The organism is Cryptosporangium aurantiacum (assembly GCF_900143005.1).
GTDB lineage: Bacteria > Actinomycetota > Actinomycetes > Mycobacteriales > Cryptosporangiaceae > Cryptosporangium > Cryptosporangium aurantiacum.
Map to the genome: position 1 here is coordinate 1 of NZ_FRCS01000001.1, position 115,343 is coordinate 115,343.

Annotated in this window: 90 protein-coding genes and 1 tRNA gene; 48 read left to right on the forward strand and 43 right to left on the reverse strand. The window is 71.2% G+C overall.

All coding sequences use genetic code 11. The features are described from left to right. Positions 1 to 249: 249 nt before the first annotated feature. The 4 genes from BUB75_RS00005 to BUB75_RS48030 form a co-directional block, all read right to left on the reverse strand. On the reverse strand, positions 250 to 3,381 hold the full coding sequence (locus BUB75_RS00005; RefSeq protein ID WP_073250004.1) for a helicase HerA domain-containing protein: 3,132 nt from the start codon (positions 3,379 to 3,381) through the stop codon (positions 250 to 252). Next, on the reverse strand, positions 3,378 to 4,079 hold the full coding sequence (locus BUB75_RS00010; protein ID WP_073250007.1) for a hypothetical protein: 702 nt from the start codon (positions 4,077 to 4,079) through the stop codon (positions 3,378 to 3,380). The genes BUB75_RS00005 and BUB75_RS00010 overlap by 4 nt, the downstream gene beginning before the upstream one ends. Positions 4,080 to 4,097: 18 nt before the next feature. Further along, positions 4,098 to 5,144: an endonuclease domain-containing protein gene (locus BUB75_RS00015; RefSeq protein ID WP_073250009.1), complete on the reverse strand. Its 1,047-nt coding sequence runs from the start codon at positions 5,142 to 5,144 to the stop codon at positions 4,098 to 4,100. 201 nt (positions 5,145 to 5,345) lie between these two features. Further along, positions 5,346 to 5,480 (reverse strand): hypothetical protein, encoded by a 135-nt coding sequence (locus tag BUB75_RS48030; RefSeq protein WP_281248259.1) that lies wholly within the window; start codon positions 5,478 to 5,480, stop codon positions 5,346 to 5,348. A gap of 475 nt (positions 5,481 to 5,955) precedes the next feature. Here BUB75_RS48030 and BUB75_RS00020 point away from each other — a divergent pair, with 475 nt between their 5' ends. The 8 genes from BUB75_RS00020 to BUB75_RS44740 all read left to right on the forward strand — a co-directional run bounded on the left by BUB75_RS00020 (position 5,956) and on the right by BUB75_RS44740 (position 14,324). Next, the gene (locus BUB75_RS00020; protein WP_073252491.1) at positions 5,956 to 6,948 is read left to right on the forward strand and encodes a substrate-binding domain-containing protein; all 993 of its coding nucleotides are present in this window, start codon (positions 5,956 to 5,958) and stop codon (positions 6,946 to 6,948) included. 23 nt (positions 6,949 to 6,971) lie between these two features. Continuing rightward, positions 6,972 to 8,648: a ribulokinase gene (gene araB, locus BUB75_RS00025; protein ID WP_073250012.1), complete on the forward strand. Its 1,677-nt coding sequence runs from the start codon at positions 6,972 to 6,974 to the stop codon at positions 8,646 to 8,648. Continuing rightward, on the forward strand, positions 8,645 to 9,295 hold the full coding sequence (locus BUB75_RS00030) for an L-ribulose-5-phosphate 4-epimerase (protein ID WP_073250015.1): 651 nt from the start codon (positions 8,645 to 8,647) through the stop codon (positions 9,293 to 9,295). Before araB ends, BUB75_RS00030 begins: the two co-directional genes overlap by 4 nt. A gap of 39 nt (positions 9,296 to 9,334) precedes the next feature. Further along, positions 9,335 to 10,459, forward strand: coding sequence for a multiple monosaccharide ABC transporter substrate-binding protein (chvE, locus tag BUB75_RS00035; RefSeq protein WP_073250019.1), 1,125 nt, complete (start codon positions 9,335 to 9,337; stop codon positions 10,457 to 10,459). A gap of 54 nt (positions 10,460 to 10,513) precedes the next feature. Further along, positions 10,514 to 12,052, forward strand: a complete 1,539-nt coding sequence (gene mmsA / locus BUB75_RS00040) for a multiple monosaccharide ABC transporter ATP-binding protein (RefSeq protein ID WP_073250023.1) — start codon at positions 10,514 to 10,516, stop codon at positions 12,050 to 12,052. Further along, positions 12,049 to 13,290 (forward strand): multiple monosaccharide ABC transporter permease, encoded by a 1,242-nt coding sequence (mmsB, locus tag BUB75_RS00045; protein ID WP_084740081.1) that lies wholly within the window; start codon positions 12,049 to 12,051, stop codon positions 13,288 to 13,290. The genes mmsA and mmsB overlap by 4 nt, the downstream gene beginning before the upstream one ends. A 43-nt stretch (positions 13,291 to 13,333) precedes the next feature. Further along, the gene (locus BUB75_RS00050; protein WP_143174959.1) at positions 13,334 to 13,588 is read left to right on the forward strand and encodes a hypothetical protein; all 255 of its coding nucleotides are present in this window, start codon (positions 13,334 to 13,336) and stop codon (positions 13,586 to 13,588) included. Positions 13,589 to 13,787: 199 nt separating this feature from the next. Further along, positions 13,788 to 14,324 carry an excalibur calcium-binding domain-containing protein gene (locus tag BUB75_RS44740; protein WP_143174960.1) on the forward strand — a complete coding sequence of 179 codons (537 nt, stop codon included), beginning with the start codon at positions 13,788 to 13,790 and terminating at the stop codon, positions 14,322 to 14,324. A gap of 2 nt (positions 14,325 to 14,326) precedes the next feature. On the opposite strand, the gene BUB75_RS00060 is transcribed toward BUB75_RS44740, so the two are convergent. Together BUB75_RS00060 and BUB75_RS00065 are read right to left on the reverse strand one after the other, a co-directional pair. Further along, entirely contained in the window at positions 14,327 to 14,716 is a 390-nt protein-coding gene (locus BUB75_RS00060; protein WP_073250033.1) for a pyridoxamine 5'-phosphate oxidase family protein, read from the reverse strand. Positions 14,717 to 14,736: 20 nt separating this feature from the next. Beyond that, the gene (locus BUB75_RS00065; protein WP_218617189.1) at positions 14,737 to 15,276 is read right to left on the reverse strand and encodes a TetR/AcrR family transcriptional regulator; all 540 of its coding nucleotides are present in this window, start codon (positions 15,274 to 15,276) and stop codon (positions 14,737 to 14,739) included. 76 nt (positions 15,277 to 15,352) lie between these two features. On the opposite strand from BUB75_RS00065, the gene BUB75_RS00070 reads away from it, so the two are divergent. Further along, entirely contained in the window at positions 15,353 to 16,507 is a 1,155-nt protein-coding gene (locus tag BUB75_RS00070; RefSeq protein WP_073250039.1) for a DUF2867 domain-containing protein, read from the forward strand. Positions 16,508 to 16,536: 29 nt separating this feature from the next. Here BUB75_RS00070 and meaB read toward each other — a convergent pair whose 3' ends face one another. The 3 genes from meaB to BUB75_RS00085 all read right to left on the reverse strand — a co-directional run bounded on the left by meaB (position 16,537) and on the right by BUB75_RS00085 (position 21,951). Continuing rightward, a complete protein-coding gene (gene meaB / locus BUB75_RS00075; protein ID WP_073250042.1) occupies positions 16,537 to 17,559 on the reverse strand; it encodes a methylmalonyl Co-A mutase-associated GTPase MeaB in 1,023 nt (340 codons plus the stop codon). Positions 17,560 to 17,812: 253 nt separating this feature from the next. Continuing rightward, on the reverse strand, positions 17,813 to 20,005 hold the full coding sequence (gene scpA, locus BUB75_RS00080) for a methylmalonyl-CoA mutase (protein ID WP_073250046.1): 2,193 nt from the start codon (positions 20,003 to 20,005) through the stop codon (positions 17,813 to 17,815). Next, positions 20,002 to 21,951, reverse strand: a complete 1,950-nt coding sequence (locus BUB75_RS00085) for a methylmalonyl-CoA mutase family protein (protein ID WP_073250049.1) — start codon at positions 21,949 to 21,951, stop codon at positions 20,002 to 20,004. The genes scpA and BUB75_RS00085 overlap by 4 nt, the downstream gene beginning before the upstream one ends. A 223-nt stretch (positions 21,952 to 22,174) precedes the next feature. Between BUB75_RS00085 and BUB75_RS00090 the strand changes: the two genes are divergently transcribed. From BUB75_RS00090 to BUB75_RS00100, 3 genes are all read left to right on the forward strand, one after another. Next, positions 22,175 to 23,770, forward strand: coding sequence for a DUF4331 domain-containing protein (locus tag BUB75_RS00090; RefSeq protein ID WP_073250052.1), 1,596 nt, complete (start codon positions 22,175 to 22,177; stop codon positions 23,768 to 23,770). 64 nt (positions 23,771 to 23,834) lie between these two features. Further along, positions 23,835 to 25,148 carry a tetratricopeptide repeat protein gene (locus BUB75_RS00095; protein WP_073250055.1) on the forward strand — a complete coding sequence of 438 codons (1,314 nt, stop codon included), beginning with the start codon at positions 23,835 to 23,837 and terminating at the stop codon, positions 25,146 to 25,148. After that, complete coding sequence (locus tag BUB75_RS00100; protein WP_073250058.1) at positions 25,145 to 27,310, forward strand: urease accessory protein UreH domain-containing protein; 2,166 nt, start codon at positions 25,145 to 25,147, stop codon at positions 27,308 to 27,310. The genes BUB75_RS00095 and BUB75_RS00100 overlap by 4 nt, the downstream gene beginning before the upstream one ends. Before the next feature lie 37 nt (positions 27,311 to 27,347). On the opposite strand, the gene BUB75_RS00105 is transcribed toward BUB75_RS00100, so the two are convergent. Beyond that, positions 27,348 to 28,076, reverse strand: a complete 729-nt coding sequence (locus tag BUB75_RS00105; protein ID WP_084740083.1) for a histidine phosphatase family protein — start codon at positions 28,074 to 28,076, stop codon at positions 27,348 to 27,350. Between the two features lie 223 nt (positions 28,077 to 28,299). Here BUB75_RS00105 and BUB75_RS00110 point away from each other — a divergent pair, with 223 nt between their 5' ends. From BUB75_RS00110 to BUB75_RS00120, 3 genes are all read left to right on the forward strand, one after another. Next, entirely contained in the window at positions 28,300 to 28,524 is a 225-nt protein-coding gene (locus BUB75_RS00110) for a CbtB domain-containing protein (protein WP_073250064.1), read from the forward strand. A 19-nt stretch (positions 28,525 to 28,543) separates the two neighbouring features. Next, the gene (locus tag BUB75_RS00115; protein WP_073250067.1) at positions 28,544 to 29,299 is read left to right on the forward strand and encodes a CbtA family protein; all 756 of its coding nucleotides are present in this window, start codon (positions 28,544 to 28,546) and stop codon (positions 29,297 to 29,299) included. 98 nt (positions 29,300 to 29,397) lie between these two features. Then, positions 29,398 to 31,173, forward strand: coding sequence for a YibE/F family protein (locus tag BUB75_RS00120; protein ID WP_218617191.1), 1,776 nt, complete (start codon positions 29,398 to 29,400; stop codon positions 31,171 to 31,173). A 106-nt stretch (positions 31,174 to 31,279) separates the two neighbouring features. Here the strand turns inward: BUB75_RS00120 and BUB75_RS00125 are convergent, their stop codons facing one another. From BUB75_RS00125 to BUB75_RS00135, 3 genes are read right to left on the reverse strand one after another with little or no spacing between them, the layout of a single operon-like run. Next, a complete protein-coding gene (locus BUB75_RS00125) occupies positions 31,280 to 31,918 on the reverse strand; it encodes a GOLPH3/VPS74 family protein (RefSeq protein WP_073250070.1) in 639 nt (212 codons plus the stop codon). Between the two features lie 10 nt (positions 31,919 to 31,928). After that, a complete protein-coding gene (locus BUB75_RS00130) occupies positions 31,929 to 32,153 on the reverse strand; it encodes a type II toxin-antitoxin system antitoxin (protein WP_073250073.1) in 225 nt (74 codons plus the stop codon). A 15-nt stretch (positions 32,154 to 32,168) separates the two neighbouring features. Then, on the reverse strand, positions 32,169 to 33,086 hold the full coding sequence (locus BUB75_RS00135; RefSeq protein ID WP_073250076.1) for an SPFH domain-containing protein: 918 nt from the start codon (positions 33,084 to 33,086) through the stop codon (positions 32,169 to 32,171). Between the two features lie 188 nt (positions 33,087 to 33,274). On the opposite strand from BUB75_RS00135, the gene BUB75_RS00140 reads away from it, so the two are divergent. Genes BUB75_RS00140 through BUB75_RS00150 form a run of 3 tightly spaced genes read left to right on the forward strand, consistent with a single transcriptional unit; the run spans position 33,275 to position 37,254 of the window. After that, positions 33,275 to 34,072 (forward strand): alpha/beta fold hydrolase, encoded by a 798-nt coding sequence (locus BUB75_RS00140; RefSeq protein ID WP_073250079.1) that lies wholly within the window; start codon positions 33,275 to 33,277, stop codon positions 34,070 to 34,072. Positions 34,073 to 34,111: 39 nt separating this feature from the next. Next, positions 34,112 to 36,832, forward strand: coding sequence for a SpoIIE family protein phosphatase (locus BUB75_RS00145; protein ID WP_084740084.1), 2,721 nt, complete (start codon positions 34,112 to 34,114; stop codon positions 36,830 to 36,832). Continuing rightward, positions 36,832 to 37,254 (forward strand): STAS domain-containing protein, encoded by a 423-nt coding sequence (locus BUB75_RS00150; RefSeq protein WP_084740268.1) that lies wholly within the window; start codon positions 36,832 to 36,834, stop codon positions 37,252 to 37,254. Before BUB75_RS00145 ends, BUB75_RS00150 begins: the two co-directional genes overlap by 1 nt. A gap of 16 nt (positions 37,255 to 37,270) precedes the next feature. Here the strand turns inward: BUB75_RS00150 and BUB75_RS00155 are convergent, their stop codons facing one another. Then, positions 37,271 to 38,320, reverse strand: coding sequence for an LCP family protein (locus BUB75_RS00155; protein ID WP_073250082.1), 1,050 nt, complete (start codon positions 38,318 to 38,320; stop codon positions 37,271 to 37,273). 572 nt (positions 38,321 to 38,892) lie between these two features. Between BUB75_RS00155 and BUB75_RS00160 the strand changes: the two genes are divergently transcribed. Further along, positions 38,893 to 40,827 carry an acyltransferase family protein gene (locus BUB75_RS00160; protein ID WP_073250085.1) on the forward strand — a complete coding sequence of 645 codons (1,935 nt, stop codon included), beginning with the start codon at positions 38,893 to 38,895 and terminating at the stop codon, positions 40,825 to 40,827. A gap of 258 nt (positions 40,828 to 41,085) precedes the next feature. Beyond that, the gene (locus BUB75_RS00165) at positions 41,086 to 41,673 is read left to right on the forward strand and encodes a TMEM165/GDT1 family protein (protein ID WP_073250089.1); all 588 of its coding nucleotides are present in this window, start codon (positions 41,086 to 41,088) and stop codon (positions 41,671 to 41,673) included. On the opposite strand, the gene def is transcribed toward BUB75_RS00165, so the two are convergent. From def to BUB75_RS00180, 3 genes are all read right to left on the reverse strand, one after another. Next, a complete protein-coding gene (def, locus tag BUB75_RS00170; RefSeq protein WP_073250092.1) occupies positions 41,674 to 42,234 on the reverse strand; it encodes a peptide deformylase in 561 nt (186 codons plus the stop codon). Positions 42,235 to 42,281: 47 nt separating this feature from the next. After that, a complete protein-coding gene (locus tag BUB75_RS00175) occupies positions 42,282 to 42,896 on the reverse strand; it encodes a QsdR family transcriptional regulator (protein ID WP_218617192.1) in 615 nt (204 codons plus the stop codon). 96 nt (positions 42,897 to 42,992) lie between these two features. Beyond that, a complete protein-coding gene (locus tag BUB75_RS00180; RefSeq protein ID WP_073250095.1) occupies positions 42,993 to 44,180 on the reverse strand; it encodes a lytic polysaccharide monooxygenase in 1,188 nt (395 codons plus the stop codon). A 216-nt stretch (positions 44,181 to 44,396) separates the two neighbouring features. Between BUB75_RS00180 and BUB75_RS00185 the strand changes: the two genes are divergently transcribed. Next, the gene (locus BUB75_RS00185; protein ID WP_143174961.1) at positions 44,397 to 45,911 is read left to right on the forward strand and encodes a CYTH and CHAD domain-containing protein; all 1,515 of its coding nucleotides are present in this window, start codon (positions 44,397 to 44,399) and stop codon (positions 45,909 to 45,911) included. A 102-nt stretch (positions 45,912 to 46,013) separates the two neighbouring features. Next, the gene (locus BUB75_RS00190) at positions 46,014 to 47,663 is read left to right on the forward strand and encodes a carboxylesterase/lipase family protein (RefSeq protein WP_073250101.1); all 1,650 of its coding nucleotides are present in this window, start codon (positions 46,014 to 46,016) and stop codon (positions 47,661 to 47,663) included. On the opposite strand, the gene BUB75_RS00195 is transcribed toward BUB75_RS00190, so the two are convergent. After that, positions 47,660 to 48,628 (reverse strand): pirin family protein, encoded by a 969-nt coding sequence (locus BUB75_RS00195; protein ID WP_073250104.1) that lies wholly within the window; start codon positions 48,626 to 48,628, stop codon positions 47,660 to 47,662. The two genes, BUB75_RS00190 and BUB75_RS00195, sit on opposite strands and share 4 nt — an antisense overlap. Before the next feature lie 115 nt (positions 48,629 to 48,743). Between BUB75_RS00195 and BUB75_RS00200 the strand changes: the two genes are divergently transcribed. Next, complete coding sequence (locus BUB75_RS00200; RefSeq protein ID WP_073250107.1) at positions 48,744 to 49,688, forward strand: alpha/beta hydrolase; 945 nt, start codon at positions 48,744 to 48,746, stop codon at positions 49,686 to 49,688. 11 nt (positions 49,689 to 49,699) lie between these two features. Here BUB75_RS00200 and BUB75_RS46920 read toward each other — a convergent pair whose 3' ends face one another. From BUB75_RS46920 to BUB75_RS00215, 3 genes are read right to left on the reverse strand one after another with little or no spacing between them, the layout of a single operon-like run. Continuing rightward, positions 49,700 to 51,283 carry a helix-turn-helix domain-containing protein gene (locus BUB75_RS46920; RefSeq protein ID WP_073250110.1) on the reverse strand — a complete coding sequence of 528 codons (1,584 nt, stop codon included), beginning with the start codon at positions 51,281 to 51,283 and terminating at the stop codon, positions 49,700 to 49,702. Between the two features lie 9 nt (positions 51,284 to 51,292). Then, a complete protein-coding gene (locus BUB75_RS00210; protein WP_073250113.1) occupies positions 51,293 to 52,255 on the reverse strand; it encodes an SIS domain-containing protein in 963 nt (320 codons plus the stop codon). Then, the gene (locus tag BUB75_RS00215) at positions 52,252 to 53,547 is read right to left on the reverse strand and encodes a hypothetical protein (RefSeq protein ID WP_073250116.1); all 1,296 of its coding nucleotides are present in this window, start codon (positions 53,545 to 53,547) and stop codon (positions 52,252 to 52,254) included. Before BUB75_RS00215 ends, BUB75_RS00210 begins: the two co-directional genes overlap by 4 nt. Positions 53,548 to 53,699: 152 nt before the next feature. Here BUB75_RS00215 and BUB75_RS00220 point away from each other — a divergent pair, with 152 nt between their 5' ends. The 4 genes from BUB75_RS00220 to BUB75_RS00235 are packed head-to-tail and all read left to right on the forward strand — an operon-like array spanning position 53,700 to position 57,563. Continuing rightward, on the forward strand, positions 53,700 to 54,809 hold the full coding sequence (locus tag BUB75_RS00220) for a polyamine ABC transporter substrate-binding protein (RefSeq protein WP_084740086.1): 1,110 nt from the start codon (positions 53,700 to 53,702) through the stop codon (positions 54,807 to 54,809). Beyond that, entirely contained in the window at positions 54,806 to 55,801 is a 996-nt protein-coding gene (locus tag BUB75_RS00225; RefSeq protein ID WP_218617194.1) for an ABC transporter permease, read from the forward strand. Before BUB75_RS00220 ends, BUB75_RS00225 begins: the two co-directional genes overlap by 4 nt. Next, on the forward strand, positions 55,798 to 56,559 hold the full coding sequence (locus BUB75_RS00230) for an ABC transporter permease (protein WP_073250119.1): 762 nt from the start codon (positions 55,798 to 55,800) through the stop codon (positions 56,557 to 56,559). The genes BUB75_RS00225 and BUB75_RS00230 overlap by 4 nt, the downstream gene beginning before the upstream one ends. Then, positions 56,559 to 57,563, forward strand: coding sequence for an ABC transporter ATP-binding protein (locus BUB75_RS00235; protein WP_073250122.1), 1,005 nt, complete (start codon positions 56,559 to 56,561; stop codon positions 57,561 to 57,563). Before BUB75_RS00230 ends, BUB75_RS00235 begins: the two co-directional genes overlap by 1 nt. 89 nt (positions 57,564 to 57,652) lie before the next feature. Here BUB75_RS00235 and BUB75_RS00240 read toward each other — a convergent pair whose 3' ends face one another. Beyond that, positions 57,653 to 58,300, reverse strand: coding sequence for a TetR/AcrR family transcriptional regulator (locus tag BUB75_RS00240; RefSeq protein ID WP_073250125.1), 648 nt, complete (start codon positions 58,298 to 58,300; stop codon positions 57,653 to 57,655). A gap of 119 nt (positions 58,301 to 58,419) precedes the next feature. On the opposite strand from BUB75_RS00240, the gene BUB75_RS00245 reads away from it, so the two are divergent. From BUB75_RS00245 to BUB75_RS00255, 3 genes are all read left to right on the forward strand, one after another. Continuing rightward, complete coding sequence (locus BUB75_RS00245; RefSeq protein WP_073250128.1) at positions 58,420 to 59,715, forward strand: glycosyltransferase; 1,296 nt, start codon at positions 58,420 to 58,422, stop codon at positions 59,713 to 59,715. Beyond that, positions 59,712 to 61,139 (forward strand): NAD(P)/FAD-dependent oxidoreductase, encoded by a 1,428-nt coding sequence (locus BUB75_RS00250; protein ID WP_218617196.1) that lies wholly within the window; start codon positions 59,712 to 59,714, stop codon positions 61,137 to 61,139. Before BUB75_RS00245 ends, BUB75_RS00250 begins: the two co-directional genes overlap by 4 nt. A 311-nt stretch (positions 61,140 to 61,450) precedes the next feature. Next, positions 61,451 to 62,857, forward strand: coding sequence for an aminobutyraldehyde dehydrogenase (locus BUB75_RS00255; RefSeq protein ID WP_073250132.1), 1,407 nt, complete (start codon positions 61,451 to 61,453; stop codon positions 62,855 to 62,857). 57 nt (positions 62,858 to 62,914) lie between these two features. Here BUB75_RS00255 and BUB75_RS00260 read toward each other — a convergent pair whose 3' ends face one another. Next, a complete protein-coding gene (locus BUB75_RS00260) occupies positions 62,915 to 63,790 on the reverse strand; it encodes an endonuclease domain-containing protein (protein WP_073250135.1) in 876 nt (291 codons plus the stop codon). A gap of 652 nt (positions 63,791 to 64,442) precedes the next feature. Then, a complete protein-coding gene (locus BUB75_RS00265; RefSeq protein ID WP_218617197.1) occupies positions 64,443 to 64,874 on the reverse strand; it encodes a MarR family winged helix-turn-helix transcriptional regulator in 432 nt (143 codons plus the stop codon). A 133-nt stretch (positions 64,875 to 65,007) separates the two neighbouring features. Between BUB75_RS00265 and BUB75_RS00270 the strand changes: the two genes are divergently transcribed. Beyond that, a complete protein-coding gene (locus tag BUB75_RS00270) occupies positions 65,008 to 65,757 on the forward strand; it encodes an ABC transporter ATP-binding protein (protein WP_073250141.1) in 750 nt (249 codons plus the stop codon). Beyond that, entirely contained in the window at positions 65,750 to 66,505 is a 756-nt protein-coding gene (locus BUB75_RS00275; RefSeq protein ID WP_073250144.1) for an ABC transporter permease, read from the forward strand. The genes BUB75_RS00270 and BUB75_RS00275 overlap by 8 nt, the downstream gene beginning before the upstream one ends. Positions 66,506 to 66,543: 38 nt before the next feature. Here the strand turns inward: BUB75_RS00275 and BUB75_RS00280 are convergent, their stop codons facing one another. Further along, positions 66,544 to 67,473: a VOC family protein gene (locus BUB75_RS00280; RefSeq protein ID WP_073250147.1), complete on the reverse strand. Its 930-nt coding sequence runs from the start codon at positions 67,471 to 67,473 to the stop codon at positions 66,544 to 66,546. After that, on the reverse strand, positions 67,466 to 68,437 hold the full coding sequence (locus tag BUB75_RS00285; RefSeq protein ID WP_073250150.1) for a fumarylacetoacetate hydrolase family protein: 972 nt from the start codon (positions 68,435 to 68,437) through the stop codon (positions 67,466 to 67,468). Before BUB75_RS00285 ends, BUB75_RS00280 begins: the two co-directional genes overlap by 8 nt. A 93-nt stretch (positions 68,438 to 68,530) precedes the next feature. On the opposite strand from BUB75_RS00285, the gene BUB75_RS00290 reads away from it, so the two are divergent. From BUB75_RS00290 to BUB75_RS00300, 3 genes are all read left to right on the forward strand, one after another. Further along, positions 68,531 to 69,451, forward strand: a complete 921-nt coding sequence (locus tag BUB75_RS00290; RefSeq protein ID WP_073250153.1) for a LysR family transcriptional regulator — start codon at positions 68,531 to 68,533, stop codon at positions 69,449 to 69,451. Positions 69,452 to 69,621: 170 nt separating this feature from the next. Further along, the gene (locus tag BUB75_RS00295; RefSeq protein ID WP_073250156.1) at positions 69,622 to 70,830 is read left to right on the forward strand and encodes an MFS transporter; all 1,209 of its coding nucleotides are present in this window, start codon (positions 69,622 to 69,624) and stop codon (positions 70,828 to 70,830) included. Positions 70,831 to 70,937: 107 nt separating this feature from the next. Continuing rightward, a complete protein-coding gene (locus BUB75_RS00300) occupies positions 70,938 to 71,885 on the forward strand; it encodes a cation diffusion facilitator family transporter (protein ID WP_073250158.1) in 948 nt (315 codons plus the stop codon). Here the strand turns inward: BUB75_RS00300 and BUB75_RS00305 are convergent. Continuing rightward, positions 71,882 to 72,679 carry an SAM-dependent methyltransferase gene (locus BUB75_RS00305; RefSeq protein WP_073250161.1) on the reverse strand — a complete coding sequence of 266 codons (798 nt, stop codon included), beginning with the start codon at positions 72,677 to 72,679 and terminating at the stop codon, positions 71,882 to 71,884. The genes BUB75_RS00300 and BUB75_RS00305 overlap by 4 nt on opposite strands. Positions 72,680 to 72,932: 253 nt before the next feature. Between BUB75_RS00305 and BUB75_RS00310 the strand changes: the two genes are divergently transcribed. Then, on the forward strand, positions 72,933 to 75,758 hold the full coding sequence (locus tag BUB75_RS00310; RefSeq protein ID WP_218617198.1) for a methyl-accepting chemotaxis protein: 2,826 nt from the start codon (positions 72,933 to 72,935) through the stop codon (positions 75,756 to 75,758). Then, positions 75,755 to 77,281 (forward strand): chemotaxis protein CheW, encoded by a 1,527-nt coding sequence (locus BUB75_RS00315; protein ID WP_084740089.1) that lies wholly within the window; start codon positions 75,755 to 75,757, stop codon positions 77,279 to 77,281. The genes BUB75_RS00310 and BUB75_RS00315 overlap by 4 nt, the downstream gene beginning before the upstream one ends. 3 nt (positions 77,282 to 77,284) lie before the next feature. Here the strand turns inward: BUB75_RS00315 and BUB75_RS00320 are convergent, their stop codons facing one another. The 3 genes from BUB75_RS00320 to speB form a co-directional block, all read right to left on the reverse strand. Then, complete coding sequence (locus BUB75_RS00320) at positions 77,285 to 78,550, reverse strand: EAL and HDOD domain-containing protein (RefSeq protein WP_073250164.1); 1,266 nt, start codon at positions 78,548 to 78,550, stop codon at positions 77,285 to 77,287. 78 nt (positions 78,551 to 78,628) lie between these two features. Next, positions 78,629 to 80,179 carry a purine-cytosine permease family protein gene (locus tag BUB75_RS00325; RefSeq protein WP_073250169.1) on the reverse strand — a complete coding sequence of 517 codons (1,551 nt, stop codon included), beginning with the start codon at positions 80,177 to 80,179 and terminating at the stop codon, positions 78,629 to 78,631. 42 nt (positions 80,180 to 80,221) lie between these two features. Beyond that, the gene (speB, locus tag BUB75_RS00330; RefSeq protein WP_073250173.1) at positions 80,222 to 81,178 is read right to left on the reverse strand and encodes an agmatinase; all 957 of its coding nucleotides are present in this window, start codon (positions 81,176 to 81,178) and stop codon (positions 80,222 to 80,224) included. Positions 81,179 to 81,243: 65 nt separating this feature from the next. On the opposite strand from speB, the gene BUB75_RS00335 reads away from it, so the two are divergent. From BUB75_RS00335 to BUB75_RS00345, 3 genes are all read left to right on the forward strand, one after another. Continuing rightward, the gene (locus BUB75_RS00335; RefSeq protein ID WP_218617199.1) at positions 81,244 to 82,842 is read left to right on the forward strand and encodes a PucR family transcriptional regulator; all 1,599 of its coding nucleotides are present in this window, start codon (positions 81,244 to 81,246) and stop codon (positions 82,840 to 82,842) included. Positions 82,843 to 82,844: 2 nt separating this feature from the next. Continuing rightward, positions 82,845 to 83,207 (forward strand): hypothetical protein, encoded by a 363-nt coding sequence (locus BUB75_RS00340; protein WP_073250179.1) that lies wholly within the window; start codon positions 82,845 to 82,847, stop codon positions 83,205 to 83,207. Between the two features lie 89 nt (positions 83,208 to 83,296). Then, positions 83,297 to 84,121 (forward strand): alpha/beta fold hydrolase, encoded by an 825-nt coding sequence (locus tag BUB75_RS00345; RefSeq protein ID WP_073250182.1) that lies wholly within the window; start codon positions 83,297 to 83,299, stop codon positions 84,119 to 84,121. Between the two features lie 43 nt (positions 84,122 to 84,164). Here BUB75_RS00345 and BUB75_RS00350 read toward each other — a convergent pair whose 3' ends face one another. Together BUB75_RS00350 and BUB75_RS00355 are read right to left on the reverse strand one after the other, a co-directional pair. Further along, positions 84,165 to 85,787, reverse strand: coding sequence for a methyl-accepting chemotaxis protein (locus BUB75_RS00350; RefSeq protein ID WP_073252514.1), 1,623 nt, complete (start codon positions 85,785 to 85,787; stop codon positions 84,165 to 84,167). A 68-nt stretch (positions 85,788 to 85,855) separates the two neighbouring features. Beyond that, positions 85,856 to 86,503: a TetR/AcrR family transcriptional regulator gene (locus BUB75_RS00355; RefSeq protein ID WP_073250186.1), complete on the reverse strand. Its 648-nt coding sequence runs from the start codon at positions 86,501 to 86,503 to the stop codon at positions 85,856 to 85,858. 72 nt (positions 86,504 to 86,575) lie between these two features. Between BUB75_RS00355 and BUB75_RS00360 the strand changes: the two genes are divergently transcribed. Next, the gene (locus tag BUB75_RS00360) at positions 86,576 to 87,166 is read left to right on the forward strand and encodes an NADPH-dependent FMN reductase (protein WP_073250189.1); all 591 of its coding nucleotides are present in this window, start codon (positions 86,576 to 86,578) and stop codon (positions 87,164 to 87,166) included. After that, positions 87,163 to 88,605, forward strand: a complete 1,443-nt coding sequence (locus tag BUB75_RS00365; RefSeq protein WP_084740090.1) for a DHA2 family efflux MFS transporter permease subunit — start codon at positions 87,163 to 87,165, stop codon at positions 88,603 to 88,605. The genes BUB75_RS00360 and BUB75_RS00365 overlap by 4 nt, the downstream gene beginning before the upstream one ends. Positions 88,606 to 88,608: 3 nt before the next feature. Here the strand turns inward: BUB75_RS00365 and BUB75_RS00370 are convergent, their stop codons facing one another. The 3 genes from BUB75_RS00370 to BUB75_RS00380 form a co-directional block, all read right to left on the reverse strand. Next, entirely contained in the window at positions 88,609 to 92,688 is a 4,080-nt protein-coding gene (locus BUB75_RS00370) for a bifunctional nitrate reductase/sulfite reductase flavoprotein subunit alpha (protein WP_143175046.1), read from the reverse strand. 102 nt (positions 92,689 to 92,790) lie between these two features. Then, on the reverse strand, positions 92,791 to 95,487 hold the full coding sequence (locus BUB75_RS00375; RefSeq protein ID WP_073250192.1) for a molybdopterin-dependent oxidoreductase: 2,697 nt from the start codon (positions 95,485 to 95,487) through the stop codon (positions 92,791 to 92,793). Then, positions 95,484 to 96,296: an FAD binding domain-containing protein gene (locus BUB75_RS00380; protein ID WP_073250196.1), complete on the reverse strand. Its 813-nt coding sequence runs from the start codon at positions 96,294 to 96,296 to the stop codon at positions 95,484 to 95,486. Before BUB75_RS00380 ends, BUB75_RS00375 begins: the two co-directional genes overlap by 4 nt. 313 nt (positions 96,297 to 96,609) lie before the next feature. On the opposite strand from BUB75_RS00380, the gene BUB75_RS00385 reads away from it, so the two are divergent. Then, positions 96,610 to 97,197 (forward strand): biotin transporter BioY, encoded by a 588-nt coding sequence (locus BUB75_RS00385; RefSeq protein ID WP_073250199.1) that lies wholly within the window; start codon positions 96,610 to 96,612, stop codon positions 97,195 to 97,197. Positions 97,198 to 97,294: 97 nt separating this feature from the next. Continuing rightward, on the forward strand, positions 97,295 to 98,446 hold the full coding sequence (locus BUB75_RS00390; protein ID WP_084740091.1) for a damage-control phosphatase ARMT1 family protein: 1,152 nt from the start codon (positions 97,295 to 97,297) through the stop codon (positions 98,444 to 98,446). Positions 98,447 to 98,453: 7 nt separating this feature from the next. On the opposite strand, the gene BUB75_RS00395 is transcribed toward BUB75_RS00390, so the two are convergent. The 8 genes from BUB75_RS00395 to BUB75_RS48730 form a co-directional block, all read right to left on the reverse strand. After that, positions 98,454 to 98,816 (reverse strand): VOC family protein, encoded by a 363-nt coding sequence (locus BUB75_RS00395; protein WP_073250202.1) that lies wholly within the window; start codon positions 98,814 to 98,816, stop codon positions 98,454 to 98,456. 66 nt (positions 98,817 to 98,882) lie between these two features. Further along, positions 98,883 to 100,127 (reverse strand): N-acetylmuramoyl-L-alanine amidase, encoded by a 1,245-nt coding sequence (locus BUB75_RS00400; RefSeq protein ID WP_073250204.1) that lies wholly within the window; start codon positions 100,125 to 100,127, stop codon positions 98,883 to 98,885. Positions 100,128 to 100,330: 203 nt separating this feature from the next. After that, positions 100,331 to 100,660, reverse strand: a complete 330-nt coding sequence (locus BUB75_RS00405) for an STAS domain-containing protein (RefSeq protein WP_073250207.1) — start codon at positions 100,658 to 100,660, stop codon at positions 100,331 to 100,333. Then, on the reverse strand, positions 100,657 to 104,970 hold the full coding sequence (locus tag BUB75_RS00410) for a SpoIIE family protein phosphatase (protein ID WP_178379728.1): 4,314 nt from the start codon (positions 104,968 to 104,970) through the stop codon (positions 100,657 to 100,659). The genes BUB75_RS00405 and BUB75_RS00410 overlap by 4 nt, the downstream gene beginning before the upstream one ends. Positions 104,971 to 105,257: 287 nt before the next feature. After that, positions 105,258 to 105,329, reverse strand: a tRNA-Arg gene (locus BUB75_RS00415). 142 nt (positions 105,330 to 105,471) lie between these two features. Next, positions 105,472 to 106,110 carry a thioredoxin-like domain-containing protein gene (locus BUB75_RS47485; protein WP_073250210.1) on the reverse strand — a complete coding sequence of 213 codons (639 nt, stop codon included), beginning with the start codon at positions 106,108 to 106,110 and terminating at the stop codon, positions 105,472 to 105,474. A gap of 1,286 nt (positions 106,111 to 107,396) precedes the next feature. Next, positions 107,397 to 108,515, reverse strand: coding sequence for a DUF305 domain-containing protein (locus BUB75_RS46930; protein ID WP_218617201.1), 1,119 nt, complete (start codon positions 108,513 to 108,515; stop codon positions 107,397 to 107,399). A gap of 24 nt (positions 108,516 to 108,539) precedes the next feature. Then, entirely contained in the window at positions 108,540 to 109,184 is a 645-nt protein-coding gene (locus tag BUB75_RS48730; RefSeq protein WP_073252527.1) for a thioredoxin-like domain-containing protein, read from the reverse strand. 689 nt (positions 109,185 to 109,873) lie between these two features. Here BUB75_RS48730 and argS point away from each other — a divergent pair. From argS to thrC, 4 genes are read left to right on the forward strand one after another with little or no spacing between them, the layout of a single operon-like run. Continuing rightward, the gene (gene argS, locus BUB75_RS00435) at positions 109,874 to 111,529 is read left to right on the forward strand and encodes an arginine--tRNA ligase (protein ID WP_073250215.1); all 1,656 of its coding nucleotides are present in this window, start codon (positions 109,874 to 109,876) and stop codon (positions 111,527 to 111,529) included. After that, positions 111,526 to 112,914: a diaminopimelate decarboxylase gene (gene lysA / locus BUB75_RS00440; protein WP_073250218.1), complete on the forward strand. Its 1,389-nt coding sequence runs from the start codon at positions 111,526 to 111,528 to the stop codon at positions 112,912 to 112,914. The genes argS and lysA overlap by 4 nt, the downstream gene beginning before the upstream one ends. A gap of 23 nt (positions 112,915 to 112,937) precedes the next feature. Continuing rightward, positions 112,938 to 114,227, forward strand: a complete 1,290-nt coding sequence (locus BUB75_RS00445) for a homoserine dehydrogenase (RefSeq protein ID WP_178379777.1) — start codon at positions 112,938 to 112,940, stop codon at positions 114,225 to 114,227. After that, a complete protein-coding gene (thrC, locus tag BUB75_RS00450; RefSeq protein WP_073250225.1) occupies positions 114,224 to 115,327 on the forward strand; it encodes a threonine synthase in 1,104 nt (367 codons plus the stop codon). Before BUB75_RS00445 ends, thrC begins: the two co-directional genes overlap by 4 nt. Positions 115,328 to 115,343: the final 16 nt, after the last annotated feature.

The window sequence follows — 115,343 nt, forward strand, 5'->3', positions numbered from 1 at the left end:
GTGATGGTGACGCTGCCGTCAGCGTTCTCCGAGTAGTTGACGTCGTCCCACTGGCCGTCGCCGTCAACGTCGACGTTGGTCTCGTAGTCGCTCATGGCTATCGCTCCTGCGGTAGGTCGGGGGTAGTTCCGCGGGGCCGTATCCGGCGGCCCTCGCTGTTGAGAAGAACGGTACGGGTGGCGTGCGTGTCCGTTCTCCCGAAAACGTGCCAACCCCCGTCTCCGGTTCGACGCCGGCCCGTATCCGTTCTCACGCGCGTGCTCGCTCCACGACTTCCTCCGTGGTCAGCGGGCTCTTCGGGTGGTAGCTCAGGCACAGCGGCGTCTGCGTCTTGACGAAGCTTTTCTCTTCGGCGGCGACGTAGAACTGACCCGTCCCCATCTTGCCGATGTCCGGGACGCTGCCCTGCTTGGCCTTGGCCATCTCCTGCGCGGCGGCGATCTGGGCGGGTGCGTTGAGCAGACCGAAGAACTGCGTCGCGGCGTTGCCCGGGATCTGGTTGTGCAAGCCCTTCGGTGCCTGGGTGGCGAACACGAGCCCCAGACCGTACTTCCGAGCCTGCGACGCCAGGGCCAGCGTGCTCTTGGTGCAGGCGGTCATCGCCCCGGACGGCGCCAGCGTCTGCGCCTCGTCCATGACGAACAGCCCGCCCAGCGGCCGGTCGCCTGCCGGGTGCTTCTTGACCCAGGCGAACAGCGCCATCTGCAGCTGGTTGACGAAGCTCTGCCGCTGCTCGTCGGACGGCAGCCCCACCATGCTGACCACCGAGACGCGGGCCCGCTTGCCCGGCGGCGGGGTGAGCAGCATGCCCGGGTCGGCGGAAGCGCCGGCCCCACCGAACAGCGGGTCGTTGACCATCGCGGCGAGCAGCGTCTCCGCCATCGCGGGGCCCAGTTTCTCGGCGTTCGCCAGCTGGCTGATCTCACCCGCGTGCTCGGACAGCACCAGCACGAATTCCTTGAGCGTCGAGTACCCGCTGTGCTTCGCGAAGTACTGGAGCACCTCCTTCAGCACGGCTTTACCCTGCTGTGCCTTGGCGGTGGTGCCGTCGACCAGCGCGCGGGGGGCGAGGGTGGCGACCGCTGCGTCCACCGCCGCGTTGAACTCGTCCTTGTTCTCCTTGACCGCCGCGAAGTCCGGCAGCGGCTGGAAACTCAGCGGACGTCCGGTTTCCCAGCCGGGGGTCCAGATCACCACGTCGGTCTCGGCGAGATACTGCGCTGACTTCTCGGCATCCCCGGCGCCCCAGGCCGAGGGCGCCTGCGGCCAGGCGTCGCCCAGCCGCGCGATGTCGTTGTTGGGGTCGAGGACGATCGCCGAGACGCCCTGGAGCGCGCACTCCTCGACCAGCCGACGGATGAGCACGGTCTTGCCGGAGCCCGATCCGGCGAAGATCGCGGTGTGCTTGCGCAGCGACTCCAGCTCGACCGCGACCGGGTTCCCGTTCTCCACCGCCCGGCCGAGCACCAGGTGCGGCGCCGAGGGGAGTGGTTCCGGCACGACGACGTCGTCCGGCGACACGACGTCCTCCTTCGGCGCCGGAGATTCGACGTTCGGCGAGGTCGACAGCTCGGCGAGAGCGTCCTGCAGGAACGACACCTGCGTGGTCGGACGCCGAGCCACCAGCCACGCCTGAAGCTGATTCGGGTTCTCGTCGATCAGCACGGATAACGCCGAGAGCACCCGCAAGTCGTCCTCGGCCACCGGGAGTGTGCGCCCACCAGCGGCCTCGTACGCCTGCAGTGCGGCCTTGACCTTCGGCCCGTTCTTCCCCGCCCACTCGGTGTTGCGCAACAAGAACAACTTGCGATTGGGGACGCCGTGCGCGACACCGGACATCGTGCACGCGGTCTTGATCCGGGTGATCACGGCGATCGGGCTGGACGACGAGATCGCGCGGAACGCCCAGTGCGCCTCGTCCTCGGTCGCCTCGTCCAGAGTCACGCGGAGCCGGGCGTGCAACGGCGGCTTCACCGTCGGCATCTGATCGAGCGAGTACTTCTTCGCGGCCTCGCCCTGCTCCAGGATCCAGGCCTCGAGGCCCGCCGCGAGCAGCCGGGGCATCGCCGTGTCCTCGGTGGCCGCTACCAGCGCCGCAGCGACGTCGGCCTGCTGCTTGAGCTTGGTGAAGCGCTCGTCGATGGCCGCGAGCCGTTCCTCGGGGGGAGGCGGCGGCGGGAGAACGGTGCCGTCATCGGAGAACCGCTCCAGCTCACTGATCACGCCGGACTCGACGCAGGCCTCGATGTGCTTGTCGAGGCGCCGGAGAATCTGCCGTGGAGTGAACTCCTGCGCCTCCTCGAACGCCGTCGCCAGGACCGGCCAGGTCGGATACGGCGGGGTGAACTTCTCCTTCTTGAACGCTACGGCGAGCCGCTTCTGCACCAGCGCGATACCCAGCTCGCGGGACGGGATCGTCCGGAGGTAGCCGGTGTCGCGGAAACGGTCGACTAGGGTGTCGACGGCCCGGTCCTGCAGGACGGTCCACGACCCGGGCAGCGCGGAGAGGACGGTCAGCGTCCGCCGGGTGACCTCACGCAGTGACAGCAAGCCGTCGGCGACCTGCTCGAGCACGAGATCGCCGTTGGTCTGACCGGTTCCGGTGTCCTTGCCCGTGGTGTCCTTGGTCGCCGTGGCGACCAGCGCGTCGATCTGATCGATCGCGATGACCGAGGGGCCGGTGAGCGAGAGCAACCACGACAGCTCGCGGACGAGTGCCTTCGGCTCCTTGCTTGCACGCTTCATGCCCCACAGCGCACGTTCGCCCTCTTCGTCCTCGTCCTGAGAGAGGAGGTAGTTGTGGGCGATGTCCTGCGCCGCCAGGTCACCGGACCGGTAGAGCGCCAGCGCCCGCAGCGTGTCCTTACAAGTCAGTCCCGCCTGCTGTTCGACGTTACGGAACAGCGCGACGAACTCGTCCAGCATCGGCTTGGTCAGCGGGGCCTTCCCGCAGACGGCGTTGGTGGCGGCCTCGTCGAGACCGGCACGAGCGGCCAACCGGGCGAGCAGCGTCGTGAGCTGCGGCTGCCGGTGCTTCACCTTGCGGGTCAGCCCGTCGAGGATCGAGAGCACCGTGCTCTGCCAGAACGCAGCCGGGTTGAGCAGCTCGACGAGGAAGAAGTACCCGTCGGCGGCTTGCACCTGCTCGCGGAGCCATCCGAGCAGGTGGGTCTTGCCGGTGCCGCGCTGGCCCTGGATCAGGACGCCGACCGGGCTGGCGCCCGAACTCTTCCGCGCGTCCTTCAGACCCGCCAGCACGGCGTTTGTCACCTTTTCGTGGAAGCCGTCGACGTGCACCGGGGCCGGGTCCCACACATCGTCCGGAGCGGCCGTGAAGTTGAGGCGGACCGCGCTCAGCGCGCGGAGGTCGTGCTCGCTCATTCGGCCTCGATCGCGATCAGGTGCTTGGACTGGTTGCCGATCCGGATCGCCGCCGCGCGGTCAGCGTCGGTCAGCGTCTTTTGGTTGGACTCCGGGATCAGCGTCACGCCCGGCACCCGGATCAGGCGGTGGAGCTCGGCGTCCAAGTCGTCGCGGGCCACGTCGCCGAGCGCCGCACGCAGGTCGACGAGCTTCACCCAGGCGTTCGCCCGCGGCGCGAGGGTCCGGTACGCCGCACGCACCCGCGTCCCGAGATCGAGATCCGACGGCTCGTCGGCGGGATCCTCGTCGACCGACTCCTCGTCGCTGGGTGGCGCGGGCGCCTCCGCGACGAAGATGTCGTAGAGACCGAGGTTGTTCCGGTCGAGGTAGCGGTCGAGCTGAGCAGTGAGCGCCAACGCCACCGCCCGACCCCACAGCCCGGTGGGGAGGTCGCCGGTCAACTCCTGCCGCGCCTGGCCCCAGCCGGACTCGGTGAGCGCGTGGAACTGCTGGTTGCCGTGGCCCTTGATCTTGCGCGTCTCGATCAGCTTGCGTGAGTTCAGCGAGTTCTTGACCTTGCCCACGATCGTGACGCTGTTGCCGAACCGCTCGGCGAGTTCGTTGTTGCCGACCATCGTGCTGTCGGCCTCGGTGGCCTCCGCCAGCAGTAGGAGAAGCGCGGCGCGCTCCGCAGCGGTGAGAGTGTCGTCCGACATGGCGTGTCCTTTCGGGCGTCAGGGGACGCGACGTGCGGTGAGGAACTGCTCGATCTGATGGACGACGCTGTTCACATCGCCGAGAACCTGGTCGTTGGTGAAGCGGAGTACGGCGTAGCCGGCGGTCTGGAGCAACACGTCCCGCCTGCGGTCGGCGGCGTAGTGGACCCGCTGCCAATGTTCTGGGCCGTCGATCTCGACGACCGTTCGTTCGGCCTCCCACAGGACGTCGACGCGCACCACGCTGACGAGGAGTCCCAAGTCGACCGTCTGGTTCCAGGCCCGGCCGTAGGCCCACTCGCGGCTCGCGAGGACCTTCTCGAGCAGTTGCTCGGCAGCGCTCTGCGGGCTGGGGCGGCCGGCCATCGGCGGCACGGTGAGGCCGGTGGGGAGGTCGGGCTTCTCGTCCGCGGGCGTTTCGGGCGCGGTGGCGACGAGCGTCTCGACGTCGTCCGGGAGCGTGACCCTCCGGACGGAGATCCAGTCGACGTGCGCGAGGTTCGAGCCGACCAGCCAGACGCCGCCGAACCCGCCTCGGTGGGCGATCCACTCGGCGGACGCCACGAGAATGTGCTCGTCGCGTACCGGGAGTGGCGCTCGTACCTCGACCAGGAGCACGACGTCAGCGCGGTCGTAGGCCGCTTCGAGAACCCGGGTCAGGCCCGTGGCGCGCACCTCGGGCGGAAACGAGGTCTTCGAGTGACCGCCGGTCAGCGCGCGGGCGGCGAGGTCACCGAGGAACGGACCGAAGTGCGACGTGCGGCCGGCCAGGCGGGACGCCAGGACCCGGACCGCCGCGAGGTTGGCGCCGTTCGGGCCGATGAGGCCGGCGGCGTCCGGGAGCCACGCCGGGAACAACGCGACCGCGGAGTCCTCCAGCAGGTCGAGCACCTCGCCGACGATCGCGGCCTGCGAGGCGGTGCTGCTCGGCCGGTACGTGACGACGACCGGAGCGTCGGCAGGCAGCGGGTCGAGCGAAACGGCGAGTGCGTCCGCGTCCACACCAGCCAGTTGGACGACGCGACCGCGGGGTAACGACGTCCACCACGAACCGTCCGACCCCACCGCGCTCCCCGTTGCCCCGAAATCAGCCCACCCCGATCGTGCCGACGAGCCGCGGCCGCCGGAACGCTATGTTCACGATGTCAAACGCCTGGACGACGACTGTGGCCAGGTGGGTGACTTCGCCCGGCGGATCGGGTGAATCGCCAGTGGACAGAAAACCGCCCCGCCCGGAGGGGATGGGCGGGGCGGGGTTCGAGGCGGTCAGGCCTTCGCTTTGGCCTTGCGCTTGGTCTTCTTGGCGTCGCTCTTCACGGCCTTACCGGTGCCTTTGACCTCACTCTTGGCGGTCTTCGCGGTCTTCTTCACGTCCCGCTTCAGGGCCTTGCCGGTAGCCATGGTGATCACCCTTCGTTGAAAACCTGGACGCTCCACGGCTACCCCCGGTGTCCCCCCGTGGAAACCTCCGGCCCACCGAATTAAGGGATCGAGGGCCGACGCCGCGCGGCATCGGACGTCGTGAACCTCCCGATCACGGCGACCAATTCACGGAAGGTCCGTCGAGTGCGCGGACCGCTCCGGGCGCGCGCGGCGTCGGAGGTGATCGTTTCGCGTGGCGGTGCCCCACGGAACTGCTCTGCGCCGAGTGGTGGGTTCTCCGCGCCGAGTGGTTCGCCCTGATCGGTTCAGAAGCGGGCTGTGTAACTGAACGGCAACACTCGCTTGACCTGGCTGGTGTTAACGCTAACAATCACCGCCAACGCAGTGACCCAGGGCACAGGACACGAACGGAGGCGGAGCTGTGGTCGAGTCGACCGTGAGACCCGTGGATGAACTGCAGCCCGAATCCTCCGCCGCGGACCGTCGGGTGGTGATGGCCGACGTCGCCCGGCTGGCCGGCGTGTCCCACATGACGGTGTCCCGGGTCCTCAACGACAGCACGGCGGTGAGCCCGACGACGCGGGCCCGGGTGCGTGCGGCGATGACGACGCTCGGTTACCGGCCGAACACGGCGGCCCGGGCGCTGGCGACCGGCCGCACCGGGCAGCTCGGCGTGGTGAGCGTTAACACGACGCTGTTCGGGCCGGCGTCGATGCTGGTCGCGATCGAGCGAGCCGCCCGCGACGCGGGCTACGCGGTGAGCATCGCGAGCCTCCGGGAGCCTGACCGGCGCTCGCTGGCCGAGGCGTTCGACCACCTCACCTCCCAGTCGGTGGAGGGCATCATCGCGATCACTCCGCGGGCGGCGATCGCGGACGCGCTGAAGCACGCGCCCGGCGGGGTTCCGCTGGTCGCCGTCGAGGGCGGCGAGGGTCCGATGCCGACGGTCGCGGTCGATCAGTACCTCGGCGCGGTGCGGGCCACCCGGCACTTGATCTCGCTCGGTCACCGGCGGATCGCCCATATCGCCGGCCCCGACGACTGGCACGAGGCCGGTGAGCGCGAGCGCGGCTGGCGCGACACGCTGGTCGCCGCGGGCTTGGAGCCGTCGGCGCCGCTGCGCGGTGATTGGAGCCCGCGGGCCGGGTACGAGGCCGGGCTCCGGCTCGCGGAGCGACGTGAACACACGGCGGTGTTCGTCGCGAACGACCAGATGGCGATCGGCGTCCTCCGGGCGTTCGCCGAGGCCGGGATCGAGGTGCCCGGCGACGTCAGCGTCGTCGGCTTCGACGACATCCCGGAAGCCGCGTACTTCGCCCCGCCGCTGACCACGCTCCGGCAGGACTTCGGCGAGGTCGGTCGACGCAGCCTCGCGCTGCTGGTCGAACAGGTCGAGGGTGCGCCCCGCTCGGACAAGCGCCTGGTGATCCCGCCGGACCTGGTGCTGCGGGACAGCACGGCAGCCCCGGCGTCCGACCGGCACTGACAGCGCACAACAGGGAGGTGGCCATGACTGAGGCCCGTAATGTGAACGTTAACAAGTATGTGATCGGGGTGGATTTCGGGACGTTGTCCGGGCGTGCGCTGGTGGTGCGGGTCTCGGACGGCGTCGAGGTCGGTACCGCGGTGCATCCGTACTGGCACGGGGTGATCGACGCGTCGTTGCCGGTGACCGGTGCGGCGTTACCTCCGGACTGGGCATTACAGGACCCGGGTGACTGGGTGGACGTGCTGCGGACGGCGGTTCCCGCCGCGGTGGCGAACGCCGGGATCGACCCTGCGGACGTCGTCGGTATCGCGACCGACTTCACCGCCTGCACGGTCTTGCCGACGACGTCCGACGGGACGCCGCTGTGCCGGGTGTCGGGGTTCGAGGGCAAGCCGCACGCGTACCCGAAGCTGTGGAAACACCACGCCGCACAGGGCCAGGCCGACCGGATCAACGCGTTGGCCCACGAGCGCGGTGAGCCGTGGATCAACCGGTACGGCGGCAAGATCTCCTCAGAGTGGGAGTTCGCCAAGGGCCTGCAGGTGCTGGAGGAAGCACCCGAGGTCTACGCCGCGACCGAGCGGTGGATCGAGGCCGCGGACTGGATCATCTGGCAGCTCTGCGGCACCGAGACCCGCAACCGCTGCACGGCCGGGTACAAGGGCATCTTCCAGGACGGTGTCTGGCCGTCGAAGGAATACCTGGCAGCGCTCAACCCGGGCTTCGCGGACTTCGTCGTCGACAAGCTCGAGCACCCGCTCGCGTCGCTCGGCGACCGGGCCGGGAGCCTCACCGCGCAGGCGGCGGAGTGGACCGGCCTGCCCGAAGGCATCGCGGTCGCGGTCGGCAACGTCGACGCGCACGTCACCGCGCCCGCCGCGCAGGCGATCGCGCCCGGCCAGATGGTCGCGATCATGGGCACCTCCACCTGCCACGTCATGAACGGCACGACGCTCGCCGAGGTCCCGGGCATGTGCGGCGTCGTGGACGGCGGGATCGTCGCCGGCTACTACGGCTACGAGGCCGGCCAGTCCGGCGTCGGGGACATCTTCGGCTGGTACGTCGACACCCAGTTACCGCCCGCCTACCACGCCGCGGCGGCGAAGAAGGGCCTCGACCCGCACGAGTACCTCTCGAAGCTGGCCGCCGAGCAGCCGGTCGGCGCGCACGGGCTACTCGCGCTGGACTGGCACAACGGCAACCGCTCGATCCTGGTCGACCACGAGCTGTCCGGCGTGCTGATCGGCGCCACGCTGGCCACCAAACCCGAGGACATCTACCGGGCGCTGGTCGAGGCCACTGCGTTCGGCACAAAGGTGATCATCGATGCGTTCGAGGACTCCGGCGTGCCCGTCGACGAGTTCGTCGTCGCCGGTGGCCTGCTGAAGAACACGTTCGTGATGCAGGTCTACGCCGACGTCACTAACCGGCCGCTCTCGGTCATCGGCTCCGAGCAGGGCCCGGCGCTCGGCTCGGCGATCCACGCCGCGGTCGCGGCCGGCGCCTACCCGGACGTGCCTGCCGCCGCCGCAGCGATGGGCCGGGTCCGGCGCGCGGTCTACCAGCCGGACCCGAACCGGGCCAAGGCGTACGAAGCGCTCTACGCCGAGTACCGAACCCTGCACGACTACTTCGGCGGGGGGACGAACGACGTCCTCCACCGTCTCCGCCGCATCCGGAACGAGGCCCGCGCATGATCCAGCAGCTCCGTGAACAGCTGGTGGACCTGCACCACGAGCTGATCCGCTGGAACCTCGTCGTCTGGACCGCGGGCAACGTCTCCGCCCGCGTCCCGGGTGAGGACCTGTTCGTCATCAAACCCAGCGGCGTCTCGTACGACGCGCTGACGCCGGAGTCGATGGTCGTCTGCGACCTCGACGGTCGCCTCGTCGAGGGGGATCTGTCCCCGTCGAGTGACACCGCCGCGCACGCCTACGTCTACAAGCATCGTCCGGACGTCGGGGGAGTGGTTCATACCCACTCGCCGTACGCCACCGCCTGGGCAGCACGAGGCGAACCCATCCCCTGCGTGTTGACCGCGATGGCCGACGAATTCGGCGGCGAGATCCCGGTCGGGCCGTTCGCGATCATCGGTGACGACTCGATCGGGCGGGGCATCGTCGAGACCCTCGCGAACCACCGCTCGCCGGCCGTTCTGATGCGCAGCCACGGCCCCTTCACGATCGGCAAGGACGCAAAAGCCGCGGTGAAAGCGGCGGTGATGTGCGAGGACGTCGCCCGCACCGTCCACATCGCCCAGCAGTTCGGGCCGGTGGAGCCGGTGGACAAGGCAGCCGTCGACCGGCTCTACGACCGCTACCAGAACGTGTACGGCCAGCCCTGAGCAACCTCCAAACCCCAAACCCCCAACGGAGGACCGCACATGCGAGCGAAGAAAGTCCTCGGCGGCCTCGTCGCCCTAGGCCTTGCGATGTCCCTCACCGCCTGTAGCGGCGGCCGCGGTTCGGACTCGTCCGACTCCGGCGACAACGACGGCGCGCTGATCGGCGTCGCGATGCCGACGAAGGTGTCCGAGCGATGGATCGCCGACGGCGACGCGGTCAAGGCCGACCTGGAGAAGGCCGGCTACGAGGTCGACCTGGAGTACGCCAACAACGACATCCCGACCCAGGTCAAGCAGATCAGCAACATGATCACCCGCGGCGCGAAGGTGCTGATCATCGCGTCGATCGACGGTGGTTCGCTGAGCGACCAGCTGGACGCCGCCGCCAAGGCCGGCATCAAGGTGATCTCCTACGACCGGCTGCTCACCGGCAGCAAGAACGTCGACTACTACGTCTCGTTCGACAACTTCAAGGTCGGCGTCCAGCAGGGCACCAGCCTGCTGCAGGGCCTCGGCGTCGTCGACGCGAGCGGCAAGCCGACCGGCAAGAAGGGCCCGTTCAACGTCGAGCTGTTCGCAGGCAGCAGCGACGACAACAACGCGCACCTCTTCTACGACGGCGCGATGTCCGTGCTCAAGCCGTACATCGACGACAAGACGCTCGTCGTGCGCAGCGGCCAGACCGCGTTCAACCAGATCGCGATCCTGCGCTGGGACCCGGCGACCGCCAAGGCCCGCATGCAGAACCTGATCGCGAAGTCGTACTCCGGTGGCGCGGTCGTCGACGGCGTCCTCTCGCCGTACGACGGGCTCTCGCTCGGCATCCTCTCCGCGGTGACCGGCGCCGGTTACGGCACCGGCGGCAAGAAGCTCCCGGTCGTCACCGGCCAGGACGCCGAGGTGCCCAGCCTGAAGTCGATTCTCGCCGGTCAGCAGTACTCGACGATCTTCAAGGACACCCGGAAGCTCGGTCACCAGGCCGCGACGATGACCGACGACCTGCTGAACGGCAAGGAGCCCGAGGTCAACGACACGAAGACCTACGACAACAAGGTCAAGGTCGTCCCGAGCTACCTCTTCCCGCCGGTCGTCATCACCAAGGAGAACGTGCAGTCCGAGGTGATCGCGTCCGGCTACCACACCCAGGCAGAACTGGACAAGTAGCCCTGTTCGGTGGGCCGCCCCGCCCGGACGGCCCACCGGTAAGAGGAGAACCTCATGCAGGACGCGATTCTCGTGATGCGCGACATCACGAAGACGTTCCCGGGTGTCAACGCACTGCAGGACGTCTCGATCGAGGTGGAACGCGGCACGGTCCACGCGATCTGCGGCGAGAACGGTGCCGGGAAATCCACGCTGATGAAGGTGCTCTCCGGCGTCTACCCGCACGGCACGTTCGACGGTGAGATCGAGTTCGACGGTGAACCGGTGGAGTTCAAGTCGATCAACGACTCCGAGGCCGCCGGGATCGTGATCATCCACCAGGAGTTGGCGCTCAGCCCGTACCTGTCGATCGCCGAGAACATCTACCTCGGCAACGAGCAGGCCCGGCGGGGATGGATCGACTGGAACAAGACGAACCTGGAGGCCGCGAAGCTGCTGCGGCGGGTCGGGCTGCGCGACAACCCGATCACGAAGATCGTCGACCTCGGCGTCGGCAAGCAGCAGCTCGTCGAGATCGCGAAGGCGCTCTCGAAGCGGGTCCGGCTGTTGATCCTCGACGAGCCCACCGCGGCGTTGAACGACGACGACTCCGCGCACCTGCTCGAGCTGATCACCCAGCTGCGCGAGCAGGGCATCACGTCGATCCTGATCAGCCACAAGCTCAACGAGATCGAGGCGATCGCCGACCGGGTGACGATCCTCCGCGACGGCAAGCTGATCGAGACGTTGGAAATGCACTCCGGAAGCGTGACCGAGGAGCGCATCATCCGCGGCATGGTCGGCCGGGACCTGGAGAGCCGGTTTCCCGACCACGAGCCGAACGTCGGCGAGGAGCTGCTGCGGATCGAGGACTGGACCGTCCACCACCCGATCGACCGCACGCGCAAGGTCGTCGACGGGGCGAACCTGTCGGTGCGCGCCGGTGAGATCGTCGGCATCGCGGGGCTGATGGGCGCCGGGCGGACCGAGCTCGCGATGAGCGTGTTCGGGCACAGCTACGGCACCGGGATCAGCGGTCGCGTCTACAAGCGCGGCGTCGAGGTGCGGACGAACACCGTGCCGCGCGCGATCAAGGCGGGCATCGCGTACGTGACCGAGGACCGGAAACGGTACGGCCTCAACCTGATCGACGACATCAAGCGGAACATCTCCGGCTCGGCGCTGGGGAAGCTGGCGCACTTCGGGTTCGTGAGCGATCCGGAGGAGACCACGGTCGCGAACCGGTTCCTCAAGAGCATGAACATCAAGGCGCCCGCGGTCACCGTCAACACCGGCAAGCTCTCCGGCGGCAACCAGCAGAAGGTCGTGCTGTCGAAGTGGATGTTCGCCGACCCCGACGTCCTGATCCTGGACGAACCCACGCGGGGCGTCGACGTCGGTGCGAAGTACGAGATCTACACGGTCATCAACCGGCTGGCCGACGAGGGCAAGGGCATCGTCGTCATCTCGTCCGAGCTGCCGGAACTCCTCGGCATCTGTGACCGCATCTACACGCTCTCCGAGGGGCGCATCACCGCCGACGTGCCGCGGAGCGAAGCCACCGCCGAGCACCTCATGCAGTACATGACTCAGTATCGGGAGGTGGACGCGTGAGCGCCCCCACGGGACTCGACAAACCGCCGGCGGGGGCACCGGACGCCCCCCCGGCGAAGCGGCCGCTGGCCGGTGCCCTCAGCTATCTGACCGGGCAGCTCAGTCAGGTCGGGCTGTTCATCGCGCTGATCGTCATCGTGGTGTTCTTCCAGATCACGACCGACGGCATCACGCTCAAGCCGATCAACATCTCGAACCTGATCATCCAGAACAGCTACATCCTGATCCTCGCGGTCGGGATGGTGATGGTGATCATCGCCGGCCACATCGACCTGTCGGTCGGGTCAGTGGTCGCGTTCATCGGTGCGATGGCCGGCGTGATGATCACGCAGTGGGACCTGCCGTGGCCGCTCGCGGTGTTCCTCTGTCTCGTCCTCGGTGCGCTGGTCGGAGCCTGGCAGGGCTACTGGATCGCGTACTTCGGTATCCCCGCGTTCATCGTGACGCTCGGCGGCATGCTGGCGTTCCGCGGTGCGGCGCAGATCGCGCTGCAGAACGAGCAGATCGCGCCGTTCCCGGAGGGGTTCCGCGCGCTCGGGTCGGGCTTCCTGCCGACGTTCGGGACGACCGGGTACGAACCGCTGACGATGATCCTCGGCTCGCTCGCGGCGCTGGCCCTGGTGGTCTCGGCGTTCCGTCAGCGGCTCGAACGGCGTAAGTACGACCTGGAGGACGAACCGCTTTGGTGGTTCGTCGCGAAGCAGGCGTTCGCGGTCGCGCTGATCCTGCTCGTCACCGTGCAACTCGCCAGCTACGACGGCACGCCGATCGTGCTGGTGATCCTCGGGGTGCTGGTCGTGGGCTATACGGCGGTGATGAGCCGGTCGGTGTTCGGTCGGCACATCTACGCGATCGGCGGCAACCTCGCCGCGGCGGAGCTGTCCGGCGTCAAGGCCAAGCGGGTGACGTTCTGGCTGTTCGTCAACATGGGCGTGATCTCGGCGCTGGCCGGTCTCGTCTTCACGGCGGGTCTGAACCTGGCCGGTCCGAGTGCCGGTACGAACTTCGAGCTGGACGCGATCTCCGCGGTGTTCATCGGCGGTGCGGCGGTGACCGGCGGCATCGGGACGATTCCCGGAGCGATCATCGGCGGTCTGATCATCGGCATCCTGAACAACGGCATGTCGATCCTGGGCGTCGGCACCGAGTGGCAGCAGCTGATCAAGGGCCTGGTGCTGCTGGCCGCGGTGGCATTCGACTTCTACAACAAGCGTCGGCGGGCATCACCGCTGGGCTGATCCAGTACCTTGAACGGTATATACCGTTTTGGGAACTTCGGGGGTGGCTGTGAACGGGCCCGAGCACTACCTGCACGCACAGAAGTACGCGACCGAGTCGGCCACCGACAAGGAACCGGAGTGGATGACGGCTCATGCGGCACTGGCGCAGGTGCACGCGACGCTTGCGCTAACCGCCGCGATCGCGGAGTTCGGCGACACCAAGAGCGGGGTGGGGCGGGTGGCCAGCGACTGGACCGGCTGGCGCAACGCGGGCGCGGTGCTCTCGCCGACCGCAAACCCGAGCCCGCTGGAGTAGCCCGGTCGGCCGCGCGTTACGGACGCGCGGCCACATCCGGACGCCGTCGGGCCCACCACCGCAGCCGAACGGCTGAGCGGGTTTGCGCGGGCTGGCCCGGACTCGCCCGAACCTGGCCGTTCGGCTAGGGCCGTCGGTCGAGGTGCCTCCGGACATACGGCCGTCTTGCTGCGAGGACTTCGATTCGTAACATCACGCGGTGTCTTATCCACAGCAAGGTCAAAACAAGCGCTCAGGTTTACAGCCGCTGCACTGGGCGCTGATCGGCGTCGGAGGCGTGATCGTCCTCCTGTGCGGGCTCTGCGGCATCGTCGGAGTCTTCTCGTCCCCCGACGAGTCGTCGCCGAGCCCGACGACCGTCGCGGCCACCGAATCGTCGGCGGTCCCGGCGGCATCGCCGTCGACGTCCTCGGCCGAGCCGTCGCCGACCGACCTCGCTACGACCGGCGCGCCGGTGGTCGGCGACGGTGTGATCGGGTCCCAGCCGAGTGCGGATGCCGACGTCGACGTCGATCAGCAGACCGTGCCGGACGTCGTTCCGACCACGCGTGCCGCGGCGCCGCGCCCGACCACCCAGGCTCCGGCGCCGGCGCCAGCGAAGACCACCGCCGGTAGCTCGGTGTACTACAAGAACTGTGACGCTGTGCGTGCGGCCGGTGCGGATCCGATCCGCGCCGGCGACCCCGGTTACGCGAAGCACCTCGACCGGGACGGGGACGGCGTCGGCTGCGAGTGAGGTCAGATCCGGCCGAGGATTCGGTCGACGGTGATCTCGAGGACGACGCGGAGGGGGTTCTCGCGCGGGGGGCGGTACCGAGCGGCGTAGCGCCGCTCGGCGTCCAGCACACGGGCGGGGTCGGAGACGACCTCGACCGTCCCCTCCAGCGTCAGCCACCGTCCGCCGTCGACCTGGCAGATCGCCGCCCGCTTGGTCTCTCGGGCGTTCACGGCCTTGCGGGACGGACCGGAGCAGATCACGCGTGCCAGGCCGGCGTCGGCGTCCCAGGTGAACCCGACCGGGGTGACGTGCGGCGAACCGTCCGTCCGCAGCGTCGTGAGCGTGGCCAGGTGCCGCTCGGTGAGGAATTCGAGCGCGGCGGGGGGCAGGTCAGCGGGGTCGAGAGGCACCGGCCGAGCCTAGCCGCAGCTCAGCGCAGCAGCGCGTCGACCACCAGGTCGAAGTACTCCTGATCGGCGGTGGGCCCGGCGAGTTCATCCGGCGCCGTGTGGGCGAGCTGCACGTGCCCGAGGTAGGCGGTGTAGGCCAGCACCGCATGCTGCCTGGCCGCGCGGTCATCGAACCCGATCGCGGCGAACACGTCGGTCACGTACTCCAGCCGGCGGGCGGTCACGCGGCGGAGCACCGGCGCGACCCGGGGGTCGTCGGAGTTGCCGAGCAGCGTGACCTCTACGCCGTACCGGGTCGCGCCGGTGACCACGTGGTGGAAGAGCCGCCGGAGCCGCAGCCGTGGGTCGGGCTCGGCGTCCATCGTGGTGATGATGTCCTCGGTGACCTGCTCCCACCGGGCGAGCGCGGCCTCCACCAGCGCGTCCCGGTTGGCGAAGTGCCAGTAGAAGCTGCCCTTCGTCGTGCCCAGGCGAGCCGCGATCGGTTCGACCGCTATACCGGCCAGCCCGCGCTCGCCCAGGACGATGAGCGCCTCGGTGGCCCAATCGTCCGCGGTCAAAGTCCGACGATCGTCTTTACCCACGGCCATACGCTACCGTATGGTCAGTCCATACGGCACCGTATGGAGGCTCCCCGTGCGCAACGTCCACGCCCGCGAACTGCCCGTTCCACCCAGCGCTGTCGCCCTGCTGATCGACGGTCTGTCCGGCCCCGACGACCAGCTCTGGCCCGCGGGCTGGCCGCCGCTCCGCTTCGACGGTCCGCTCGGCGCCGGGGCATCCGGTGGGCACGGTCCGATTCGGTACTCGGTCACCGAGTACGAGCCCGGCCGCCGGGTTCGCTGCGCGTTCTCCCCGACGCTCGGAGTCCGGGGGTATCACGAGTTCCGCGCCGACCCGGTGGCCGACGACCGGGTCCGCCTCGTCCACGAGATCGACGCCACCCTCGGCGGCCGGATGCGGGTGCTGTGGCCGCTGGCCATCCGCTGGCTGCACGACGCGCTGATCGAGGACGCGCTCGACAACGCCGAGCGCGTGACGACCGGCGCGGTCGTCAACCCGAACCGCTGGTCGCCCTGGGTCCGCCTCCTCCGCCGCGCCGGCCGCGGCCCGCGACAGCTCGCCGGGCGCGGCCCGCGACGGCTCGCCGGCCGTGGCCCGGGACGGCTCGCCGGGCGCGGCCCGGGGCTGCTCGTCGGCCGTGGCCCGGGGCTGCTCGTCGGCCGTGGTCTGGAGCTGCTCGCCGGCGGCGGTGCGGGACGGCTCGCCGGCGGCGGCCCGGGGTCGGCTGTTGGTCGCGGCCCGGGGCCGGCCGCTGGTGGGGTTGGGCCGAGGCCAGTTGCGGTGCCGGAGCGGGCCTCGACCGACTTCGGGCACGCCGACCTCGCCGACGCCTACGCGGTGCCGTTGACGCCGGGCATGCCGCACGACGCGGCGGCGTGGCTCGGTGCGACGTTCGGCAACCCGCCCGGCTGGGTCCGGGCCGCGCTGGCGATCCGGCAGGCCGCGGTGCCGCTACTGGGCATCGAGCGGGCGCCCCGCGACACGTTCCGGCCGAGCACGCTCACCGAACGGTCCGCCACGATCGACGCGGACGCCGGCCACCTGGTGTTCCGGGCCGAGCTGACGGTCGACGAGCAGAACGTCACGCTGGCCACGCTGGCACGTGCCCACAACCGGCGCGGCCGGGTCTACCTCGCGGTGGTCGAGCGGGTGCATCCGCTGGTGGTTCGCTCGATGCTGCGCCGTGCGGCGGCCACCGCCGCGCACGGACGTCTCTCGCCCACCTGAGACCGCCCGGATCAAGCCGCGCCCACGGGTCAGGACTGGCGGAAGGCGTCGAGGATCTCGTCGGCGGCGAGCGCGGGGGTCAGCGTGCCCTCGGCGACCTGCTGCTCCACCTTCGGGGCGATCTCGGCGACCCGCGGATGGTCGCGCAACGACGCCAGCAGCCGGTCCTGCACCATCGTCCACACCCAGCGGACCTGCTGTTCCCGACGGCGGGCCTCCAGCGCGCCCGACGCGGTCCGGGTGTCCTGGTGCCGGACGATCTGCTCCCAGATCTCCTCCAGCCCGGTGCCCTCGGACGCGCTGCACGTCAGCACCGGAACGTCCCACCCGCCCCGATCCCCGTGCAGCAGCCGCAGGGCACCGGCGAGCTCCCGGGCCGCGCGGCGGGCGTCGTTCACGTGCGGCCCATCGGCCTTGTTCACCGTGATGACGTCGGCGAGCTCCAGGACGCCCTTCTTGATGCCCTGGAGTTGGTCGCCGGTGCGGGCCAGCGTGAGCAGCAGGAACGAGTCGACCATCTCGGCGACCGTAGTTTCGGACTGCCCGACGCCGACGGTCTCGACCAGGACGACGTCGTACCCGGCAGCCTCGACGATGACCATCGCCTCCCGGGTGGCCTTCGCGACGCCGCCGAGCGTCCCGGCACTCGGCGACGGCCGGATGAACGCGTGCGGATCCACCGAGAGCCGGGCCATCCTGGTCTTGTCGCCGAGGATGCTGCCGCCGGTCCGGGTCGACGACGGGTCGACGGCCAGGACCGCCACCCGGTGACCCCGGCCGGTGAGGAAGACCCCGAGCGCGTCGATGAACGTCGACTTGCCGACGCCGGGCACCCCGGTGATCCCGACTCGCCGAACCGACGGTTGCAGCGGCCCCCGCCCGGCCACCGGCGCCTGCACGGCCGCGGTCAGCCGGGTCAGGAGCTCCTGGGCAGCGACCCGGTGGTCGGCGCGCCGCGACTCGACCAGCGTGATCGCCCGCGCGATCCACGCGCGCTCCCCGGCGAGAACTCCCCGCGCGTACTCCTCCACCTCCGGCGCCGGCCGCGTCATTTGCCCGCTCCCACGCGAGGCCCCGGCCTTTGCCCACCGCGATCTGACGCGAAATCGGCCTCTACGGGACCGTTAGAGGTCGCTTTCGCGCCAACCGCCCCGGCGCCCCGCGCTGCGACGCCCCGCGCCCCGGCGCCCCGCGCTGCGGCGGCGCCCTGCGCCACGGCGCCCCGCGCCCCGGCGCCCTGCGCTGCGGCGGCGCGCGGTGTGGCGTCCGCATGGGGGAGGGTGGCTGAAGGCAGGACAGCAACCGTCACGGGTGCGCGGTCTCCGACGGGTCCGGGTGACCGAGGCGGTCGCGCAGTTCGGCCAGCAGGCCGAGCGCGGCGTCCGCGATCACGGTGCCCGGCAGGAACACGGCCGAGGCGCCGAGTTCCGCGAGCGGCTCGACGTCCGCGGGCGGGATCACGCCGCCGACCACGATCATGATGTCGTCCCGCCCGAGCGCGGCCAGCTCGTCGCGCAGCGCCGGGACCAGCGTCATGTGCCCGGCCGCGAGCGTGCTCACCCCGACGATGTGGACGTCGGCCTCCACGGCCTGGCGTGCCACCTCGGCCGGGGTCTGGAACAGCGGACCCACGTCGACGTCGAAGCCGAGGTCGGCGAACGCGGAGGAAATCACTTTCTGACCGCGGTCGTGCCCGTCCTGCCCCATCTTCGCGACGAGGATGCGCGGCTGGCGGCCCTCGGCGCGCTCGAAGTCGGCGGTGGCCGAACGAGCCGCGGCCACGTTCCCCGCCGCCCCTGCCTCGTCCCGGTACACGCCGGAGATCGTACGGATCTGCCCCGCGTGCCGCCCGTACACCTTCTCCAGTGCGTCGGAGATCTCGCCGACCGTGGCCTTGTGGCGGGCGGCGTCCACGGCGAGGGCGAGCAGGTTCTCGTCCAGACCGGGGCCGCGATGCCCGTTGATCGCGGCGTCCGCCGCCTTGGTGAGCGCGGCCAGCGCGTCCTCGACCGCCCGCGGGTCACGCTCCGCCCGAAGCTTCTCGAGCTTGAGAATCTGTTCCCGCCGCACCTCGGCGTTGTCGACCCGGAGCACCTCGATCGGCTCGTCGGCGTCCGGCCGGTAGCGGTTGACGCCGATCACCGGCTGGCGGCCGGAGTCGATGCGGGCCTGGGTGCGGGCCGCCGCCTCCTCGATCCGCAGCTTCGGGATGCCCTCGTTGATCGCGCGCGCCATGCCACCCGCGGCCTCGACCTCCTGGATGTGCCCCCATGCCCGCTGGGCCAGGTCAAACGTCAACCGCTCGACGTAGGAAGACCCACCCCACGGGTCGATCACCCGCGTGGTGCCGGACTCGTGCTGCAGCACCAGCTGGGTGTTGCGGGCGATCCGCGCGGAGAAGTCGGTCGGCAGCGCGAGCGCCTCGTCCAGCGCGTTCGTGTGCAGCGACTGCGTGTGGCCCTGCGTCGACGCCATCGCCTCGATGCACGTCCGCACGACGTTGTTGAAGACGTCCTGCGCGGTGAGCGACCAGCCGGACGTCTGCGAATGGGTCCGGAGCGAGAGCGACTTCGGGTTCGTCGCGCCGGCGTCGCGGGTGAGGCGCGCCCAGAGCAGGCGGGCGGCGCGCATCTTCGCGATCTCCATGAAGAAGTTCATGCCGATCGCCCAGAAGAAGCTCAGGCGCGGAGCGAACTTGTCCACCTCCAGGCCCGCGTCCCGACCGGCCCGCAGGTACTCGACGCCGTCCGCGAGCGTGTAGGCCAGCTCCAGGTCGGCGGTCGCTCCGGCCTCCTGGATGTGGTAGCCGGAGATCGAGATCGAGTTGAAGCGCGGCATCCGCTGGGACGTGTACGCGAAGATGTCCGAGATGATCCGCATCGACGGCTGCGGCGGATAGATGTACGTGTTGCGGACCATGAACTCTTTGAGGATGTCGTTCTGGATGGTCCCGGCCAGCTGCTCCGGGGCGACACCCTGCTCCTCCGCGGCGACGATGTAGAGCGCGAGCACCGGGAGCACGGCGCCGTTCATCGTCATCGACACGCTCATCTTGTCCAGCGGAATGCCGTCGAAGAGCTGGCGCATGTCGTAGATCGAGTCGATCGCGACCCCCGCCATGCCGACGTCACCGGCCACCCGCGGGTGGTCGGAGTCGTAGCCGCGGTGGGTGGCCAGGTCGAACGCGACCGAGAGCCCCTTCTGCCCGGCGGCGAGGTTGCGCCGGTAGAACGCGTTGGACGCCGCGGCGGTGGAGAAGCCGGCGTACTGCCGGATCGTCCACGGCTGGGTGGCGTACATCGTCGGGTAGGGGCCACGCAGGTAGGGCGCGATGCCCGGGTACGTGTCGAGGAAGTCGAGCCCGTCGAGGTCCTCAGCCGTGTAGAGCGGCTTGACCGGGATGCCTTCCGGGGTGTCCCAGACCGAGGCCGCGGTCTTTTCGCCCGGTGCGCTTCGCGGCGCGCCGAGCTCGACGTTCGAGAAGTCCGGAATCGTCATCGGGCCACCCCCAGGTCGTCGAGCGTCGTCGTCAGCACCGCGACCGCGTCACAACCACTAAAAACGTAACTGTCGACGTTGGGCAGCGTGCCGTTCCTGCCGGCGAGCCATACCCGCGCGGCCCCCGCTTCCTGCAGTGCGGCAGCGGCCGCCTCACCGTCGGCGGCGTAGATCTTGTCGGTCGAGCAGAGCACCGCGATGCGCGCACCGCTCTCCCGGAACGCGGCGGCGAGCTCGTCGGGCCCGAGGTTCGGCCCAGCGGGCACGGTTTCGATGCCGCCGGCTTGGAACAGGTTCGCGGCGAACGTCGCCCGGGTGGTGTAAGCGGCGAGCGGTCCGAGCGTGGCGAGGAAGACTTGCGGACGCGTCGGCGCGCGATCGGCGGCGTCCCGCAAGTTTTCGAAATCCTGGCCGTACCGCACCCGGGGGAGGCCCCCGCCGGGCACCGCGGGCGCCGGCTTCCGGGACGGCAGCTTCTCGGTGAGGTTCGGGAACTCGCTGACGCCGGTCAGCGGATCACGCCGATGCGCGATGTTCTCCCGGCGGCGCTCCCACACCTCGGCGAGGGCGTTCTCGACGTGCCCGGATTCGAGCGCTGCCGCGATGCCCCCGGCCTTCTCGACGTCGGTGAAGACGTCCCAGGCTGCCCGCGCCAGCTCGTCGGTGAGGCTCTCGACGTACCAGGACCCGCCGGCCGGATCGAGCACCCGGCCGAGTGACGACTCCTCCAGGAGCAGCGACTGGGTGTTGCGGGCGATGCGCCTCGAGAACGCGTCGGGGAGGCCGAGCACCGCGTCGAACGGCACCACGGTCACCGCGTTCGCTCCGCCGATGCCCGCACCGAAGCAGGCCAGCGTGGTGCGGAGCAGGTTCACCCACGGGTCGCGTCCGGCCATCATCGCCGCGGACGTGACCGCGTGCTGGTGCTGCGGGCTGTCCGGGGCGCCGCTCAGCTCGGCCACGCGAGCCCAGAGGCGGCGGGCCGCCCGTAGCTTGGCGATCGTCAGGAACTGGTCGGCGGTGGCGGCGTAGCGGAACTCGAGCTGTGCGAACGCGGCTTCGGCGGACAGCCCGGCGTCGGTGAGCGCCCGCAGGTAGGCGACGCCGGTCGCGATCGAGAACCCGAGTTCCTGGGCGTCCGAGCCGCCGGCGTCGTGGTAGACGGTCGCGTCGACGAGGCCGGCGCGGACGCCGGTTCCGGTGGTGCGCTGGGCGAGGTCGGTGAGGACGTCCAGCTCGACCGGTGCGCCGGTGCGGGCGCGGAGTCCGATCGGGTCGGCGCCCAGGTTGCCGCGAGCGCCGGCTGCGGGTGCGGCGCCGTCCGCGGCGCCCGGAGCCGCCGAGTCAGCCAGGCCGTCCGCGGCCTCCCGGGCAGCGGCGCCCGCGCCGGCTCCGTCCTCCGCCGAGGTCGATTCGGCCAGGCGCAGGAACGCCTCGGCGGCCTCCCGCGTCTCGGCCCCAGCGTCCAGCGAGATCGGAGCCAGACCGAGGTACACGTCGGCGAGCACCTCGGGCAGCGCGTCGACCGGGATCCCGGCCTCCCCCAGGACCAACCACAGCGACGTGACGCCGTTCTCCAAATCGGCGGCGATCGCGGCCTTGGTGGCGGCGACATCCGGGTCGGCGTGGCGCTGCCGGACGTCCCAACCGCCGGGGCGTTCGCCACCCTCGGCCGTCGTGTCCCGCAGACGGTTGCCGCGGGTGAACGGCGGGAAGCCGGGGACGCCCTGCTCGCCGGGCGCATCGGCCGCGGTGTAGAGCGCCGATACCCGGATCCCGTCGTACGTCGTGGTCGCAAGGAGCTCTTCGACCGCCTCGGGCGGCGTCTCGTCGTTCGCGACGCGGGACTTGCGCAGGACCCCCAGCGCGAGTTCCCGCCAGCGCTCCCGATCGGCCGGCTCGAAGCCGGCGGCCAGCGCGAGTGAATTCTCGGACGGCACCGTCATGCCCGGATGGTAGAGCGACTAGGAGTCAGCGCTGACTGAAGTGTGGTCTGACTAACCGGCGCGATTTCCCTGGATCGGTTAACCCGGATTCGAGGCGGTTCTGTCAACTAGCTGACAGGACCCCATCCGGGGGACGCCGGGCCCCGAACACGGGGTACGACGTCACGAGGCGTCGCGGCCACGCCGCTCGGCGAGGTCCTCATCGGCACCCGAAGGACGCCTGATGCTCCTCCACCTACCCGGACGCTCTGCGTCCGGATCCCGCGCCCGGCGGCGGGCGGTGCGTGCTGCGGCGGCGGTCGCCGCGGCAGCAGCGCTCACCGCGCTCGGGCTACCGGCGCTCGCGCCAGGCGGCGCGACCGCGTCGAGTCACCGCGAAGCCCCGACGATCTCGGGCTTCCCGCAGTACGACGACACCGACGTCTACGCGTTCGTCAGCCCCGATAAGCCCGACAGCGTCACGCTGATCGCCAACTGGATCCCGTTCGAGGAGCCCGCGGGCGGACCGAACTTCTACCCGTTCGCCACCGACGCCCGCTACGAGCTCAACGTCGACAACAACGGCGACGCGAAGCGCGACATCACCTACCGCTGGCAGTTCACCAGCACGTACGCCAGCAAGGACACGTTCCTGCACAACACCGGTCCGGTCACCAGTCTCGACGACAAGGACCTCAACTTCTGGCAGACCTACCGCCTCGAGGAGATCAAGTGGGGACCGGACGGCTCGCAGATCGGGACGAAGGAACTCGCGAAGGCGCTGCCGGTAGCCCCGTCGAACGTCGGCAAGGCGTCGATGCCGGACTACAAGAAGCTCCGCGATCGTGTGATCAGGTCCAAGGACGGCGTCACGATGTTCGCCGGCCAGTCCGACGATCCGTTCTTCCTGGACTTGCGCATCTTCGATGTGCTGTACGGCGGTGACCTGAGCGAGGTCGGCAACGACACGCTCGCGCCGTACAACGTCAACTCGGTCGCGATCCAGCTGCCGAAGTCGCGGGTCACCAAGGGCGGCGACCCGGTGATCGGCATCTGGTCGAGCACCTCCCGGAAGAACGCGTCCGGCCAGTACGTGCAGGTCTCCCGGCTCGGTATGCCGCTGGTGAACGAGGTTGTCGTCCCGATCCGGGACAAGGACAAGTTCAACGCCTCCAAGCCCGCTGACGACGCGCAGTTCCTGAAGTACGTCACCGACCCCGAGGTGCCGAAGCTGATCGAGAAGGTCTACAAGATCAAGGCACCGAAGACCCCGCGTAACGACCTCGTCCAGGCGTTCCTCACCGGCGTTCCCGGGCTGAACCAGCCGCAGAACGTCACGCCGAGCGAGCAGTTGCGGCTCAACACGTCGATTCCGCCCTCCGCGGACCCGAAGCGCCTCGGCGTCCTCGAGGGTGACAAGGCCGGCTTCCCGAACGGCCGACGGCTCGCCGACGACGTCGTCGACATCACGCTGCAGGTCGCCGAGGGCGAGCTGGTGAACGCGCCGAACGACCTGGGCGACGCGGTGGACACGAACAACGTCGAGTTCGGCCGCACCTTCCCCTACCTCGCGCTGCCGACGTCGGGTTCGGACGTCCGGTCCGGCGGGCCGGCCTCCTCCGGTTCGTCCGCGCCTGCCACGCCGCAGAGCGGGCAGGACGACACCGAGGCCAGCCCGTCGATGCTCACCGGCGGTGCGGCTGACCCGAGCACCTCGCCCGCGGCGAATGCCTCGGAGGCCGAGATGACCGACCTCGTCCCGCTGGGTTCCGCCATCGGTGGAGCCGGTCTCCTCGCGTTCGGTGCCGCCTGGTTGTGGCGCCGTCGCCGCACTTCCTGACCCACGCGTGGCCCGGCCTTTGCGGCCGGGCCACGCGCCCCTCCGGCGACAAGGAACAGTCCCGATGCCCCGGATCCGACGCCTCGCTCTCGCGGCCCTGCCGGTCGCGGTCGGTCTCACGCTCGCGTCCGCCGTCCTACTGCCTAATTCCAACGATGGGGACGCTAGGGAGCGCGCCACCGCGCGCACGGCCACCGTCGTCGCTCCGAAGGACTGTGCGTCGGACGGGTGCATCGCCGCCCTCCAAGCCTGGCTGCGGACCCATCCGAAGGACGGCCAGGCATGGTCGACGCTGGCCGTCGCCTACGTCGACCGGGCCCGGGTGACCGGCCGAACCGAGTGGTACCCCCGGGCGCAGAGCGCGCTGGACAAGGCGCTCGCGCTCGCCCCGAACGACGACGCGGCGCTCTCCGCCGCCGGAATCCTCGCCGCGGCGCGACACGAGTTCGCCGCGGCGCTGCGCTGGGGTGACCGCGCCGCCGCAGCCAACCCGTACAGCGCCCGCGCGCAGATCGTCCGCGCCGACGCGCTGGTCGAGCTCGGGCGCTACCCGCAGGCCAGGGACGCCGCCACCGCGGCCGACAACCTGGAGCCGGGCGTGCCGACGTTCACCCGGCTCTCATACTTGGACGAGCTGGCCGGGCGTACCGACCGTGCGGCGGCCCTGCTCCGGCGCGGGGTCGAGCCGGGCAACACACCGGCGGACATCGCGTTCGGCCGCTTCCATCTGGGAGAGCTGGCGCGGAACACCGGGAACCACGCCGCGGCGGCCGTCGAGTACGAGGCCGCACTCGCCGCCGACCCGGAACACCTGGCCGCGCGGGCCGGACTCGCGCGGGTCGAGGTGGCGCGGGGAAACCTGCCCGGTGCGATCGGGATCTACCGGGCGATCGTCCGGCAGATGCCGCTGCCGCAGTACGCCGCGGAGCTGGGAGAGTTGCTGGAGGCCACCGGCGACCGGGCCGGAGCCGCGCAGCAGTACGCGGTCGTCCGGGCGTCGATCGCGCTGTCACGCTCGGCGGGCGTCGTGGACGGGCCGGAGATCACGGTGTTCGAGGCCGACCACGGCAGCCCGGCCGAGGCCGTGCGGCTGGGGCAGGCTGAGTGGAAGACGCGGCAGAGTATTCACGTCGCGGACGCGCTGGGCTGGGCGCTGTTCCGGGCCGGCCGGGCCGCGGACGCGTTGCCGTACGTCCGGGCAGCGACCCGCCTGGGGACGAAGGACGCTCGGCTGCTCTACCACCGGGGCATGGTCGAGCGGGCCGCCGGACTGCCCGCCGACGCGCGCCGCTCGCTCGGCCGGGCGCTCGCGCTCGATCCGCACTTCTCCGCGCTGGAGGGGCCGCGCGCCCGCGCTGCACTGGCAGGTCTCCGATGAGGCGCGCATCCGCACTCCACGCCGCGAAGGCCGTCCGCGGCGCGGAGCCGGTCACGCGGGTCGGTCGCGGGGCTTGGCTGCGGGGGCGTCGGGCCGTGATCGCGGTGGTACTGCTGCTCGGGACGCTCGCGGGCACGCTGCTGCTGGGTACGCCCGCGCAGGCGCATCCGCTCGGCGAGCTGACCGCGAGCCGGTACAACGGGCTGGTCGTCGGCGTCGACCGGGTGTCGATCGACCACGTCGAAGACCTGGCCGAGATCCCGACCGCACAGGCCGCGCCCGAGATCGACGCCGACGGCAACGGAATGTTCGCCGCAACCGAGCTGGACCGCTACGCCCGGCGCGCGTGCACGGCGGCAGCGGCCGACGCCCGGCTGACCGTGGACGGGACCGCGCGCCCGGTACGGCTGGCCGGTGCTCCGAGCGCCCGGACCGGCAAGGGCCGAGCGGGCCTGCCGGTCCTGCGGCTGGAGTGCCCGCTGTCCGCACCGGTGCCTGCGCTGCAAGCCGCGACCGAGTACTCGTTCACGGACGCCGGGGGAGCGGGCAAGCCGGGCTGGCGCGAGCTCACCGTCGCCGGCGACCGGACCACGGTAAGCGGCGACGACGTCCGGGCCGACAGCGCGAGCCGACGGTTGACCCGGTACCCAGAGGACGCGCTCTCCTCACCGCCGGACCAGCGCTCGGCCACGTTCTCGGCACGTCCCGGCGGGTCGGCCGCCGCCCCTTCGGTGACCACCGCAGGGGGAAACTGGACTCCCGCGTCCGACCGGATCACCGAAGCCTTCACCACGCTGATCGACGGACGCACGACGCCGTGGTTCGCGGCCCTCGCCGTACTGGCCGCCGCGGTGCTCGGCGCCGCGCACGCGCTCGCGCCCGGTCACGGCAAGACCGTGATGGCGTTCTACCTGCTGGCCCGGGAACCGGTCGATACCGCTACCCACCCCGGCGGACGAGCCGCGTCGGGCGCGCGGGCTGTCACGGGCGGGCGCGCCGATACCGGGGCGCGGGCGATCTCGGGCGGATCGGCCGGTTCCGGTGCGCGGACCGTCAGGGGAGGGCGGGCCGCTTCGGGGTCGGGAGCTGCCTCCGGCGGGCGGGCCGGTTACGGGGCGCGGGCTGTCTTCGGCGGGCGGGCCACGCTCGCGGCGCGGGCCGCCCGGCGTGCGGGTAGCCGGCCGGTGCGGGCGGCGTTCGCGGTCGGAGCAGCGGTCACCGTCGCGCACACGGCGGGCGTGCTGACGCTCGGGCTACTGGTGACCGCCGGGGTAGCGGTCGCTCCTGCGACGGTGCTGCCGTGGTTGTCGGTGCTGTCCGGGGCGTTGATCCTGCTGGTAGGGATCGCGCTGCTGCGGGCTGCCAGGAGCGGCCACACCCACTTCCACGGCCCCGGCGGCCATTCACATAGCCACGGCCACGCCCACGATCATGGCGACGGCCACTCGCACGGCGAGGGCAACTCGCACGAGCGCGACCACTCGCGCAGCGACCATGCGCACGACCACCACCACGGGCATCCGCACGACCACGACCACGCGCGTGGCGAGGACAACTCACGTGGGGAGGGCCACGACCACACCCACGACCACGGCGACTCGTATGGTGAGGGCAACTCGCACGAGCGCGACCACTCACCTCGCGACCACGCGCACGGGCACGGCCACTCGCACGGCGGCGACCACGCGCACGGTGGGGGTCACTCGCACGGTGGGGGCTACTCGCACGGTGGGGGCTACTCGCACGGCGGCGGCCACGGGCACGGGCACGACCGTGGGCGCGTGTTGGATCGTGGGCGGCGAGGGGTTCAGGGGCGGCTCGCGTTGATCGCTACCGGGCTCGCCGGCGGGCTGTTGCCCAGCCCGTCCGCGCTGATCGTGTTCCTCGGTGCGGTGGCGACACACCGGGCCTGGTTCGGCGTCGTCCTCGTGGTGGCGTTCGGCGTCGGCATGGCAGCGACGCTGGCCGCCGCCGGGCTCCTCGTCCGGTACGCCGGGCAACGGGTGATCCGTGTCGTCACCGAACGTGCCGGTCAGGTTCGCTCGGCGACGCTCGCCCGCCTGGTCACCACCGCACTCCGGAAGATGCCGATCCTCACCGGCCTCGGCGTCTGCGGCGTCGGCGGCACGATCGTCCTCCGCGCCGCGCTCGGCGTCGTCTAGGGCGGGGTTACGAGCGTGCCGCGCGGGCGGATTGCATTTAGAAGACCTCTGGCCCTTCTAAATGCAATCTGCTCGATGGCGCATCGTGGCCGCGTGGGAGCCGTTCGGCGGTGCGGCGGACGGTCCACGCGCCCGGGCGTCCGCTCAGATCGGTGCGGGTCAGTGGCGCCACGTCCAGGCGCCAGAACGCCGCAGGCGGAGCGCCCAGCGCGACCACCAGCATCGCTTTGACGACCGACGGATGGGTGACGGCCACCGTCCGCGCCGGGCCGGACGCGACCCCGGACGCCGGCCCGGACGCGACCCCGGACGCGACCCCGGACGCCGGGCCGGACGCGACCCCGGACCCCACCCCGGCGAGCCACGCCGTCGCGCGGTGGAGCAGGTCGCGCACTGACTCCCCGCCGTGCGGCGCGGCGTCCGGGTCGGTGAGCCAGGCTTCCAACCCGGCCGGGTCGGCGGCGGCGACGTCGTCCAGCGTGCGCCCGCGCCAGGAGCCGTAGTCACACTCGTCCAGGCCGTCGTCGACCGTGACTTCCGTCGCTCCGAGCGCGGCTACGGCCTGCCGGCAGCGCAGCGCCGGACCGCATCGCCACTGCGCCGAGCGGTACCCGGCCAGGCCGGCGGCGGCGGCCGTGGCGGCGGCCACACCCTCCGGTAGTAGCTGCTCGTCCGGCGGAAACGCGGCGAGTTTGGTCGCGGGACTGGGGGGTGTGGTCAGTACCGTGATCCGGACGCCGGGTGAAGATTCTGCTACGCGCTGCATGATCTCGCCTGCTCCTTGCTCCCCGGCCTGCGTTGACACGCCTCCGGACGCTGCCATAGCGTTCGAACGCACTCGTGATGTGCGCGGAAGCCGGTGAGAGCCCGGCGCGGTCGCGCCACTGTAACCGGACTCATCGCCGCCGAACGGCGGTGCGTCCAGGAGCCAGACCCGGCCATCACGGAGCCCCGAGAGGGACGCGTTATCCCGAGGAGGAGTCCCAACCATGGCCAACCTGATCGAGACCGCTGGCAGCTCACGCCCGGTGGCTCTGCCCACCCCCATCCCGCTCCGCCAGATCGCGCCGTGGGCGCTGTTCGGCGGCCTGCTGCTGCTTCTCGCGCTCTACTTCGTCGGCGCCGAGGAGGGGGCGACCTCGGTCGTCGGTGGCACCTGGGTGCACGAGTTCGTGCACGACGGGCGTCACCTTCTCGGTTTCCCCTGCCACTGAGCCCGGGTTTCCCACCGTGATGGGACGTTTACTGACGAGGGGAATGGTGTCCGGCCTGATCGCGGCCGTGTTCGCCTTCCTGGTCGCCTACCTGGTGGGCGAGGGGCCGGTCGGTTCCGCGATCGACCTCGAATCCGCGGCGTCCGCTGCAGCCGGTATCCCGGCCGAGCCGGACCAGGTCAGCCGCACCGTCCAGAGCACGCTCGGGCTCGCGGTCGCGGTGGCGATCTACGGCGCCGCGATCGGCGGGCTGTTCGCGATCGCCTACGCGTTCGCGCTGGGGCGGCTCGGCCGGCTCAGCGAGCGTGCGACGGCGCTGGTCGTGGCCGCAGGCGGGTTCCTGACCGTGTTCCTGCTGCCGTTCCTGAAGTACCCGGCGAACCCTCCCGCGGTGGGTAGCGCCGAGACGATCGGTCGCCGGACCGGCCTGTACCTGCTGATGATGCTCATCTCGGTGCTGGCCGGAATCGGAGCGGCGATCTTGGCGCGGCAGCTCGAGCCGCGGCTGGGGAGCTGGAACGGCACGATCGCGGCGATCGTCATCGCGGGGCTGGTCGTGCTCGGCGCGGCCTGGGTGATGCCGAACATCAACGAGGTCGGACGCGAATTCCCGGCGGCGACGCTGTGGAGCTTCCGGATGGCGTCGATCGAGATCCAGTTCGTGCTGTGGTCGGTCCTCGGGATCGCGTTCAGCGCGCTGACCGCCCGGGCGGCCGCGCCGCGTCGCGTCCGGGCTGCTCGTCGCCCCGCTGAGCCTGAACCGGCGGCGGGCTGACCGGCCCCGGCGGCAGGCCGGAGCAGTCCGCGGGATGGCCCGACCGCGACGCTCGACCCGACCGGAACACCCCGCCCCACGATGATCAGGCTCCACCCGTGTACTCCGCGCGCGGGTGGGAGCCCGACCACGGCGAACAGCACCCGCCGTACAGCGAGCAGTACCCGCCGTACCCGGAAGGCACATACGACCGGCTGAACTTCCAGAACCCGGGACAGCCGGTCACCGATCCGCCGCCGTACCAGCAGGCCCCTTCGTGGGACCCGGATCCGCGTGACCGCGGCCCCTGGGGCGCCGCGCCGCCGGAGCCGCCGTCCCGGCGCCCCGCGACCGAGTGGCCGGCCCCGGAGCGCCCAGGCCCCGAGCGCCCAGGTCACGAGCGGCAAGGCCGGGAGCACTACGGCTCCGAGCCCTACGGGCCCGAGCGCCACGGTTCCGAGCCCTACGGTTCCGAGCCCTACGGCTCCGAGCCCTACGGGCCCGAGCGCCACGGTTCCGAGCACTACGGCCCCGACCACCGCGGTCCCGAGGGCCATCGTGGGCCCGGGGGGCACGGCGGCCCCGACCACCGCGGTCCCGAGGGCCATCGTGGGCCCGGGGGGCACGGCGGCCCTGAGCACCACGGCTCCCAGCGGCACGGACCCGAACTCGCCGCCGACGAGCTCGTGCACAGCCACACCCACAGCGCCACGACTCCGGTCTCGGCCCGCACCCGCAAGGCCGTCATCGCGATCCTCGTCCCGGCAATCGTCGCGACGCTGATCGGCCTGATCCTGCTCTGGCCCGGCAAGGTCGACTACAGCAGCAGCACCGGCCAGAGCGGCCAGCAGCAGCGCGCAGCCGGCACGGTCACCGAGGTCGTCCAGCAGACCTGCCCGGAGACACCCGAGGCGGAGTCGGCGGGGCTGACCGGGCCGTGCGGCACCGCCACGGTCAAGGTCACCGACGGCCTCGGCAAGGGCCAGACCGTCTCGATGGAGCTCCCGCAGGGCCCCGGTGCCCCGCGCGTCGACGTCGGCGACGACGTCGTCCTGCTCGTCCTGTCCGACGGCAGCGGCGAGGGTGAGACGACGGCCCGGTACACGATCGTCGACAAGCAGCGCGCCGGCTCGCTCTGGCTGCTCGCCGCGCTGGCCGCCGTCGTCGTGATCGGTTTCGGTCGCCTGCGCGGGCTGGCGGCGATCGGCGGCCTGGTCGTGAGCTTCGCCGTCCTGCTGCTGTTCATCATCCCCGGGATCCTGGACGGCTCGCCGCCGCTGCTGGTCGCGGTCGTCGGCTCGGCCGCGATCATGTTCGCGGTGCTCTATCTGACCCATGGCGTCTCGGTACGGACGTCGGTGGCGATCCTCGGCACGCTGGCCAGCCTCGTGCTCACCGGGCTGCTCGGCGCCGCGTTCACCGCGCTGACCGAGCTGACCGGCCTCGGCGACGAGCAGAGCGTCTACCTGGCCACGGTCGAGGGCGGCGTCGACATGCGTGGCCTCCTGCTGGCCGGCATCATCATCGGCTCCCTCGGCGTGCTGGACGACGTCACGATCACGCAGTCGGAGGTGGTCGCCGAGCTGGCGCGCACCCCGCGGAGCCGGTTCGACCTGTACCGGGCGGCGATCCGGGTGGGGCGGGCGCACGTCGGGTCGGCGGTGAACACGATCGTGCTTGCCTACGCCGGAGCGTCGCTGCCGCTGCTGCTGCTCATCTCGGTCAGCGGACAGAGCCTGAGCTCGCTGGTCACCGGCCAGTCGATCGCCAGCGAGCTCGTCCGTGCGCTGGTCGGGACGATCGGCCTGGTCGCGTCCGTCCCGATCACCACCGCACTCGCCGCCCTCGTCGCCGAGCCGCCCGCCGAGGACGAGGAACCCGCCCGCGCCGCCTGATCCGCTCTGGCCCGCCGCGGCCGGCCCGCCCCGCCTGACCCGCCCCGGCCCGCCGCGGCCGGCCCGCCTACGGCCGGCCCGCCTACGGCCGGCCCGCGGCGGCCGCTCAGCCTGCGGCGGCCGCGGACTGCTGGGCCTGAATAGCCTTCTTGAGCCCCTTCACCACCGGCCCGACCCGCTCGCCCAGCGTCTCGATCCGACGCTTGAACTGGCGCCGGTCCGCGCGGCTCACCACGATCCTCAGCTCACCGTACGCAGCGAGCGCGACCACGGCCGCGTCCCGCACGTCCACCCGGTCGACCTGCTCACCGCCGCGCAGCGCGCGCCGGGCGCTCTCCGCGAACCGGTGCCGCGCCCGGGTGTCGCGGAGCGTGATCTTCCAGTACGGGAACACGCCGAGGAGGCGGTGGCGGTCGGCCCGGATGACGTGCTCGGCGGCCAGCTGCTCGCGGACCAGCTTGAGGCAGGCGCCGGTGCGGCGTCCGGCCCAGTCCTGCCACTTCCGCGGCTTCTTGCTCTCCGCGATCTCGGCGAGGACCACGCCGAGCACCGGATCGTCGATCACCGGCTTCCCGACGACGACCACCCGGCCGTCCTGGTCAGCGATGTGCCCGCTGATCGCCAGCTCGGCCAGCACCGCCGCCCGCAGCAGCGTTCCGAGGTGACTCCAGTTGGTGAGCCGCTGCTTCTTCGGGTCGTACGCGAGCAGGAATAACCTCGCCGGAAGCAGGGTCTCGCGCTCCATCGTGCACTCCTCACGGGGTCTCTGACTCGTCTGGTTCATCGTCTTTGCGGGGGCGGCCCGGCTTGCGCATCTGACCCGCGTCGCGGGGCAAGCGCCCGGCGTCACCGAGCGAGCGGCGCAGGAGGAACTCGATCTGCGCGTTCGTGCTGCGCAGCTCGTCGGACGCCCATCGCGTCAGCGCGTCGTGCACAGCCGGGTCGAGTCGCAGCAGGATCTTCTTGCGCTCGCTTGCCACCGGCTCACCCTTCGGTCAGTAGAGCGATCCGGTGTTGACGATCGGCTGCGTGCCGCGATCACCGCAGAGGACGACCAGCAGGTTGCTGACCATCATGGCCTTCCGCTCCTCGTCCAGCTCGACGACGTCGTGCTCGGCGAGCCGGTCGAGCGCCAGCTCCACCATGCCGACCGCGCCCTCGACGATCCGGGTACGAGCGGCGACCACCGCGTTGGCCTGCTGACGCTGCAGCATGACTTGGGCGATCTCCGGCGCGTAGGACAGCCGGGTGATCCGGGATTCGATCACCTCGACGCCTGCCGCGGTGACCCTGGCCGCGATCTCGGCGGAGAGCCTGCCGGTGATCTCGTCCGCGTTGTCGCGCAGCGAGAGCTGGTGCTCCGGGGCGTCGTAGGGGTAGCTGTTCGCGATGTGCCGCACTGCGGTCTCGCTCTGTATCGCGACGAACTCGACGAAGTCGTCGACCTCGAACGCGGCCTTCGCAGTGTCGGTGACCTGCCAGACGACCACCGCGGCGATCTGGATCGGGTTGCCGTCGGCGTCGTTCACCTTCGCCAGCTCGGTCTCGTGATTGCGTACCCGGGTCGAGACCTTCTGCCGTGTGGTGACCGGGTTGACCCAGCGCAGGCCGTCCGTCCGGATCGTGCCGGTGTAGCGGCCGAGCAGCTGGATCACCCGCGCTTCGCCGGGTGCGACCGGGGTGAGCCCGCACAGGCCGATGAGCGTGGCGATCGCGAGCAGGATGCCCAGGACGATCAGCGCGATCGGGCCGGCGCCCGGCGCGAGCACCCCGCCGAGGACGACCAGCGCCGGCGCGCCGAGCAGAAGCAGCAGCAGCAGAACGATCGCGATCGGAATACCCGGCATTCCGTCAGCGCGGCGCTCTCGGACCTGCGGGGCGGGCATCTCGATCACTGGCGTGTCGGTGGTCATGACGTTCTCCTCGCGTCGATAGCCCTAAACTATCAAAGTGATATCACTTTTTCAACTGCCTGTTTCCGGGCGGTCGGACGGTTCGCGGCGCGGAATACGGCCGGGTAGGGTCACCTCCGGATGACGCTGGGTAGCCCCGACCCCACTGCCCGACCCCGCTACCGCTCCGAGCTGGATTGCGAGTCGTGATGAGCATCCTGACCAGGAACAACGTGTCGCTGTCCGGGCGCGAGAACGGCCCGGCCATGGTCTTCGCGCACGGCTTCGGTTGTGACCAGACGATGTGGCGGTACCTCACGCCGGCATTCGCCGACCGGTACCGGATCGTGCTGTTCGACTACGTGGGGCACGGCAAGTCCGAGCTGGCCGCCTACGACTCGGGGCGGTACGACTCGCTGGACGGGTACGCCAGGGACGTGCTCGAGGTCCTGGAGGAACTCGACATCTCGTCGGCGGTGTTCGTCGGCCACTCGGTGAGTTCGATGATCGGCGCGCTGGCCGCGATCCAGCAGCCGGAGCGGTTCGAGAGCCTGGTGATGGTCGGGCCATCCCCGCGATACCTCAACGACGAGTCGGCCGGATACGTCGGCGGATTCGAGCCTGACGACCTACGCGGTTTACTCGACTCGATGGAGAGCAACTATCTGGGCTGGTCCAGCTCGATGGCGCCGATGATCATGGGCAACGGTGATCGGCCGGAGCTCGGTGAGGAGCTGACCAACAGCTTCTGCCGCACCGATCCGGCGATCGCGCTGCAATTCGCCCAGGTCACGTTCCTCGGCGACAACCGGTCCGACCTGCCGAAAGTGCCGGTCCGGTCGCTGGTGTTGCAATGCACGGCCGACGTCATCGCGCCCGAGGTCGTCGGTGAGTACGTGCACGAGAAGTTGCCCGAGAGCGACTACGTCCTACTGTCGGCGACCGGCCACTGCCCGCACCTGAGCGCGCCGGCCGAGACGATCGCCGCGATGCAACGATTCTGCTGAGCGATGGTGTGACACATCCGAAGGGGTAGCGGAGTGGAAATGCCGGAGCGGCCCAACCCCGCTGCCGAGCGCGTGCCCGCCCATCCCGGGTCGGGCAGGCGGCGTACGGCAACGCGCGCCCGACGACGCGCGACCCCGCCCGAGGCCGGCGGCGACATCGACCCGGAGGGCCGCGACATCGTCTCGGGAGAGCCGCTCGACGGTGACCCGCTCGACCAAGCGCCGTGCGGCTTCGTCATCACCGATCCGGGTGGCCTGATCAGGCAGGTCAACCGCCACTTCCTCGCGTCCACCGGATACCGCGCCGACGACCTCGTCGGCCGGGTGCGGTTCCAGGACCTGCTCGCTCCTGGTCACCAGATCTTCTACGAGACCCACTACTCACCGCTGCTGCTCATGCAGGGCTCGGTGCGGGAGATCGCGGTCGACATCCGGGATGCCCGCGGCGAGAAGCTGCCGATGCTGGTCAACGCCGTGCTCGACCGGGACGGCGCGGGCGAGCCCCGGCTGATCCGGTCGACGGTATTCGGCGCGTCCGACCGGCGCCGGTACGAGCGCGAGCTGCTGACCCAGCGGCAGCGCGCCGAACGCTCCGAAGCACGCGTCCGGACGTTGCAGCGTGTCGCCGCGGAACTGGCCGCCGCCGGTGTCCTCGCCGAGGTCGGTGGGGTCCTGGTCCGCGCCGCGATGGACGCCGTCGAGGGCGACCGCGGCGGGCTCTGGCTGCTCGACCGGCGCGAGGTCGCGAAGGCCACCGAGGCCGACCTCGCGCTCGGCAACGACGGCCCGAGTGCCATTGCCGGCCTCTCGCACTACGGGCTGGTGCAGATCGCGGCCGTGAACATCCCCGAGATCGAGGACCTGGCGCACATTCCGCTGCCCGACCCGTCCGCGTTTACGGCCCGGCGCCGCGGCCCGGTGCTGTTCGACTCGGCCGACCCGGCCTCGGACAAGCACCCGATGATCGCCGCGGCGATGGAGCGCACGAACACGGGCACGCTCGTCGTGATCCCGCTCGACGTAGGCGACCACCGGCTCGGCGTGCTGGCCGCGGGGTGCACCGAGAGCCGCCGCCTGAGCGACGAGGACCGCGAGTTGCTGCACGCGCTGGGTAGGCAGGGCGGACAGGCGCTGGAGCGAGCAGGTCTGCACGCCGAGGCGACGAAGGCCGCCGAGCGCTCGGACTTCCTCGCAACCACCGGCCGCACGCTGGAGGAGGAGGTCGGGCTCGTCGAACGGGCTCAGCGCCTCGTCGAGCTCGTCACCCGAGAGCTGGCCGACATGGCGAGCGTCGAATTCCTGGAGGCCGACGGCACGCGGCGGCTGGCCGACGCGCGCGCCGAACACTGCGACGCCGCGGTGCCCGGCAGCCCGATCGGCATCGAACCGGGCCGGGCGGGCGACCTGATCACCCAGGTGATCAGCGGGAGCAGACCGAAGCTGGTGTCCGAGCGGCTGCCGATGGGGCCTGCCGGGCCGCGTCCGGCCAACTGGTGGCTCGCGCTGCCGCTGCGTGCCTCCGGGCGCACGCTCGGCGCGCTGGTGCTGGGCCGCTACGGCCGCTCGTTCAGCGTCGACGAAGTGACGTTCTGCAGTGAGGTCGCGGCGACAGCCGCGCTCGCGCTCGACAACGCCCGCCGTTACGAGCAGGAGCGGGAGGTCGCGTTCACGCTGCAGCGCAGCCTGCTGGCCGGTGGCCTGCCCCGCAGGCAGGGGCTCCGGATCGCCACGCACTACCGGCCGGCGATGGAGAACCTCGAGGTCGGCGGCGACTGGTACGACGCGTTCGAACTCGAAGGCGAGAAGATCGGCATTGTGGTCGGCGACGTCGTCGGCCGTGGCCTGACCGCGGCCAGCGCGATGGGGCAGATTCGCAGCGCGATCCGGGCGCTCGCCGGTGCCGGGCTCGGGCCGGCCGCGCTGCTCGGCCAGCTCGACCGGTTCGTCGGCCAGTTCGACGCCGGCCGGATGGCCACGCTGGTCTACCTGGAGCTGACCCCGCGGACCGGGCACGTCCGATACGCCTGCGCGGGGCACTTCCCGCCGCTGCTGGTGCACGGCAACGAGGAGGCGCAGTACCTCTGGGAGGGCCGGTCGACGCCGCTGGATGCCTACGCCGGCCAGCCCGGCCGCTCGGAGGCCGAGGTCATGCTGCAGCCCGGCGCGCGGCTGGTGCTCTACACCGACGGGCTGGTCGAGCGTCGGGGCCGGCTGATCTGGCGCGGCCTGGAGCTGCTCCGCGAGGAGATGGAGAAACACCGCACCTCCTCGGCGGCCGCGATCGTCAACGAGATCGCCGACGCCATGCTGCGTGACGAGAGCAGCCGCGACGACGTCTGCCTCCTCGCGGTGTCGCTCGCCGACTCCACACCGTTCGAGGAGACGATCCCGGCCGACCTGGGCGAGCTGACCGGCGTCCGGAACCGGCTGCGGGCGTGGCTGGCCGATCACGACGTCGACAAGCACGACGGCTTCGCGATCGTGTTGGCGTGCTCGGAAGCGATCGGCAACGCCATCGAGCACGGGTACCGTGGCCCGGTGGCGGCGGCTACCGGCGCGGTGACGATCTCGGCGTCGATCGTCGACGAGCGCGTTGATGTCACGATCCGGGACGGCGGCCTGTGGCAACCTCGGGAGACGCCGCCGGACCGCGGCCGTGGGCTCATGCTGATGAATCGTCTGATGGACGAGGTCACGGTCGACCGCGGCGACGGGACGACCGTGACGATGTCACGCCGGGTGAGGTGGATGAGGCCGTGATGAAGGACGAGGTGCGGGTCGACGGTGAGAGACCGGAGTTCGTCCCCCACGGTGACGGCCCGCCGCCGGCTGCGGCCACCGTCTCGGTCCAAAACCAGGGGGACGCTGACCGCGAGGCGTTCGCGCTGGTGACCTTCGTCGGCGAGATCGACCTGGGTACCGCGCCCGCGCTCGGCGACACCGTGCTCCGGGGGACCACCGAAGCGACCGCGGTCGTGCTCGACCTCTCGGCGGTCACGTTCCTGGACAGCGCGGGCGTGCGGTTGCTGGACAACCTGGTCCACGCGTACGAGGGACGGGGCTGCGTGGTCCGGCTGGTCGCCCCGGAGCACGGCGTCGCCAGGTTCACGCTGACGCTGTGCGCGTTCCGGTCGGACCTGGTAGAGACGACCGTCTCGGCAGCGCGCGATTCGTTGAACTGAGCGGGCCCGAACCGGCTCAGTCGGCGAGCGACGGGCTGGGCACCAGGGACGGATCACCCTCGACCAGGCTGGTCGCGGCGGCTTTCCTGGCGGCCTGCCACTCCGGCAGCCGGTCCTCGTTGATCGCGGCGAACATCTCCGCGGTGGCCTGCTCGTCGACCTGGACGGCGGTGCCGAACGGCGTCCACAGGGACTCGCTGGTGTACGGCAGCGTCTCGAACGTCAGGTCGCCCGGGCGCAATCCGCGTAGCGCGATCGCGAGCGCCTCGACGTCCATGTTGTCGTCCACGGTGATCGCGCCGGTCGCGGCGCGTAGGAACGCGTCGAACCGCAGCGGGTTGGTGAGCGTGCCGCCGCTGACCGCCCGGTCGAGCAGCGCCTTGAGCACGACCTGCTGGTTGTGGATCCGGCCGAAGTCGCTGCCGGGCACGCTGTAGCGCTGGCGCATGAAGTCCAGCGCCGAGTCGCCGCCCATGTGGTGGCACCCGGCGGCCCAGACCCGGTCGGTGTGGATCGAGCGAACCGTGTACGAGGTGCAGACCCGGACCCCGCCGACCGCGTTCACCATCGTCCGGACACCGTTGAAGTCGACGACCACGGCCCCGTCGAGCGGCAGCCCGGTCAGGTTGTAGACGGTCTTCGCCGCCAACGGCGCACCACCGTACGAGAACGCGGCGTTGATCTTGTTCTTGCCGCCCTGCCAGGTGCCGCCCTCGGGGATCTCGACGTAGCTGTCCCGCGGGATCGACACCACGTACGCGCTCTGGAGGTCCGCGGTGATGTGCACCAGCATCATCGTGTCCGAGCGCTCGCCGACGGTGTTGGCCTGCACGGACGGATCGGCGAGCCGGGAGTCGGAGCCGAGCACCAGGAAGTTCAGCGGACCGACGACGTCGTCGCCGCGGTCGTAGGTCGAGCCGGTGTCATCGGTGCGGGTGGTGGTAGGGACGTCGCCCAGCAGGTCGGCGCGCTTGATGTTCTTCTCGTACCGCGCGCTGATCGCCCAGGCGGCACCAATCGTGCCGACCGACACCAGGAGGAGCGAAACGCCCACGATGAGCGCCACCGTTGTCCACGGTGTGCCGCCCCTCCGACCTACGCGCACTCGTTCCGCCCTCTGCTGTCACCCGGTAGCCACTGCCGGTCGCGCTCTTGCCCGGTACATCGGCACCGATCGGATCGAGTCAAGGAGGTGAATCTGTCCGCGCACGCTACGGCAGGCTATTCAGCAATCTACGAGTACCCCGCAACGAACGCCATAATCACCGTTCGCGGGGGCCCTGCCAGCGGCGGCGCAAGGAAAGCGTTCGGCGAGCGCCGAAATACCTGAGAAAAAGCCAAGAGAAACTGTGGACGTAATTCGCTGCCGAAAAGCGGGTGCAAAGCGCGGCTAAACACCGTTTATCAGTCCCCAAAAGCCGTTGCGACGGCGTGTCGCGCCGAACGCGCTCGGCGAGTCGGGGGAGGGGGATACCGGCAAAACAGATGAGTCGTGCGGGTCTCGCGAATCGGACCATGTCGCTAGGCTCCGTTTTGATGCATACGCGGCAAAACGTCACTCCAGGCAGCACCGGTCACAGCGCGAATCCCCTATCTCCGTCGCACTCGCAATTCCCGAACGACGGTTACGCCGCGGATGTGAAATCGCTCACGGGCGCCTTCTCGTATCAACCGGGGCTGGACGGAATCCGCGCGCTGGCCGTCGGCGCGGTGATCGTCTACCACCTCGGAGCGGGGTGGCTGCCCGGCGGATTCCTCGGCGTCGACCTGTTCTTCGTCCTCTCCGGCTTCCTGATCACGACGCTGCTCGTCACCCGCGCGAGCCCGGACGGGCGGGTCGACCTGGTCGACTTCGCCGTCCGCCGGGTGCGCCGTCTGCTCCCCGCCGCGCTGGTCATGGTCGCGGTCGTCGCCGCCGTCGCCGCGTTCACGCTGCCCAGCTACCGGCTCGGTGCGCTCCGGCTCGACGGGGTCTGGACCGTGCTGCAGGCCGCGAACTGGCGATTCGTCGTGTCCGGGCAGTCGTACGTCGACCAATTCGCACCACCGTCTCCGCTGCGGCACGCCTGGTCGCTCGCGGTCGAGGAGCAGTTCTACCTGGCCTGGCCGCTCGTCCTCGCGCTGGCGCTGCGTCTGCGCGTGCGCCGGACCTGGCTGCTCGCGCTCACCGGTGGCCTGGCGCTGATGTCGGCCGGGTGGATGCGCCACCTGTATGCGGCGCCGGATCCGTCGCGGTCGTATTACGGCACCGACACCCGGGCCCACGCGCTGCTGGTCGGCGCGGTGCTCGCGCTGTTGCTGCTCGGTCCGGGGCGGGAGCTGTGGGTGCGGTGGCTCGGTCGGCTCGCGGTGCCCGCCGTGGCCGGGTTGCTGGCCGCAGTCGTGCTGGTCAGCGACGACTGGCACGGGTACTACCGGGGCGTCGGGTTCGCGGTCGCGCTGGTGGCAGCCGCGGTGATCGGCGCGGTGGCGGTCGCGCCGGACGGTCCGGTCGGGCGGGTGCTCGCGGCCGGGCCGCTGCCGTCGGTCGGGCGGCTCTCGTACGCGCTCTACCTCTGGCACTGGCCGGTGCACTGCTGGCTCGACGAGGCGACGCCGCTGCTGGACCGGCCCGTAGCCGCCGTCGTCGCGAAGATCGTGCTGACCGTCGTGCTCGCGCTCGCCTCGTACTACCTGGTCGAGCATCCGCTGCGGGCGCGGCGTCGCGATGCCGGGAGTCGCGGTGCCCGGGCGGGCGCGCGCGGGCTGCTGTTCGCGCCGGCCGCCGTGATCGCGACGCTCGGCGTCGTCGGGGTGGCCACCGTGCACGCGACACCCTCGCTGGTCGACGACCCGGCCACGCCCGGGACGCGACCGCGGGTGCTGGCCGCCGCGCCGTCACCCCAGGCCGTCCGGCTGGCCACCGCGGGCGACTCGGTCGCCAAGAGCCTGGCGCCGGGGCTGCGCCGGTTCGCGAACACCCGTGGCTGGGGGTACGTCGACAGCGCGGTCAGCTCGTGCTCGGTGGCTGCGCTGCTGATGGTGGAGTCGGACGGCTCGCCCTACCCGGCCGGCCGCCGCTGCCCGGACGTCGTCCCGGCGATGCAGCGCGCGCTGGTCGGCCGGTACGACCCGACGCTGATCCTGGTGCACTCCCGGTGGGAGACCCATCGCGTCCGCCGCGCCGATGGGACGGTCGTCGAACCGGGCACCGCAGCGCACCTCGTCCACGTCCGGCGGCAGCTGCGGATCGCGCTGCAGCGGCTCACGGCCGGCCGGGCACACGTCGTCCTGATCGAGCCGATCCCGCTGGCCGACTCGCTCTGCCGCCGGCTCGGCCACACCGCGGCGACCTGCCGGGCACAGACCAGCGATCCGCGAGCCGAGCGGTACAACGTGCTCCGCCGCGCGACTGCTGCGGAGTTCCCCGGCCGGGCCACGGTGATCGCGGTGACCGACCTGCTGTGCCCGGGTGGCGAGTGCACGGACGAGGTCGGAGAGCGTCGTCCGCGGCCGGACGGGCTGCACTTCTCGCCGGAGGGCGCGGCCTGGGCCGCACCGCAGATCCTGCGCCGAGCCGGGGTGCTCGGCTGACTCCACCTTCGGATCGGGATGTGACCGGCTTCTCGGCCTCGTTGACTGGGGGTATCGCGGAACGCTCTGCTACGGTTTGAGGCGCGAGGGGGAGTAGCTCCCAATGTCGCGGTCGACATACTGATGCCAGCGGGTTCCGACCCGCAGGCCTCCGGCCGCGCGGCCCTTACGGGCGAGCGAGACCTTCGACTCAGGCGTATCGACGCCGGGTCGAGGTCGTGCGCGCACCTGATCCGGCTGAAGACCGGAAGGTGTTTCGTGACTGGTTTCTTCGCGGCTCTGGCCGTTAGCTTCGGCGTGATCTTCGTTGCCGAACTCGGCGACAAGTCGCAGCTGATGGCGCTGACGTTCGCGACCCGGTTCCGGGCGCTGCCGGTGCTCATCGGCATCACGATCGCCACCGCGGTGGTGCACGCGGTCTCGGTCGCGGTCGGGTACGGCCTCGGTGCGGCGCTGCCGACCGGGTGGATCGCGCTGGTCGCGGCGGTGGCTTTCCTCGCGTTCGGGCTCTGGACGCTCCGCGGCGACACGCTGACCGAGGAGGAGCGAAACAAGGCGGAGAAGACGACGAAGTCCGCCGTCGTCGCTGCCTCGGTGGCGTTCTTCCTGGCCGAGCTCGGCGACAAGACGATGCTCGCCACGATCACGCTCGCCACCCAGTACGGCTGGTTCGGCACCTGGCTCGGCTCGACGATCGGCATGGTCGCCGCCGACGCGCTCGCGATCGTGGTCGGCCGCCAGCTGGGGCGGCACCTGCCGGAGAAGGCGATCAAGTACGGCGCCGCCGCGCTGTTCTTCCTGTTCGGTATCTGGCTGCTGATCGACGCGATCCTCCAGCTGACGTAGTCAGCTCGTGCGCGACGGTTCGAGGGACGGTGTGCCGTTCCAGGACGCCGCCCGGATGTCCTTGAGCGCCTGCTTGCGGACCTTGCCGCCGAGCCGCTCGACGTACAGCACCCCGTCCAGGTGGTCCACCTCGTGCTGGAAGCACCGCGCCAGGTAACCCTCGCCGACGACGTCCACCGGCTTGCCGTCCACGTCCACGCCGGTGACGCGGACACGCGACGCGCGTGGCGTCGGATACCGCAGACCGGGGATCGACAGGCAGCCCTCCGCCTCCACCTCCAGCACCGTGGAGAGCCGTTCCAGCACCGGGTTCACCACGTGGCCCCGCTGCCCCGGACCGCAGTCGTAGGTGAACAACCGCAGCCCGACGCCCACCTGCGGCCCGGCCAGCCCGGCACCGGGCGCGGCCTTCATCGACGCGGTCATCTGCTCCACCAGCTCGGCCAGCGCCGCATCGAACACGGTGACCGGCGCGGCCGGGCGGTGCAGCACGGGCTGCCCGGTCACGACGATCGGCAGCAGCCCGCCCGGTCCGGGGGCAGGCAGGACCACGCTCTCCATCAGGGTTCCTCCGGTGAAACGATCGGCGGGAGCACCAGCTTTGCAAACTAGCTCGCGGCTGAGCCGGTTCCGTCGGTGTGTGCGCCCACCAGCACGCGGACGATCTGCAGCGCGGTCTCGACCTCCGGCGCTCCACGGCCGAGCAGGTGCGCGTACATGTGGAAGTCGCAGACCCGCACGATCGCGACCGCGAGCGGCGGGACCGGCAGCAGCAGCGGCAGCCGCCCGGCGGCCCGCTCGCGTTCCAACAGCTCCTCGACCAGCGCTGCGGCCCGGTCTTCGATGGCGCCGGGCGTGGTCGCCAGCCGGATGAACACCATCGGTTCCCGCTGGGTCAGCGCTTTGAGCCCCGGCGCCGCCAGCACCGACCGCATGAACTTCGCCAGGACGTCGACGACATACTCCGGCCCGCCCCCGGCGGCGCCGTTCTGCGCCGACCGTTCCGCAGCCCGGAACGTCCGCTCGGTCGCCTCGGCCAGCACGACCGCGAGCAGCTCCTCGCGGTTACCCACCCAGCGGTAGAGCGTCGCCCTGCCGATGCCGAGCTGGTGCGCCAGCGCCGACATGTCGACTGGCTCTCCGTCGAGGTAGGCGCGGGTGGCCAGCGCGATGACGTCGGCAGGGCCCTTGGCATGGAGCACCGGCGCGGATCGCTCGGCCACTCGTTCTCCCCGGTCGTTCGGCACGGCGCTGCCCGGCCATCTTAGTGGGCCAGATCACTCCCGAGGATCAGGTGTCCGGACGGGGATGGAGCCGGTCTACGTGGCGAGTTCCCAGAGCGCGGGCGCGGAGTCGGGCTCCCAGCCGTAGACCGAGCGGTGCGGCTGCAGGCACCGGTACGCGATGTCGTCGTATCGGACCAGGTCGCCGACGTCGTAGTCGACCTCGGCCTCCCACGGTGGTGCGGAGGCGGGATCATCGGAGCCGGAGTCGGCCGCGCTGGGTGACGCGGTGGGGCTGGGCGACGCGGTGCTCGGTCGTACCGCCGGCGCCGCGGGCCTGCTGTCGGCGTCCCCGCTCTCGGTGGCACCGTTCGGGCTGCTCCCCGCGGTGCCGCCGAAGAGGACGTCCGAGCACGCGTACAGCGCGGCGTCGGAGTCCGCCTGCTCCCAGATCGTGTAGATGAGGTGCCGCCCCGACCGCTCCGGCATCTTCACCGAGACCCGGTAGACGTTGTCGGCGCCGGGCTTGCCGGAAACCTCGTGGAGCGGCTTCGGCTCCAGGGCGGCCCAGGTGAGCGGTTCGGTCGGCTTGTATCCGATCCGAGTCAGGTAGAAGCGCAGCGTGCCGTCGTGCTGGTCGTCCAGCTGGTATTCCAGCGTCGTCGTACCACCGCTCGGCATGTCGGTCGTCGGCCAGTCGTCCCGGGCGAGGTCGAGACCGCGGTATCGCTCCCGGCCCGCGCTGCACAGCCGGGTGTCCGGGATGACCTCGCGGTGATTGCTGCCGACGTCCGGGATGCTGATGTCGGCCCCGTCCCCGAACACCGTGTCGTCGGAGTCGGTGCGGACCTCTGCCGCGGCGGCCCGGCACGCTCGGGACGTCTCCCGGATCGGGGTGCCCGGACGGCAGACGTCCCCGCGGCTCGACGGCGACACCGTGGTGCCGGAGGCCTGTGCGCTCGGCGTCCAGATGATCAGTAGCGGAACCGCGACGGCGGCGGCGGCCGCGATACCGGCTGCAGCGAGTAACTGCGGTCGGCCGAGCCGGAACCGGCTCGGTGGCGGTGGTGCGACCGGTGGCGGTGGTGGCTCGGCGTGGTGCCTGCCGGGCGAGACCACCGCCGGGGCCGTCTGCTGCTGGGGTATCGACGCCGCAGTGCCCGCGGCGCGCACGATCAACTTGGTCAGGTCATTGGTCAGCTCAGTCGGCGACTTCGCCGCCCTGCGGTGTGACCCGCGGGCGGACGGCTGGACCGAACTCGCCGACCGCGCTCGCCCGTCCACTGGACTCCTGTCCTACCCCCACGTCCGTCGCGGCTAAATGCTAGTCCACCGCGACGTTCGCCCGTTGCTTGACCGAACTCCTGCTCACCGGTGTTATCGCTTCTCTTCCCTGGCTACGTGTGCGATGCGCCGCCAGTTCACCGAGGTGCTCTTGCGTTTGCCGCGCCCCTGCGGCGGGATACGTCTTGGTGGTAGCGGCACGAGGGAGTGAGCACGTTGACGCAGACGGCGATCCGAGAGATCGAGCGCAAGTACGAGTTGCCCGACGGGGTGGCGATTCCGAGCCTGGACGGTCTGCCCGGCGTCGAGGCGGATTCGGCGGCGGACGTCTTCCAGCTGGAGGCGGTCTACTACGACACCCCCGATCTACGGCTGGCCACCCACCGGGTGACGCTGCGTCGCCGTACGGGTGGTGACGACGCCGGGTGGCACCTCAAGCTGCCTGCCGGGACCGACGGCCGGGACGAGATCCACTGGCCACTGGGTCGCGCGAGCCGTACCGTGCCCGCCGAGCTCGCCGGGCTGGTCGCCGCGTACACCCGCGGCCGGGCGCTGGAGCCGGTGGCCCGGATCCGGACCAAGCGGACCCGGCGCCGGCTCCGGGACACCGCGGGCTCGGTGCTCGCCGAGGTCGTCGCCGACGAGGTCGCCGGTCAGACACTCGGTCGCGAATCGACGGTCTCGTCCTGGTCCGAGCTCGAGGTCGAACTGGCCGGCGGCCATCGAGACCTGCTGGACACCGTCGAGGCACGGTTCCGATCGGCCGGTGTCCGCCGGTCGGAGAGCGCGTCGAAGCTGGCCAGGGTCCTCGGAACCCAGCCGGCCGGACGGTGGGGCACGAAGCGGCGTCGGCGGGCGACGGTCGGTGAGCTGGTCGTCGACCACCTGCGCCAGCAGGTCGAGACCATGCTGGAGTACGACCCGCGGGTCCGCCGCGACGAGCCGGACTCCGTGCACAAGATGCGGGTGGCCACCCGCAGGCTCCGCTCGGCGCTGCAGACGTTCGGCACGGTCGTCGACCGTCCGGCCACCCGCGCGGTCACCGACGAGCTCAAGTGGCTGGCCGGTGTGCTCGGGGAGGCGCGTGACCTCGAGGTGCTGCGCGCGAGCCTGGACAAGAAGATCGCGTCGACGCCGGACGAACTCGTGGTCGGCCCGGTGCAGGCCCGCGTCACCGGCCATCTCGCGCACCAGCAGGCCGAGGCGCGCGACCACGTTCTGGAGGCGTTGAACGGCAAGCGGTACTTCGCGCTGCTGGACGCCCTCGACGCGCTGGTCGACGAGCCGCCGCTGACCCGGAAGGCGCGCCGCCCGGCCGGACGGGCCCTGCCGAAGACGCTGCGCCGGAACCACCGCAGGGTCACCCGCCGGTTGAACGCCGCAGCCACGTTGCCGACCGGCGCCGACCGGGACGTCGAACTGCACGAGGCCCGGAAAGCCGCCAAGCGGGCCCGCTACGCCGGTGAGCTGTCCCGTCCGGCGCTGGGCAAGACCGCGAAGCGGTACGCCTCGGCGATGGAGGACGTCCAGGAGGAGCTCGGCGCCCACCAGGACAGCGTGGTGGCCCGCCAGGTGCTGCGGGAGATCGGGATGCAGGCCCACCTCGCGGGGGAGAACGGCTTCACGTTCGGCCTGCTGCACCGCGGCGAGCAGGCGGCTGCCGATGCGGTCGAGGAGCGGATCCCGGCGGTGCGCAAGGCGGTACGCGCAGCGGGGCGCAGTCTGGGCTGATCGTCGTTCGGGGTGTAAAACTCGGACGTTCGTGGACCCACGGCTGGTACTTCGCGGTACCGTCCGGTGTTCCATTTGCGTACGTTCAGAGAGGCCCCACCGATGCGGTCGTTCCTCCGGCGGGTCCCCGCCGCCCTCTTCGCCGTCGTCCTCGCCGCCGGGCTGGCCGCGTGCACGGACGACGGCGGATCGGGTGACGGCGGCTCGAAGAGCGCGGCCGATCTGGACGCGGCGGTCGTCGCCACCGACGGTGGTTCGCTGCGCGGGTCGAGCGCGGCCGGGTACCGCTCGTTCCTCGGCGTCCCGTTCGCGGCACCGCCGGTCGGTGACCTCCGGTGGCGTCCGCCGCAGCCCGCCCCGAACTGGTCAGGCGAACGCGACGCGACGAAGCCCGGCGCGGCGTGCACGCAGCCGGGCAGCGTCGTCAGCGGTGGTGACTCCGGGGACGGCAGCACCACTGAGGACTGCCTGTACCTGAACGTCTACACGCCGACGACGGGCACCGCCCGCCGGACGCTCCCGGAGGCCGGCCGCGACGGCAAGCTGCCGGTGATGGTGTGGATCCACGGCGGGAGCTTCCTCACCGGCGCGGGCTCGGACTACGGGCCGGGGCGGCTGGTCACCCAGGGCGGCGTCATCGTCGTGACGATCAACTACCGGCTCGGCGCGCTGGGCTTCCTCGGGTTGCCCGAGCTCTCCCGCGAGCAGGAGCTGGGATCCGGTACCTACGGGCTGCTCGACCAGCAGGCGGCGCTGCGGTGGGTGCAGTCGAACATCACCGCGTTCGGCGGTGACCCGAAGAACGTCACGCTGTTCGGCGAGTCGGCAGGCGCCAGCAGCGTCTGCGCGCAGATGGTCGCGCCGCAGGCCGAAGGGCTGTTCGCGAAGGCGATCTCGGAGAGCGGATGTGCGCTGCGCGGGCCGACGCAGGCCACGGCCGAGCAGACCGGCACCGCGCTGGCCGCGAAGCTGGGCTGCCGCGGCGCCACGGTGCTGACCTGCCTGCGCGGGAAGCCCGCGGCGGCGATCCGGTCGGCGTCGACGTCGTCCAGCACCAGCCTGACCTACGCGCCCGCCAGCGGCGGACCGGTGCTGCCCACCGACATCGAGACCGCGTTCACCCAGGGCAAGTTCCAGGACGTACCGCTGCTGCAGGGCACCAACCACGACGAGGGCCGGCTGTTCATCCTCTCGCTCGGCCTGTCCGGCCTAGGGCCGGACCTGTACCCGACCGCGGTGCGACGGGCGACCGGTTCCTTGGCGGACGAGATCATCGCCCGGTATCCGCTGTCGAAGTACGGCACGCCCGGGGACGCTCTGGGCGCGATCGTCACCGACGCCACGTTCTCCTGCCCGGCCCTGCGGACGAACCAGTCGGCGTCGAAGCGCACCGAGGTCTACGCGTACGAGTTCAACGACCCGAACGCGCCGCTGCCGAAGATCGGCAACTACCCGCTCAAGGCCACGCACGCGGCGGAGCTGCCGTACCTGTTCGAGATGGAGCGGCTCGGCGGCCTGCCGGAAACCGCGCAGCAGCTCAGCCGCGAGATGGTCGCGTATTGGACGAGCTTCGCGATCGACGGTGACCCGAACGCCGACGGTGCGCCGAAGTGGGGCACGTTCTCCCCGAGCGGATCGGCGATGCAGGCGCTGGTGCCGCAGGGCTCCACGGCCCTGCCGACGACGTCCTTCGCCACCGAGCACAACTGCGACTTCTGGGCGAAGCACCCGACGGTGTCGCTGCGGTCCTAGCGGGTGCGACCCCGGGGTTTGAGCGGGGTCGTGGGGAGTTCCGGGGCGTGCAGGGGCGGGCCGTCGAAGCCGGTGACCGTGCCGAAGCCCGTGTGCGCCTCCCAGTCGGAGCGGGCCGCGACGATGTCGTCGTGGCTCCGCCCGACGAAGTTCCACCACATCACGATCTGCTCCTCGAACGGCTCGCCACCGAGCAGCAGCGTCCGGCCCGCGCCGCTCAGCGTGAGCTCGGTGCGACCGGTGCCCAGGTAGACCAGCGCGCCCGCCGGCACCGGTTCGCCGTCGACGAGAGGCCCGTCCTCGAACGCCAGCACCGCGTACTCGAAGTCCGGGCGGAGCGTCAGCGTGCCACCGTCGCCGCCGCTGGTGACCTCAGCGCCCACCAGCGGCGTGTAGGTCTGCGCCGGCGATGTCGCGCCTTCTAGCGTCCCCATCAAGACGGTGGCGGTCAGGCCGCCGCGCGCCACCACCGGCAGGTCGGCGTGGTGCGCGAACGCGGGCGCGACCGCGCGTTCGCCGGCGGGGAGCGCCACCCAGAGCTGAGCGCCGTGCAGGATCGGCGTGCGATCGGCGGGTGACTCCTCCGAGTGCGAGATTCCGACGCCCGCGGTCATCAGGTTGAGCTGCCCGGGGCGGATCAGCTGCTCCGACCCGAGGCTGTCGCGGTGCAGCACCTCGCCGCGCAGCAGCCAGCTGACCGTCTGCAGCCCGATGTGGGGGTGCGGTGGTACGCGCATGCCACCGCGCCCCTGGGCACCGATGTCCTCCGGGCCGTAGTGGTCGACGAAGCACCAGGCGCCGACCATCCGCCGGTCACGGTGGGGCAGTGTCCGCGTCACGGTCATCCCCCGCGGCCCGCCGAGGACGACGTCGCGGCCGATCAGGAGTTCGCGGACGGGGGCTGTCGCGACGTCTGCCCGCCCGCCGCAGGTCGCCTCGGCCGGCGCGGGATCGAGGTTGCTCACGCCGTGAGCGTACGTCGGGTTTCCGGTGCTCTTTGGCCGACGGCTGGCGGATGACCTGCGGTCCGCCGCGGTGTGACGATCGACGGGCTTGCCACCCTCACCGAGGAGGACCTTCGTGACCTACGCCTTCGACCCCGAGCTGGCCGCCGTCATCCCGCTGCTTCCGGTCGTCGACCTGACCGACCTGGCCGCGACCCGGACGTCACAGGCCGAGTTGCTCACCCAGCTGCCGGTACCGGAGCGCGAGACGGCGGTGGACGTCCGCGACGTGTACGTGCCGGGGCCCGAGGGTGCGCCGGACGTGATGCTGCGGATCTTCGCGCCTCGTGACCACTCGGGCCCGCTGCCGGCCATCTTCGACATGCACGGCGGTGGCTTCGTCCTCGGCTCGGTGGACCTCGACGATCAGCGGAACAAGGAGTTGTGCGAGGGCATCGGCGCGGTGGTGGTCAGCGTCGAGTACCGGCTGGCGCCGGAACATCCGTTCCCGGCCGGGTTGGAGGACTGCTACGCCGGGCTGGTCTGGCTCGCCGAGCATGCGGACGAACTGGGCGTCGACGTCTCGCGGATCGCGCTGTTCGGCATCAGTGCCGGTGGCGGGCTCGCAGCCGCGCTCGCGTTGCTCGCCAGGGACCGTGGTGGGCCGGCGATCGCATTTCAGTATCTCGGCGTTCCCGAGGTGGACGATCGGCTGCAGACGCCGAGCATGCGGGCGTTCACCGACACGCCGCTCTGGAACTATCCGCGGGCGGTCTTCAGCTGGGACGCGTACCTGGGGGAGGGCCGCCGGGGAACGGATGACGTGAGCCCGTACGCGGCACCGGCGCGGGCCACTGATCTGAGCGGGCTGCCGCCCGCGTACGTGTCGGCGATGGAGTTCGACCCACTGCGGGACGAGAGCATCGCGTACGCGCTGGCGTTGCTGGCTGCGGGGGTGAGCGTCGAGCTGCACCTGTTCCCGGGGACGTTCCATGGGTCGGGGCTGGTGTGGACCGCGGAGGTCTCCAAGCGGGAAGCTGCGGAGGGGCTGGCCGTGCTCCGCAAGGCGCTGCGGGTGTAGCTAGGCGGCGCCTATTCGGCGGTGGCCAGTTTTCGGGCCCAGAGCGCGAGCTGGGCCCGGAAACGGTCGCCGGGTTCGTCGAGGTGCCAGCCGAGTGCGTCCTCCACGTGGGCCAGCCGTGCCGCGACCGAGCTGTGGTGAAGATAGAGCGCGGCCGCGGCTTGGCGGAGTGATCCGGTGCGGCAGAACGCTTCCAGCGCGGCGACGTCGAGCGCGCCGCTGTCCGTGCGGGCCAGCGCGTCCAGGGCGCGGACGTCCGGCTGGTCGCGCAGCCGGGCGGTCGGGATTTCGGCGAGGAGCGCGAGCGGGCCCAGTGCGTCGTGGTCGACGACGGCGTCGCCGGGGTCGCCCGTCGGGCCACCCGCCGTGGTGGCGAACCGGAGCGCGAGGCGGGCCTGGGCCCAGGACGTCTCCGCGTCCAGGCCGTCCACGTTGCCGCCGACGCCGACCCGAATCCCGCTCGCCACCGAGCCCCGCCGAATCCCCGCGCTGGCTGAGCCGGTCGCACCCCGCGGACCGGCCGCGTTGGCCGTACCCCGCGGGCCGGCGGGGTTGCGCGGGCCGGCTGGGCCGGTCGCGTCGTGCGGGCCCGCTGGGCTGGTCACGCCGCGCGCGGCGGCTGGGCTGGTCGCGGCGTGCGGGCCGGCTGGGCCGGTCGCGCGCGGGCCGGGCGCGTTGGCAGGGACGGTCGCGCTGCTCGCGCCGCTGGCCGTGGGCGAGAAGCGGCGGCTGTCGGCGGCGCGGTGTTCGGTGGCGCGGTGTTCGGCGGCTCGGTCGCGGAGGGCCGCGCGCAGATCGTCGGCCGGTGAGCCGGTGCCGTCCCGGCGCTGCAGGAGCACGGCCGCGACCCCGCCGATCACCGCGACCCGCACCGATCGCACCGGCCTGCCCCTGGCGACCAGCGCGACGGCCTCCGCGCCGGGGTTGCGTCCCCGGTCGTCGGCCACCGCGAGGACCCGCACCGGCACGTGCGGCTCCAGCCCGAGCAGACGCAGCGCTCGGGTGCGGTCGGCCGCCGTCTCCCGGCCGGAGAGCACGAGTTCGACGAGCGCCGGATCGGCGAGGTCGGGCGTGCTGGCGCGATGCGGCCGAACCATCAGGATCCGGGCCGCGATCGACGCCCGCTCCAGGACCAGCTCGTCCAGCGGCGCCGGGCCGCCGGGCCGCTCCAGCCAGAGCCGCCCCGGCCCAAGGTCAACCTCCGCCGACGCCACGTCCCGGCCCGTCACCGGCCCCCCATCCGTCACCGGCCGCCCATCCGTCGCGGGATACCGAGCCGGGGCGGGGTGCGCGTCCGTCGTGGGATGCGGGTCGGGTGCCGGGGGCTCGCCCGGCGCTCGGCGACCGTCGGAGGCCTGGGCGGCGCCGGGGGCGGGGGTGCTGCCCGGGAGGCGTTCGCCCTCGGCGTCGAAGCGCAGCACGCGGCCGTCGGGGAGCTCCAGCCCGCAGGCGCACTCGGCCAGGCCGGCCGTCGCTCGCACGAGCGCAGCGACGGTGGCGCGATGTTCCACCAGCGCGTCGAAGTACGCGATCACCCGGACCGCTGCCTCGGCGTCGGCGTCGAGCGCGGACAGCCGCAGCAACAGCCCCTTCATATGCGGAGGCTACTGCGCGAGCCACCAGGTCGCCGCGAGGACTTCGGCGACGAGCACCTCGGTCAGCACCCGGACGTCCGGGTCGTCGTCGCCGCGGTACCGGACCGACCCGGCCGCGCCCGCCACGTCGGCGCCGACGGACAACACGGTCGAGCCGCGCTCCCGCACCCACTCCATCGCCTGTGCGTCGTACCGCGACCCGGGGAACAGCAGCGCCCGGTAGTCGCGCGTCTTCGTGAGGTAAACGTCGACGTGAGCCCAGTCGCCGGTCTCGCACGCGTCGGCGGCGCGGCGCGGACCCTCCCGCACCATCAGCGCGGCCTGCTCCGCCGACGAGATCCGCTCGGCCGGTGCGATCGTCCAGACACCGTGCGGCCCGTCCAGCAGCGTCAGCGCCTGGTCCAGCCAACTGCTGCGGCGTTCGAGCAGGTCGGCGGTGGCGTCGGCGGCCCGCAGGCAGAGCCCGGGCAGGTCAGCCGGCTCGCCGGTCAGGTGCGCCTCCAACGCGCGGAGCTGGACGAGCGTGTGCTGGAACGTCCGACACGCGACACCGCTCTCCTCGACGCCTGCCAGCATCGGGACGATCCGATCCGCCAGGCTTGCCAGCGGCGAGTCGACGGTGTTGACGAGCGCGACGAGCGGCGCGTTCCCCGCATACCGCCCGGCGGCGTCGAGTGTCTCCCGGCTCCCCCCGGTCGCGGAGATCGGCACGACGAGCGTCTCCGGCCCGGCCGGGAACGACGCGTCGGCGGAGGCGTACTCGGCGACCGCGTCGACGCCGCGGGCCCGCAGCCGCAGCGCCGCGACCCGTGCGGCGTACCGGGAGCTACCCATGCCGAGGAACAGCACCCGCCGGACGCCGTCCGGCAGCCCGGCCCACGGGTTACCGTCGGAGAGCGCGTCGGCGAGGCTCGCGAGCGCTTCCGGCTTCCGTTCCAGGTCGGCGAGGAACCGTTCGGCTTGGGTGGTCACGAATCTCCTTCGGGAAGGGTCCGGTCTTCGGCGGGGAACATGCGGCGGAGCGTGCCCATCGGGGCGTAGCGCCAGCGGGGGAGAAGCCGCGCCGCGTAGACGAGTTCACGGCACTCCTGCTCGACCTCGAACGCGGCGAGCAGCCGCTCGTCGAGCAGCCCGCCGCCGCCGGCGGCGGTGGCGGCGGTGGCGCGGTATGCGGCGAGGAACCGGCGGCGCGCGTCGTGGATCCAGGCGTCGATCTCGGCCGTGCGGGTGCCGGAAGTCCGGCGATCCGCGATCCGCCCGACGTGGTCGAGGCTGGTGAGCATCTGGGCGACGTCGCGCGCGGCGGGCTCGGGCGGCACCGAGCCGTCCGGGCTGGGCGGCACCGTGGGGTTGCCGTCGAAGTCGACGATCGCGTAGCCCTCGCGCCAGCGGAGGACCTGGCCGACGTGCAGGTCACCGTGGATCGGCAGCAGGGGTGTCGGGCCGGCAATCGTCCGCAAAGTGGCCACCGCACTCCGCAGCCGGTGCGCGTTCGCCAGGAGCCACGCGCGGTCCTCCGCCACCCCGACGGCCGGATCCGCGTACTCCCCGTCGTTGGGCGCCCCCGCCGGAAGCTCCCCGCCGGCCCCGGCCTCGCCGGTCCCGGTCGGGGGCGAGGCCCTTTGGGCTCGGGCGGTCAGCGCCACCGCCTCCTCCACTGCGGCTTCGGCGCGGTCGGCCCACTGGATGAGTGCGGTGGTGCCCGCTGAGCGGCGCGGGGCCGGGAACACCTCGGACGGCGTCGCGAAAGCCGTGTGCAGCTCCGCGGTCAACGCCCCGAGATCGGCGGCGAAGTCAGCTCCGGCGCCGGCCAGCACAGCGTCCACACACCAGTCCCAGCCGTCCACGGCGTCCGGCAAATACTCGACGACGAGGGCCAGCAGAACCTCGACATCCGACAAAAGTACAGAAACCGTCGCGAACGGCCGCGCGGTCGCGGTGAAGCCGACCGCCGCCAGGTGCGCGAGCACCGGCGGAGCCGGGTGCGCACGCCGCTCCGGCCGCGGCAGCCATTTGACCACCAGACGCTCGCCGACCACGACCGACTCGTTCGTCTGGTCGACGGTGATCGCCCGCTCGCCCCGTGCCGACGGAACCGGCGAGAACGTCCGCACCACGAACGGCGCCGGCACCGGATCGCCCGCGGCCAGCGCGGCCACCAACGCTTCCGACGCCCCGGCGTCGTGGGTCGCCGACAGCACCCCGTCTGCGCTGCTGGTCAGCCGGATGCTCGGCCCGTGGTCGGCCAGTAGCCAGCGTGCCACGCCGCTCCGATCTGAATCCGAATTGAAAAATTTACATAACTAAGCAGCTCAACGAGCCTCCAGAAGTCTTGTCCACGCTGACGGTCGATGCAACACTTCCCAACCATCCCGCTCAGTGGCGCGCTGAGCTCCAGACGCAAGGGAGTGAGCCGGTGTCTCGACTCGGACGGTTTCGCCGCCAGTCGGCGGTGGCGCTGAGCACGGCCGCGTTACTCGCCATCGCGGCCTGCGGGGGCGGCGACGACACGAGCGCCGCCGCTCCGGCGAGCCTCGACCCCTCGGCCGACCTGTCGACCCAGAAGCTGACCGTCTCCAACTGGGACGGGTACATGCCGGAGGACTTACCGGCGAAGTTCAAGTCCGCGGTCGGCCCGACGGTGACGGTCACCAAGCACGCCACGAACGAAGAGGTCATGGCGAAGCTGACCGCGGGCGGCGACAGCGGCATCGACGTCGCGTTCGTCTCCGGTCAGTTCGCGCAGGCACTCAACGAGCAGGGCCTGCTGGAGCCGATCCACGCCGACCTCGTCCCGAACCTGAAGAACCTCTACCCGCAGGCCACCCAGCTCGCTTACGACAAGGGCAACACGTTCTCGGTGCCCTACACCTGGGGAACAACCGGTCTCTGCTATCGCACCGACCTCACCGGCTACACCCCGGACAGCTGGAACGACCTGCTGGACCCGAAGCCCGCGCTCCGCAAGAAGGTCACGATGATGGCCACCGAGCGCTGGCTGATGCTCCCGGCTCAGAAGGCGCTGGGCTACTCGGCGAACACCACCGACGAGTCCGAGATGGACAAGGTCAAGGAGTCGCTGGTCAAGGCCAAGTCGAGCCTGCTGGCCTACGACGACACGACGTTCGGCGACCGGCTGAAGTCCGGTGAGGCCGCGCTGGTCGAGTCGTGGGATGGGTGGTGCCCCACCGACCAGTCGAACATCAAGTTCGTCGTGCCCAAGGAGGGCAGCGACGTCTGGGTCGACACGATGGTCGTCCTCAAGTCGTCGAAGAACAAAGAAGCGGCACACGCGTTCATCAACTACATCCTCGAGGCGGGTAACCACGCCTGGGCCGCGCAGAACATCCTCTACAAGGTGCCGAACGAGGCCGCGATGAAGACGCTCGACGCGAAGCTGCTCGCGAGCTACCCGCACCTGGCGATGACCCCGGCCGACCTGCTGAAGCAGGAGGGTTACGTCGACCTGGGCGAGGCCGCGACCACGTACACCCGGATCGCGACCGAGGTGACGGCGGCCAAGTGACCGAACCGACCACTCCCGCGGCGCCGGCCTCTTCCGAGGTCGGCGCGCCGGCCCCCGACGGAAGCGCGCCGGGACGCGCGCCGGCCGCTGACGGGGACGCCGTGCCGGGACGCGCGTCGGTCGCGGGGCGCGCGGCGAAGGCCCGCACGACGCGCGGCCTCTGGGCCGCCCGAGCGGCCCTGCTCGGCCCAGGTGTCGTCTACCTCGCGGTGTTCCTGCTCGTGCCGCTCGCGCTGGTGCTGAGCTACGCGTTCTTCCGGCGCGGCCGGTTCGGCGGCGTCGTCCACGAGGTGACCTTCGAGAACTTCAGCCGGCTCGCCGACGAGATCTACGTGCAGGTGCTCACCGACTCGCTGGTGATCGCCACCGTCACCACGGCGCTCGCGCTCGCGCTCGGCTATCCGGCCGCGTACGCGATCGCGAAACTGCCGCGCCGGTGGCGGACCGTCGCACTGGTGCTGGTCGTGCTCCCGTTCTGGACGAACTTCCTGGTCCGGACGTACGCGTGGATCGTGCTGCTCTCCACCCAGGGCGTCGTGAACAAGGCGCTCACCGGCATCGGCATCATCGACAAGCCGCTGGAGATGCTCTACAGCACGCCGGCCGTGGTCGCCGGGCTGCTCTACGCCTACCTGCCGCTGATGATCCTGCCGCTGTACTCCGCGATCGAGCGGCTCGACGACAGCCTCGCCGAAGCCTCCGTCGACCTGGGCGCGAGCAAGGCGTCCACGTTCTGGCACGTGACGCTGCCGCTCACGTTGCCCGGCGCGCTGACCGGCTGCATCTTCGTGTTCGTCCCGAGCCTCGGCAACTTCATCGTGCCGGAGCTGCTCGGTGGCGGACGCACGGTGATGGTCGGCAACCTCATCCGCGACCAGTTCCTCAAGGCCCGCGACTGGCCGTTCGGCGCCGCGCTCGCGCTGACGCTGCTCGCGTTCCTGGTGGTCCTACTGCTGGCCCAGTCCTGGGCGAGCCGACGGAGGGCGACATGAGCAAGTCCATCCTCGGCGTGGTGTTCGCGTTCCTGTACGCGCCGATCGTCGTCCTGGTCGTGATGTCGTTCAACGCCTCCGACAGCCCGTACGCGCTCGACGGCGTGAGCACCCGCTGGTACGCCGAGCTCGTCGGCGACGAGCAGATCCGAAAAGGGCTGATCAACACGCTGATCGTCGCCACCGGGTCGACCGCGCTGGCCGCGGTGTTCGGGACGCTGCTCGCGGTCGGGCTCGCTCGCTACACTCGATCCCGGGCACTGGACGCACTCGCGCTGGCCCCGGCCGTGCTGCCGGACATCGTGCTGGCGATCGGGCTGCTCGCGTTCTGGTCGCTGCTGCAGGCGACGCTCGGCCTGCACTCGGTGCTGCTCGCGCACCTGCTGTTCGGCACCGCGTTCGTCACCGCGGTGGTGCGCGCACGGCTGCACCAGGTGGACGGTTCGCTGGAGGAGGCGTCCCGCGACCTGGGCGCCGGGCCGGTGACCACGTTCCTGCGGATCACGCTGCCGTCGCTGGGGCCCGGCATCGCGGCCGGGTCGCTGCTGGCGTTCACGCTCTCGATCGACGAGTTCGTGATCGCGTTCTTCACCGCAGGCCCGGACCAGCCGACGCTGCCGATCGTCATCTACTCGATGATGCGGTTCGGCGTGACCCCGGAGATCAACGCGCTGGCCACGGTGCTGCTCGCGGTGAGCTTCACGGTGGTGCTGGCCGCACAGCGGATGAGCCGCCTGACCGATTCCCTAGGACGATGATGCTCTCGATCACCGGTGTTTCCCGCCGTTTCGCCGACGTCCAGGCTCTGGACGACGTCTCGCTGGACATCGCGTCCGGGGAGTTCTTCGCGTTGCTCGGCCCGAGCGGCTGCGGCAAGACCACGCTGCTGCGGATCATCGCGGGCTTCGAGTCGCCCGACTCCGGCAGCGTGACATTGGACGGTGACGACCTGCTCGGCGTCCCGCCCAACAAGCGGCCGGTCAACCTGATGTTCCAGTCGTACGCGCTGTTCCCGCACCTCTCGGTGGAGAAGAACATCGGGTACGGGCTGGCTCGGGAAGGCCGGCCTCGCGCGGAGATCCGGGCCCGGGTCGCGGAGGTGCTCGACACGGTCGGTCTGGCCGGGGTCTCGGGTCGACGTCCGCATCAGCTCTCCGGCGGGCAGCGGCAGCGGGTCGCGCTGGCCCGCGCGATCGTCAAGCGGCCGCGGTTGCTGCTGCTCGACGAGCCGCTGTCCGCGCTCGACCGCAAGGTGCGGGCCGAGATGCAGCTGGAACTCAAGCGGCTCCAGCACGAGGTCGGGATCACGTTCGTCGTGGTCACCCACGACCAGGAAGAAGCGATGTCGCTGGCGGACCGGATCGCGGTGCTGGAAGCGGGCACCGTACGCCAGGTCGCCCCGCCGGTCGAGCTGTACGCACGGCCCGCCGACCGGTTCGTCGCCGGCTTCGTCGGCTCGAACAACATCGTGTCCGCTGACCTCGCGGTCAGCCTCGGGCTACTGCCCGCGGGTGCTACTGGCGCGCTCACGGTGCGCCCCGAAAACGTCCAGGTGGACGAGGGGGCAGCGGGCGGTCGGGGGGCGCTGACCGGAACCGTGCTGGACACTGTGTTCCACGGGGGCTCGTCACGGATCGCGGTGAAGGTGGACGGTCTGGACGAGCCGGTACTGGCGACGCGTCCCGGCGCGCCGACCGTGGCCCCCGGCGCCGAGGTGCGGCTCTCGTGGCGCCCGGAGGACGCAGTACTGGTTCCCGCGTGAGCCGGGGGCGGCGCGCGTTGCCGCGAACCTGGGCTCTAAGCGCGCCTTACAGCCCGGTTACGCGTCATGCGGCGGTGAGACGTCGCGTGTCAGGCGCGGGGGCGGCGGGCGGTGGTGCGCTTCGGCTTCGGCGGCTCGGTGAGCGGGTTTCCGGTGGCCATGCGCGCGTAGTCGACGATCAGCTCGACCGCTTCGGCGTACCCGATCGTGGGGTGCCTGGCGACGATCCGGTAGCCGTACGCGTCTTCCAGCGCCACCAGGTTCCGCGCGATCACGGTCGCGCCGCTGGCAGGCGTGAACACACCCCGGGCCACGCCGGACTCGAGGATGCCCTGGTACATCGAGACCTGCCGGTCGAACAGCGTCGTCAGCAGCGCCGCGTACACCCGGCTGCGGCCGGCGGCGCCGCCCAACTCGCAGAGCAGCCGGACGTCCGCGTCGTCGGAGCCGGTCGGCAGACCGGACCGGATCGTGACCAGCAGCCGCTCGACCGGGTCGTCCAGCGCCTCGATCGCCTTCACCCGCAGTTCGTAGAACCGCTCCATGCCCGCGTGGTGGGCGTCGATCAGCAGTTCCTGGATGTCCGGGTAGTGGTACAGCACCGCACCGGACGTCAGGCCGGCCTCCTCGGCGATCTGGTTGAGGAGGACACCCTCGGCGCCGTGCCGCACCATCGCGCGGCGGGCCGCCTCGATCAGGTCGATGCGACGTTCCGAGCGAGGCTTGCGTCCAGGCATCAATTACCTCGCGTTGGTCGGCGGTTGAAATCCTCAACAGGATACTTCCCGCTGGTTGACGTCGCTGGTTGCGTTGCATTTGAATTCAAGTTCAGTAGCTGGCACCCAGGGAGGGTCCGATGACCGAGCGACCGCTGACCGTGCTGTTCATGCCGGAGAGTGCGTACGGTCCGACGAACAACTGCATCGGCATCGGGCACGTGCTGGCGCAGCGTGGTCATCGGGTGGTCTTCGCCGCCGAGGCGTCCTGGAAGGGCAAGCTCACCGCGCTCGGTTTCGAGGAGGACCTCGTCGACCTGGCGCCGCCGCCCCCGGCCGACGCTCCGGAGCAGGACGCCGGCCAGTTCTGGAAGGACTACATCGCCGCGTCGGCACCGGAGTTCCGGAAGAGCACGTTCGACCAGCTCGAGACCGTTACGGCGCCGATCTGGAAAGAACTGGTCGACGGCGCGAAGTACTGCGAGCCCCAGCTCCGCGCGATCATCGAGCGCACCCGGCCGGACGTCATCGTCGAGGACAACGTGCTGGCGTTCCCCGCACTCACCACCGCAGGGGTGCCGTTCGTCCGGATCGTGTCCTGCAACCCGCTCGAGGTGAAGGGCGCCGACGTCGCTCCGGTGTTCTCCGGGTACGCGGCCGACGACCGCTCGCAGTGGGACGCGTTCCGCACCGAGTACGACCGCACGCACCGCCCGCTGTGGGAGGAGTTCAACGCCTGGGTCGTCGAGCAGGGCGCCGAGCCGCTGCCCGACCTCGAGTTCATCGGCGAGGGCGCGCTCAACCTGTACGTCTACCCGGAGGTCGCCGACTACACCGACGCGCGGCCGCTCGGCCCGACCTGGCACCGGCTGGACTCCTCGGTGCGGGAGACCGACTCCGCGTTCGAGCTTCCGGCGGAGATCGCTTCGGGTGAGGGCAAGCTGATCTACTTCAGCCTCGGTTCGCTCGGTTCGGCGGACGCCGACCTGATGCGCCGGATCATCGCCGCGCTCGCTCGCACCCCGCACCGCTACATCGTGTCGAAGGGCCCCCTGCACGAGGAAATCGAGCTGGCGTCGAACATGTGGGGCGCGGAGTTCCTGCCGCAGACGTCGATCCTGCCGCTGGTCGACCTGGTGATCACCCACGGTGGCAACAACACGACGACCGAGGCGCTGCACTTCGGCAAGCCGATGATCGTCCTGCCGCTGTTCTGGGACCAGTACGACAACGCCCAGCGGGTGCACGAACTCGGGCTCGGCGGCCGGCTGAGCACGTACACGTTCACCGACGAGGAGCTGTACGGCGCGCTCGACCGCTTACTGACCGACGCCGCGCTGGCCGACCGGCTGGCGGCGGCGAGCGCCGAGATCAAGGCCAGGGACGGGCTGCGCCGCGCCGCCGACCTGATCGAGTCGGTCGTCGAGGGCAAGTGAGTACGGACTTTTTTGCGGGCATCACGCCCGGATCCGATGTCGACGCGGCGCTCGCCGACGCCGAGCCCAAGGTCTTCTGGACCGACCGGCCCGACGCCCCGGCGCCGCGCGACCCGGTCACCGGCACCAGCGCGGACCTCGTCGTCGTCGGTGGTGGGTTCACCGGCCTCTGGACCGCGATCCTCGCCAAACAGCAGGACCCGTCGACCGACGTCGTCCTCCTCGAGTCGCAGCACGTCGGTTACGGCGCGAGCGGCCGGAACGGCGGGTTCGTCTCGGACTCGCTGACCCACGGCCTCGCGCACGGGTCGTCCCGCTGGCCGTCCGAGGTCGAGACTCTGGTCGAGCTGGGGCGGCGCAACGTCGCCGAGATCGCGTCGACGTTGGCCGCCAACACCATCGACGCCGACCTGCGGCTGGTGGGAAAAACGACGGTGGCGGTCTCGCCGTACCAGCTGGAGTACCTCCGCGGCCTGGCCGAGCTGCACCGAGCCCAGGGCGACGAGGCGGTGCTGCTCGACGCCGCGGAGATGCGCGCGGACGTGGACTCGCCGACGTACCTGGGTGGGGTGCGGTTGCCGAGCGCGGGCGGGCTGGTCGACCCCGGGCGGTTGACGTTCGGGCTGGCGCGGCTCGCTGATTCGCTCGGCGTACGGCGGTACGACCGGTCACCGGTTTCGGGGCTCACCCCGGGCGGTGGTGAGGTGGAAGTACGGACGCCGACCGGGACGGTGCGCGCTGGTCGGGTCGCGCTGGCGACGAACGCCTACCCGGCACCGCTGAAGCGGGTGCGGCCGTTCGTGCTTCCGGTCTACGACCACGTGCTGGTCACCGAGCCGTTGTCGTCCGAGCAGTGGGACGCCCTGGGCTGGGCGGAGCGGCAGGGGCTCACCGACGCCGGCAACCGGTTCCACTACTACCGGCCCACCGCCGACGGCCGGATCCTCTGGGGCGGCTACGACGCGCTGTACCACTTCGGCGGGCGGGTGCGCGCGTCGTACGAGCAGCGAAAAGCCACCCACCGGCGCCTCGCCGCGCACTTTTTCGCGACGTTCCCGCAGCTGGAGGGCGTTCGGTTCACGCACCGCTGGGGCGGGGTGATCGACTCGACGAGCCGGTTCACGCCGGTGTTCGGCACGGCGTCGCGCGGGCGGATCGCGTACGCCGTGGGTTACACCGGGCTCGGCGTCGCGTCGGCGCGGTTCGGGGGCCAGGTGATGCTCGACCTGCTCGCCGGACGCGACACCGAGGCCACCCGGCTGGGCATGGTGCGGCGCCGCCCGGTGCCGTTCCCGCCGGAACCGCTGCGGTGGCCGGTCGTGCAGCTCACGCGCGGTGAGCTGATCCGGTCCGACGCCCGGGGCGGTCGCCGCGGTCCGTGGCTCCGCCTGCTCGACCGCTTCGGCGTCGGCTTCGACAGCTGACGCACCCGGCCTGCACGACCCGCTCGACCCGGCCTGCTCGACCCGGCCTGCCCGACCGCTCGACCCGGCCTGCTCGACCCGGCCTGCCCGACCGCTCGACCCGGCCTGCTCGACCCGGCCTGCCCGACCCGGCCTGCCCGACCCGGCCTGCCCGACGCTCGACCCGGCCTGCCCGACGCGGCCGGCCCGGCCTGCCCGACGCGGCCGACCCGGCCCGGCCGACCCGGCCGGCCCGGCGGACTCGGCCTGGTCGCCCGCGGCGGGCCTGGCCGCGAGCCGGCGCCGCTGTTACGACCTACTCAGGAGACCGCATGACGATCATCGTGAACCCCGCCACCGGAGAGCCGGCCGCGGAGCTGGACGACACCCCGGTCGAGGACGTCGCCGCAGCGGTGACCGCGGCCCGGACGGCGTTCGGCGCCTGGCGGGACACCACGCCGGCCGAGCGTGCCGGGCTGCTCCTCAAGCTCGCCGACCTGGTCGAGGCGAACGCCGACACGCTGACGAAGTTCGAGGTGGAGGACTCCGGGAAGCCGGTGCCGGTGTTCCGCGACGGCGAGCTGCCGTTCGCGGTCGACAACCTGCGCTTCTTCGCCGGCGCGGCCCGGTCGCTGGCCGGTACCGGGGCCGGCGTCCTCTCCGCGGGATACACGTCCATGCTGGTGCGGCGCCCGGTCGGCGTCGTCGGCGCGATCGCCCCGTGGAACTTCCCGCTGATCATGGCGGTCTGGAAGATCGGACCGGCACTGGCGGCGGGCAACGCGGTCGTGATCAAGCCCGCGCCCCAGACGCCGCGGTCGACGCTGCTGCTCGGCGAGCTGGTCGCGGCAGCGGGGGCACCGGAAGGGCTGGTGCGTGTGGTGCTCGGCGGCGGCGACGTCGGATCCGCGCTGGTCACCGACCCCGGCGTCGACATGGTGAGCCTCACCGGCTCCAGCGAGACCGGACGCGCGGTGATGAGCGGGGCGGTGTCCGGCCTGAAGCGGCTGCACCTGGAGCTCGGCGGCAAGGCGCCGGCGCTGGTCTTCGGCGACGCCGACCTGGAGGAGATGGCCACCGCGGTGGCGCTGGGCGCGACGTACAACACCGGGCAGGACTGCACCGCGGCCACCCGCGTGTACCTGGAGCGTTCGGTCTGGGACGCCGGCGTCGAAGCGTTGCGGGCGGCGCTGGCGCGCGTCCGGGTGGGTGACCCGGCGGGCGCCGAGACCGACATCGGCCCGATGGTGTCCGCGGCCCAGCGGGATCGGGTGCACGGGTTCGTCACGCGGGCGGTCGCCGCGGGTGCCCGGATCGCGACCGGAGGTGTGCTGCCGGAGGGCCGGGGGTTCTACTACCCGCCGACGCTGCTCGTCGACGCCGGGCAGGACAGCGAGATCGTCCAGCGCGAGGTGTTCGGACCGGTGCTCGTCGCGGTGCCCTTCGACTCCGAGGGCGAGGGCATCGCGCTCGCCAACGACACCCCGTACGGGCTGGCCTCGTCGGTGTGGTCCCGGGACGTGGCGCGTGCGCTGCGGGTCGCCCACCGGCTCGACTTCGGGACGACGTGGGTCAACGATCACCTGCCGCTGGCGTCCGAGGCTCCGCACGGCGGCATCAAGGCGAGCGGTTTCGGCACCGACATGAGCGAAGGCGCAGTCCAGGAATACACGGTCACCCGCCACGTCATGCTCAAGCACGCCGCCCCCACCCCCCGCGATTCCTTCCGCCCCGCGTAACCAAGAAAGTTGGCCACTCCTCGACGTATCACCGCGAGGTGATACGTCGAAAAGCGGTCAGATTTTTAGTGCCCGCCGGAGCTGAGCGCAGAAGGCCCGGAAGCGGACCTCGTTCTTCAAATCCGCGGCGGTGAGATGGAGCACCGTCCACCCGCAGGACACGAGCGCGTTCAACCGCGCCCGGTCGAGAACCATCTGATCCGCGTCGCCCACGTGCCACAAGCCGTCGTACTCGACCACGACCTTCGCTTCCGGCCACGCGAGGTCGACCCGGGCGACGAATGACCCGCCGGCGACCACCGTGTACTGGGGTATCGGTGGCGGGAACCCGGCGAGGACGATCTTCAGCCGCGTGCGGGTCTCCTGGGGAGATTCCGCGCGCCCGTCCGCGAGCGTGATGGCCTTCGCGGCGCGGCTGTGCGGGCGAGCGGCCACCCAGGCGTCCATGGATTCTCGCCGGGGCCGTCGATCGCGGAACAGCATGTCGAGCGCGACCACCGCCTCGATCAGGTCGGGTTCGGATGCGATCTCCCACGCCGTGCGCTGCGGCACGGTGACCGGGTACGGCTCCGTCAGGAGGTGGCCGGCGGGCAACCACCTCGTCCGGTGGACCTTGACGCCGCGAGGCCGGAAGCGGCAACCCGCCGGTGCCAGCACGTGTACGGGGTCGCCGAGGGTCCCCAGGAGCTGCCCGTCCAGGCAGGCCGCCGACCGGCCGGTGATCACAGCGCCGGCGGGGACGATCAGCGCTGCGGCCTGGCACCGGAGCGCGTAGGAGTCGGGAATCCCGCTGTCCACGTCGACGTCCGGGCATACCCGACGCCACGACTTCCCGCGCAGCTGGCGCGCGGTCACCTGGCCGCGTTCCACGGCGAGGGAGCCCCGGAACGGTTTCCGGAGCAACTCGGCGGGGCGATGGGGAGAAGGCGGCATACGTTCACGATGGCGCCACGCGCCGGTAGTTCCCGGCGCTGTCCACAGGCGGCAGTGGCGTGGGGCGAGGTCACCACCGCTCAGTTCCAGATCATCCGGTCGGATGATCCGGGCTCAGCGGGACGTGATTTGGCGCTTCCGTGAACGGTGCGCGTTGGAGGTCGGCCGTGGAGGGTCGGCAGAGGCGAGGACCGCGGGAAGTTCCCGGAGAATGCGCACGCGCTGCTCTGGGTCGGAGTCTTGTAGCGCCATCCGGGCCAGCCGCTCTCGCTCTCGACATCTGACCCAAGTGATGCCGAATCTCGCCAACGCGATGACGACCATCGCTCCGCCGGAGAGCGATGCCGTGTGTAACGCGATGTCTGTGACATCCATCGGCCCGGAGCCTTTCGTCGCTCACGGACCAGACGGGCACTGCGACTCAGCCCGACCAGTCCAATGGACAACTGATCAAGCTGAGCCCGCCAACATCGGTGCTCAGACCTTGCGCTCGGCAGTGGCGGCTGACCACCCGTCGCTCTCCCCAGAGTCACCTCAGCTCTTGTTGGCGAGCTGAAGCCCCATACGACGTCCTGCCAAGCGCCGCGAGCGAACAAACACAGGGTAAACCTTTTCGTGGCGCATGGGGGGCGGCGACGAGCCGTAAGTCCCTTCAGGGGAGCCAGGACTCGTCGTCGGTGACGTGGGCCAGGACGCCCTGGAGCAGGCGACGGAGTGTCTCTGCCGCGGCGGGTGACACCCCCTCGAAGAACTCCTCCTCCGCATCCTGCAAAACCCGGCGCAGGCGAGGAAGACGCCGCACCGCCTGGGGCGTCAGCGCCAGCCGACGCGTCCGGCCGGTTGCCCCGGGTGCCCGCACCAGGTAGCCGGCGCGCTCGAGGCCGCCGATCATCTCGTGCAGCGTCTGGCGCGAGACGTCCAACTGCCGCGCCAGCTCCGACGTCGTCAGCTCGGGCTCGAGATCGAGCTGGGCCAGCAGCCCGTACTGCCGCGTGGTGAGCCCGTACGGCCGCAGGGCGGCGTCGGAATAGCGGGTGGCGAGCGCACCGGCGTGCGCGAGCAAATACGCGAGTGGATGTCTCACAGTCAGGGATCCTGACAGTTATGTGATATGTAGGCCTACGCTTCTCGAGCTTCCGGCGCCGGAAAGCCGACCAAATCCGCACCAAGCCGTCTCGAACGGCGGCTCCCGCATGCCCAAAACACGGAGGTTCCGCATGATCCACGCGCGTGGCCTGACACGACATTTCCGGCTACGGCGAGGGCAGATCGTCGAGGCCGTCCGCGGCATCGACCTCGACGTAGCGCCAGGAGAACTCGTCGCGTTCCTCGGCCCGAACGGCGCCGGCAAGTCGACGACGCTCCGCATGCTCACCACGCTGCTCCCGCCGACCGCGGGAACGGCCACCGTCGCCGGATACGACGTCCGGACCGACCCGGCCGAAGCGCGCCGCCGGATCGGCTACATCGGACAGGGACACGGTGCCGGCGACTACTTCCGGGTACGGGACGAACTCGTCACCCAGGGGCGGCTCTACGGGCTGACCAGGACAGAAGCCGGCGAGAGGGCGGACCAGCTCCTCGCGGTCCTCGACCTCGAATCGCTCGCGAAGAGGACGGTGTCCACGCTCTCCGGTGGGCAGCGGCGGCGCCTGGACATCGCGATCGGGCTCATTCATCGTCCACCGTTGTTGTTCTTGGACGAGCCGTCGACCGGCCTGGACCCGCAGAACCGGGCGAACCTCGCCGAGGTCATCCGGCGTCTGCACGCCGAGTTCGCGACCACGATCTTCCTGACCACCCACTACCTGGAAGAAGCGGACGCGCTCGCGGACCGGGTCATCGTCATCGACGGCGGCCGAGTCATCGCGGACGACAGCCCGATGACGCTCAAGGCGGAACACGACCGAACCACCCTCGACGGCGTCTTTCTGGCGCTCACCGGAAGGAGCCTTCGGGATGAGTGAGATCTCCGCCGCGACGACGATTTTCACCAGGGAAATCGTGCCGGTTCTGCGTAACCCGTTCGGCCTGCTGTTCACGATCGCGCAGCCGCTGGTGTTCCTGCTGCTGTTCGGCCCGCTGCTCACCGACGTTCCGGGGACCGGGGACGAGTCGCCGTGGCAGTGGTTCGTGCCGGGGATCCTCGTGATGACCGGTTTGTTCGCCACCGCCGGCGCCGGATACGCGGTGCAGACCGAGCTGTCCGGCGGGTCGATGGAACGGATCCTCGTGACGCCGGTCAGCCGGGCGTCGATCCTCACCGGCAAGACGATGAAGGAGGTGTTCTCGCTGCTGGTCCAGGCGGTGATGATCGTCCTGGTGGCAATACCGTTCGGGTTCCGGTTGTACCCGTTGGAGGTGCTGGCGGGTCTGGCGCTGCTCAGCCTGACCGGGATCGGACTCGGTTCGCTGGCGATCGCACTGGCGGTCGTGATGCGCAAGCAGCAGGAAGCGTTCTGGGCCGCACACCAGTTCTTCCTGTTCCCGCTGGTGTTGCTGTCCGGGGTGTTGCTGCCGGTGGACCAGGCGCCGGGATGGCTGGAGACCGCGAGCCGGCTCAACCCCCTGACCTACCTGGTCGAGGCGGAGCGGGCGTTGTTCGCCGGTGAGTTCCTGCACTCGTCCGTACTCTGGGGCACCATCGGCGCGGGGGTCACGGCAGTGATCGGCCTCGTCGTCGGCACCCGCACGATGCGCACCGCAACCCTGTAGAGCGTGGGGGCCGGTGACCAACGCCGGCCCCCACCACCTCACATCGGGGGAGCGACGAAGAGGCCGCGGTCCACGTCGTTGAACGACTCCTTGGCCACCAGCTCGTTCATCGGGTTGGCCGTGCCCCACTGGTCGGTGACCTCGGGCTCCGAGAAGTCGTAGATGTGCGGGTGCCAGGTGTCCTCGTCGAGCAGCTCGAGCTCGGTCGTGTACTCGATCGTGTTGCCGTGCGGGTCGAAGAAGTACGAGAACGTGTTGTCCCCGGCCATGTGGCGCCCCGGGCCCCAGATCTTGCGGACGCCCGCGCGCATGAGCCGCCCGGTGCCGAACATGTACTCGTCGATGCCGCGCATCTCGAACGACGCGTGGTGCAGCGACGCGTGCGGGCCCTGCGCGATCGCCAGGCTGTGGTGCTGCGGGTTGCAGCGCATGAAGTACATGACGTCGCCGATGTGCGGGTGCGACAGCGTGTCCGACAGCGCGAACGACAGGTGCTCGGTGTACCAGTCCCGGGTCGCCGACGCGTTCGGCGAGTTCAGCACGACGTGCGAGAGCCGCACCGGGATCGCCTCGCGCTCCTCGATCTTGCGGTGCGCGCGAGCCGAGACGTCCGCGGAGATCTCGATCGTCCGGCCGTCGATGTCGAAGAACCGGAAGCCGTAGCCGCCGCCGGGGGTGTCGATCTTGCCCGGCTCGGAGATCAGCCGGGACCCCAGTGAGGCGGCCAGCGTGTCCACATCGGCCGGTGTGGCGACCCCGAACGAGACCAGGTCCAGCCGCTTCTCCTCGGCCTTCCGGATCCGCACGATGTACTGCTCCGGCGACCCTTCGGCGGCGAGGAACACCACGCCGCTGTCGTCGGCGACCCGGGTGAGCCCCCACAGGTCCTCGTAGAACGTGACCTGCTTGTCGAAGTCCGGCACCGCCAGGTCGACGTGGCGCAGGTGGGTGATCAGCCGATCAGGCATCGGTGCCTCCAAGGGATACGCACCGGGTGCGCTGCGCGCCAAGCCCGGTGATGGTTCCGTCCATGACGTCGCCGGCACGCAGAAGTCGTCCCCAGTGGGCGCCGTTGCCGGCCGGACTCCCGGTGAGCACCAGGTCGCCCGGGTTGAGCGTGGTGATCTGCGACGCGGCCGCGACGAGCGCGGCTACGCCGAAAATCATGTCCTTCGTCGACTCGTCCTGCATCGGCTCCCCGTTCAAACGAAGCGTGATGCGGACGTCGTCCGGGGCGCCGAACAGCGGCGCGGGCACCAGCCACGGGCCGGTCGGCAGGAAACCGGGCGCGTTCTTCGCCCGGAACCAGTCGGTGCCGATCTCCGGCATGTCGCGCCGGAACACCAGGTCACGAGTCGTGAGGTCGTTGACGATCGTGTAGCCGGCGACGTGGTCGAGCGCGTCGGCGCGGTCGACCCGGAACGCCGGTTTGCCGATCACCGCGGCCAGTTCGAGCTCCCAATCGTGCTGGTCGCTGTACGGCGGGAGCACGACGTCGTCGTACGGGCCGGTCACCGCGGAGGGGAGCCCCAGGAACAGGTAGGGCGTCCCGCTCTCGGCCCGGCGGTCCATCATGGCCCCGATCTCGGCCCGGTGTTCGTCGATCGGCCGGGGGTCGTCGGCGGCGCGGTGGGCGATCGCCAGGTCGATGACGTGCGTCCGGTAGTTCGCGCCGCACTGGAAGATCTGCCCCGGCTCGACCGGGGCGTGAACGGTCAGGCCTTCCAGCGGCTGCCAGGCCTGCGTCGGGTCCTCGGCCAGCGTGGTGAGCAGCGGATACGCGGTCTCCCACTGTTGGAGGACGGCTCGCACTGACGGAGCGACGAAGGACAGGTCCAAGACGCGGTCGTCCACGACCAGGGCCGGGAACGGGCGGCCGGCCGCGCTCACCGTGCCCAGCGCGAGAACCCCTGGTTGCAGGAGCGTGTCCATGGCGTTTCCCCTCGACGGATTGACCCTCACTATGCGAGCCTCGTCACGCATGAAGGAAATCGATAATCAGCATGGGGGTCATAGGTGGCATCGATGCAGGGTCGGGTCAATCTGTCAGGACTGGACCTGAATCTGCTCGTCGCCCTCAACGCGCTGATCGAAGAGCAGAACGTGACGCGAGCGGGGGAGCGCGTCGGCCTCACCCAGCCCGCGATGAGCGCCGCGCTGGCCCGGCTCCGGCGCCATTTCGGCGACGAGCTGATGGTGCGCCACGGAAACCGCTACGAGCTGACACCGCTCGGCGCCGCGCTGCGGCACCGCGCCGAGCTCGCGGTCGCCGCCGTCGAGCGGGTGTTCGGCGCGCAGCCCGACTTCGACCCGCTCACCGCGGAGCGCGAGTTCACGGTGCTGCTCAGCGACTACGCGCTGATGGTCCTCGGGCCGATCCTCGCCAACCTGCTGGAAACGCGCGCGCCGCGCGTCCGGCTGCGCCTGGAGCCGCACGGCCCGACCGCGATCGACGACGCCGAGACGACGCTGCGCGGCGTCGACCTCCTGCTGCTGCCGCACGGTTTTGTCAGCGGTTACCCGTCCCAGGACCTCTACCGCGACGGGTGGGTGTGCGTCGTGGCCGCCGACAACGACGCGATCGGCGAGGCGCTGACCGCCGAGCAGCTCCGGACGCTGCCCTGGATCACCCAGTACCACCGCCCGACCGCGGCCACCACCGCCGACCGGCAGCTCGCGCTGCTCGGCTTCGAGCACCGCGTCGACCTGGTGATCGAGAGTTTCCTGCCGCTGCCGTTCCTGCTGGCGGGCACCCGCCGGATCGCGCTGATCCAGCGGCGGCTCGCCGAGCGGCTCGCCCCGGCGGCTGGCGTCCGGGTGCTGCCCTGCCCGATCGAGGTCACCGACCTCGTCGAGGCCGCGTGGTGGCACCCGTTGCACGCGACGGACCCCGCCCATCAGTGGTTGCGCTCCCTCTTCGCGGACGCCGCGGCGACGCTGAAGTGAGTCCATCCAGCCGGTTGATCCGAGCTATGTGAAGTTCTGATTTCCGGCGGAGCAGTGGCGGCTGCTTCCATGGCGTCCAGCCGTGACGCGGGTCACCGAACCGGTCGGCTGTCTTCCTCTTCCTCGTGGCAACCCGGTCGGGTCGCCGCTGTCGCAAAGGTGCGCTGCCCATGACAACGATCTCTGCGCCGGTCGCCGCCGGGCCGCGGCAGGCCGGCCGCTTACAGGGCGTCCTGCTGCTGCTCGGCAGCTGTCTGCCGATCCTGGGCGCGGTCCTCATCGCGCCGGTGCTGCCGGACATCGAGGATCACTTCGCCGGTGTGGCCGGCGCAGAGGCGCTGGTGCCGATCGCGCTGACGATCCCGGCGCTGGCCGTGGGTCTGCTGGCGCCGTTCGCCGGACGGATCGTGGACGCCGTCGACCGCAAGCGCCTGCTGCTCGTCGCGCTGGTGGTGTACGCGATCGTGGGTACCGCGCCGCTCTGGCTCGACTCGCTGCCCGCGATCGTCGCCAGCCGCGCGCTGGTCGGCGTCACCGAGGCGGCGATCATGACCTGCTGCACCACGCTGCTCGGCGACTACTTCTCCGGTAAGGCGCGCGAGCGGTGGCTCGCGCTGCAGACCGTCTGCACCGCGATCGCCGCGACGCTGTTCTTCGTGCTCGGCGGCGCGCTGGGGTCGGCCGGGTGGCGGACACCGTTCTGGGCCTACGCGGTGAGCCTGGTGCTGCTGCCGCTGATGGCGGCGTTCATCTGGCAGCCCGCGCGGCCGGCCGACGCCGAGCGGCGCACCAAGCTCGCGCCGGTGCCGTGGAAGCTGCTGTCCGCCCCGCTGGTCGTGACGCTGTTCGGTGCCGTCGTGTTCTACGTGATCCCGGTCGAGTTCAGCTACGTCCTGGACGAGCTGGGTGTCACCGAGACTCAGACGATCGGCCTCGCCACCGCGATCACCAGCCTCGCGACCGTGGCCGGCGCGCTGACGTTCAGCCGGGTGGCCCGCCGTGGACCGGTCGTGCTGCTGCCGGTGGCGTTCGGCCTGGCGGCGGTCGGGCTCGGGATCGTGGCGGTGTCCGGCTCGATGCCGGTCGCGGTGGTCGGCGCCTCGATCTCCAGCTACGGCACCGGGCTGCTGCTACCGACGCTGGTCACCTGGGCGATGAGCGTCCTGACGTTCGAGCAGCGCGGACGCGGCACCGGGACCTGGACCGCGAGCTTCTTCATCGGGCAGTTCGTGTGTCCGCTGATCGTGCTCGCGCTGCAGGGAGGTGTCGGCGGGCTGCTGGGTGCGATCGGCGTCCTGGCTGCGGCGTCCGCGGTGGCGGCGGTGGCTTCCGTCGCGGCCGGTCGTGGTGGTCGTCTCCCGGCAGGCACTGAACACTGACGCTGTTCGCTCTCGTCGCCGCCCGGGTACGCCCGGGCGGCGACTTTGAATTGCGTTGTCATCGTCACCTTTGCGCCATATAGCGAATCCCGCATATGTTGGATGACATGCACGATCATCGGGGGCACGACCACGGCCACGGCCATTCCCATGCGATCGGCCCCAACGCCGACCGCCGCTGGCTGATCGCCGCGCTCGCGCTGATCCTGGCGTTCATGGCCGGTGAGGTCGTCGTCGGCCTGGTCGCCGACTCGCTGGCGCTGCTCTCCGACGCCGCCCACATGCTCACCGACGCGGCCGCGATCGTTCTCGCACTGATCGCGATGCGGCTCGCCGCCCGCCCGGCGAAGGGCAACTTCACCTACGGCCTGCGCCGGGTGGAGATCCTGTCCGCGCAGCTCAACGGCGTGACGCTGGTGGTGCTAGCGGTAGTCTTCGCGATCGAAGCCGTGCACCGGTTCCGGCACCCGCCGGACGTCGAGGGCGGCCTGGTGCTGGTGACCGCGGTGATCGGCATCGGCGTCAACGCGCTCGCCACCTGGTTGCTATCTCGCGCCGACCGGCGTTCGCTCAACGTCGAAGGGGCGTTCCAGCACCTGCTGAACGACCTGTTCGCGTTCATCGCGACCGCGGTCGCGGGTGCGATCGTGCTGCTGACCGGCTGGGCCCGCGCCGATGCCGTGGCGACGATGCTGGTCGCGCTGTCGATGGCCTACGCCGGCTGGGGCCTGGTGCGGGACTCGTGGTGGGTGTTCCTCGAGGCCGCACCTCGTGGGCTCGACGTCGCGGCCATCGATGGTGACCTACACGCGGTGGAGGGCGTCGTCGACGTCCACGACCTGCACGTCTGGGAAGTGACGTCCGGGTTCCCGAACCTGTCCGCCCACCTGTTGCTCGCGCCGGACCAGAATTGTCACGCCCGGCGCGAGGAGATCGCGGCGCTGCTGGCCGACCGGTACGGCATCCAGCACACCACGCTGCAGGTGGACCACTACCGCGAGCCGCTGATCGACCCGGAGGAACTGCGGTCGGGCGGCCGCGTCACACCGCACTAGGGCTTGCGGGCGACCCCGCCGTACTCGATCCACTCCAGGCTGGTCTGCTTCGGCCCGGCGAACGCCGGATCGGGGCGCCATGTCGAGATCTCAACCAGCCCGGGCTCGATCACGTCGAGGTCGCCGAAGAGCGTCGCGATCTCGGCCGGCTTCCGCACCCGGCCCCAGTTGCCGCCGGTGCTCGTCAGCATGAACTCGGTGAGGTGCTCGCGCACCGCGTCGTCGTCGCTGGCCAGGTGCGAGATGACCAGGTAGCTGCCGGAGGGCAGCCGGTCGAAGACGCGCGCCACCAGCGCGGCGGGGTCGTCGCCGTCGGGGATGCAGTGCAGCACCGAGACGAACAGCGCGGCCACCGGCTGGTCGAAGTCGATCAGCTTCGTGAGCTCGGGCTGCGCGAGGATGGCCGCGGTGTCCCGCATGTCGGCCTGGATCACGGCCGTGTTGCCGTTCTCGGCCAGCAGCGCGCGGCCGTGCGCGAGCACGATCGGATCGTTGTCGATGTACACGACCCGTGCGCCGGGGTCGACGCCCTGCGCGATCTGGTGCACGTTGTCCTGCGTCGGGAGCCCGGATCCGTGGTCGATGAACTGCCGGATGCCGTGCTCGGCGGCGAGCGTCCGGACCGCGCGCTGTAAGAAGCGGCGGTTGTTGATCGCCAGGGCCTTGGTGCCGGGCGCGGCGGCGTCGAGTTGCCGCACCGCCTCCCGGTCGACGCCGAAGTTGTCCTTGCCGCCGAGGTAGTAGTCGTACATCCGAGCCACGCTCGGAACGCTGGTGTCGACCGGGTCGGCCATGCTGGTCTCTCCTGGTGGGAAGGGCACCGCGGGGCGGTGCGTCACCCGGTGCAGCGCCCTGACCGGTGGACGACCGCAGTGTATCCACACTGGACGAATTCCGATGGTTGCATCACGACACCTGTGTGAACGTCTGTTCGATGTTCGGGTGTGAAACACGTGTTCTGCTCAGACCGGCCCCGGAGCGGTCGATGTCGAAGTGGTTCCTCACCCCGGCCACGGCCGTTCGAGCGTGGATTTTGAAGGAGCAACGGTGACGCAGCCCGCGAGTCTCATCGACGCGAACGCGAGCTCCGCGATCAAGGCGGCGACCCTGGCGCTTCTGGTCCAGGAGCGGCTCGTCCTGACCGTGCACGCGAAGACCGGCGCCGTGCTGTCGGTCAACCAGCGGGTCGTCGAGATGGCCGATCGCCCGATCGAGGCACTGATCGGACAGCGCCTCGACGCGATCTGGTCGATCAGCAGCGTGGCCGTGGAGAAACTGCTCAGTACCGGCCGCCGTGGCGAGTTCGTCGAAGAGGTCATGCAGATCTCCGACGGCCAGGGCAAACCGCGGTGGCTGCGGCTGAACTGCGGCCCGGTCGCGACGCCGGCGAACGACCCGGAACAGGTGCTGGTCACCGCGTACGACATCACGAAGGACCGCGAGCAGATCGGGGAACTGCGCGGTCGCTACGCCGCGATCGACCGCGCGCAGGCCGTCATCGAGTTCGACCTCGACGGGGTGATCCTCACCGCCAACGAGAACTTCCTCGAGCTCACCGGCTACGCGCTGGCCGACATCGTCGGTCAGCACCACCGGATGTTCGTGCCGCCGGGCCACGCTGAGTCGGAGGAGTACGAGCGGTTCTGGGAACGGCTCCGCGCCGGTGAGGTGGAGAACGGCGAGTACAAGCGGATCGGCCGGAACGGACGCGAGGTCTGGATCCGGGCGACGTACAACCCGATCTTCGACCTGGAGGGTCGTGCCTGCAAGATCGTCAAGTACGCGATGGACGTCACCGACACCAAGCTCGTGAACGCCGAGTACGAGGGCAAGGTGAACGCGATCAGCCGCGCGCAGGCGGTGATCGAATTCGACCTCGACGGCAACGTCCTGTCCGCGAACCAGAACTTCCTCGACGTGACCGGCTACGAACTAGAGGAGATCGTCGGCCAGCACCACCGGATGTTCGTCGACGACGAGCACGCCCGGGGAAGCGCCTACCGGATGTTCTGGCAGAAGCTGGCCCACGGCGAGTTCGAGGCGGGCGAGTACAAGCGCTACGGCAAGGACGGCAAGGAGATCTGGCTGCAGGCCACCTACAACCCGATCTTCGACCTCGAAGGTCGTCCGGTGAAGGTGATCAAGTACGCGGTCGACGTCACCGCGCAGAAGCTGCGCAATGCGGAGTTCGAGGGCAAAGTCAGGGCCATCGACCGCGCGCAGGCGGTGATCGAGTTCGACCTCGACGGCGTCGTGCTCGACGCGAACAAGCTGTTCCTGGAGACCACCGGCTACAACCTGGACGAGGTGGTCGGCCAGCACCACCGGATGTTCGTCGAACCGCGCTACGCGACGACCGACGCCTACCGGTCGTTCTGGAAGCGGCTCGCGCAGGGCGAGTACGAGGCGGGCGAGTACAAGCGCGTCGGCAAGGGCGGCACGGAAATTTGGCTGCAGGCCTCCTACAACCCGATCTTCGACCAGGACAACCGGCCGCGGAAGATCGTCAAGTACGCGACCGACGTCACCGCGCAGAAGCTCCGCAACGCGGAGTTCGAGGGCAAGGTGAACGCGATCGACCGGGCCCAGGCGGTGATCGAGTTCGACCTGGAAGGCCGCGTCCTCACCGCGAACGACAACTTCCTCCGGCTCACCGGCTACCGCCGCGAGGACGTCATCGGCAGGCACCACCGGATGTTCGTCGAGCCGCAGGAAGCCAGCTCCGACACCTACACGAGCTTCTGGGAGCGGCTCGGCCGCGGCGAGTACGAGGGCGGCGAGTTCAAGCGGATCGGCCGGGACGGCACCGAGGTCTGGATCCAGGCCACGTACAACCCGATCTTCGACCTGGACGGCAAGCCGGTGAAGATCGTCAAGTTCGCGATCGACGTGACCGCCCAGAAGCTGCGCAATGCGGAGTTCGAGGGCAAGGTCAAGGCGATCGACCGGGCGCAGGCGGTGATCGAGTTCGACCTCGAGGGCACCGTGCTCGAGGCGAACGAGAACTTCCTGCGGACGATCGGCTACTCGGCGCGGGAGATCAAAGGCCAGCACCACAGCATGTTCTGCACCCCGGAATACATCACGTCCGAGGCCTACCGCGATTTCTGGCTGCGGCTGCGCAAGGGCGAGTTCATGTCCGGCCGCTTCCACCGGGTGGGCAAGTACAACCGGGACGTCTGGATCCAGGCCACGTACAACCCGATCTTCAACCTGGCGGGCGAGCCGGTGAAGGTCGTGAAGTACGCGACCGACATCACCGAGCAGGTGCAGCTGGAGCAGTTGCTGACCAACAAGACACGCGAGCTGGCCGAGACCGTCACCGCGCTGGCCGCCTCGATCGACGAGATCGTGGTCAGCGCCGGAACGGCCAGCGGCATGGCCGGTACGACCCAGGAGAACGCCGAGACCGGCTTCGAGGAGCTGCGCAAGTCGATCGAGGCGATCGACCTGATCGAGAAGTCGTCGGAGGAGATCGCGTCGATCGTCAACGTGATCGGGGAGATCGCGAGCCAGACCAACCTGCTCGCGTTCAACGCCTCGATCGAGGCGGCGCGCGCCGGCGAGCACGGTGTCGGGTTCTCGGTCGTCGCGGGCGAGGTGCGGAAGCTCGCCGAGCGGTCGTCGGACGCCGCCCGGGAGATCAGCAAGCTCATCGCGGAGTCGGCGAGCCGGGTGAGCCAGGGCTCGACGGTGTCGCGAAAAGCGCAGGAGGCGTTCACCGAGATCCTCAAGAGCGTCCGGCAGACCAGCGACTCGATCCAGCGGATCGCGTCGACGACGCAGGAACAGCAGGCCGCCTCGCACCGGGTCAGCGAGATCATCACCTCGCTCACGGCGGCCGGTGAGCGGAAGCCGGACGGTTCCCGGTGACGGTGCTGCTCGAGCGCCCGGACGCGGTGGCACAGCGAACCAGCGGTCCGGGCGGCACCGACACGACGGTCTACGGCATGTTCACGGTGGGCCCGACCCAGGTGGCCCTCCCGCTCTCCGAGCTCCGTGAGGTCATCCCGTGCCCGCCGACGTTCGCCCAGCTGCCGGCCCGCGCGGTCGGGCTGGTCGGGGCCGTGAACCTGCGTCACCTCGTCATCCCGGTGCTCGACCTCCGTGAGCTGTTCGGGCTCGAGGAGGACGGCGGCAACGACGTCATCGTCATCGTCGCGCGCGAGGGGTACATGTTCGGCCTGCTCGCGGACGAGATCCGCGGCGTCTCCCGGATCCCGGCCGACAACCTGATGGAGATGGCGGTCGGCGGTGAGGCGACACCGCTGTTCCGCGAGACGTTCGAGCAGCCCGAGGACGGGACCGTCGTCTCGGTGCTGGACTCGGCCGCGATCCTCGCGCTGCCGGGCTTCCCGGCGGTCCGTGATGCCGGGACGCCGAGCGCGGCGCTGGCCACCCTGGCTGCCGATCCGGACGCGACCGTGCGCATCGGCGACACCCGGCGCCGCGTCGTCATGCTGCTGCGCTGCGGGAACATCGGGCTGTCGATCGAGGTCAACCACGTGCACTCGGTCATCCCGAAGCTCGTCGTCCGGCCGTCGCCGCTGGTGGGGGACCGGTGCCTGGGGGTCGTGCCGCTCGGCGGGGTGTCGGTGCCGGTCGTCGATTCGCTGCAGGTGCTGGGCCTGGGGGAGCTGCCGAAACACGACACCGACCGTGGCCTCGTGCTGAGCATGCCGCGCGGGCTCGTCGTCCTCGCGGTCTCGGACGTCACGAACATCGAGTCGGTGCCGGAGACCGACGTCCTCCCGCTGCCGGCGGCCGGCATGGCCGTCAATCCGTTCCTGCAGGGAGCGTTGCTGGTCCCGGGCAAGGGACAAAACCTCGTGCTGGACGGTGAGGCGTTGCGCGCCGACGTTCAGCTGGACAACCTCGCGAACATGGGCATGCCGCTGGCGGGGGCTGCCGACGACGAGCCGCCTGCCCGGAGCGGCCGGCGGACCGACGACGCGCCGGAGGGGCGGCGGGTCGTGCCGGTCGTCAAGAAGATGCTCACGTACAACGCGGGGGTCGACGTCGCGAGCCCGCTCGTCCAGATCTCCGAGATCCTGCCGTACCCGGACGACTACATCCCGCTCGACGGAGTGGGGCGAACCATCCAGGGGGTCTTCACCCACCGGCAGTCGACCGTGCCGCTGATCTGCCTGACCACGCTGCTCGGGCGGGACGACGAGGTCGATCGCGCCACCGCACGGGTGCTGCTGGTCGACGCGGCGGGCGGGTACGTCGGGTTCATCGTCCCGGCGCTCAACGCGATCGAGGAATCGGTCTGGGAAGAGGTGGAGGACACCGAGCGCGGGGTCGGAACCGACGCGCTCAGCCGTCGCCTCGTGAAGGTGGGTACGCGGATGCTCCCGGAGATCGACCTCCAGCGCCTCGCGGCCGCCGCCTGACCGTCAGGGCGTGGGCATCTGGCGGCGGCGGGGTCCGTCGAGGGGGACGGCGTCGAGCATCTTCGTCGACCAGCTGATCGCCGACAGGTAGGCCTCGGTCGGTTCGACCGGCCCGGTCAGCGCCGCCAGCTCACCCACCGCGCCCTCCTCGTAGTGCCGGACGGCGGTGAGGATCTCGCCCAGGTCGCCGGCCCCCTCGGCCAGCGCCGACCGCACCTCCTCGGCGAGCGGCAGTTCCTCGGCCAGCGCCGCGACCGGACGTCCGACCAGGTCGGCGATGCCGGAGAGCAGGCCGATCGTGAACGCCGTGCTCCCGGGCAGGTGCTGGTACTCCGCGGTGGTCTGGCAGAGCCTGGCCCGCGTCATCGTCGTCGCCAGCTGGTCCTCGGTGGCGTCCGAGAGGTCGGTCAGCAGCATCAGCGTCACCCACTGCCGCACCTTGTCCAGCCCGAGGAACACCGCGGCCTCGTGCACCGACGAGACCCGCACGGTCAGCCCGGACGCCGCCGCGTTCGTCGCCCGCAGCAGCCGGTAGGCGAGCGTCGGGTCGAGCGCGACCCGGTCGACGACGTCGTCGTAGTTCACTTCTTCGGCGCTCAACGCCGCGAGCAACTGGAGCCGGCTGACCCGGGCGGGAGAGAGCCCGGTGGTCGACAGCGTGTGCGGCCGCCCGAGGATGTTGCCCCGGAACAGGTCGAACCCGAGCAGGAACGCGACCTGGAGCTGCTCCTCGGTCTCCAGCCGTTCGGCGATCAGCCGGAGGTGCGGATAGTCCCGGCACCGCTGGATCGTCTCGTCGACCTTGGCGGGGTCGGCGTCCCGCATATCGATCATCACGTAGCTGGCGATGTCGAGCAGCCGTTCGTGGCCGCTGCCCCAGACGAACGCGCTCAACGCGATCGTGAACCCTCGCTCGACCAGCGCGGTGGCGCCCCGCACCACCTCGTCATCGACCTCGACCGCGGGCACGATCTCCAGTGCCGCGTGGCCGGAGTCGAACGGGATCGGCAGCTCACCGACCAGGAATTCCCTGGTCACGTTGATGAAGCACGCCTTGGAGCCGACCAGCTGTTCCAGACCGAAGTCGGTGAACGCGCCGATGATCACCCGGCTGGTGGCGTACGGACCGCGACTGGTGGCCCGCGGTGCGTCCGCGGCATCGCGGAACGACAACTCGTAGGCCACCACGTCGCCGGTCTGGTCGTAGATCCCCTGTCGCCCGACGTGGACGAGCGGTGCCGACAGGTCGGTCGGCGGACGGACGAGCATGAAGGAAAGACTAGGACAAAAACTACAAAAACCCTATTACGGACGCTATGCGCGCGCCCCTTTGTGAATTCCGGCCGTTCACACCGGAGCGGGCACCGCCGGGGCGGCGTCGGTGATCGGCGGAACCTCGGTCTCGCGGGTCGGCACCAGCCACGGACCGGCCGAGCCGTGCACCGCCCGCGGCTCCGGGAACACGAACAGCAGCAGGGTGTAGAGCACCGCGGCCAGCCCCAGCGAGAGCGGCAGGCTGATGTCGACGCCGTTCGCGAGGTCGCCGAGCGGGCCGACGAACTGCCCCGGGATGTTCGTGAACAGCACCGCGACCGCTGCGGACACCAGCCACGCGGTCAGCCCGCGCCAGTTCCAGCCATGGCTGAACCAGTACCGCCCGCCGCGCTGCCGCCGGTTGAACACTTGCAGGGCGTCCGGGTCGTACCAGCCGCGCCGGGTCACGTAGCCGACGATCATCACGACCATCCACGGCGCGGTGCACGTGACGATCAGGACCGCGAACGTGCTGATGCTCTGAACCAGGTCGAACGCGAACCGGCCGAGGAAGATGAACGTGATCGAGAGCGTGCCGATCAGCAGCGTGGCCTGCACCCGGGAGAACCGCGGGAACACGCTGGAGAAGTCGAGCCCGGTGCCGTACAGCGCGGTCGTCCCGGTGGACAGGCCGCCGATCAGCGCGATCAGGCACAGCGGCAGGAAGTACCAGGTCGGTGCGATCGCCAGCAGCCCGCCGACGTAGTTCGGCGCAGCCGGGTCGACGTACTCCGCCGCCTTCGTCGCGATGATCGACGCGGTCGTGAGCCCGAACAGGAACGGGATGATCGTGGCGACCTGGGCCAGGAACGCCGCGCCGATCACCCGGCGCTTCGGCGTCTCGGCCGGGATGTACCGCGACCAGTCGCCGAGGAACGCGCCGAACGAGATCGGGTTCGAGAGCACGATCAGCGCCGCGCCGATGAAGCTCGGCACGAACAGTTCCGCGTTCGCGCCGTCGACGAAGATGCCCGGGTACGACGCGTCGAAATCGCCGGCGAACGCGATCGCTCCGAGGACGAACAGCGCGGTGGCGCCGGTGATCGCGACCTTGTTGACCAGCAGCATGAACCGGAAGCCGTAGACGCAGACCACCAGCACCAGGCCCGCGAACAGCGCGTACGCGACCGCGAACGCCGGGGTGCTCTCGGGTAGCCCCACCAGCCGGTTCGCGCCCCCGACCAGCGCGTCACCGGAGCTCCAGACCGAGATCGAGAAGAACGCGACCGCGGTGAGCAGCGAGAGGAACGAGCCGACGACGCGTCCGTGCACGCCCAGGTGGGCCGAGGACGAGACCGCGTTGTTCGTGCCGTTCGTCGGGCCGAACACGGCCATCGGCGCGAGGATGACCGCGCCCACGAGGAGCCCGAGCAGCGTCGCGGCCAGGCCCTGCCAGAACGACAGGCCGAACAGGATCGGGAACGCGCCCAGGACGCAGGTCGCGAACGTGTTCGCGCCTCCGAACGTCAGGCGGAAGAGGTCGAACGGGCTCGCGGTCCGGTCGACGTCCTGGATGCGGTCGACGCCGTACTGCTCGACCTCGGTGACTCTAGGAGGTTCGGAACGGGTGGTCTCAGCGGACATGGCGATCCTCCGGGAGGGGGTTGAGGGCGCCGGACTGGGTTTTCAGGCGAGCCGGTTGCGCGCCAGCACGGAAAGCAGTTCAAAGGCGATGTGGGACGCGGCGACACCGGTGATCTCCGCGTGGTCGTACGGCGGCGACACCTCGACCAGGTCCGCGCCGATCACGTCGAGCCCGACCAGGCCCCGCAGCGTGTTCAGGAGTTCGCGGCTGGTCAGGCCGCCTGCCTCGGGGGTACCGGTGCCCGGCGCGTGGGCCGGGTCGAGGATGTCGATGTCGACCGAGACGTAGACCGGGCCGTCCCCAAGACGCTGGCGCATCCGTGCGACGACGTCCGCGACGCTGCTCGTCTCGTAGTCGTCGGCCCGGATCACCTGGAAGCCGAGGACGCCGTCCGCGGTGAGGTCCTGCGCGGTGTAGAGCGGCCCTCGGATGCCGACGTGCAGGCAGCGCTCGGGATCCAGCAGCCCTTCCTCGGACGCCCGGCGGAACGGCGTCCCGTGAGTGGTGGGTTCGCCGAAGTAGGTGTCCCAGGTGTCCAGGTGGGCGTCGAAGTGCACGACGCCGATCGGGCCGTGGGTCGCGGCGGCCGCCCGCAGCAGCGGCAATGCGATCGTGTGGTCGCCGCCGAGCGTCAGCAGCCGGACGCCGTCGGCCGCGAACCCGCGGGCGGCGGCTTCGATCGTCGCGACCGCCTCGCCGATGTCGAACGGGTTCACCGCGAGGTCACCGGCGTCCACGACCTGTTGGACCGCGAACGGAGCGACGTCGAGCGCCGGGTTGTACGGGCGCAGCAGCTTGCTCGCGGTGCGGATGTGCCCCGGGCCGAATCGCGCGCCGGGCCGGTAGCTGACGCCGGAGTCGAACGGCACGCCGAGCACCGCGACATCCGCAGCCGGGACCTGGTCGATGCGCGGCAGCTGAGCGAACGTGGGCGGACCGGCGTAGCGCGGGATTCGCGTGTTGTCGACGGGGCCGACCGGGGGCTGCGGGGTGGACATGCGGGAACCGTAGACGTCCGGCGGTCCGGCGGATATGGACGCGTCGTACAAGTTGCCTGCGGTTCATGGACACTGGGGCCATGCCGTTCACGCTGGCCGAACTGCTCGCGACCCCGGCCCTCCGGCTCTCCCTCGCGGCGGGGGCCGGCAGTTCGTCGCTGGGCCGGCCGATCAGCGCCGCCCACGTCTCCGAACTGACCCGCCCCGGGTCCTGGCTCCAGGGTGGCGAGTTGCTGATGACCGTCGGGCTGCTGCTGCCGATGGACGCGCCGTCCTGCCGGGCCTACGTGGCGGACCTGCGCGCGGCGAACGCGTGTGCACTGGGCCTGGGGCTGGGCCGCGAGCTGCCGTACCAGGTCGCACCGGAGCCGCTGGTGGCCGCCGCGGCGGAGGCCGGCCTGCCGCTGCTCACGGTGCCGGAGGAGGTGCCGTTCATCGCGGTGACCAAGGCCGTCTTCGCCGCGCAGGCCGCGGAGGAGCGTCGGGCGCTGGAAACCGCGCTGGAGGTGCAGCGGCGGCTCACCGCCGCCGCGGCCACCGGCGGGGTGACCGGCATCCTCGACGCGTGGCACCGCGCGACCGGGTTGGCGGCGGGCGTCCTCGACCTGCTGGGGCGACCGCTGGTGACGGCCGGGGACGCGGCCGACGCACTGGTCGACGAGGCCGCCGTGGTGCTGCCGACGATGGCGCGGCACGGCTTGCGCGGCAGCGCGGTCGTCGACCTTCCCGGACGGCGGGCCAGCGTGCAGCCGGTCGGGGCGGCTCGCCTGCGGGGGTACGCGGTGGTGGCCGGGGTGCCCGGGCCGCTGCTGCCGGTGCTGGTGTCGCTGCTGTCGCTGGAGATGGAACGGCGGCACCTGGCGGGCGACCCCGAGCGCCGTCGGCGGGCCGCCGTGCTCGGCCGCCTGCTCGCGGCGGACGCCGGACGGGCAGCCGAACTGCTCGCCGGACTGGGCGTCCGCACCCGAACCCTCCGCGGCGTCGCGATCTCGACCATCCCTCCGCGGGCCGCGGAAGGCGCCGCGGGCTCGGCCGCGGAGACCGCCGCGGGAACGGCGGCGGGAACGGCCGCGGGGGCGGCGGGGGCCGGGGACCTGGCGGCGGATCTGGCGCTGGCTTTGCCGGGCGGGCTGGTGCGGGTCGCGTCCGGTGGGGCGGTCGTCGAGCTGCTCGCACCCGACGACGCCGACGTCGCCGCCCTGCTGGCCCGGTTCGCGCCCGGACGTCCGGCCGGCGTCGGCGGCGCAGTGGACCCGGGCATCGCCGCGACCAGCCTGCGGCAGGCGTCCGCGCTGCTCCCGGCGAGCGCCCGCGCGGGCCGCCCGCTGTTCGCGGACGAGGGGGTCACCAGCCGCCTGCTCTGGGAGCTGGCGCCTCCGGAGGTGCTGCGCGGGTTCGCCGACACCGTGCTCGCAGCCCTGGACGACAAGCTCGCCGACACCCTCCGCGCGTGGCTGGAGCAGAACAGCTCGCTGGAAGCGGCCGCGGCCCAGCTCGGCGTCCACCGGCACACCGTGCGCAACCGGCTGGAGAAGATCGAGCGGCTCACCGGCCGATCGCTGGCCGTCGCCGCCGACCGCCACGAACTCTGGCTCGCCCTGCGACTTCGGGACGTCGCGGTTGCCGGAGCGGCTCGTGGGGAACGCGATCCGGAGAGGAGGTAATCATGTCTGTCACCGCATTCCAGGACCTTCCGCTCGGCGACCGGGACGCGCAGTGGGACGGCGCTGCGGCCGAGAAACACGTCCGAGCCTGGGCGAACGCCGAGGACGAGCCGAACGAGAAGTACCGGAACGCGCATGTCTGGTACGACAAGGACCGCAAGGACAAGTTCACCGGCTACAAGCTGCTGATCGCCGACGTCGTCGACGGAAAGCTCGTCGCGATGCCCCGGGGTGTGATGGCGGCGGCCGCGGTGATGCAGGGCTCCCGCGGCGGCGTCGACCTGCCGAAAGAAGACATCGACCGGGTGAAGAGCCATCTCGCCAAGTACTACGCCAAACTGGATGAAACTCCTCCCTGGGAGTAGTGCAGTCATGTGTCCGATGCCGCTGCGGACGGTGCCACGCAGCATTGCCGGTGAGCGCAGTCCGGCGCTGACCCGCAGAGGAGCACCACATGCCCACGATCACCACCACCGACGGCACCGAGATCTTCTACAAGGACTGGGGCACCGGCCAGCCGGTCGTCTTCAGCCACGGCTGGCCGCTGAACGGTGACGCCTGGGACAACCAGCTCAAGCTCGTCGCCGACAACGGCCTCCGGGGCATCGCGCACGACCGCCGTGGGCACGGCCGGTCCACCCAGACCTACGTCGGCAACCACATGGACACCTACGCCGACGACCTGGCCGCGCTGATCGAGAAGCTCGACCTCCGCGACATCATCCTGGTCGGGCACTCGACCGGCGGCGGCGAGGTGGCCCGCTACCTGGGCCGGCACGGCAGCGAGCGGGTCGCCAAGGCCGTGCTGCTCGGCGCGGTGCCGCCGATCATGCTCCAGTCGGACACCAACCCCGAGGGCACGCCGCTCGAGGCCTTCGACGGCATCCGGAACGGCGTCCTGGCCGACCGGTCGCAGTTCTACAAGGACCTGAGCGTCGCCTTCTACGGCGCCAACCGCGAGGGCTCGAACATCTCGGACGGCACCCGGGAGGCGTTCTGGCTCTGGAGCATGCAGGTCGGCGTCGCCGCCGCCTACGACTGCGTCAAGCAGTTCTCGGAGTCGGACTTCCACGACGACCTGGCGAAGATCGACGTCCCGGTGCTGGTCGTGCACGGTGACGACGACCAGATCGTGCCGATCGCCGCGGCCGCGCTGAAGACCGCCGAGATCGTCAAGGACGCGACGCTGAAGGTGTACGAGGGCGCGCCGCACGGCATCGTCGGCAGCTCCTACGAGCAGCGGTTCAACGCCGACCTGCTCGCGTTCGCCAAGTCCTGACGGCTCGCGGGCACGTGGCACGACCGCGTGCCCGCGGCACCCGTCAGACGCGGAAGCGGCTCACGATCGCCTGGAGCTGGGCCGACATCCGGGCCAGCTCCTCAGCCGACTGCTGAGTGTCGGCCACGGTCGCGCTCGTGGTCTGCGCCGCCGCCGCGACGCCCGCCACGTTCGCGGCGATGCTAAGCGAACCGGTCGAGGCCTCGGCGATCGAGCGGCTCATCTCGTTCGTGGTGGCGGTCTGCTCCTCGACGGCCGAGGCGATCGTCATCTGGTAGTCGTTGATCTGCGCGATGATCCCGGAGATCTGCTCGATCGCCGCGACCGCGGAATCCGTGTCGGCCTGGATCGCCTCGACGCGCTTGGAGATGTCCTCGGTCGCCTTCGCGGTCTCCTGGGCCAGGTCTTTCACCTCGTTGGCGACGACCGCGAAGCCCTTACCGGCCTCACCGGCGCGCGCGGCCTCGATCGTGGCGTTGAGCGCCAGCAGGTTCGTCTGCTCGGCGATCGACGTGATGACCTTGACGACGTTGCCGATCTCCACCGACGACTCACCCAGCTTGGCCACCGTCGCATTCGTCGCCGACGCCGCGTCCACCGCCCGCGACGCCACCCCGGCCGCGTCGTTCGCGGACTGCGAGATCTCCCGGATCGCCGAACCCATCTCGTCCGTGCCGGCCGCGGCAGCGGACACGTTCCGCGACACCTCCTCGGACGCCGACGCCAGCACGCCGGTCTGTGCCGAGGTCTCCTGCGCGTTGCCCGCGATCGCCTCCGCCGACGCCGACAGCTGCCGCGACGAGTCGGAGAGCGTCCGGGCCGACTCCGAGAGCGCGGTGACCGTGCTGCGAACCGAGTCGGTGGCGCGGTTCACCGCTGCGGCCATCGAGCCGACCTCGTCGTTCGCGTCGACCCGCGCCTGGCGCGTCAGGTCACCGTTCGCTACCGCGTCCAGGACGTCACGGACCCTGCCGAGCCGCCGCGCGATCGTCTGGCCGATCCACAGCGCCAGGGCCACGGCCACGATCAGACCGGTCACCAGCACGATCGCGATGAGCGTCCGGGCGCCGGACGCGGTCTCGGTCGCCGACGTCGCGGCGGCCTCCGCCTGTGAGCGCTCCAGCGCGCCCAGCTCCGCGATCGCGTTGTTCATCGCGGTCTCGGCGTTGTTGAACGCGGGGACGATCGCCGCTCCGGTCGGCAGCGTGAAACCGGACGGTGGCGCGTCACCGAGGATGAACGTGTTCGCCAGCGTCTTGTAGTTCGTCCAGGCCTCTTGGAACGTAGCGACCTGGGTCTTCCACGTCTGCGACTTGTCTTCGGTGGAGGAGTAGGCCGCCAGCGCCTCGTCCAGCGACGCCTCGGCGTCCTTGGTGGTCTGCTTGTGGGCCGCCTTCTCCGCGGCCGGAATGTTGGGCAGGTTGTAGAGGAAGAAGCCGCGGAACATCGCGGCGACCGCGCTCTCCATCTCCACCAGGTTGTTCAGCCGCGAGATGTTCGTCGACTTCACGTTCTGGACCTTGTCGTCCAGCGTGCCCAGCCGAGACCAGGCGACGGCGCCGGTCACGACCGCGACCAGCGCCATCACCGCGACGGCGACCAGAATTTTCGGCCCGACGCCGAGGCTCGAAAACCCACCACGCCGTGCCTTTGTTGCCTGCGTCATCTCGGCCGCCCCCGCGTCGAAGAGATTCCTCGGTGTCATCCCATCGGCGGCGCGGTAAAGGATCTGAGTTACGACGAGTAACCGTTCAGAAACGCCCGCACGCCTTCGGTGACCGCGATCTGTGTCTCTTCGGCGCTCAGATGACCGACCGGGCGAAGGCCGCGCGGGCTCGCCTCGGCGGTGGCGAGCGCCATGAAGTGCAGCGTCGCCCGCTCGAGGTCGGGGACGACGAGCAGCCCCCGGTCGGCGAGGCGACGGAGCCGACCGGCGACCTCGGCTTCGACGCGCAGCGGCCCGGCTTCCTGCCACGCCGCGAGCACAGGCGCGGGGAAGTGGGTCGACTCGGCGACGATCTGCCGCACCATCGCGAAGTGCTCCGGGTGGTCGATCGCCTGCCGGACCAGCGCGTGCGCGACCCCGGCCAGCTCGGTCAGCACCTGGTCCGCGGTCTCGGCGTACGGCACGGCGGCCGCGCTCTCGACGAGCGTGTCAGCCACCTGGGTCGCGCTCGCCTCCAGCACCGAGGCGAACAGCTGCTCCTTGCCGCTGAAGTGCTTGTAGATCGTCCGGGTGGAGACGCCGGCCTCGGTGGCGATCGCGTCGATGCTGGCGCGCGCGTAACCGTCGCGGCCGAACACCCGGCGGGCGGCCCGGGTGATCGCGTCCCGCTTCTGCGGCTGCAGCCGCCCCAGCGGCACGGCGGACGGCGAACTCATGCGCGGAAGCCTAGACGACGGGGCGATCTGTAAAGTAAAACGAGTACTGTACTTTCTAGCAAAGGAGTTCCCATGGAGTCCGCCCCCCTTCGGATCGCCGTGATCGCCGGGAGCACCCGCCCGGATCGGAAGTCGCGCGCCGTCGCCCGCTGGGTGACCAACCGCGCGGCCGCCTCACCGGCTGACTTCGTGCTCGTCGACCTCGCCGACCATCCGCTGCCCTTCCTGGACGAGCCGTTACCGGCGATCCACGGGAGCTACGCACATCCCCACACCCGGGCGTGGGCCGCGCTGATCGACTCGTTCGACGCCTACGTTTTTGTCGTGCCGGAGTACAACCGGTCGATCCCGGCCGTGCTCAAGAACGCGCTGGACTTCCTGCACGCGGAGTGGCGGGACAAGGCCGCGGGCTTCGTCGGCTACGGCGCCGACGCCTCCGGCGCGCGGGCGGTCGAGCACCTGCGCTTGATCATGGGCGAGCTGCAGGTCGCGGATGTCCGCTCCCACGTGCTGCTCTCCGCGTTCACCGACTTTGATCGGGACGGCGCGCCACGGCCGCCGGAGCACGCCGAGGCGCAGCTCCACACGATGCTCGAGCAGCTGCTCTCCTGGGGCACGGCCCTCCGGTCGGTGCGGACCGAAACGGCGGCGGTGGCCGGATGAACGTCGCGGACGTCTCCTCGCCGGCGCGGCCGGACGCGCCGATCTCCCCGCAGGTCTGGCGGCTGGCCGGCGTCATCGCGTCCGGCGCGTTCCTGAGCGGTCTGGACGCCTCGGTCGTCAGCGTCGGGCTGGACACCCTCACTCGCGACCTCGACACCACGCTCGCCACCGCCCAGTGGGTCGCAACCGGGTACCTGATCGCGTTTGCGGCCTCGCTGCCGCTCTGCGCCTGGCTGGCCCGCCGGGCGGGAGCGGGCCGGCTCTGGCTCTGGTGCCTCGTCGCGTTCACGATGGCCTCGGCGGCGTGCGCGGCCGCACCGAACGTCGAATGGCTCATCGGCCTCCGCGTCGTGCAGGGCCTCGCGGCCGGGATGTTGATCCCGGCCGGTCAGACCGTCCTCGGCCGCGCCGTCGGCCCGCATCGGCTGGGCCGGGTGATGGCGACGCTCGGCGTCGCGGTCACGCTCGCGCCCGCGCTCGGACCGGTCGTCGGTGGCGTGGTGATCCACGTCGGTTCCTGGCCGTGGTTGTTCCTGCTTAACGTGCCGATCGGCCTCGTCGCGCTCTGGCTCGGACGGCGCTGGGTGCCGCGCGGCGAACCGGTGGATCCCGGACGCCTGGATTGGGTCGGGCTGCTGCTGGTCAGCGTCGGCTTGCCGCTCGTGGTGTACGGCTGCACCCGGTGGGGCGAGACCGGCAACGTCACCGGCGCAGGCGTGGCCGGGCCGCTGGTGGGCGGCGTCCTGGCACTGCTGGCCTACGGTGTGCACGCCGGCCGGTCCGCCAACCCGATTCTCGACCTCGGGCTGTTCCGGAACCGGATCTACCGCGCGGCGACGGTCACCGCCACGTTCACCGGCGCCGCCCTGTTCGGCGCAGGGCTGCTCTTTCCGCTCTACTACCAGCTCGGCCGCGGTGCCGGTCCGCTCGAATCCGGCCTGCTGCTGATCGCGATGAGCCTGGGCAGCGCGCTGGTCCTGCCGCTGTCCGGCCGGCTGGTGGACCGTTTCGGCGGGGGGTTGGTGAGCTTCGCCGGTGGTCTGGCGACCGTCGTCACGACGGTTCCGTTCGCGGTGATCGACGTGGACGCCGCGGAATGGCTCGTCCAGCTGCTGTTGCTCGTCCGGGGTGCGGCGCTGGCGTGCGCGGTGGTGCCGGCGATGAGCGCGGCCTTCAAAGCGGTCACGGCCGAGCAACTGCCGGACGCCACCAGCGAGGTCAACATCGTGAGCCGGGTCGGCGGCGCGCTGGGCGGAGCGATCTTTGCGATCGTGGTCGCCACCCATCTGCCGGACGGCGTCGACGCCGCGTTCCACGCGTCGTTCCGATGGCTGCTCGCCGCCTCGGTGCTGGCCACCCTGGCCGCCGCCTGGCTCCTGCTCGCCGAGCGCGGCGCCCAGCCCGAGGCCCCGGCCCCGGCGCGGGCACCGGCCCGGTAGCACTCAGTACACGTCGCGGACGTAACGCTTGTCGGCGGCCAGCTGCTTCACCCAGGCGGCGGCGTCGTCCGCGGACATCCCGCCGTGCGCGGCGACCACCTCGCGCAGCGCCAGGTCGACGTCCTTCGCCATCCGGCGGGCGTCACCGCAGACGTAGAAGTGGGCGCCGTCGCGCAGCCAGGCCCAGAGCTGAGCGCCGCGCTCCCGCATCCGGTCCTGGACGTAGACCTTGGCGCGCTGGTCGCGGGAGAACGCCAGGTCCAGCCTGGTCAGCGTGCCGTCGGCGCGCAGGTCGCCGAGTTCCTCCCGGTAGTAGTGGTCGGTCGCCTGGCGCGGCGCCCCGAAGAACAACCAGTTGGGGCCGGTGGCGCCGCGGGCGCGGCGGTCGTGCAGGAACCCGACGAACGGCGAGATCCCGGTGCCCGGCCCGACCATGATCGCCGGGGTCGCCGCGTCGGCGGGCGGCTTGAACTGCGACGCCCGCTGGACGAACACCGACACCGGAGCGTCGGGGTCGGCGTCCGCGAGGTACGTCGAGCAGACGCCCTTGCGCTCCCGTCCGGCCTCGTTGGCGAACCGGACCACGGACACCGTCGTCCGGATCACCTCCGGGTCGACCAGCGGGCTGGACGAGATCGAGTACAGCCGCGGCTGGAGCTTCGGCAGCGCGTTCACCCACTCCTGCGCGGCCGCGCCGACCTCAAAAGCACCGATGACGTCGGCGGCCTGGCGTCCCCAGGTCCACTGGGCCAGCTCGCCCTTGTTCTCCGGCCGCAGCAGCTTGCCCAGCTCGCGGTCGTGCGTCCGGTCGAGCAGGAACCGCAGCAGGCTCGGGCTGATCGCTGCGATCTCCAGGTGGTGCCGCAGCGCGGTGGCGAAGTCGACGTCACTGGTCCCGGGCAGCGTGACCGGCGTCGCCGGGTCGAGCCCGGTGAGCGTCAGCCACTCGTCGACCAGGTCCGGGCAGTTCACCGGCCAGACGCCGAGCGCGTCGCCGACCTCGTACTCCAACCCGTCGGCCGCGAACGCGAACTCGCGGACCTCGCGAACCGCGCCCGGCCGGCTCAGCAGCCGGTTGCCCACCAGCCGCGCGGTCGCCGGCGAGGCCTTCGACGGCCGCGTCACGGTCGTGACCGCGGACGGCGGTGAGAGCGGAACGGACGGTGCCGCGGCGGATTGGGCCGGGGCGGATTGGGCCGGGGCGGATTGGGTCGCGAGTGCGGCGAGCACGGCTTCCGCCCAGGCCTCCGCCGCCTCGGCGTAGTCCGGCTCGCAGTCGACGCGTCCGACCAGCTGCTCGGCTCCCAGTTCCGCGAGCCGCTCGTCCAGCCGGCGTCCGTGGCCGCAGAAGTTGTCGTAGCTGGAGTCACCGAACGCCAGCACCGCGTACCGCAGCCCCTCCAGCCGCGGCGCGTCGTCGGCGACCAGCGCGTCCCAGAACGCCCCGCCGTTGTCCGGCGCCTCACCGTCGCCGTACGTGCTGGTGACGAACAGCAGATCGGACGCTCGGCGCAGCAGCGTCGGCGAGCAGTCGGCCATCGGGAACACGGTCACCGCGCGGCCGGACTCCGAGAGCCTGCCCGCCACCGACAGCGCGTACTCCTCCGCGTTGCCGGTCTGCGAGGCCCAGAGCACCATCAGCTCCCGGGTCGCCGCGGGAGCCTCGAGAACCGCCGCCCCGCCGCGCGAGTACGCCCCGGCCAGCGCCCCGTTGATCCAGAGCGCGTTGTCCGGCGCGAACGGCGCGGTCGGCGGCAGCACTGGCACGGTGTCGCCGGGCGGGGTGGTCCGCAACCCGGTGACGAACCCGGCCAGGTAGTGTCGCTCGGCCTCGGACAGGACCGGTGGCGCCACCGCACCCAGCCCGAACACGTCGGTCAGCCCGTCGACGATGCCCGGCGGCGTCACGTCCACCTGAGTACGAGGAACCGAATCACCCACGGACGCGACCACCGTGAGCGCGACAGCGCACACCTTGAACTCGGGCTGGAACGAGATCGGGTCGACGGCGTCGTTCGTCACCGCGTTGACGCTCAGGTACTCGCCGAAGACGTCGTTCCAGTGGAACGGCGCGAAACAGCTGCCGGGAAGCACCCGGTCGGTGACGACGGCGGGCAACACGGCCCGTCCACGCCGGGACGCGACCTCGATCCGGTCGCCCTCACGCACGCCGAGCGCGTCGGCGTCCGACGGGTGGATCTCGACGAACGGCTCCGGGTTGAGCTTGGTGAGCGCCGTGACCTTGCCGGTCTTGGTGAGCGTGTGCCAGTGGTGCGGGAGCCGCCCGGTGTTGAGGACGAACGGGTAGTCGTCGTCGGGCAGCTCCGCCGGTGGCAGGTGCGGACGCGGGAAGAACGCGGCCTTCCCGCTGGCGGTGGCGAACGTCAGCTCCGAGCCGGACCGGTACCGGATCGGGTGGCGGTCGGCGTCGTCGTCCGGCGGGGCCGGCCACTGCACCGGACCGTTCCGCAGCCGCTCGTAGTCGACTCCACGCAGGTCATAGCCGGTCTGCGGGTTCCAGAACGCGGTCAGCTCGGCGAAGACCTCTTCTGCGGACGTGTACGAGAACGCTTCGCCGAACCCCATCTCGGTCGCGATCCGGGCGATCAGCTGCCAGTCCGGCAGCGCCTCGCCGGGCGCGTCCACGGCCTGCCGCGACAGCGTCAGGTTGCGCTCGGAGTTGACCATCACACCGTCCGCCTCGGCCCACATCGCGGCCGGGAGCACGACGTCGGCGTACGCGTTGGTCTCGGTGTCGGCGAACGTGTCCTGGGTGACCACGAACTCCGCGGCCTCCAGGCCCTCGATCACCGTCCGGCGGTTCGCCACCGACGCGACCGGGTTCGTGCAGATGATCCAGCACGCCTTCACGTCGCCGTCGGCCATCCGGCGGAAGAGATCAACCGTTCCCGTACCGACGGACGACGGGATCGTGTCGGCCGGGAGGTTCCACTGCTCCTCGACGAACCGGCGGTCGGCCGCGGCGAGCACCGAGCGCTGACCGGGTAGGCCAGGGCCCATGTAGCCCATCTCCCGGCCGCCCATCGCGTTCGGCTGGCCGGTCAGCGAGAACGGCCCGGCGCCGGGGCGGCAGATCGCGCCGGTGGCCAGGTGCAGGTTGACCAGCGCGTTCGTGTTCCAGGTGCCGTGGGTGCTCTGGTTGAGGCCCATCGTCCAGCAGCTCACCCAGCGGTTTCCGGCGCTCCGGATCAGCTCGGCGGCCTTCCGCAGGTCTGCTTCCGGAATGCCGGTGATCTCGGCGACCCGGGCCGGCGGGTAGTCCCGCAGCAGCGCGGGCATCGCGTCCCAGCCCTCGGTGTGCGCGGCGATGAAGTCGGTGTCCAGGCCATCCGACTCAGCCAGCAGGTACATGAGCCCATTCAGTAGCGCGAGGTCGGTCCCGGGCTTGACCTGCAGGAACAGGTCCGCCTTCGCGGCGGTTGCGGTTCGCCGGGGGTCGACGACGATCAGCTTGGCGCCCTTTTTCACCCGATCGAGCAGACGCAGGAACAGGATCGGGTGGCAGTCGGCCATGTTCGACCCGATCACCAGGAACGCGTCGGCCTCGTCGAGGTCGGAGTACGAGCCGGGCGGGCCGTCGGCGCCGAGCGAGAGTTTGTAGCCGCTCGCGGCGCTGGCCATGCAGAGCCGTGAGTTCGACTCGATCTGGTTCGTGCGGAAGTACCCCTTGGCCAGCTTGGTGGCCAGGTACTGGGCCTCGAGCGACATCTGGCCGGACACGTAGAGCGCGATCGCGTCCGGGCCGTGCTCATCGAGGATGCCCCTCAGCCGCCGGGCGGTGGTGCGGATCGCCTCGTCGACGCCGGTGGGGGCCAGCGCGGCGGCCCGGTCGTCGCGGGTGAGCGCCGTGGCGAGCCTGCCGTCCGCGGACAGCACGTCCGCGCTGGTCGAGCCCTTGGTGCAGAGCCTGCCCCGGTTCGCGGGGTGCTCCTTGTCGCCGGACGCTTTCAGCGCGCGCCGCCGCCCGTCGGCGTCGCGTCCGATCTCCAGGACGACGCCGCAGCCGACGCCGCAGTACGAGCACACGGTCTTGACGCGGTCGAGGACTTCCGACGCCACCAGCACCCCTCCCGGACGGAACGTTCCGTACCGAGCATGCGAAGCAGCGATTTCATCGACGTGACGCGATCGGCGTAGACCTGGTTACACCTCCCGCACTGCGGCTCAGGCGCCTCGTGCGTGAACCAGCGTCTGCCAGACCACGTCGCGGGCCAGCGGGAGCTCGGTGAACCGGACACCGGTCGCATCCCGCACCGCGTTGGCCAGCGCCGGAGCCACCGGGTTGAACGGGCTCTCGCTCATCGACTTCGCTCCGAGCGGGCCGACCGGATCATGCACGTCTCTCACGAAGTGCACCTCCGTCTTCGGCACGTCGGCGAACGCCGGCAGGTGATAGGTGCGGAACGTCGGGTTCACCACCGCGCCGTCGGCATCCAGGCGGACCTTCTCGTAGAGCGTCGCGCCGAGCGCCTGGGCGACGCCGCCCTCGATCTGCCCCCGGCACTGCATCGGGTTCATCACCCGGCCCGCGTCGGCGGCGTGGACGCTGCGCAGGATGCGGATCTCGCCGGTGCCGGGGTCGACCGCCACCCGGAACCAGTGCGCGTTGAACGCCACCGACCGCGGCGTGCCGTCGAAGTGGCCGTCGGCGGTGAACGGGGCTCCGGCCGCCTCGACGAGGTCCTTCAACGGAATGCGGGTGGCGCCGGCGAGCACCGCGTCCGCGTCCAGGCGACACGCCGCCACCGGGGTCTCGGCGCGGGCGGCCGCCGCCGCGAGCAGGCGGTCGCGGAGGACCCTGCTCGCGGCCAGCACCGCGTTACCCGCGACCGTCGTCCCGGTCGAACCGAACGCGCCGGTGTCGTGCCCGACCAGGTCGGTGTCGGACTGCCGGACCGTCACCCGGTCGGTGGTCGTGCCCAGCGTCTCGGCGACGATCTGCTGATGCACGGTCGTGCTGCCGTTGCCGAACTCCGCGGTGCCCACCAGCAGCTCGTAGCGGCCGTCCGGCAGCAGCGTGAGCTTCGCGTCGGCGTAGTGGCCGTTCGGGGGAGTGGTCGCGATCATCGCGATCGCCGAGCCGTCGCCGACGAGCCAGCCGTCGGGGGCTTCCGGTGCCGGATCGCGCCTGGCCTCGTCCAAGATCGCCAGGCACTGGTCGAGGCCGGAACTGGCGACGCTGATGTCGGCCTCCTGCCCGGCGGGTGTGACCAGCGGTTCACCGACCCGGATGGCGTTCCGGGCCCGGAACGCCACCGGGTCGAGGCCCAGCGTGCGCGCCAGCTCGTCGATCGCCGACTCGAGCGCGAACAGCACCTGCCCGAGGCCGTAGCCGCGGAAGGCCCCGGACGGCAGCGTGTTCGTGTAGACCGCGTACCCCTCGACCTTCTTGTTCGCGCAGCGGTAGACGGCCATCGACTCGCCGCAGGCGTGGAACAGCACCCCCGGACCGTGGTTCCCGTAGGCGCCGGTGTTCGAGACGACCCGCAGGTCGATCGCGGTGAGCGTTCCGTCCTTCTTCGCGCCCAGCCGGACACCGACCGTGAACGGATGCCGGGTGGTGGCCGCCTCGAACTGCTCGGAGCGGGTGTACTCGTACTTGACCGGGCGCTTCACCGTGAGCGCGGCCAGCGCCACCAGATCCTCGGCCAGCATCTCCTGCTTGCCGCCGAACCCACCGCCCACCCGCCCGGTGACCACCCGCACCTGGTCGAGCGGCAGGTCGAACAGCGCGCACAGCGCCCGCCGGGTCAGGAACGGCACCTGGCTGCTCGACCGGACGACGAGCCGGCCCGCGTCGTCGAACCAGGCCATCGAGCCGTGGGTCTCCAGGCTCGCGTGCTGCACCCGCTGGGTGACGAACGTCCCCGCGAAGACCTCGTCGGCCTCGGCGAGGCCCGCCGCGACGTCACCGATCTCGCCGTGCACCTCGCCTGCGACGTTGCCCTCGGCGCGGGCGATTCCATCGCCGGGCCCCTTGTCCGGATGCAGGACCGGTGCGCCCGGTTGCAACGCCTCCTCCGCGTCAAAAACCGCAGGTCGGACGTCGTACTCGACGACGATCCGGCGGCAGGCCTCCTCCGCGGCGCCCTCCGACTCGGCCACCACCGCCGCGACCCGCTGACCGCGGAACCGGACGACGTCGTCGAGGACCCGGGTGTCGAGCGGGTCGTCCTGCGGGCGCTCGTGCCGACCGGTGGAGAACCGTGCTCTCGGGGCGTCCTCATGGGTGAGTACGGCGTGCACTCCCGGGACGTTCGTCGCGGCGCTGGTGTCGATGCGGACGATCCGCGCGTGGGCGTGCGGCGACCGGAGCACCTTGAGGTGCAGCAGCCCGGGGACGTCGAGATCGAACGTGTACCGCGCGGCGCCGGTGACCACCTGCGGACCGGCCGGTGCCGGAGCGTTACCACCGACGGCGGCGTCCTCGGTGTGTTTGACGCCGCACACGGCGTCGGAAATCGCGCGGTAGCCGGTGCAGCGGCAGAGGTTGCCCTTGAACGCCCGCGGCAGGTCGTCGAGCTGCCGTTCGTCCAGCGCGGCGGTCGTCATCACGAAGCCCGCGGTGCAGAAGCCGCACTGGAATCCCTGCGCGTCGAGGAAGCGCTGCTGGATTTTGTGCAGGCCGCCCTCGGGGGCCAGGCCCTCGATCGTCGTGACCTCGTGCCCCTGGGCGCGGACCGCCGGATAGACGCAACTGTGCACCGGCATGCCGTCGACGTGCACGGTGCAGGCGCCGCAGTCACCCGCGTCGCAGCCCTTTTTGACGCCGTAGTGGCCCAGATCGCGCAGGTGGGTGCGGAGGCACTGGCCGGGCCGGGGCTTCTCGTCGTAGGGCCTGCCGTTGACCGTGACGCTCATCGTCCCACCGCCAGCTCGTCGCGGACCTCGGCCGCGAACCGCTCGGTGAGGTGCCGCCGCCACGCGGGGGCGCCGTGGACGTCGTCCACCCAGACGTCGGCCGGGAGCGCGTCGATCGCCGCCCGGAGTTCGGCGGTGGTCGGCAGCTGCGCGAACCGGAACTGGATCGGTCGGCAGGTGGACGCGGTGACCGTGAGGACGAGTGTTTCCGTGCCGGCGTCGATCCGGCCGATCACCAGCGCCGCCGAGCGCCCGAGCGGGTGCAGCGAACCCTGCCGGAACGCTGCCCGTCCGGTCAGCGCGGTCGCCGGGAGGACGATCGAGCGGAGAAACTCCCCGGGGCGGAGTGCGGTGGTGCCGTCGCCCGTGACGAAATCGGTCACTGCGAGCTGGCGGTGGGTGCCGTCCAGCGACTCGAGCGTGCACCGGCCGTCGAGCGCCGCGGTCAGCGACGTCATCGGACCGGCCGGCAACGCCGCACAGAGGTTGCCACCGACCGTGGCGACGTTCTGGATCTTGAAGCTCGCGAGGAACGCGTCGGCGCACTGCCGGAACAGCGGGTCGCAGACCGGCCAGGTCGGCGCCGCCAACCTCGCTAGCTCGGCAATAGTGCAGGTCGCAGCGATCTGCAGGCCGTCGGGCGTCGCGGTCAGCGCGGGCCAGCCGAGCGTCGTGAGGTCCCGCAGGCGGTGCAGGTGCGGCTGCGGCTCGGAGAACAGGTACGTGCCTCCGGCCAGCCAGCCGTCACCGGCACGCCAGACACCGGCGTCGGCGGCGCCGGTGATCTCGTCGATCGTGTTCAGGTCCACAAGTGCACCTGTTTCATCGTATTTGTCGCTGAGGGCCCGCTCGGCGTCGTCGCCGGTCGACGGGGAGGGGGCACCGATCGCTACCGGACGCGCGGCCTTCTGTTCACCATCAGATCACCGGGTGCGGCGGCGGGCTACTGGCGTTCTCTCCAAACGCGTCCGGCGTCGCGGTGACGGTCGCTGGGTGATCCCACAGGCCCCGCTGTTGGAGGAATCCCACAAGCCAGCGGACGTGACGTTCGTCGCGGAACGCGCTGGAAGGTGCATTCACCGTGTAATTAGCCTGCTGACGGTTGTTTTAGGCAGGAGGCTCATGACCACCCTTAGCGTCACCCGATCCCCGCGGGTCCTCGCCGATGTTCTTCCCGGTGGGCTCGTTCGGGATGCCGCCCTCGTCGGCGGGTCGGCACTCTTCGTGGGGCTCTTCGCGCAGATCGCGATCCCGCTCTCGTTCACCCCCGTCCCGCTCACCGGCCAGACGTTCGCGGTGCTGCTCTCGGTCGCCGCGCTCGGTCCGGCCCGCGGCGTCCTGGGCATGCTCGTCTACGCCCTGGTCGGCATGGCGGGCGTGCCGTGGTTCGCCCAGCAGACGTCCGGCTGGTCGATGCCGTCGTTCGGGTTCGTCCTCGGCTTCATCCTGGCCGCGGCCGTCGTCGGCGCGCTCGCGAAGCGCGGTGCCGACCGGACCCCGCTGCGGGCGGTGCCGCTGATGATCGCCGGCAACCTCGCGCTCTACGCGATCGGCGTGCCGTGGCTGATGGCGTCGCTGGACGTCAGCTTCGCCAAGGCCGTCGACCTGGGCCTGACGCCGTTCCTGATCGGCGACGCGATCAAGATCGTGCTCGCGGCGGTGCTCCTGCCCGGTGCGTGGGCGCTGGTCCGGCGGTTCGACCGAGGCTGAGCCGCCACCCCCGACTGCCCGCCCCGGCGCTGCGAAGACGCGTGCCGGGGCGGGCTGCTTCTCCCGGGCACCTCGGGGCGAGCTTAGGATCGGGTCCGTGACCGAGACGCTCGCACCTGAGATCGACAGTCGTGATCCGGCGTCGTTCCCGTGGAGCGTCTTCCATCGCCGCCATCCGGTGCTGATCGAGCGGGTCGCGACCGCGTTCCCCCGCCCCGCCGCCCAGCGCGCGGCGTTGGACACGCTGCTCACCGAGTCGACGTCCGGGGTGGTCACCGCGCCCGACGTCGAGGCACTGCGGCACGAGCCGTGGCCCTGGTGGCGCCCCGAGTACCGCGGCGTGCCCTGGGGCGAGACGCCGTTCCTCTGGGCCGAGAGCTACTTCTACCGGCGGATCCTCGACGCGGTCGAGTTCTACCGGCCCGGCCCGTGGCGCGGGATCGACCCGTTCGGCCCGACGAAGGCCGCCGAACTGGCCGGCGATGCCGTCGACGAGGAAATGGCGGCGCTCGACACCCTGGCCCCCGACGAAACGTGGGACGCGCTGGTCCGGTCGTCGCTCTGGGGGAACCGCGCCGACCTGAGCTTCCGCGCGGGCCCGTCCGCCGGGTCCGGCACCGGCGGCCTGATCGTGGACGAGAGCGCGGAGTTCCGTGCGCTGCTGCACGACCGGCCGCCCGGCCAGGCGCACCTGATCGCCGACAACGCCGGCCAGGAACTGCTGCCGGACCTCGTCCTGCTCGACCACCTGCTGGGTGCGGGGCTGGCGACGAGCGTGGTCCTGCACGTCAAACCGCATCCCTACTACGTTTCGGACGCCACCCCGGCGGACGTTCTGGCCACCGTCGCCCGGCTCGCGGCCGCCGACGGGCGAGCGCGCACCATCGGCGAGCGGCTCGGCGAGTCCCTGCGTGACGGGCGGCTCGAGCTGCGGGCACACGAGTTCTTCTGCGGGCCGCTCACGTACCACGCGATGCCGGTGGACCTCCGGGCGCAGTTCGCGCAGGCCGCGCTGACGATCGTGAAGGGCGACCTGAACTACCGGCGGCTGGTCGGCGACCGACTCTGGCACCCGACCGCGCCGTTCGCCGAGCTGACCGCGCACTTCCCGGGTCCGCTGGTGGCGCTGCGGACGTTGAAGTGCGACGTCGCGGTCGGGCTGACCGAGGCGACCGTGGAGACGCTCGACGCCACCGGCAAACCCTGGCGCACGACCGGCGAGTACGCGGTCGTCCAGACGCGTTCGTAGGCCGGGCTCAGCCGCGCGGACTGCGGCGCAGGACGCAGAACTCGTTGTCCTCGGGGTCGGCCAGCACGACGAACGGCTCGGAACCGGTCTGACCGACGTCGACGCGGCGGGCGCCGAGCGCCTCCAGCCGACGGACCTCGGCGTCGACGTCGTCGGTGACCAGGTCGGGGTGGAAGCGATTCTTGCCGACCTTGGCCCCGCCGGAGTTCTGCAACCAGATCGTCGGCTCGGCTTCGGACGGCGGGAAGAGCTTCGCCGAACCGTCGTCGCCCCTGTTCACGACCTCGTAGCCGAGCGCCTGCGACCAGAACTCCGCCATCACGCCGACGTCCCGGACGTCGAGCGTCCACTGCGCGAAGCGGCTGACCATGGGCGTCCTCCTCCGGAGCGCGGATGACACCCGGGGTTCCCGCGCCGGCCGAACGGAACACATGCGTCAGGCCGACCCCAGGTCGTGGCGCGCGATCAGGGCCTTCGCCCTGGCCCGGACGCCGGGAAGGATCGCCAGGCCCTTCTCGCCCGGGCAGGCGGTGCGGCTGGTCTCCTGGTGCGGGGAGATCGCCGGGACCCGTACCGTCGTCCGCTGCCGGTACCGGGTGGACGGACCGCCGGTGAGCTGCTGCCTCGACATCGGATCGACGCCGTTCGTCCCGAGCTTGAACGCGGCGTACCGGGCGATCGCCTCGCGGGCCGCCTCGGTGACCCGCCGGTCGGCGTGGTCGCCGATCAGCGCGACGCCCGAGGTCCCGGTGTTGAACCCGCCGGCGTGTACGCCGATGACCGCACGATCGACGCCGCCCGCCCGCCCCTCCCAGATTCGGCCGAACTTGTCGACGAGCACGTTGTAGCCGATGTCGCCGTACTCCTCGGTAACGGACATGTAGTAGTAGATCGACCGAATGATCCGGGGGACGTCGCGCGCCTCGTAGTTGTTCGTCGTCGCGGTGTGGTGCACGACGACGGCCTTGACGCCGGGTGCGTACCGCGCGGAGCGCCGGAGATACGCCGGGCTGGCGCCCCACGCCGCCCGGCTGAAGATCCGGACGACGCCGTTGCCGTAGCTGGTGGGCTGCCGCCCCGCGGTCGGGAGGCCGGCGAGCAGCGTGGTGGCGCCGAAGGCCGGTTTTCCGCCGGCCGGGAGCGCTGCCGCGGTGTCGGCCGCCGCGGTGCCCGGGTCGATCAGGTCAACGGTGACGTCGGTCGGCTGCGGTCCGCTCAGGCTGGTGAGCACGATCTCCAGGGTGTCGGCGTCGCCGGTCCAGAGCAGACCGGGCCCGGTGCGGCCGGACTGGTTCTTGGCGCCGTGGTACTCGGTCGTGCTCCAGGCGGTCCACTTAGCGACGTCGCGAGTACGCGTGCGGACCGCGACGCTCACCTCGCCGATCCGCGGGTCGCGTCGCCAGTTCACGCCGACCGCGGCGAACGGCACACCGCCGGTCGTCGCCCGCAGGACGCGAGGCGTACCGCTCGGCGCGAGCCGATGGCCGTCGGAGAGCGGAACCTCGCGTGGCTGCGCGCGTAGCGACCGGACGCCGTCCTTCGGCGCTGCGGCGCTGCCGAGCACCAACCGCCGGGCGAGCGTGACCGGCGCGTCGGCGGCCGCCGCTCGAGCGTCCCAATAGGCCGTGTCTGGTGGTCGGCGGCCGTTCTCGGCCGCGGCCTCGCGGCCGGGCAGCAACACCCCACCCGCGAGCGCGGCGGCCGTCAGCAGACCGCCCGCCAGAGTTACGCTGCTCGTTTTTCTGCACCGTCGCATGTCCCTCACGCCCCCGCGCCGAGGATCAGCTGTGGGGCGCCCGCCCCGATGCAATTCCCGTCGGCTCCGGGGCCTCGCAAATGAGCGAGACTCCGGTCCACCCGGGCGTTTATTGGGAGAGCGCGGGGCTACTCAGAATGTTCGGCCGCGGACGGTGTCGCCGGGATGACCCGCACTTCGGTCAGCTGGGTGAGGCCGCACACCGTCAGCAGGTACTCGTTGAGCGGTGCGATCAGGACCTCGATCCGGTCCGCGTGGGTGAACAGCGCGGCGAGCGCGGCACTGTCCAGGTACTCGACCCCGGTCAGGTCGACGATGAGCCGCGGACCGGGGTGCACGGCGGCGGCGAGCTGGTCCCGGAACATGGCGGCGTTGCTGAGGTCGATCTCCCCGGTGGCCGTCAACTGCCACCTGCCGTCCGCGGACTGACCGGTGGCGATGTGGAGCGGGGTACTCATGGCGTGATCCTCGTGACCATCTCGACGACGGTGCCGGTGGCACCGGTGTGCAGGGTAACTTCGCCCATCAGCGACCGGATGAGGTGGAGGCCGTGACCGCGGTGCGGATCCGGCGGGGTCTGCTCGTCGCGCCAGGTCCCCGCGTCGGTGACCGTGACGTCCAGCTGCTGCCCCCCGGCCCTGGCCACGAGTCGCACCAGTCCGGAGGCATCGCGGTAGCCGTGCTCGATGGCGTTCGCGCAGGCCTCACCGGCCGCGACGAGGACGCTCTGCGTGGTCGCCTGCCCCACTCCTGCGCGGGCGAGCCACCGCCGGAGAGCGGCCCGCACCCGCACGAGCTCACCGGCGTCGGCGTCGAAGCAGAGGTCGAGCGGAGCCGGATGCCCGTAGAGGAGCAGCGCGACGTCGTCGGAGCCGCCGTCGACCGCCGCCATCCGGCTCAGGAGCTGCTCGGCGAGGTCCTCGACCGGGAGCGTGCGGTGGTTCCGCAGCGTGTCGGCGGCGCGCCCGATCCCGAGGTCGATCGATCGCCCACGACGTTCGACGAGCCCGTCGGTGTAGAGCAGCGTGACCGCGCGGGCGGGGAGCATCGTGACGGCCTCGGTCCGGGGAAGCCTGCGACGCACGCCCAGCGGCGTTCCGCGGCCGCCGTCGAGCAGCTCGGTCCGGCCGTCCGGGTGGGCGAGGATGCCGGGCGGGTGGCCGGCGCTGCTGTAGACCAGCCGGCCGCTTTCGGCGTCGAGAATGCCGCAGAACGCGGTCGTGCACGACGCTCCGGGCAGCAGCGCAGCGAACCGGTCCAGCGAGGTGAGAACCTCGGCGGGGCCGCTCGCCTGCAGGAGCAGCGCGCGGCCGGCGCTGCGGAGCTGCCCCATCACGGTCGCGGCGACCAGACCGCGGCCGACGCAGTCGCCGACCATGATCCCGATCCGGCCGTCCGGTAGCTCGACCGCGTCGTACCAGTCACCGCCGACCTCCAGCGGCCGCCCCGCGGGTTGGTAACGCACGGCGAACCCGTCCGGGAGGACGGCCGGCCCGAGGATCGATCGCTGCAGGGCGACGGCGACGTCCCGCTGCTGGTCGAACGCGTACGCGCGGTGCAGCGCCTGGGAGAGCGAGCCGCACAGCAACAGCAGCAGCGTCTGGTCCTCGGTGCCGAAGCCCCGCGCCGGGTTGAGCACCAGCCAGAGCGCGACCGGACCGGACGTGGAGTCGATCGTCGCCCCGACGCCGGTCGGCCGTCCCTCGGTGGCGTCGATCCGGATCCTCGAAGCTCCCGGGCCGCGCAGGTCGTCCAGCGCCGCGGGCGGCCGGTCGCCGCCAGGGACGGCGGCGGTGACCGTGTCGCTGCGGGCGAACGCCGCGGTCGCCTGCCACTGCCGACGCAATTGTTCGACGCCTGCCTGCAGCACCTCCGGCACGGTCCGGGCCACCGCGAGCCGTTCGTTCATCGCATTGAGGGCGGCGTCGCGTTGCGCTGCGTACCGTTCGGCGGTGACGTCCCGGATCGTGCCGACGACCATCCGGGCACCCCGGTCGTCGTTCACCGAGCTGATCGACACCGCAGCCCAGAGCCGGTGGCCCTTCCGGTGCTGCAGCGGGACGATCAGGTCGCCGTACGGGCCGTCGAGCACCCGCCGGTAGGCCTCGAGCACCTGCCCGTGCGCGGCCGGGTCGTCCTGCGGATCCGGCCACCACGGCTGGGGCGCGGGATACGGCAGGTCCTCCGCCGGGTATCCGAGTATCTCGCTGAACGCCGAGTTGACCTCGACGACCGAACCGTCGGCGTCGGCGACGAAGAAGCCCTCCTGCAGGGAGTCGATCAGCGCGGTCCGCCACTGGGCGTGGTGGTTGCGGAGCCGGGCCAGGTCGACGTTCGCGCGGACGCGAGCCAGCAACTCCTGCGCGGCGAACGGCTTGACCAGGTAGTCGTCAGCCCCGGCGGACAGGCCCTCGACCGCGGCCTCCTGACCGGCGCGGGCCGACAGCAGCACGATCGGGATGCCCGCCGTGCGCGGGTCGGCTCGCAGGGCGGTGACCAGCTCCAATCCGTCCAGGCTCGGCATCATGACGTCGCTGACGATCAGGTCCGGGGGTTCGCTGCGGGCCGACGCCAGCGCGGCGACGCCGTCGGCGACCGTCGTCACCGCGTACCGGCTGCTCAGCAGGCGCTCCAGGTAGTCGCGCATGTCGGCGTTGTCGTCGGCGACCAGGACCCGGCCTCGCGGCACGTCGGAGCCGGCGGGCGACGGGACGACCGGCGTCGGTTCCGCGGTGCTGTTTGTGGCGCTGTCCGTGGTGCCGTCCGAACCCTCCGGGAGCCACCGCAACGCCTCCTGGACGAACGGCTCGGCCGCGTCCGTCGGAGCGTCGGCGCCGGTCGTCGGGGTGAGATGCTCGGCGGGCAGGTGCGCGGAACCGAACGGCAGGCGGATCGTGAACGTCGTACCGACGCCCGGATCGCTCTCCGCGCCGATGGTGCCGCCGTGCAGCGCGACCAGCTCCTGCACCAGCGCGAGGCCGATGCCGCTGCCCTCGTTCGACCGTGAGCGAGTCGTCGGGATGCGGTGGAACCGCTCGAACAGCCGCGGCATCTCCGCCGCGGGCACCCCGATCCCGCTGTCAGCGACCCGGACGACGGCGCCGGCTTCACCCTGAGCGACCGACACCCGGATCGCGCCGTCGAACGTGAACTTGAGCGCGTTGCTCAGCAGATTGAGGACGATCTTCTCCCACATGCCACGGTCGAGATACACCGGCTGGTCGAGGCGCGGGCAGTCGACGTCGAACGTCAGGCCGGCGCGTTCGACGGCGGCGCGGAACACGCTGGCGAGCTCCGCGGTGAACAGCGCCAGGTCGATCGGCTCGTAGCGGGCCTGCATCCGGCCCGCTTCGATCCGGGAGAAGTCGAGCAGCGTGTTCACGAGCTTGGTCAGCCGCAGGCCGTTGCGGTGGATCATCTCCACGTCGTCGCGGGACCGCTGGTCGTCGGCGGGCAGGCGGTCGCGCAGCTCCTGCAGCGGGCCCGTGATCAGCGTCAGCGGGGTACGAAACTCGTGGCTGACGTTGGAGAAGAAGGCGGTCTTCGCCCGGTCGAGCTCGGCGAGCTCTTCGGCGCGCCGCTGCTGCGCCTGGTAGCTGCGGGCGCTCGCGATGCCCGACGCCACGTGCGTCGCGGTCAGCTCGATGAACCCGCGGTACCCCTCGTCGTAGGGCCGGTAGCGGTTCAGGGCCGCGACGAGGAACCCGTGCGGTGCGGCACCCTGGCGGATGAGCGGCACGAGCAGGGCGTGGGTGGGTGGCTCCGGCCAATCGCCGCTCGGCGTTTCGGCGTCGAGCGGCACCAGCAGCGTTTCCTGCCGGGCCAGTGCCGCCGTCGGCCACACATGGTTTGCGCCGTCGGCCGCGAGTGTCCTCGGGGCCATCGGGTGGCCGGACGGGATCCCGGACGCGGCGGCCAGCTCGGCGTGGGCATCGTCGGTGAACAGATAAACGAGCGTGAACGGCAGGTCCCGGAGGTTGCGGGCGAGCTGCCTGCTGGAGAACGCGAGCGTCTCCTGCACGGTCCGGACGACGCTCGGATCGGAGCCGAGGTCTCGCAGCGTCGCCATCCGCCGCTCGCCGATGACCCGCTCGGTGTCCTCGCTGACGACGCACAGCATGCCGACCAGCGCACCGGCGTCGTCGCGCAGCGGGCTATAAGAGAACGTGTGGTAGGACTCCTCGGGGAAGCCGGAGCGCTCCACGAACAGCAGGAGCGCCTCGTCCCAGGTGGCCTTTCCGGTGGTCAGAACGGTGTCGATCCGGGGACCGATGTCGTTCCAGATCTCCGCCCACACCTCGCTGGCCGGGCGGCCGAGCGCCCACGGGTACTTCCGGCCCAGCGTGTCCCGGCGGTAGGCCGCGTTGCAGAAGAACGTCAGCTCGGGGCCCCAGGCCATCCACATCGGGAAGCGGGACGAGAGCAGGATGCTCACCGCGGTGCGGAGGCTCTGCGGCCATCCGGTGGGCGGTCCGAGCGGCGTGGCCGACCAATCGACGTCGGCGAGATCGGCGCCGATCTCGTCATCAGCGGCAAACACGTCGGGGGTGCTGGCGCCATGTTCCGGGCCGTCGCGTTCCGGGCCGTCGCGTTCCGGGCCGTCGGGGGTGTCGCCGTCTGGGGTGTGGCTGTCCGGGGTGGTGTCGTCCGGGGTGGTGTCGTCCGGGGTGGTGTCGTCCGGGGTGTCGCCGTCGGGTTCGGGGTCGTCGGATCTAGCCCCGGGGTCGTCGGGCCCGGCCGCCGATGGGGATGCTCGGTTGCTGCTCATCGTCCTCGCATCCCTCTCCGCCGCAGGGTGACTCGATCGACGAAACAGCCGACGAATGAGCTTCACGCTACCGCGCGGGGGATGCTCCGGTGTGTCCTCGAACGACGCGGCGCCGAACGGCGCGTCGGCGCTGCTCGCGCGGTGTCCACATCCGTTAGCCGGGGACCGATCTGGGTGCCGCCGCTAAGCAAATTGCATTTGGAAGGGCTATACGTCTTCTAAGTGCAATCCGCCTGGGCGGCCGGGCATCGTCGACGCGCCAAACGGCGCGGATTCGTTGTAATGAGTGCCCCCGGCAGGATTCGAACCTGCGCCCCCGCCTCCGGAGGGCGGTGCTCTATCCCCTGAGCTACGGGGGCTCAGGAACGGCTAAAGCCTAGCAGCCGTCCGCGAGAGCTTATGCATCGGGCCGCTCGGCATCCGCGCCTCTGCGCGGGCGGGAAGCGCGTGCGTTCGGGCGGGCTATCACCGCCCGAACGCACACACTTCAGGGCGGACTCGTCAGTCGGCGACGGTGGTGCCGTTACTGCACGGGGCGCCGGTCTCGATCGACGCCGTGATCCGGTACTCCTCCAGGAACTTGTCGATCCGCTCGTCGTCCGCGTCGTTGACCTTGAGCTGGTAGCCCCAGGCCTGCAACGAGATCGGGCTTTCGAGGCCTGGGTACGGACTCAGGAACGTGTAATCCTTGCCGGTGACCCGGGCCTTCAGGGAGTCGACTTGGTCGGGCGTGAGGTCGGGGCGATAGGTGATCCAGACCGCGCCGTGCTCGAGGCTGTGGACGGCGTGCCCGTCGTCGATCTTCGTCGCGTAGACATCGCCCTGGCAGTTCTGCCAGACCGCGTCGTGGTCGCCACCCACCGGCGGCTTCACGGCGTAATTGGAGTCGCCGGCGACGTGCTGCGTGGTGAGAATCTCCGGCTGGGTGGTGCGATAGTCGACGACGCCCTCGATCGCGACGCTGCTGGTTCCGCCGTCGGAGCCGTCGCGCACGATGTAGATGCCGGCGGTCACGCCGCCGCCGCAGAGCAGAATCAGGACCACCACGCCGACGACCAGACCGGCGATGAGCTGGCCCTTGCCGCCCGACTTCCCACCCGGCGCGCCCGGTAGGGGGCCGCCCGACGCTCCGGGCGGCACGAAACCGGGCGGTGGCGGGAACCCACCTGCCGCACCGGGAGGGGGGACAAACCCGGTGGGCGGCGGGAATCCGCCGTGCACGGGCGCCGGCGACGCAAAGCCGCCCTGCCCCGGTGCGGCGGCGTATCCGCCCTGGCCAGGTGCGGCCGGGAAGCCGGGCTGACCGGGCGCAGCGGGGTATCCGTGCTGACCGGGCGCGCCCGGGGCGCCGGTTTGTGGGGGTGTAGCAGGGTAGCTGGGTTGGCCGGGTGCGCCCGGGGCGCCGGTTTGTGGGGGTGCGGCCGGGTAGCTGGGTTGGCCGGGTGCGCCCGGGGCGCCGGCTTGTGGTGGTGCGGCCGGGTAGCCGGGCTGGCCGGGCGCGCCCGGGGCGCCGGGCTGGCCGGGCGCGGTGGGGTAGTTGGGTTGGCCGGGCGTGGCCGGGATACCGGGCTGGCCGGGCGCGGTGGGGTAGTTGGGTTGGCCGGGCGTGGCCGAGGGGCCGGTTTGTGGGGGTGCAGCGGGATAGCTGGGTTGGCCGGGGCCGGCGGGCTGCCCCGGCGCGCCGGGATAGCCGGGCGCGGCGTGGTAGCCGGGAGCCGCGTGGACGCCGGTCGGTGCCCCGCTGGCGTAGTACGGGGAGGGAGAACCGGGCGGCGGAGGCCAAGCCGCGCCAGTGGCAGGAACTGCGACGGGGCCGGTGACGTGGCCGGACGAAGGCGGGAACGGGCCGGCGGGAGGGAAGCTCGCCGCCGGTTCGGCGGGATCGCTCGATGCCAGGTGAGCAGGCGGAGGTGGCAGGACCGACGGCTCTGCCGTAGCCGGCGGTGCGGAAGTGTCGCTCGCGGCGCCCTCGCTAGCCTGCGCCGCCACCGTGGACGGCGGTACCTCAGCTGACGGCGCGCCCTCGGACGGGGACGTCCCCTCGGTCGGCGTTGCCCCACCGGACGGCGCTGCCCCCTCGGGCGGTGCTGCGCCCTCGGGCGGTGCTGCGCCCTCGGGCGGTGCTGCGCCCTCGGGCGGTGCTGCGCCCTCGGGCGGTGCTGCGCCCTCGGGCGGTGCTGCGCCCTCGGGCGGTGCTGCGCCCTCGGGCGGTGCTGCGCCCTCGGGCGGTGCTGCGCCCTCGGGCGGTGCTGCGGCCTCGGGCGGTGGTGCCTGTTCGGGCGGTGATGCCTCGTTGGGCGTTAGTGCCTCGGCGGGCGGGGACGGCGGGCTGGGCGGGGGTGCGTCGGTCGGCGGCGAGCCGTCCGGGGAGGTTCGCTGGGGCGGCACGGCCCCGTGCGGTGGTAACTCGCCGGGCGACGTCCAGCTCATTTCTCTCCGCTCAACCGGTTCTTCTGCTGTTGCAGCGCGTCGATCTCCGACTGCTGCGACGTTTTTATCTGACGGGCCAGGTACAGCACCTGGTCATCCTCCGCCTGTTTCAGCGCGGAGTCGGCCATGTGGATCCCGCCCAGATGGTGCTGGATCATCAGGTCGATGAACAGCTGGTCCCTGACCGTGCCGGTGGACGTGCGCAGCTTCTCCAGCTGAGCATCGCTGGCCATGCCGGGCATCCGTCCGTCGACGATCAGCGCTCGCCCCCCGTCCGGCATCCACGCCATCGCGGGGTCCGTGCTGGTCGGGTTGAGGTCCCAGTTGCGCAGCCAGCCGATCATCAGGCCGATCTGCGCCTGCTGGGTCAGCGTGATGTCGATCGCGATCTGCCGCAGCGCCGCGTCGTCGGTGACGCGGTACTCCAGCGACGCCATCGTGACGGCTTGGGCGTGGTGGGTCATCATGTCGCGCGTGAATCCGGCGTCCGCGGAGTCGTCGGCGGGCCGGTGCGGGCTACCGACCCAGAATCCGATGCCGAACCCGACGGCCAGCACCAGGATCGCGGCCATCACCGCACGGTAGATGCGCGTGCGACGCCCGGCCCGGACCCGCGCGCTTCCGGCGACTGCGGCGTCCTCGCCGTAATCGTCCCCACCGTCATCGGCCTCGAAGGAGGTGATCCCAAAGGAGCCGGCCTCGCCGACCCGGGCGCCATCGGACCTGCCGCGCCCGGCGCTGCTGGCCCTCGCGGGCCCGGCGCCATCGGACCCGCCGCGCCCGGCGCCATCGGACCCGCCGCGCCCGGCGCTGCCGGCCCTCGCGCGGCCGGCTCTACCGGCCCCGCTGTGCCTGCCGCCCCCGGCCCCGGTGCCGCCAAGCTCGGCGCTGTCAACGCCCGCGCCGCCGAGCTCGGGGCCGCCGGACCCGCTGTCGGCGGCCTCGGGGCCGCTGACGTCCGCGGCGGCTCGCGGGTCAGCGTCCCCATCGTCGTTAATCGTGAGCTCGGCCGACGACTCGTCGGCGGCGTCGTCACCGACGCCGGCCGACCTGTCCTCCGCGTCGAGCTCGTCGAGCCGACGCCGTGCGCCGGCGAACCCCCGTCCGTGCGCCACTGGTTCCCCAATCGCTGTCCGGCGTCAGCTGCCGGACTGCATCCCGTCGGTCGCCGAGGCTTCCTGCGGCGTGTCACCGGTCACGGTGACACCGTTGGAGCAGGACGCGCCGGACTCGACGCTCGCGTTCACCCGGTACTGCGTGATGAACTCGTCGATCCGCTTGTCGTCGACGCTGTCGACCTTGAGCTGGAAGCCCCAAGCCTGCAGCGAGATCGGCTTGTCGAGGCCGGGGTAGGGGCTCATGAACATGTAGTCCTTGCCCTTGACCTTCTCGGCCAGCTTGTCGATCTGCGCCTGCGGCAGGTCGGGGTTGTAGGTCACCCAGACCGCGCCGTGCTCGAGGCTGTGCACCGCGTGCTCGTTCGGGATCTGCTTGGCGTAGACGTCGCCGTTGCAGTTCTCCCACGAGCCGTTGTGGTTGCCGCCCACCGGCGGGCTGGTCTCGTACTTCACCTTGCCCGCCACGTGGTTCTGGGTGAGCCACTTGACGTCCTTGGCGCGGTAGTTCGTCACGCCGTCGATCTGCTGCGACCGCCGCTCGCCGAACGGCTTGCTGGCGTCCCAGGAGTACCAGACGCCGTAGCCGATGATGCTCAGCGCGACGATCGTGACGATGCCGCCGAGCACGATGTTGCCCCAGGGCAGACCCGTGCTCTTGACCTTCACCGGCTGGCGCCCGCGGCCGCCGCCGCTCTTACCGGCCGGGCCTTTGCCGGGGCCCTTGCCCCCGCCGGAACCGCCACGGCCCGGCGCGGACTTCCCGGCGCCCGGCTTGGTCGCACCGGCCTTGCTGGCGCCGACCTTGGCCGCCGCGCTCTTGGCGCCGGTCGACTTCGCGGCGGTCGACTTCGCACCAGTCGATTTGGCGGCGGTCGACTTCGCGGCGGTCGATTTGGCAGCGGTGGATTTCGCGGCGGTCGACTTCGCCGCCGTCGACTTCGCCGGTGGAGCCTCAGCGGCCGCCGTCTCGGTCTCGGTTGCCTCGGTCTCAGTCGCCTCGGTGGTCTCGGTCGCCTCGGCGTCGGACTCGGCGGTTGGGTTCTCGACCTTCTCGGTCGAGGCCGACTTACCGGACGAGTCGCGCTCGGGCCGCTTACCGGAACCGGACCTGCGCTGCGTGGTGTTGGACGGCATGGGACCTTTCATGGCTTCCGTGCGCGGGCCCGCCGTTCTGGCGGAAGCCCCGGGGAGGGTGCGGACCGTGCGTGCGGGCCGGCAAACCAGGCAACCGAGGCCCGACCAGGTAACGATCCATGATCTCGCCTCGTTCCGCGCGCTCGGCCCGCGGGGCACGCGTGCGCTCGCCCCCACGGTAGCGGGCGGGGCTGCCCCGCGACGCTCGATAGCATGACGTAGTGACTCCCGATGCCCTCTCGGCCGCGATACTCACTGCGGCGCGCGCTGTCTTCACCGAGCGCGGACTCGATTCCGCGAGCCTGCCCGACGCGGTGACGGTGGAGCGACCCCGCAACCCGGAGCACGGCGACTACGCGACCAATATCGCGCTCCAGATCGCCAAGCGAGCCGGGGTGAAGCCGCGCGACCTGGCGGGCTGGCTCGCCGAAGCGCTCGCGACGACGGATGGCATCAAGACGACCGACGTCGCCGGTCCCGGCTTCCTCAACATCACGCTGGAGGCCGCCGCGCAGGGTGAGCTCGCGCGGACGATCGTGCAGGCCGCGGAGACCTACGGTCGCACGGACACGCTGGACAAGAAGCGCATCAACCTCGAATTCGTCTCCGCGAACCCGACCGGACCGGTACACATCGGCGGGGTGCGCTGGGCGGCGGTCGGCGACACGCTGGCCCGGTTGCTGGAGGCGGCCGGCGCCGACGTGACCCGCGAGTACTACTTCAACGACCACGGTGCGCAGATCGACCGGTTCGCCAAGTCGCTGCTCGCGGCGGCGCGCAGCGAGCCGGCGCCCGAGGACGGTTACGGCGGCGCTTACATCGCCGAGATCGCCGCCGAGGTCCTGCGCCGGCGTCCCGACGCTCTGGAGAGCCCGGACCCGCAGGAAGTGTTCCGCCAGATCGGCGTCGATCTGATGTTCGACGAAGTGAAGCGCAGCCTGCACGACTTCGGCGTCGATTTTGACGTGTACTTCCACGAGAACTCGCTGTTCGAGTCCGGCGCGGTCGAGCGGGCGGTCGCCACGCTGCGTGAACATGGTCACATCTTCGAGCGGGACGGCGCGGTGTGGCTCCGCACCACCGACTTCGGGGACGACAAAGACCGCCCGATCATCAAGAGCAACGGCGAGGCCGCGTACATCGCCGGTGACGCCGCCTACTACCTCGACAAGCGCGCCCGCGGGTTCGAGGTCTGCATCTACATGCTCGGCGCCGACCACACCGGGTACGTGCGGCGGCTCAAGTCGCTGGCGGCGTGCGCGGGCGACGACCCGAACTACAACATCGAGGTACTGATCGGGCAGCTGGTCAACCTGGTGAAGGATGGCCAGCCGGTCCGGATGTCCAAGCGCGCCGGCACCGTGGTCACGATGGCCGAGCTCGTGGACGCGATCGGCGTCGACGCGTCCCGGTACGCGCTGGCGCGCTCCAGCGTGAACCAGTCGATCGACATCGACCTGAACCTCTGGGCCCGGCGCACCAACGACAACCCGGTGTTCTACGTCCAGTACGTCGCCGCACGCACCGCAAACGTCACGCGAAACGCACGTGACGTCGGGATCACGCTGGACGAGACTGCGTTCAAGCCCGAGCTGCTCACCCACGAGTACGAGTCGGCGCTGCTCGGCGCCCTGGCGGAGTTCCCTCGTGTCATCGCAGGCGCCGCCGAACTGCGCGAGCCGCACCGGGTAGCTCACTACCTGGAGTCGCTCGCGGCCACCTATCACCGCTGGTACGACGAGTGCCGGGTGATCCCGAAGGGAGACGAGGAGATCACCGACGTGAACCGGACCCGGCTCTGGCTCAACGTGGCCACCCGCACGGTCGTCGCGAACGGGCTCCGCCTGCTCGGCGTGACCGCACCGGAGCGAATGTGAGGGCGCACCCGGCAGGACCTCGCCACGCCGAGGTCCTGCCCGTTCCCCACCTCGGCGGCCCGGCGGGAGACCTCAACGCGCTCGACCCCACGATCTGGCCGGCGAGTGCGACCCGGAAGGACGGCGTCCTGCAGCTCGGCGGCGTCGACGTCCGTGACCTCGCCGCCGAGTTCGGCACGCCGGCGATCGTCCTCGACGAGGGTGACTTCCGCGCGCGGGCCCGCGGGTACGCCGAGGCGTTCACCGGCGGTGACGTGTTCTATGCGGGCAAGGCGTTCCTGAGCAAGGGCGTGGCCCGCTGGGTCGAGGCGGAAGGCCTCCACCTCGACGTCTGCACCGGTGGTGAGCTGACGGTCGCGCTGGCCGCCGGGTTCCCGCCGGAGAAGATCGCGCTGCACGGCAACAACAAGTCCACCGCCGAGCTGCGGCGCGCGGTGGAGTCCGGTGTCGGCCGGGTCGTGCTCGACTCGCAGGTGGAGATCGTCCGGCTCGCCGACGAGGCACAGCGAGCCGGGAAGACGATCAACGTCCTCGTCCGGGTCACGGTCGGCGTCGAGGCCCACACCCACGAGTACATCGCGACCGCCCACGAGGACCAGAAGTTCGGCTTCTCGCTGAGCGGCGGCGAAGCGGCCGAGGCGGTGGCGCGCGTTCTGCGCCAGCCCGGCCTGAAGCTGGTCGGCCTGCACAGCCACATCGGCTCGCAGATCTTCGACACGTCCGGCTTCGAGGTGTCCGCGCACCGGTTGGTGGGGCTGCTGCGGCAGATCCGCGACGAGCACGGCATCGAGCTCCCCGAGCTGGACCTCGGCGGCGGCTACGGCATCGCCTACGTCACCGGCGACACGCCGATCGAGGTCGGCGTCGTCGCGAAGGAGCTGCGCCGGATCGTCGAGACCGAGTGCGCCGCCGCCGGGCTCCCGGTGCCGCGGCTCGCGGTCGAGCCCGGCCGCGCGATCGTCGGCCCGGCCGGCGTGACGCTCTACGAGGTCGGCACCGTCAAGCCGGTCGACACCGGAACCGGGACCCGCACCTACGTCAGCGTCGACGGCGGGATCAGCGACAACCTGCGCACCGCCCTCTACGACGCCGAGTACACGTGCGTGCTGGCCTCCCGTGCGAGCACGGCACCACCGATGCTGGCCCGGGTGGTCGGCAGGCACTGCGAGAGCGGTGACGTGGTGGTCAAGGACGTCTGGCTGCCGTCCGACACGGTCCCCGGCGACCTGCTGGCCGTTGCCGCGACCGGCGCGTATTGCCGGAGCATGGCGAGCAACTACAACCACACGCCGCGGCCGCCGGTGGTCGCGGTGGCCGACGGGACCGGAAACGTCCTGGTCCGGCGCGAGACGGAGGACGACCTCATGCGGCTGGATGTCGGATGACCAAGGAGCCTGCCAAGCGACCCTTGCGGGTCGCGATCCTCGGCTACGGCACGGTCGGCCGTGAGGTCGTCCGACTGCTTCATACGCAGGCGGACGATTTGACGGCGCGCATCGGCGCACCGCTGGAGCTCGCCGGCATCGCGGTGCGCCGCGGCGGCCGCGATCGCGGGGTGGATCCCGCGCTCCTCACCACCGACGCTCACGGGCTGGCCGTCCGCGACGACGTCGACCTGGTCGTCGAGGTCGTCGGCGGGATCGAGCCCGCCCGCAGCTGGCTGGTCGACGCGCTGAAGGCGGGCAAGTCGGTGGTCAGCGCGAACAAGGCGCTGCTGGCCGAGGACGGCGCGACGCTCCAGGACGCCGCCGCGGCCGGGGGCGCCGACCTCTACTACGAGGCCGCCGTCGCCGCCGCGATCCCGATCATCCGCCCGCTGCGGGAGTCGCTGCACGGCGACCGGATCACGCGCGTCACCGGCATCGTCAACGGGACGACGAACTACATCCTTTCCCAGATGGATGCCACCGGCGCCGGGTTCAACGAGGCGCTCGAAGAGGCCACCGAGCTGGGTTACGCCGAGGCCGACCCGACCGCGGACGTCGAGGGTTTCGACGCCGCCGCGAAGGCCGCGATCCTCGCCTCGCTCGCGTTCCACACCCGGGTGACCGCCGCGGACGTCCACCGCGAGGGCATCACCGAGATCACCGCGGCCGACGTGGCGAGCGCGAGGGCGATGGGCTGCACGGTGAAGCTGCTCTGCATCGCCGAACGGCATCGCGACGAGGACGGCGGCGAGTCGGTCAGCGTCCGGGTGCACCCGGCGATGCTGCCGCGGACCCACCCGTTGTCGTCGGTCGGGGACGCGTTCAACGCGGTCTTCGTCGAGGCGGACGCCGCCGGTCAGCTGATGTTCTACGGACGCGGAGCAGGCGGCGCGCCGACCGCCAGCGCGGTGGTCGGTGACCTGGTCGCGGTGGCTCGCAACCGACTGGCCGGCGCCCGCACGACGGCCGAGTCGCCCTACGCCGACCTGCGGATCCGCACGGTTGCCGAGGCGCTCACCCGCTACCACATCTCGCTCGACGTCGCGGACAAGGCCGGGGTGCTCGCCGAGGTGGCGGCCGCCTTCGCCGGGCACGATGTCAGCATCTCCACGGTCCGGCAGGAGGGGCGTGGCGACGACGCGACGCTCGTGATCGTCACGCACACCGCCACCGACGCCGCTCTCGCGGCCACCGTGGACGCGCTGCGCGAGCTGCCGATCGTCCGGAACGTCGTCAGCGTCATGCGGGTCGAAGGGGGAGAGGCGAAGTGAACGCGCTCGGCGTCCAGCCGGCCGGAGTCACCCGGAGCGGGTCGAGACCGGCCTGGCGGGGGCTCATCGAGGAGTACCGGGAGCACCTCCCGGTGTCGGACTCCACCCCGGTAATCACTCTGCGTGAGGGCGGTACGCCGCTCTTCCCGGCTCCGGTCCTCTCCGAGCGCACCGGGTGCGACGTCTACCTGAAGATCGAGGGCGCCAACCCGACCGGGTCGTTCAAGGACCGCGGGATGACGCTGGCGATCTCCAAGGCCGTGGAGGAGGGCGCGAAGGCCGTCATCTGCGCGTCCACCGGCAACACGTCGGCCTCGGCCGCCGCCTACGCCGCGCGCGCGGGCCTGGTCTGCGCGGTGCTGGTCCCGCAGGGCAAGATCGCGCTCGGCAAGATGGCCCAGGCGCTGGTGTACGGCGCGAAGCTCCTGCAGGTCGACGGCAACTTCGACGACTGTCTGCAGCTGGCGTCCAAGCTCTCGCTGGAGTACCCGGTGAGCCTGGTGAACTCGACCAACGAGTACCGGCTCGAGGGCCAGAAGACCGCCTCGTTCGAGATCGTCGACGCGCTCGGCGACGCACCGGACGCGCACTTCCTGCCGGTCGGTAACGCCGGCAACATCACCGCGTACTGGCGCGGGTACGTCCAGGCGCACGCGAAGGGCTGGGCGAGCCACCGGCCGGTCATGCGCGGGTTCCAGGCCGCGGGCGCGGCGCCGCTGGTGTCCGGCGAGGTCGTGCGCGAGCCGTCGACGATCGCTACCGCGATCCGGATCGGCAACCCGGCGTCCTGGACGAAGGCGATCGCGGCCAGGGACGAGTCGGGCGGGGCCATCGAGGCCGTCACCGACCGGCAGATCCTCGCCGCGTACCGGCTCCTCGCCCGCTCGGAAGCCGTGTTCGTGGAACCGGCGTCGGCCGCCTCGGTGGCCGGTCTGCTCGCCGCGTCCGAGGCCGGGACGCTCGAGCGTGGCCAGCGGGTGGTCTGCACGGTCACCGGCAACGGCCTGAAGGACCCAGACTGGGCGATCTCCGGTGCTCCGGCACCGCGCACGGTTCCGGTCGACGCGGCCGTCGCCGCCGCCGAGCTGGGCCTCGCGTGAGCGCTGCAGTCCCCTC

Excerpts from the sequence above, each read along its gene's own strand:
- BUB75_RS00395 (WP_073250202.1), bottom strand. The coding sequence starts at position 98,816 with ATGGTCAGCCGCTTCGCGCAGTGGACGCTCGACGTCCGGGACGTCGGC.
- scpA (WP_073250046.1), bottom strand. The coding sequence starts at position 20,005 with ATGACGATTCCGGACTTCTCGAACGTCGAGCTCGGCGCGCCGCGAAGC.
- BUB75_RS00355 (WP_073250186.1), bottom strand. The coding sequence starts at position 86,503 with ATGAGTTCGCCGTCCGCCGTGCCGCTGGGGCGGCTGCAGCCGCAGAAG.
- BUB75_RS00255 (WP_073250132.1), top strand. The coding sequence starts at position 61,451 with ATGACGATCATCGTGAACCCCGCCACCGGAGAGCCGGCCGCGGAGCTG.
- BUB75_RS00105 (WP_084740083.1), bottom strand. The coding sequence starts at position 28,076 with ATGCAGCGCGTAGCAGAATCTTCACCCGGCGTCCGGATCACGGTACTG.
- BUB75_RS00235 (WP_073250122.1), top strand. The coding sequence starts at position 56,559 with ATGCTCTCGATCACCGGTGTTTCCCGCCGTTTCGCCGACGTCCAGGCT.
- BUB75_RS00100 (WP_073250058.1), top strand. The coding sequence starts at position 25,145 with ATGAGGCGCGCATCCGCACTCCACGCCGCGAAGGCCGTCCGCGGCGCG.
- BUB75_RS00280 (WP_073250147.1), bottom strand. The coding sequence starts at position 67,473 with ATGCCTGATCGGCTGATCACCCACCTGCGCCACGTCGACCTGGCGGTG.
- BUB75_RS00125 (WP_073250070.1), bottom strand. The coding sequence starts at position 31,918 with ATGGAGCGCGAGACCCTGCTTCCGGCGAGGTTATTCCTGCTCGCGTAC.
- BUB75_RS00245 (WP_073250128.1), top strand. The coding sequence starts at position 58,420 with ATGACCGAGCGACCGCTGACCGTGCTGTTCATGCCGGAGAGTGCGTAC.
- BUB75_RS00145 (WP_084740084.1), top strand. The coding sequence starts at position 34,112 with ATGCCGGAGCGGCCCAACCCCGCTGCCGAGCGCGTGCCCGCCCATCCC.
- BUB75_RS00115 (WP_073250067.1), top strand. The coding sequence starts at position 28,544 with ATGGGACGTTTACTGACGAGGGGAATGGTGTCCGGCCTGATCGCGGCC.
- BUB75_RS00270 (WP_073250141.1), top strand. The coding sequence starts at position 65,008 with ATGATCCACGCGCGTGGCCTGACACGACATTTCCGGCTACGGCGAGGG.
- BUB75_RS46920 (WP_073250110.1), bottom strand. The coding sequence starts at position 51,283 with ATGAAGGGGCTGTTGCTGCGGCTGTCCGCGCTCGACGCCGACGCCGAG.
- BUB75_RS00305 (WP_073250161.1), bottom strand. The coding sequence starts at position 72,679 with ATGGCCGACCCGGTCGACACCAGCGTTCCGAGCGTGGCTCGGATGTAC.
- BUB75_RS00240 (WP_073250125.1), bottom strand. The coding sequence starts at position 58,300 with ATGCCTGGACGCAAGCCTCGCTCGGAACGTCGCATCGACCTGATCGAG.
- BUB75_RS00410 (WP_178379728.1), bottom strand. The coding sequence starts at position 104,970 with ATGAGCAGCAACCGAGCATCCCCATCGGCGGCCGGGCCCGACGACCCC.
- mmsA (WP_073250023.1), top strand. The coding sequence starts at position 10,514 with ATGCAGGACGCGATTCTCGTGATGCGCGACATCACGAAGACGTTCCCG.
- BUB75_RS00325 (WP_073250169.1), bottom strand. The coding sequence starts at position 80,179 with ATGTCCGCTGAGACCACCCGTTCCGAACCTCCTAGAGTCACCGAGGTC.
- BUB75_RS00405 (WP_073250207.1), bottom strand. The coding sequence starts at position 100,660 with ATGAGTACCCCGCTCCACATCGCCACCGGTCAGTCCGCGGACGGCAGG.
- BUB75_RS48030 (WP_281248259.1), bottom strand. The coding sequence starts at position 5,480 with ATGGCTACCGGCAAGGCCCTGAAGCGGGACGTGAAGAAGACCGCGAAG.
- BUB75_RS00010 (WP_073250007.1), bottom strand. The coding sequence starts at position 4,079 with ATGTCGGACGACACTCTCACCGCTGCGGAGCGCGCCGCGCTTCTCCTA.
- BUB75_RS00095 (WP_073250055.1), top strand. The coding sequence starts at position 23,835 with ATGCCCCGGATCCGACGCCTCGCTCTCGCGGCCCTGCCGGTCGCGGTC.
- BUB75_RS00085 (WP_073250049.1), bottom strand. The coding sequence starts at position 21,951 with ATGACGGTGCCGTCCGAGAATTCACTCGCGCTGGCCGCCGGCTTCGAG.
- BUB75_RS00140 (WP_073250079.1), top strand. The coding sequence starts at position 33,275 with ATGAGCATCCTGACCAGGAACAACGTGTCGCTGTCCGGGCGCGAGAAC.
- BUB75_RS00260 (WP_073250135.1), bottom strand. The coding sequence starts at position 63,790 with ATGCCGCCTTCTCCCCATCGCCCCGCCGAGTTGCTCCGGAAACCGTTC.
- BUB75_RS00340 (WP_073250179.1), top strand. The coding sequence starts at position 82,845 with ATGTCTGTCACCGCATTCCAGGACCTTCCGCTCGGCGACCGGGACGCG.
- BUB75_RS00290 (WP_073250153.1), top strand. The coding sequence starts at position 68,531 with ATGCAGGGTCGGGTCAATCTGTCAGGACTGGACCTGAATCTGCTCGTC.
- meaB (WP_073250042.1), bottom strand. The coding sequence starts at position 17,559 with ATGACGCGGCCGGCGCCGGAGGTGGAGGAGTACGCGCGGGGAGTTCTC.
- BUB75_RS00030 (WP_073250015.1), top strand. The coding sequence starts at position 8,645 with ATGATCCAGCAGCTCCGTGAACAGCTGGTGGACCTGCACCACGAGCTG.
- BUB75_RS00375 (WP_073250192.1), bottom strand. The coding sequence starts at position 95,487 with ATGAGCGTCACGGTCAACGGCAGGCCCTACGACGAGAAGCCCCGGCCC.
- BUB75_RS00230 (WP_073250119.1), top strand. The coding sequence starts at position 55,798 with ATGAGCAAGTCCATCCTCGGCGTGGTGTTCGCGTTCCTGTACGCGCCG.
- BUB75_RS00190 (WP_073250101.1), top strand. The coding sequence starts at position 46,014 with ATGCGGTCGTTCCTCCGGCGGGTCCCCGCCGCCCTCTTCGCCGTCGTC.
- BUB75_RS00320 (WP_073250164.1), bottom strand. The coding sequence starts at position 78,550 with ATGCTCGTCCGTCCGCCGACCGACCTGTCGGCACCGCTCGTCCACGTC.
- BUB75_RS00360 (WP_073250189.1), top strand. The coding sequence starts at position 86,576 with ATGGAGTCCGCCCCCCTTCGGATCGCCGTGATCGCCGGGAGCACCCGC.
- BUB75_RS00295 (WP_073250156.1), top strand. The coding sequence starts at position 69,622 with ATGACAACGATCTCTGCGCCGGTCGCCGCCGGGCCGCGGCAGGCCGGC.
- BUB75_RS00335 (WP_218617199.1), top strand. The coding sequence starts at position 81,244 with ATGGACACTGGGGCCATGCCGTTCACGCTGGCCGAACTGCTCGCGACC.
- BUB75_RS00020 (WP_073252491.1), top strand. The coding sequence starts at position 5,956 with ATGGCCGACGTCGCCCGGCTGGCCGGCGTGTCCCACATGACGGTGTCC.
- BUB75_RS00110 (WP_073250064.1), top strand. The coding sequence starts at position 28,300 with ATGGCCAACCTGATCGAGACCGCTGGCAGCTCACGCCCGGTGGCTCTG.
- chvE (WP_073250019.1), top strand. The coding sequence starts at position 9,335 with ATGCGAGCGAAGAAAGTCCTCGGCGGCCTCGTCGCCCTAGGCCTTGCG.
- BUB75_RS00285 (WP_073250150.1), bottom strand. The coding sequence starts at position 68,437 with ATGGACACGCTCCTGCAACCAGGGGTTCTCGCGCTGGGCACGGTGAGC.
- BUB75_RS00135 (WP_073250076.1), bottom strand. The coding sequence starts at position 33,086 with ATGACCACCGACACGCCAGTGATCGAGATGCCCGCCCCGCAGGTCCGA.
- BUB75_RS00005 (WP_073250004.1), bottom strand. The coding sequence starts at position 3,381 with ATGAGCGAGCACGACCTCCGCGCGCTGAGCGCGGTCCGCCTCAACTTC.
- BUB75_RS00090 (WP_073250052.1), top strand. The coding sequence starts at position 22,175 with ATGCTCCTCCACCTACCCGGACGCTCTGCGTCCGGATCCCGCGCCCGG.
- araB (WP_073250012.1), top strand. The coding sequence starts at position 6,972 with ATGACTGAGGCCCGTAATGTGAACGTTAACAAGTATGTGATCGGGGTG.
- BUB75_RS00385 (WP_073250199.1), top strand. The coding sequence starts at position 96,610 with ATGACCACCCTTAGCGTCACCCGATCCCCGCGGGTCCTCGCCGATGTT.
- BUB75_RS00300 (WP_073250158.1), top strand. The coding sequence starts at position 70,938 with ATGCACGATCATCGGGGGCACGACCACGGCCACGGCCATTCCCATGCG.
- def (WP_073250092.1), bottom strand. The coding sequence starts at position 42,234 with ATGGAGAGCGTGGTCCTGCCTGCCCCCGGACCGGGCGGGCTGCTGCCG.
- BUB75_RS00275 (WP_073250144.1), top strand. The coding sequence starts at position 65,750 with ATGAGTGAGATCTCCGCCGCGACGACGATTTTCACCAGGGAAATCGTG.
- BUB75_RS00150 (WP_084740268.1), top strand. The coding sequence starts at position 36,832 with ATGAAGGACGAGGTGCGGGTCGACGGTGAGAGACCGGAGTTCGTCCCC.
- BUB75_RS00345 (WP_073250182.1), top strand. The coding sequence starts at position 83,297 with ATGCCCACGATCACCACCACCGACGGCACCGAGATCTTCTACAAGGAC.
- speB (WP_073250173.1), bottom strand. The coding sequence starts at position 81,178 with ATGTCCACCCCGCAGCCCCCGGTCGGCCCCGTCGACAACACGCGAATC.
- BUB75_RS00365 (WP_084740090.1), top strand. The coding sequence starts at position 87,163 with ATGAACGTCGCGGACGTCTCCTCGCCGGCGCGGCCGGACGCGCCGATC.
- BUB75_RS00350 (WP_073252514.1), bottom strand. The coding sequence starts at position 85,787 with ATGACGCAGGCAACAAAGGCACGGCGTGGTGGGTTTTCGAGCCTCGGC.